The following is a 112,310-nucleotide window of genomic DNA, read 5'->3' as shown; positions in this document are numbered from 1 at the left end:
GCGAAGATCGTGACCACGGTCCACTTGGTCGCGATGATCTCGATGGCCAACCGGGCAGGGCAGTCGGTGAGGAAGACGGTTCCGGGGCGGAGGCTCACGAGCCGAAAGTTACCTCTCGGTACCCATCGGATCCCTAGCGTCGTGCTGAGCGTGCCACCGGCACGCCTCGCCCGCCGACGGCGAGCCCCAGATCCGGAAGGAACATCCATGGCCACCTACGTCCTCGTTCACGGCGCGTGGCACGACGGGCAGGTGTGGAACCGCGTCGCTCCGCTGCTCACGGCACGGGGGCACCGCGTCTTCGCGCCGTCACTGACCGGGCACGGGGACAGGGCGCACCTGCTCGGCCCCGAGGTCGGGCTGACCACCCACGTCGACGACGTCGTCGGTCTCATCCTCGATGAGGACCTGCGCGACGTCGTACTCGTCGGGCACAGCTACGCCGGGATGGTGATCTCGACCGTGGCGAACCGCGTACCGGAACGCCTCGCGGGCCTCGTGTACGTCGATGCGATGGTGCCGATGCACGGCGAGAACGCCATCGACGTCATGCCCGTCACCAAGATGATGATCGACGGGGCTGCTGCCGGCGACGAACCGTGGCGCATCCCGCCGCCGAAGCTGCCCGCGCCGCTCGGCCTGTTCGGCGTCACCGACCCCGACGACGTCGCATGGCTCGAGACCACCCTCGGCGACGAGTCGGTCCTCTGCTTCGAACAGCCCGCCGAGATGGACGACCCGGCGCAGGAGTCGATCCCGCGCACCTACATCCTCTGCGTCGGCAACGAACCCGAGGGGTTCACCCGCCGGCCGGTCCCCGCGTCGCGGCCCGACGGTGAGCCGGTTCGGATCCACGAGCTGAGCAGCGGGCACGACTGCATGATCACGCAGCCCGCCGAGCTCGCCCGGCTCCTGCTCGGGAGCGCATGACCCGGATGCCCAGCAACGTCAGCCCGCGCGGGCCGGGAGCCCGGGTGCGGGCGGCGCTGCGGTGCGCGTGGGATCGGTGGCGGGGGAACCGGCGGTGACGTCGTCGTACAGCATCGCCATCCGGTCCATGAACCACGTCTTGCCGGACATGTGCACGGCCAGGCCGAACAGGACGAGCCACGGGTCGAGCACCACCAGCCCCCGCGCGACGAACGGCACCCCGAGCGCGTTGACCCCGATCAGGACGTGCGGTGCCACGCGGTGCCGCTCGGGCACCGGCACCTCCTTCCGGTTCGCCCACACCCGCTCGCCGAGCACCGCCTTCGAGGCCCACGCGTCGAACGTGCGCGGGCGCGGGAACACCCTCGGGTTGATCACGGTCCAGACGCACACCCCGGCGACCGGCACCAGCGATCGCCACCCGATCCACCTGCGGGTCCAGATCGCGGCGGTCAGCAGCGCCGGGATCGGGATCCGGCTGTACACGCTCCACGGGTGCGCGTGGCGCTCCCAGGCGTCGCCCTCGAGCCCGAACGCCTTCGCCATGCGGTCCTCGATCGTCGCCATCCCCTACCTCCTCAGCGCCAGCAAACGAATACCGCCGATGCGGTCCGAGCACATCGGGGCCACACCCTGAGCGGGGATCGGCCGACCGGACCTCAGGGCGCGGGTCGCTCGCGCTCGTACCGCTCGACGGCACGGGCGACCTCGACCCGGGACCCGACGTCGAGCTTGCGGAAGACGTTGTGGACGTGGGTCTCCACGGTCTTGCCGCTGAGGAACAGCTCGGCGCCGATCTCGGCGTTGGTCCGCCGGTCCACGATCAGCCGGGCGACCTCCAGCTCACGGCCGGTCAAGGAGGTCATGCCGGCCGTTCCCGTCCCGGGCCGGGACCGGCGGTGGCGGCCGCGATCGCCGAGTGCGCGCAGCCGGCGTTCGACGGCGGCAGCACGGCGCGGCGCCCCGCACTGCTCGAACTCGCCTGCCGCGCGACGCAGCTCCGCGATCGCCTGCTCGGTGCCCGCGGCGGCCAGCGCGCGACCGGCGAGTTCCCGCGCCGACGCGGCCTGGACGACCGCTCCGACGGAACCGGCGGCGTCCGCAGCAGCGAGCGCGAGCTCCGCGGCCCGGCGCGGCTGCCCTAGGTGCAGGACGAGGGCCGCGTCGGCGGCGTCGGCGGCTGCCCGTGCCGACACCAGACCGGACTCCTCGGCGCAGCGGCGGGCCGCTTCGACGGCGTCGGCGGCGGGACGGTCGGTCGCGACACGGCATCGCGCGAGTAGCGCGAACGCGGCCGGCCGGAACGGTTGCGGAAGTGCACCCAGGTCCGGGCCGCAGGAGGAGACGAGCGCCCGCTCCGCCGCGGCCGGGTCGGTGGGCGCCGCAGCGTTGGCGAGGGTGAACGCCGACCAGGTGGCGGACAGGGTGCGGTTCGGGCCGCACAGCAGGGCGGCACTCTCGTGGGCGGTGGCGAGCGCGATGTCGGTCTCGCCGCCTGCGTCCGCTGCGGCCGACCGGGCCAACAGCATCCAGCCGAGCATCGCGGGGTTGCCCGACGACCGCGCCGCCTCGACCGCCTCGTCGAGCAGCGAGGTGGCCGCCGCGAGCCGACCGAGCGCGGTACGGACCGTCGCGGTCCAGAACAGCACCGGGAAGTGGTGGCGGGACCCGAGCGTGCGGGAGGCGACCAGTGCGCGCTCGGCGTGCCGGGCCGCGTCGGCGTGGCGGTCGACGAGGAGCTCGGCGCCTGCGAGGCGGGCGATCATCGGATCCGCCGTTCCCGCGATCTCCTCGTCGGGCATGCCGTCCACGACGGCCGCGGCCTCGGAGCACGCCGATCCGGCCTCGGTGGTGGCGCCGCCGAGCGCGGCTGCGAGCGCGAGGCCGGTCGCGGACTCGACCACCGGCAGCGGCTGCCGCGCGGCAGCGCGCGCCCGCTGCGACCAGTCGATGGCCGCGGTGTACTCCCTGCGGTAGAGCCGGTCCTGGCCGATCGCCGCCATCAGCGCGACGGCGTCGGCGCCGTCGAGGTCGGGTAGCGCGTCCAGCGCGGTGACCAGCCTGCGGTGTGCGTCGTCGTGATGACCGAGGGTCTGCTCGATCCCGGCGCACTCCGCGACGAGCCGCACGCGGGTCGAGTCCGACCTCTCGGGAACCAGGTCGATCGCCCGGAGCAGGGCGGCGCGGGCGTGGTCGAGCCGGCCGGTGGCACCGCAGGCGCCGGCCAGCGCCGTCCACAGGCCGAGTGCGTCGGCGGTCGCGGTCTCGGGCAACAGGTCGATCGCCGCGGAGAACCAGCGTGCCGCCTGGCCGGGCGCGCGCCCGACGACCGCTGTCCCGGCGTCGCGCAGCAGCCCGACCGCCGCCAGGTCGCCCGGGCGGGCCGCCTGGATGATGTGGTGGGCGCGTCCGGCGACCGGCACGCCGCGCTCGGCCAGCGCCTGCGCGCAGCGGTCGTGGGCGCCGAGCCGCCAGCCGGCCGGCGCGGATCCGTAGACCGCGCGGCGGACCAGCGGATGCCGGAACCGGAACCGTCGAGGGGTTTCGGTCGGGCGGATGAGATCGCGGCGCTGCAGCTCGTCGAGGGCGTCGGCCATCGCGGTGTCGGGCAGCGCGGCCGCGGCGGCGGCGACCTCCAGCAGGAAGGGATCGCCTGCGACCGCCGCTGCCTCCAACGCGCGCCGGGTGGCGCCGTGGAGGGTGGCCAGCTCCTCGCCGATGGCGGCAGCGACGGCGGCCGGAACCCCGACGTCGAGCGGCGTTCCCGCGGCGGTGACCCCGTCCTGCGGCCGGAACTGCGCGAGCTGTCGCAGGTAAAAGGGGTTGCCGCCGCTCTCGGCGTACAACGACCGGACGAGGCCCTCGTCGACGTCGGGGCCGAGCAGCCGCCGCGCGTCCTCGACCGTCAGCCCGGCCAGGTCGATCCGGGTGAGCAGGCCGGTGTCCGCGGCACGGTGCAGCGCCCCCGCGAGCCGGGCAGGCGCCTGCCGCGGGCGCAGCGCCGCGGCGAGCAGCACGGCACCGGCAGGTGGGCGGCGCAGCAGCGCGCACAGCAGCTCCACCGAAGCCGAGTCGGCCCAGTGCAGGTCGTCGAGGAGCAGGACCAGCGGCGGTCCGCCGCCGAGCACCTCCAGCAGCCTGCGCACCGACCGGTGGGTCCCGTACCGCCGGTCTGCGCCGGACGGCACCTCTTCGGCGGCCGGCCACGACGGCAGCACCTGCGCCAGCTCGGAACGCGCATCGTGGTCGAGCGTCGTGAGGCGGGCCGGTGGGAGGGTGCGCACGTACTCGTCGAGGGCATCGACGAACGGCCAGAACGGCAGGTCCTGTTCGAACTCGGAGGCACCTCCGGACAGCACGAGCATCCCTTGCGCGTCGGCCCGGTCGCCCAGCTCCGCCAGCAGCCGGCTCTTCCCGATCCCCGCCTCGCCGAGAACCGCGACGGCGGTCCCCCGGCCCCGCGCGACCGCGAGCAGCAGCGCGTCCAGCGCCGCGATCTCGGCTGGTCGTCCGACGAGCACGGGCCTCATGTCCGGATCCCTTCCGGACGCAGCATGGCCCCCCGACGTCCGCAGGACCAGGGTCCGGCTCGGGGTGCACCCCTGATGTCATCGCCGACGCATCCGGCCAGGCTCGTGGCGTGCCGCAGTTCCTGATCCACCACCGCCACACCGCGGACGACTGCGGCGCGGTGTTCGCCTCCTTCCACGGCTTCGACAGCCCACTGCGCCGGAAGTCGACGCTCTCGTCGTGCCCGTGCGGCGGGCACGACATCTGGTGGTCCGTGGAGGCGGACGACGCGGACGCAGCGCTAACCCTGCTGCCGGTCTACGTCGCCACCCGGTCGACCGCGACGCGGGTGGGCATGTGGCGCATCCCGTGACCGGCGGTGCCGCGCACCGCGCCGTGTCCCCAGCAGAAACCGGAGCCGACATGACCACCGAGCCGACCGCACTGCCCGCGCGCACGGACGTCGTGATCGTCGGCGCGGGCCCGACCGGCCTGGCGCTGGCGTGCGGCCTGGCCGCCCGTGGCGTCGAGCCGCTGGTGCTCGACCGGATCGCGCAGGGCGCGAACACGTCACGGGCGGCGGTCGTGCACGCCCGCACCCTGGAGGTGCTGGAGGACATCGAGGTCACCGAGCACCTGCTGCGGCTCGGCCTCGTGGTGCCCCGGTTCACGATCCGCGACCGCGACCGACCGCTGCTGGAGATCCCGTTCCAGGACCTGCCGACGAAGTACCCGTACACCCTCATGCTGCCCCAGGACGTCACCGAACGGATCCTCGGCGAACGCCTCGCCGCTCTCGGCGGCCGCGTGCACCGCCCGCTCACCGTCACCGGCGTGGCGATCGACGACGACGGGGCGGACGTGACCGTCGTCGGCCCGGACGGCTCGACCGTGCCGGTCCGTGCCCGCTACGTCGTCGGCTGCGACGGCATGCACAGCGTGGTCCGCGAGTCGGCCGGGATCGGCTTCACCGGCGACCGCTACGCCCAGTCGTTCGTGCTCGCCGACGTCGCCATGGACTGGCCGTTCACGCGCCACGAGGTGCACCTGTTCTTCTCGCCCAGCGGGCTCGTCGTGGTCGCTCCGCTGCCCCGGGACCTGTACCGCATCGTGGCCACCCTGGACGAGGCCCCTGAGACGCTCGGCATCGCCGACGTCCAGGCGCTGCTCGACGCCCGCGGCCCGGTCGCAGCACCCGCCGCGGTGCGGCACGTCGAGTGGAGCTCCCGCTTCCGGGTCCAGCACCGCATCGCCGACACCTACCGCAACGGCCCCGTGTTCCTCGTCGGCGACGCCGCACACGTGCACAGCCCGGCGGGCGGCCAGGGGATGAACACCGGGATCCAGGACGGGATCATGCTCGCCGGGCTGCTCGCCGACGTGCTGGGCGGACACACCCCCGCCGCGGAGCTCGACCGCTACGAGACGGTACGCAGACCGGTGGCACTCGGCGTCGTCACGATGACCCACCGGCTGTCCCGCGCCGCGACGGCGCGACACCCGCTCACCAGGTTCCTCCGCAACACCGCGCTGCACGCGGCCGGACGCATCCGTCGCGTACGCCACGCCGCCGCCATGAGTCTCGCGGAGCTGAACACCGACCCCGACGACCGGCGCCGGGCGAGCGCCTCGACGACCGCAGGGTCGGCTGCTCCGTGAGACCGCCCGACCGCCGAGGAGCGCGGAGTACGCGCCTGTGGGCGATCGCGGCAGCTGCCGTGATCACCACGGCCTGCGGCACCGCCGCGCTCGGGACACCCGGCACGCCGACCGGACCCCCGGCGATCTCGGTACTGGCGACCCCGGTGCTGGGTGTGCCGGGAAGCGACGGGATGCAGCACCTGGAGTACGACCTCGTCGTCGCCGGCACGGCTTCTGCCGAGGTGGCGCTGACATCGGTCGACATCGTCGACGAACACCGTCGCCCCCTCCTGCGCCTCGACGGCGGTGCGCTGGCCGCCGCGACCCAGCCGCTCGACGGCACGACGCCGACGACCACGATCCCGGTCGCCGGATCGGTCGCCGTCGTGGTCGACCTGCTCGTCGCGCCTGATCAGATCCCCGAACGCCTCGCACACCGCATCACCTCGGGCGGGCCGGGGGCACCCTCGGTCATCGACCTCGAGGTGGCGGTCGATCCGCGTCCTGCGCTCGTGATCACGCCACCCCTGTCCGGGTCGGGATGGCTGTCGGCCAACAGCTGCTGCGACGCCTTCACCACCCACCGCTCCGCCCGCGTGGACCCGGCGGGGTCGGGTCCGCCGGCAAAACCCGAGACCTTCGCCGTCGACTGGATCCTGCTCCACGGCGACCAGCCCTTCACCGGCGACGGCGCCGGCCCGCCGCAGTGGTTCGGGTACGGCTCGGACGTTCGCGCCGCCCTCCCCGGAACCGTGGTCGCCGTTCGCGACGGGCTACCGGACTCGACGCCCGGTGCACTGCCCACCGGGATCGCCGGTGCCGACACCGCAGGCAACCACGTCATCGTCCAGGTCGGCCCCGATACCTGGGCGTTCTACGCCCACCTGCAGCCCGGAAGCCCCACCATCGCGGCCGGCGACCAGGTGACGACCGGACAGGTCCTCGGCAAGGTGGGCAACAGCGGCAACTCCCTGGCGCCACACCTGCACTTCGGGCTCCAGGACGCTCCGGACCCGGCCGGGGCGAACAGCCTGCCGTTCGTACTGGACCGCTACACCGTCGCCGACATCGTCGACCGCGACTCCTACCTGGCCGCCTTCAGCGGAACCGGTCCGTTGAAGCTGCGCCCCCACGGCCGGCCATCGCCACAGACGAACACCCTCCCGCTGAACCTGGACGTCATCGACTTCCCCGGATGACGCGGGCGGACGTGTCGCACCTCCTCCATCACGCCGCCCGCGTCGTCCGCCGTTCGGACGCCCGGTGCTCACCGGGCCGTACGCCGTGGACCCTCTTGAACGCGACGCTCAGGGCGTAGGCATTGGCGTAGCCCACCCGACGTGCGATCGCGTCGACCGTGGCGTCCGTGCGGACGAGCAGGTCGGCGGCGAGGCACAGCCGCCAGCAGGTCAGGTACGACATCGGCGGCTCGCCGACCAGCTCGGTGAACCGCCGCGCGAACGCCGACCGGGACACCGCCGCACGGCCGGCCAGCTCGGCAACCGTCCAGGGATGTGCGGGATCGTCGTGCATCAGCTGCAGCGCACCGCCGACGACCGGGTCCTCTCGGACCTGGTACCAGGCGGGGGCGCCCGACCCCGGGCGGTCCAGCCATTCGCGCAACGCCGTGACGAGCAGCAGGTCCAGCAGCCGGTCCAGCACCGCCTGTCGCCCGGGGCGGGTGCGGGCCAGTTCGGCGGCGACGATCTCGACGACCGGGTACGGCATCGTTTCGGCTCTGACCACGACGACCGGCGGGAGGCCGCGCAGCATGCGGTCGCACACGCTGCCCTGCACCGCGTAGGCGCCGGTCAGGAGCACGGCGCTCCCGTCCCCGGCCACCGGCCCCGTCGTGCTCGCGCACCGTTCCGGATCATCCACCAGAACGAGCGGCGGTAGGTCCGGTGCGGCACTGATCGTGTACGGCGCGGGGCCGACGACGACCGCGACGTCGCCGACCCCGATCGGGATCGGCTCTCCGCCCTCCGGGGTGATCCAGCCCTCGCCGCGCAGCATCGCGGCCAGCGCCAGCGGAGGACGTTCGGCGAAGCACAGCGACCACGCCCCGTCCAGGAGCGAGCGGTCGAAGACGGCGCCGCGCGGCCGCACGTCGTCCAGGAGGGCCGACAGGGCGTCGCTCACGTCCGCCAGCGTAGACGCACAGACATTTCCGAGGGCGTCTCGGCCATTTTCGCGTCCACGATCCGGCGGTTTGCTGAAGGCATGTCAGACGTTGCGTCCTCTCCCCCGCCGGTCTCGGTGCTCGGCCTCGGCTCGCTCGGTTCCGCGCTCGCCCGCGCCCTGCTCACGGCCGGGCAACCCACCACCGTCTGGAACCGGACCGCCGGCCGCGCCGACGACCTCGTCACCATCGGCGCCTCGCAGGCCCCGACCGCGGCGGCCGCGATCGCCGCCACCGAGATCGTGGTGATCGCCGTGGCGGACGAGGCTGCCGTGCGCGGCGTGCTCGGCTCCGCGGCCGGTGAGCTCGCCGGTCGGGTGCTCGTCAACCTGACGTCGGGCACGCCCGAGCAGGCGCGCAGCCTCGCCGAGTGGGCGACCGCGCAGGGCGCGGCCTACCTCGACGGGGCCGCGATGAGCGGCGTCCGCCTCGTCGGCCGGGCCGATGCGCTGTTCCTGTACAGCGGCTCCGCCGAGGCGTTCACCGCGGTCGAGGGCACGGTGAGCGCGTTCGGCAGCGCCGCCCACCTCGGGGCCGATGCGGGGATCGCCTCCCTATACGACACCGCGCTGCTGGGCGTGAACATGAGCCTGCTGACCGGCTTCTACCACGCACTCGCGCTCGTCGGCTCCGCCGGCGTGGACGCGAGGGAGTTCGCCGTTGTCGCGACCGGCTACCTCCCGTTCGCGCTCGGGCTGCTCGCCGATCACGCCCGCCAGACCGTGCAGGGGCAGTACCCGCCGGACGAAGGCACGCTCGACGTGCTCGCCTCCGCCGTCGACCACCTCGTCACCACGAGCGCACGGGCGGGTGTCCGGACGGACGTCCCCGACGGCATCCGGGCCCTGGTCCAACGGGGGATCGACGAAGGTCACGGTGAGCACGGCCCCGCCAGCCTCGTCGAGGTGCTCGGATGAGCGCGACGAAGGTGGCCTCGTTCGCGCCCCTGCGAGCCGACGTCGCGGAGATCCTCGGTCGGATCAACTACGCCACGATGACCACGGTGGACCGGCGAGGCCGCCCCCGGTCGCGGGTGCTGATCGCGGTCTGGGAGCTGGACGGCGACCGGCCCCTCGGCTGGCTCGCGACGTTCCGGACGCCGGTGAAGGCGGCACACATCGCGCACAACCCGCATGTGGGCATGTCCTACTGGAGCCCGCGCCAGGACACCGTGTCGATCGACAACGTCGCCGAGTGGACGGACGATCCGGAGGTCAAGCACCGGGTGTGGGAGCTCTACCGCCACGGCAGCCCCAAGGGGGTCGGCTACGACCCGCGGCCGTTCTGGCCGGCCGGCCCCGACGGGCCGGACTTCCACGTGCTGCGCCTGACACCGTGGCGCGTGCAGGTGCTACGCGGACGGGAGCTCGCCGCAGGCATCCCGCCTCGGATCTGGCAGGACGACGGGAGCGACGAGTCATCCGCCGCGAGTACTCCTGTCCCCCTGGAAAGGGGGGATCAGGAAAACTCGCTACCGCACGACTAGTTGTCCACCGAGTCCACGGACGAATTTCAGCGGATAACAGAAGGGCGCCGCGGCAGCCATCGACATCTCCGGCTCGTTCCGCCGTCCCGTGGGACGCGGGCGGCTCCGGGCCGATTTGCGTGCTGATCCGTCCTCCATGCGTCGCAGCGGCTACGCTGCAGGAAACGACCGCCTGATATCGCGACGGCTGCCGAGCCTGCATCGTTGCGTGGCCGCAATCAGGACAACTCGAGCATGGAGGAAACAGTGGCGACGCAGACAACCGTGACACTGGTCGACGACCTGGACGGCAGCACCGCCGACGAGCAGGTGGAGTTCACGGTCGACGGCAAGTCGTATGCGATCGACCTGTCGGACGCCAACAGCAAGAAGCTGCGCGGGGTGCTCGCCCCGTACATCTCGGCGGCTCGGCGCGCAGGTGGCCGCCGCAGCGGCGGCGCAGCGGCCACTCCTGCAGCCCGGCCGAAGACGGATCGGGAGCAGAACCAGGCGATCCGTGAGTGGGCGCAGAAGAACGGACTGAAGGTCTCCGAGCGCGGCAGGATCTCGGCGTCGGTGCTGGACGCCTTCAAAGCAGCCCACTAGAACCACGTCCTGCCGGCGAGGGGCAGCGTCGTCCCCGATCACGCCTGGGTCGGGGCTTTTCGGCGGGCGGCCCGGAGCCATCACGTAACGGCTGAGCCGCTGCCACCGCTGTCCGGCATGGGCAGGTGGTGCTCGCTCCTCTCCGTAGGAGCGGGCACCGTCGTCCCGCGGTTCGGCAGCCGCTTCGGCCTGTGAACCGGCATGTGCGTTGGCTGCTCGGAGTACGCGCTGGACTGCGCGGGGAACGGGGCGTGTGTGGAGCCACGCGAGGACGCTGAGACCGCACTTCCACCAGCCGCGGCTTCACCGCGCCTGATCGGTCAGCGGTACGAGCTGGGTCCGGTCGTCGGCAGCGGGGCATCGGCCGACGTGTTCCGGGGACGCGATCTGCGCGAGCGGGTGCCGGTGGCGATCAAGTTGTTCCGCCATACCAGCGGCCCGGCCCAGGCGCGCCGTCATCGCACCGAGATCACGGTGCTGGCTCGGCTGCAACACTCGGGGTTGGTGCGATTCCGGGATGCGGGGACCGAGCAAGGCCGGCTGTTCGTGGTCACCGACCTGGTCGAGGGCCCTTCGCTGGCAGAGCGGATCTGCCGAGGCCCCGCGATGCGGCCGGCTGCTGTGCGCCGGTTGGGCCGGCGGCTGGCCATCGCTCTCTCCTACGTCCACGACCGGGGTGTGGTGCACCGCGACGTGAAACCGGCGAACATCCTGCTCGAACGCGGGTTGCGGCCGCGGTTGGCCGATTTCGGGATCGCTCGAGTGCTCGACCGAACCGCGACCACCGCGAACGGGGCCATCGTCGGTACCGCCGCCTATCTCGCCCCCGAGCAGGTGCGCGGACAACCCGTCGGCCCGGAAGCCGACGTCTACGCGCTCGGACTCGTGCTGCTGGAAGCGCTGACCGGGCGCCGCGAGTACACCGGCGGGCAGATCGAGACCGCGCTCGTCCGCCTGCACCGACCGCCACGTGTTCCCGAGAAGCTGCCAAGCGACCTAGCCGAACTGCTGCCCGCCATGACGCTCGACGATCCCCGTCAGCGCCCTGCTGCCGCCTCAGTCGCAACTGCGCTCACACCCTGGCGGGTTTCTCTCCGAGGCAAGCGCCGACGCTCCGAACGCGGGCGGCACCGCTCGACCGAATTGCGAGGGCACCACCGACTGCACGAACAAGGCCCCGCCACTCCTACCGTCTTCCCGGGGGCTGAAAGCTGACCGAACGCGATCGGGCGGCGGTGACTGCTCGCTGAAGCCCGGCGCGTCGGTGGCGTAGTCAACGGTTCCGGATCCGGCCCGTGAACCCATTCCCCGGGGCAATCCACCGCCCGTGCACGCGAACTTCATCGACGCCATGTGCTGGCCGGTCTCACCGCAGCGCCGGGAGCCGCCCCATGAGAGCGATGTCGCCGGCCGTGAGGAATCCGACCCAGCCGTGACCGCCGAAGCCGTCGACCGCGCGGCGCCTGCCCCAGAGGCCTTTCCTCGGTGAGGCGGACGACCACCAGGACAGGCGCAGACCCGATCGTGTCGACGATCGAACGATCCCGTGCGCCGACCCGACGGCGGGCCCTGCGGCGGGTCACCCACGTCGTTCGACGGCCTACTCCCCCGAGCCGAGCGCCAGCGCGACGGCGACGCTGCCCATCCGCGGCAGGTCGACGGTCACCACGCCGTCGGAGACCGGCAGCTCGGCGCCGCGATCGCCGAGGTACGTGGCGGCCCACGCCCCCGTGACCGGCACGCGCACGCGCACGCGCAATGCCACCGGCTCCTCGGCGTAGGACTGCAGCCGCAGCAGCACGCTCCCGTCCGCACCCGATGCCGAGACCAGCCGCACCCGGTCGTCGTCCAGGGCCAGTAGGGAGCGCTCCGCCCCGGCCTCGGCCTCGGCCGGACCGGTGGCGAGCACGCCGTGCACCGGCTGCGTCAGGTCAGCGGCCGTCCGGATGCCGAGCCCCGACGCCGACAGCGCCTCGCCGGCCCGCCGCACGCCCACCGCGTATCGCACGGAGGCGGTGAAGCCCTGCTGGGACGGGAAGTTGGTGTCCCAGACGTTGTTGTGCACCCAGGAGTAGACGGTGGCGGGCTCGCGCGGGGTGGTGGAGTCCGGGAACGGGGCGTAGGGCAGCGCGATCGTCTCCGGGTGCACGAGCGGCGCCTCGTCGGTGGCCCAGGCGACGGCGTGCTCCCCGTCGGCGACGCTCACCCAGTTCCGGATCGCGCGCATGTGTTGCGGGGCGCCGGGGACGTGCTCCAGCCCGTCGCCGGTGAGGGCACCGGTGATCTCGTACCGGACGACCGGGTCCTCGGCCGCGAACGGGAACGCGAAGAACGCGCTCTCCTTCGTCATCGTGGCGGGCTTGGACAGCCGGTTCTCGATGTCCAGGCGCGCCTGGTCGCGGCCCAGCCGCAGCGTGGTGCGCGCCCACCGGACGCCGTCGGCCGCGAACTCGTAGGTGAGGCGCTGCTCGACGCCGGTGTCGACACGCTCGATGAGGGCGGCGGGCCGGGCGAGGGTGCGGCTGCCGAGCAGCTCCAGGTCCGGCGACACCGCGGTCTTGTTCGATTGGTGGTTGTAGCCACCCGCCGTGGTGTAGGTGTCGTAGACGTAGGCGTTGAAGCCGACCACGGCGTCGTCGTTCACCAGCTCGCGGCCCGTGGCCAGCTCCACGATCGACCCGATGCAGGCCCGGGAGAGGTCGACGCGCACCCGCAGGTGCTCGTTCTGGATGACCAGCGGATCGGGGTGCTCGGCCGCCACCGGCGCGGACGCCTCCGCCTCACCGTCCGGCGAGACGACGTCGAGCCGCACATGGCCCAGGGGCGGCACGTCCGGCACGTGCACGCTGACGATCCGGCCCGCGTCGCGGTGGTTCGGGTTCTGCTGGCCGGTCACGGTGATCGGCAGCGGCTTGCCGGTGCGCCCGTCGCGCACCTCGAGCGTCCGGTCCAGCGGCACGCGGCTCTCCCGGACGAACAGCCGCACGGTCGCGGTGCGCGGCAGCGCCGCGGTGTTGGTGGCGTAGTAGGTGACGACGGCGTCGCCGCTCTCCGGCAGCACCTCGCCGAGCCGCGCCGCGGCGTGGTCGGTGAAGGTGGCGGCGTCGTCCTGGGCGTGCACGCCGTGGGCGTACTTCCAGTGCCACTGCTGCTCGCCGGAGTCGAAGCCCTCGTCGCCGTCGGTCCACGGGTTGCCCGCGCCCCAGGTGTGCTCGTTGAACAGCGAGATCGAGCGGTAGACCCGATCGGAGTGCTCAGCCTCGTCGGCCAGCGCCTCGCCGCCGAGCAGGGCCGACATGCCGCTCATGGTCTGCGCCCCGGTGACCGCGGCCTGCGCCTTGCGGGTCATCGCGAGCGGGCGGGCGCCGGACCCGACGCCCTCCACCCACCAGTCGCCCCAGTCGCCCTCGAACTCCTGGATCCGCCCGTCGAGGCGCTCCTCGGCGTCGCGGAAGAAGTCCTCGTTGCGCGACAGCCGCAGCCGCGGGTAGAGCCAGTTCTCGTTCCAGCGCGCGACGGTGTCGGCCATGATCAGCCGCGGCGGCGCGTTGTCGCCGAACATGCCCTGCACGCGCAGGTGCAGCAGGTCCCACGGGTAGGGCTCGCGGTCGTGCACGGCGTCGCCGTGCCAGCCGAACATCCCCGGCGGGAACGGGTACGGCTTCGTGGCCAGCGCCGTGAGGTAGGCCGGGAGCATGCCGTCCACCTCGTCGTAGGAGGTGTCGAAGCCCAGCACCGAACCCTCCATGTACGCGAGGCCGTGCGGGCTGTCGGTCATCCAGACCAGCACCGAGTTCCCGGCGGGCGAGCGCCAGCGGAACAGCCGCGGCAGCTTCTGCCCGCCGTTCAGGTGCGGCACCGAACGGCCCGCCCAGTTGTGGGCCACCGACAGGTAGCGCACCCCGATCTGGGCGAGCGCATCCGGCAGACCCGCGACGGTGCCGGGCACGTCGGTCTGCATGGCCGAGGTGAAGTCCACGCCGTAGCGGTCGCGCACGGTCCGCGCGAGTCGCAGCAGCTCGTGCAGCTCGTCGGTGGAGCAGGTGTCGGTGTGCAGGTTGTACGGCAGCGCGGTGAGCTCGATCTGCCCGGCGCGGACGTAGTCGACGAACTCCTGGACCCGCTCCGGCGAGCGAGCGGCCACCCACTGCTCGAACGACCACAGCGACTCGACGGCCCAGCGGAACTTCGCCTCGTCGGGCCGGTCGGCCGTCGCGCGCACGAGGTCGAGGCAGGAGTCGAGGAACGCCACGTGCTCGGCGAGCACGGTCCCCTGCGGATCGGTGTAGCCGATGTCGAGGTGGCTGTGGTGGACGAGGTGGATGGTCCACTCCCGCACCGGCGCCAGCGCCACGTCGACCGCGCTGTCGCCGAGCGACGGGATGGCAAGCCGCAGCGTCGTCGGCGCGTCGACCGCGGGCACGAGCAGGCGCAGCGACCCGGCCGGTCCGTCGACGCCCTCGGCCGCCACGGCCGAGCCACCCTCGGTGCGCAGCTGCACGTCGCCCGCCCGCAGGTCGGCGAGCCCGTCCGCCTCCACCCGGATCGCCTGGCGCCGGGGACCCCCGCGCAGCAGCTGCTCGGCGATCACGCGGACGGGGCGGCCACCGAGCGTGCCCCGGCCCGCGGTGGCGAAGTCGACCATCCCGGCCTTCGCCTTGGCGGCGGACCAGGGGGTGGCGGCGATGAGTGCCTTGGTCGTCATGGGTCCTTCCGGAGATCAGGAGGTGAGCTTCAGGCTGCGCGTGAAGAAGCGCTGGAACGCGAAGAACAGGACCACCGTCGGCAGCGAGGCCACGAGCGCCCCGGCGAGCACGACGGGCGGCCCGACGTTCGAGTAGTTGCTGGTCAGGTCGGCCAGCGCCGCCATGGCGGGGCGGACGTTCGGACTGGTGCCGAGCGTGATCCCGAACAGCATGTCGTTCCAGATCCAGGTGAACTGGAACAGGAACGCCGCCACCATCGCGCTGCGCACGAGCGGCAGGTGGATCGAGACGAACATGCGCAGCCAGCTCGCGCCGTCGAGCGACGCGGCCTCGTGCATCTCGCGCGGCACGGTCGTCATGTAGTTGCGCACCACGAAGAATGCGAACGGCACCGCGAGCGCCGCGTAGATCAGCAGCATGCCGTACTGGGTGTCGTACAGCGACGTGGTGGCGTACCCGTTGAACAGCGGCGCGAGGAACATCTGCAGCGGCAGGATCGTGCCGACGTAGATCGCCCAGAACCACAGCGCCGGCCGCTTGACCGGCATGACCACCACCGCGAACGACGCCAGCGCCGCGACCACCACCGCGACCAGGGCGCCGAGCACGGCGTAGACGAGACTGTTGAGCATCCCCGAGCCGACGTTGGCCGCGGTGAAGGCCTGGCCGACATTGTCGAGGAACGCCCAGGAGACCGGCCACCACGCCGGCGTGCCGGTGTAGTCCGCGGCCGCGGTGAAGGAGTTGACCACCAGCAGCCAGCTGGGCACCAGCCACAGCAGCGCGGTGGCCACGAGCACGACGTTCTTGACCGCACGTCCCATTGCCGGCTCCTCAGTCCGTCCGCAGCTGGCGGCGCAGGTAGATCCAGGACACGGCGACGACGACCACCGTGAGCACCACCGCGACGGCGGCACCCGCGCCGTAGCGGGCGAGCGTGAACGTTTCGCGGTACATGGTCAGCGCGAGCGTCTCCGACGCCGTGCCCGGCCCGCCCTGGGTGAGCAGCCAGACGATGTCGAACGTCTTCAGGCTGTTGACCACTGAGATTCCGACGACGACCACGGTGATCGGGCGCAGCTGCGGCAGCGTGATGTGCCAGAACAGTCGCGCGCCGGTGGCGCCGTCCAGCTTCGCGGCCTCGATCGTCGACGGCGGGATCGCCTGCAGCCCGATCAGGAACAGGATCACGGCCACGCCGGTGCCCTGCCAGGTGCTCGCGATGATCATCATGATCGTGTTGAGCGGCCACTCCAGCAGCCAGCCCTGCTCCAGGCCGCCGAGGCCGAGCCCGGCCAGCGCGGCGTTGAGCGCGCCGTCGTCGCGCAGCACGAAGGTCCAGACGACGGCGGTGGCGGCGCCGGACAGCGCGTAGGGCAGCACCAGGCTGAACCGGGCGACCGCGCCCCAGCGCAGCTCGTGCGTGCCGACGGCGATCAGCAGGCCGATCAGCACCGGCAGCGCGAGCGTTCCGGCCACCCACATCAGCGTGTTGAGCAGCGTCTGACCGAAGCCCGCACTGGTGAACAGCGTGACGTAGTTGTCGAGGCCCACGAAGGTACGGGTGAAACCGTTGTCGGCGAAGAAGCTGCGGTAGGCGGTGTCCAGGAAGGGCACGATCATCAGCACCGCCACGAGCGCGACCGCGGGCGCCAGGAACAGCGCGATCGCCAGCACGGAGCGCGGGCTGCGCCGGGCCGGAGCGGTTGTGGGCGGGCTCGCCGGGTGCGCGACCTCGGCGGCGGGGGTCAGCACGCTCATGCTCGCCAGGCCTCCCATTCGGCGTCGGCGCGGTCCTGCATGTTCCGCAGCACGCTGATCCCGTTGTCGACGGTGGGCGTGACCATGAACGCGCTCAGGTCGCGCACGTTGCCCTCCACCAGCACCGGCGGCGAGGCCTCCCAGTAGCGGGTGACCTCGCGCGGCCGGACCCGCGCGACGTCGGTGGCGAGGTCGGCTACGAGGCTGCCGGTCGGCAACGCGCCCGGGTTCGCCGAGGCGTCGCCGAGCTGGTCCACCCAGGCCTGCTGCACGTCGGTGGCGAGCCACTCGTCGGCGACCACCATCGCCTGCTCGTGCTTGTGGGCGTTGGCGGAGACGCACAGGGCCGCGCTCTCCACCACCACGGCCTGCTCCACCGCGGAGTCCACCGGTGGCACCAGGAACATCCCGACGTCCGCGGGGCCGAGCCCGGCCGCGGTGTAGCTGTTGACGTTGAACGTGCCGGCGAGCGTCATGCCGAGCGTGCCGTCGGCGAACTGGCCCGGGAAGCCCGAGGCGTCGACATCGGGCCCGGAGAACAGGTCGTCGGCGTACATCCGGGCCCACAGCTCGATCGCGGCCGTGGCGGTGTCGTCCAGGTAGCTCGCGCGGCCCGCCGTCACGTCCTCGTAGAAGTCGGGGCTGTGGCCGATCAGCAGCTGGGTGAACCAGATGATCGACTCCCACGTCGAGGCGCCGGGCGCCCCGATCGGTGTGACTCCCGCATCGCGCAGGGTGCCCGCCACCTCGAGCAGCTCGGCGAACGTGGTCGGCACCGACACCCCGGCCTCGGCGAACGCCCGGCGGCTGAAGAACATCGGGTAGTAGGTCTTGTAGAGCGGCAGGGCCCATGGCCGGCCGTCGAAGCTGAACGACGCCCGCAACACCGGGTCGACCCAGCCCTGCTCCTGCGCGTGGTCCCAGACCGCGGAGAGGTCGGTGACGATCCCCGCGCGGGCGATGTCCTGCAGCCGGTAGCCGTTCCACCACTTGAACAGGTCGGTGGTGGCGTCGGTCTGCGCCGACATCCGCACGATCTGCTGGTAGGTGCTCTGGTTCGGCACGGCGCGAACGGCCAGCCGGGAGCCGGTGCGCTGCTCGAGCACCGCGGACGCCGCGGCGTAGGCGTCCGACCAGGTGGCGACGTCGTTGTTGAGGGTGAGCACGTTGCCGGCCGCGGGCCGGGTGTAGGTCCCGCGGGCGCAGCCGGTGGCAAGCGCGAGCCCGCCGGCGCCGAGGAGACCGAGCAGCGTGCGTCGGGAGAGCCCGCGGGGGTGCGGGCGGGGCGGCCGATCGGACATCGGGCCTCCGGTCGTCGATGAGCGGTTGCGGCGAAGGTATCGGTAACATACTGGTTGAGCAAGGGGACTGCGGGAACCTAAGGTATCCGTATCTCAAGCCACCGTGAGGAGTACGGATGTCCGGTCCCGGCTACGACCCGAACCCGCGCTACCAGCCCGTCGGCGGGAGCGTGGGAACCGGCTGGGACGACCCCGTCGCCGAGCTCCCCCCGGCGCCGTTCGTCCTCGCCGTCGACGGGCCGGCCACGCAGGACTGGGGTCGGCTCACCGCCGACCTGGCCGAGCGCCTCCGGTCCCGCTACGGGCCGGTCCACGTCCTCGACACCTCAGCACTGTTCGCGCCGTGGGAGGTGGTGGTGGAGCGCACGACCTCGGCCGAGCTCCCCGACGACCCCGACTTCGCCCGGCTCGCCGACGGCTCGCTCGCCGACCTGCTGGACGTGCACGAGCACGCCGGGGCCCCCGAGAGCGGCGTCCTGCTCGTCACCGGGCCCGGCGCGGCGCTGCTCACCCACGACGTGCTCTGGTACGCCGACCGGCCCAAACGGTGGGCCGAGGCCGAGATCACCGCGGGCACCGGGCGCAACCTCGGCCAGCGCACCGGCCGCGGCACCACCCGCCGGCTGTTCTACGTGGACTGGCCGCTGCTCGACCGCCACCGCGACGCCCTGCTGCCGGGCGTCGACCGCTGGTTCGACGTGCAGGACCCGGACCGGCCCACCTCCGTCGACGGCGGGACGCTGCGCCGCACCGCCGCCGCACTGTCCGACCGCCCGTTCCGCACCCGCCCGTTCTTCAACTCGACCTCGTGGGGCGGGCACTGGGCGCAGACGGAGCTGGGCGTCAACCCGGACGCGCCGAGCACCGCCCTCGGCTACGAGCTGATCGCACCGGAGAGCGGCGTGCTGCTCGGCGACAGCGCCGAGGCGGAGCTGGAGCTCCCGTTCGCGGCCGTGGTGGCGCTGCACCCCGCCGAGGTGCTCGGCGCGGACGTCCACGCGCGGTTCGGCACGTCGTTCCCGGTGCGCTTCGACTACCTCGACACCGTCGGCGGCGGCAGCCTCTCGGTGCATTGCCACCCGCAACCGGAGTACATGTCACGCGTCTTCGGCTGGCCCTACACCCAGCACGAGACCTACTACGTGCTCGCGACGGCGGGCGGCCGGTCGATCTACCTCGGCCTGCACGAGGACGTCGACGTGGCCGCGTTCGACGCCGAGGCCCACGCGGCCGCGCACGACGGCGTCCCGTTCGACATCACCGACCACGTTCAGGAGCACCCGGCCACCGCCCACCAGCTCTACCTGGTGCCGGCCGGCACCCCGCACGGCAGCGGCGAGGGCAACGTCGTGCTGGAGATCAGTGCCACGCCCTACCTCTACTCGCTGCGGTTCTACGACTGGCTGCGCCGCGACGCCGCCGGGCGCCAGCGCCCCGTGCACGTCGACCACGCGTTCCGCAACCTCGACACCACCCGCCAGGGCAAGGTCGTGCAGGAGGAGCTGATCCAGGAGCCCCGCGCCCTGCGCAGCGGCGACGGCTGGTGCGCCGAGCTGATCGGGGCGCTGCCGGAGATGTTCTTCGAGGTCCGCAGGCTCGTCCTGCAGGCAGGCGGGCGCGCGCCGCTGGAGACGGGCGACAGCTTCCACGCGTGGACGGTCGTCGAGGGCGAGGCGGCGGTCTTCACCGCGGGGCCGCACACCCACCGCCTCGCCTACGCCGAGACGATGGTGGTGCCCGCCGCCGTCGGTGCGTACGCGGTCGAGGCCGCAGGGGACGTCCGCCTGGTGCAGGCTCTCGTGCCGTGACCGGAGTACCGGCGCTGGAGATCGGCGGCACGCACGTCGCCGCGGCCGTGCTCGGGCCGCCGTGGACGGTGGGCGAGGTGCACCGCTTCCCCGTCCGGTCCGGCGGCACGGTCGCCGAGATCGTCGCGGACCTGCTGCGCGCCGCCGCGACGCTCGGCCCGCACCCCGGCGCCCGCTGGGGCGTCGCCATCCCCGGCCCGTTCGACTACGCCGCGGGGATCGGGCGGTTCACCGGCGTCGGCAAGTTCGACGCGCTGCGCGGCTTCGCCCTCGGTGACGTCCTCGCGCGCGAGCTGGGCGCGACCGAGGTCGTGTTCACCAACGACGCCCACGCATTCGGGATCGGCGAGTGGCGGGCGGGCACGACGAGCGGGCACGAGCGCGTGCTCGTCCTGACCCTGGGCACCGGCGTCGGCAGCTGCTACCTCGACCGCGGCACCCCGGTCACGACCGGCCCCGACCTGCCGCCGGAGGGCCGGGCCGACCTGCTCACGATCGACGGCGCGCCGCTCGAGGACACCGTGTCCCGGCGGGCGCTGCTGGCCCGGGCCGGCGCCGGCCCCGCCGTCGATGTGCGCGACCTCGCCGACCGCGCCCTGGCGGGCGATCCGGCGACCCGCGCCCTGTTCACCGACGCGTTCACCGCGCTGGGTCGCGCGCTCGCCCCGTCGGCGCGTGGGTTCGGGGCATCCCTCGTCGTGGTCGGCGGGGCCATCGCGGCATCATGGGACCTGGTGGCCGCCCCGCTGCAGGCGGGCCTGTCCGACGGCGGGGTCGACCTCCCGGTGGTCCCGGCGGTCTCGGCGCACGCGGGCCTCGTCGGTGCAGCCTGGTGGGCGAGCGCCTCGGGCGCCGGGTGAGGAGGGACGTCGTGTCGTCGATGGCGCCCGGGCGGACGCCGACCATGCGGGACGTCGCCGCGCACGCGGCGGTGAGCCCCATGACCGTCTCGCGCACCCTGCGCGGCGACCCCCGTGTCTCCCCGGAGATGCGCGCCCGCGTCCTCGCGTCCGTCGAGGAACTGCGCTACCGCCGCAACGACCTGGCTCGCGGCCTGCGCACCGGCCGCTCCAGCGGGCTGCTCGGTCTCGTCGTGACCAACCTGTCCAACCCCTTCTACTCCGAGCTCGCGCTCGGCGTGGAGGGCCTCGCGTCGGCCAACGGGATGCGGGTCGTCATCGGCAACACCGGCGGCGACCTCGACCGCGAGCGCCAGCTGGTCGACGACATGGCCTCCCGCCGTGTCGACGGGATCATCGTCGTGCCTGCGGGCAACGATCACACCCACCTCGACCCCGCGGGCCTGCACGGCCTCCCCGTCGTGCTGGCCACCCGCCCGCCGACCGGACTGGAGGTCGACTCCGTCGTCGTCGACGACTTCGGCGGCAGCCGCCGCGCCACCGCCGCCCTCGTCGAGCGCGGCCACCGCCGCATCGGCTTCCTCGGACTCGGCCGGTCGCTCTGGACCGGGGCCGAGCGCCTGCGCGGCCACTGCGCCGCCCTCGAGGAGTCCGGCCTGCCCATCGAGGACGCCCTCCTGCGCAGCGTCCCGCCCGACGCGGGCGCCGCCGAGGCCGTCGCGCTGGAGCTGCTGGGTGCGGCCGACCCGCCCACCGCCCTCTTCGCGGCGAACAACCGCAACACCGTCGGCGCCTACCGCGCGATCGCGGAGACCGGCTCCCCCGCCGCCCTCGCCGGCTTCGACGACATCCCGCTGGCCGACCTGTTCGCCGCCCCCGTCAGCGTGGTCACCTACGACACCGGCGAGCTCGGCCGGCGCGCCGCCGAGCTCCTGCTGGAGCGCATCGCGGACGAGGACTCAGCCGCGCACCCCCGCCTGGTCACGATCGGCACGACGCTCAAGGACTACCGCCCCTTGCGCCCGGGCTGAGGCGCAGCAGATCGTCCCTGCTCGAGGCCGGCAGGGCTCGCGTGGTGTCGCGTCCGGCGTCTGCGCCGAGGCGATCCCATGCTGCGACGGCGCGGGCCAGCTCCGCGCGATCCGGATGCACACACGGGTCGGGGTGACGGCCGACCCCGTCGCCGACGGCGAGCACGTACCGCGCAGACCGTGGTCCTCGCCGACGTCGCCGCAACCCACCCTCGGATCCCGCAACGCGGTCGCGCAAGCCGCGGACGGGCGGGCCTTGCCGCGAAACCCTTGTTCGCGTTGCTGCGACGATCAGGACCCCGTGGTCAGGCCGGCCAGCTTCCTCGACGCCCAGCGGACCCGCCGCCCGGGCGTCCTCATCGCGGAGCCGGGAGCGGTGAGCCGCGGGAGACGAGCTGCAGATCCTCCTCGGCAGACCGCGGCTAGCGCATCGTGCAGGTACGACGGCGACCGTTCCTGATCCAGCTCTCACGCCTCCGGCCATGGCACGTCGACGAACACCTCGGTTCCGGCCACCGGGCCGGGGAGGAGCCTGAGGGTGCCGCCCACTGCCTCGACGCGCAGCGTGTGCGAGGTGAGCCCGATGTGGCCGAGCTGCGCGCTGCGCTGCACCGCGCCGTCCGGGATGCCGGCGCCGTCGTCTGTCACCGTGAGCCGCGCTCGGCTGCCGACGTGGGCGAGTGCGACCGTCACCGACCGGGCGGCCGCGTGCTTGGTGACGTTGGAGAGCAGCTCGCGAGCCGTGCGGTAGAGCAGGGCGTCCGCAGGGGTGCGGACGTCGTCGGGCCAGTTGCGGACGTCGAGATCGACGGCGAACCCGCCGCGCGCACCTGCGTTGCGGGCTAGCTCGCGCAGGGCGGCCGGCAGCCCGGCGCGGTCGAGCACGGCCGGGTGGAGTTCGGCCACCGTCGAGCGCAGGAGTTGAGAGGACTCGGCCAGCGCGTGCTCGACGCGGGTGAACGCGGCCTGATCGCCGGTCTCGCGGGCCTCGTCGAGGTCCTGGCGCGCGGCGAGCACGTACTGCAGCGCGCCGTCGTGCAGCTGTTCGGAGAGGAACCGGCGTTCGCGTTGCTCGAGGTCGGTCAGCTCGGCGAGCAGGTGGGTGCGATCGCGCACGAGCGAGCCGATCGTGCGCACCCGCGAGCGCTGGATCCGCGACAGGCCGACACAGCCCAGGCCGACCCCCGCCAGCACCAGGGTGCGCAGCAGCAGCGACGACCACGGTTCCTCGTTGGCGACCCGGGTCACGATCCCCGCCGCCAGGTACACCAGCACGGTCGGTACGACCACGGCGGTGCAGACCCGCAGCCGCAGCTGTGTCGCGGCCATCACGGGGATGAGCAGGAACCCGGCTTCGAGCACGTCGGAGGTCCAGCTCTGCGGCGTCGCGAGCCCGGTCAGCAGGGTGAGCACGGCCAGCACCGCGAGGTCGACGAACTGCGCCAGCCACGCCATGCGCACCGCGGACGGGGCGCCGGTCCGGATCCAGACCATGACGGCGAGCACCGAGAGCCCGTATCCCGCGACGACGAGGGCGCAGGTCGGGGCGTACCGCTCGGGTGGGACGGCGACGACGGTCAGGACCATGAACGCCAGCAGCACCAGCCGCAGCCACGACTGCAGCACCAGTCCGCGACGGGCGTGCTGGAGTACGACGGTGGCCACGTCGGGTGCGCTGGATGCGGGCACGGCGACCTCCGGGGGTGCGCACGGCCTGCCAATGGTGGCACCGGAGCCGGTCCGGCGTCCCTAGCGCCCCGTCCAGGAAGGTTCACCACGTAACTCGGCGGCCCAGGTGCCCGCTCGCGGCGTTGCCGGCCTGCCCGAGTACGCCCGGTACGAGGGCAGACCGGCGCCTTGCGAGCGAACGCCTGGATCCACCGATTTACGCACCAACCTTCCTGGACGGGGCGCTAGCCTGACCGCGATGGGTTCGACCGACGCCCTGGTGCGGGTGGTCGTCGCCGACGACCACCCGTTCTTCCGCGACGGCGTCACCCGCGGGCTCACCATGAGCGGCCGCATACGCGTGGTCGCCGAGGCCGAGGACGGCAGGGCGGCCCTCGAAGCGATCCGGACCGAGCGGCCCGACGTCGCCCTCGTCGACTACGAGATGCCCGGCGTCGACGGGTTGGGCGTGGTTCGCGCGACCGTCCGCGACCAGCTCCCGACGCGGATCCTGCTGCTGTCGGCCCACACGGACGGCCCGGTCGTGTTCCAGGCGCTCCAGGAAGGCGCGGCCGGGTACCTGTCGAAGGACGCCCGCCGATCGGAGATCGTCGAGGCGGTGCTGGACGTCGCGCGGGGCCGCACGGTGGTCCCGGCGGAGATGGCGGCGGGGCTCGCGGGGGAGATCCGGATGCGTGCGCAGGCGCGGGGACCGGTGCTCAGCGAGCGGGAACGGCAGGTCCTGCAGGGCTTCGCCCGGGGACTGACGATGCCGCAGGTCGCGGCGGAGCTCTTCATCGGGGTGAGCACCGTCAAGACCCACACGCAGCGCCTGTACGAGAAGCTCGGTGTCTCGGAGAGGGCAGCGGCCGTGGCCGAGGCGATGCGCCGCGGGCTGCTGGAGTAGCGCATGGCCGAGGCCCGCGCCGTCTCCGGTGCGGGCCAGTGGTCGGGATGGCCGGTCAGGACGCCATCTGGTTGTTGCCGTGCGCGAGGAACTGGACCAGCGCCTGCTCGGTCGCGGCGTTCATGGTGCCCGTCTGCGGCAGGCCGGCGTCGCGCTGCAGGTAGGTGATGGCCTGCGTGGTCTGGCTGTTCATGACCCCGCTGACCGGGCCCTCGTAGTAGTTGAGCTGGCCCAGCTCCCGCTGCAGTGTCGAGACCGCGGCGGAGGGAGCCGGTGGCTTCGGCGGCGCGGGCGGGTTCGGGACCACGTGGTGGTGAGAGGGAGCACCCGCGGGCGCGGACGGGACCTCGACGTGTCCGCCGCTCGGCGTGAAACCGGCGGAGTACCCGCCGCCCTGGCCGGCGGACGAGGGGCTCGACGGGGCTGCGCCGGCGGTCAGGCCGCCGAGGCCCAGCACGAGGCCCGCGGTGACGGCCGCGCCGACGACGGCGCACCCGACGGCGATCCCCACGGTGCGGGCGCCGGAGCTGCGCCGCTCGGGCTGCTGGCCGGGCTGCTGGACGTCGGTGGCGGTGGTGGTCGTGGTGTTCATGATGATCTCCTGGATGCTTCTCCCGGGGCGCTTCCCCGATGCCTCTACGGTGCCGCTCACGCGGCGCGCGCACCGTCCACCGGGCAGGCCGTGCCGAGGTTGAAGCCGGTGTCCACCGACGGGTGGACACGCGTGTCGGCTACAGCGGGCTCCGGCCTCGTTCGGGCGGTGGCGCCGGCCGCCCGCCGCGGGCCGCCGCACGCCGCACTCACGGAGTTCGAACGGGTCATGACGGAGTGGGACGAGCTCGGCGACGCGGACCTACATGCTGCTGGGCGACGAGGGCCGCCTACGAGCAGCATCGCGGCCCTTACCGCCCGGCTCGGTGAGCAGACCGCTGAGGCGACCCTGGCGGAGGGTGCCGCACTCGGCTTCGACGACGTCGTCTCCCTGGCCCGCCGAACGATCATGGCCGCCGCGCGGCACGGGGAACCGACCGGGCCTTCGCCGTAGCCGGCAGGGGCGCGGAGCCCTCGACCTCGGCCGGGCGTCAGGCGATGCAGTGCCGACGAATGGCATCGATGTGCCGGGCGTCGGTGCCGCAGCAACCGCCCAGCACGGTCAGCCGCGGCAGCTTCTCGCGAAGCGCGGCGTAGCGCGCTCCGAGATCTTCGATGTCGCCGGTGTCCAGCTCCTCGGCGACGTCCAGCTCGGCGTGGCTCATCGTCGAGGCGTTGGCTCGCAATCCGCGGACGCGCGCGTTCCAGGACTCCCCGGCGATGAGGGTCGTGTCCACGTGCGTCGGGTGCGCACAGTTGACCATGTAGTACGCCGGCGCGGATGCAGTCTCCTCGTCCACCGTCTTGATCGCCTCCTCCAGCGTCTCCCCGGAGGGCAGCCGACCGTCGGTCTCGACCGTGAACGAAATGACGCTGGGGAGGCCGTGCGCCTGCGCGGCCCGCGCGATGCCGATCGCCTCACCTGTGTGCGTCATCGTGATCGCGGTGACCAGGTCGGCGTCCGTCATCTGGAAGGTGGCCACCTGCTCGGTGTGGTACTCCTCCGCCTGCGAAGCAGTCATGAGCGATTCCGGCTGGTAACCGTCGTCTCGAGGGCCGATGCAACCGCTGAGCACTACCGGACCGTCCGCCGTCGCGTACTCGCCACGCAGCTTCCCCAGCAGCTCGACGGCGGCGCGATTCACGTCCGCGAGTGCGTTCCGCGAGTAGCCCAACCGCTCGCCCCAGTCGCGGTTGGCCCGCCACGTCGCGGACTCCAGAACAAGGCCCAGACCGGCGTCGCGTGCGATGGACAGATACGGCTGCAAATAGCGGCGGAGCGCGGCGCGCCCGGCCTCGTCGTCGAGCAGGACGAAGGCGGCGAAGTGGGGCAGTTCCATGCCCTGGTCGTAGATGAGCGACGTCTCGATGCCGCCGTCGGTCAGGAAGACCCGGTCGGACAGCTGAGGCAACGCGTGCCGGTATGTGCTCATTGCGGCTCCACTGCTGGTCGAGATCTGACGAACCCACTCTCGACGCGAGCGCTGTCGGCGCCCTGTCACGCCGCTGTCGTCGCGGCGGTTCGCGCAGCGGTCGGTCCGATGACAGCGCTCTGACCGTCGAACTCGTCCGTTCGAGGTCCCGGCGTACGTCGACCAGCAACACCCGTGGGACGGGCGCAGGGACGAGCCGCTGGCGCGGCACAGCCCGGTTCGTCGACGGCAAAGGCGGGCACACCCAACGCGCAAGCGCAGCTCCGGCCGGAGCGACCCGCCGACGCAGGGAACCGAGGAGACCTTCATGACGACCTCACGACCGCGCGGATCGGCGGGCAGCCCCGCCGGAGGGTCCGGTCGACCCAAGAGCCCCAGCACCGAGAGCCCCGGCACCGAGGTGATCCGCGGCTTCGTCGACGACGTGCGCGAGCTGCTCCAGCAGGAGCTGCGCACCGCGCAGGAGGAGTTGGCCGGCAAGGCGCGCGTGGCCTCTGAGGGGGTGCTGTTGCTCGGTGTCGCCGTGGTGCTCGGCGCGTTGGCCGCAGGCGCCTCCACTGTGATGATTCTGCGGATGCTGGAGAAGGTTCTCCCCCCGACGATGGCGGCCACGGTCGCGACGGTCGTTTTCGCCGCCGCCGCCGGAGTGCTCGCCGCGGCAGGCCTCGCGGAGATCCGGCGTGCGTTGCCGCTCATTCCGGAGCGGGCACTCGACGAGCTGCGCGAGGAGATCCGTGAGGTGATGCCGAGCTGAACCACCGAGGCGGCCGATCGAACCGCGGGGATGACCGGTCGAGCCGGCTGCCCAGGGCCTGGGTGGCCGGGGCCGGCCAGGTCGCCATCGACGAGGTCCTGCGCGACCGCCTCAGTGATGACGAGCTGTGTGGCGATGTCGTCGGCGCGGCCGGTGTGCCGCTCCCGTGCTGCGTCGAGCTTCGCGCGGACCTGTGCGCTGCCGCCACACGTAACGTCACGTGCCAGCTTCACGGTGATCCCCCGCGTCAACCGATCCGCCCCTAGAAGGACGGTGCGGATGGTGCTGTGCTGGACGGACCTGCGGTGGGAACCCCGCCGCCCCGGACCACCGGGAGCGCCGTGACCGGACGCAGAACCTGCCCTGACGATGGCCTGTTCGGGCCCGACTCCGTCACGTGGCGCGTGCACCTCGAACCCGTGCTCTGGGTCGGCGGGTTCCGCGCGCTGCTGCTGCAGTCACTGCACCCCCGCGTGATCCGGGCGACGTACCAGAACTCGGCTTTGTTCGACCCGCGCCGGGCGAGGTCGCGCTTCCAACGGACCGTCGAGTTCGTCGGCGTGCGCACGTTCGGCTCTACGGCCGACGTCGAGCGGGCCGCGGCGCGGGTACGCAGGCTGCACGCCGCGCTGCGCGGCTACGATCCGGACACCGGCGAGACGTTCCGCATCGACGAGCCGGCCTACCTGCTGTGGGTGCACTGCGCTGAGATCGACTCCTACACCGACATCGCTCTCCGGGCAGGTGTGATCGACGACGGCGAGGCCGAGCAGTACCTGGCCGAGAGCGTGCGCGCCGCGCGTGTCATGGGGCTGCCTGATGCGCCGGCCTCTCGCGCCGAGATGCGGGAATACATGCGGCGCACCAGGCCGGTGCTCACGCTCACCGACGAGGCGCGCACGGCCGTCGGCGGAATGTTCGCGCCGCGCAGCCAGGCGCCCACCACCACGAAGGTGGCGGTCCCGGCGCTCGCCACACTCGCGATGGCGACGCTCCCCCGGTGGGCCCGGCGGATGTACGGGCTGCCCGGGATCCCGACCACCGACCTCGGCGCCACGATCACCCTGCGCGCCCTCCGGCTCGCCACCGGCCTGCTGCCCGACGCGCCCGCCCCGCCGGAGATCGAGCGGGCCCGCCGGCTCGTGCATGATCGACCGCGAAAACGTCCGGCCATCGCCGCCGGCAGCAGGGCCTTAACCGAGACCAAGGACGTCTTCATCCGGACGGAGGGCTGACCTCCGCTGTCGGTCGGTCGGGGGACAGTCGGTCCTCCACCACATCGGCCGTGAAGCCGACTGCGCGGACGCCGCGGTGGCGGGATCGTCGAAGGCATCGGGGAGACACCCCGGTAGACCGGAGAAAGGTAGCACGCGCCATGTCCACCACGACCTACACCGCCGACCGCCCCACCGACCCGTTCGCGCCGGTCACCGCCCCCCGCCCCGTCCTGGACGCCGCCCGGCTGTGGACCGGCGGGCTGGCCACCGCCGTGGTCGCCGCACTGATCGGCCTGGTCGGCGTGCTGGTGCTGCGGGTGCTCGCCACCAACCTGCCGCAGATCCCGCTGGCCGCGGCCCTGCACACCTCCTCGGCCGCGGTGCTGCTGTGCACGATCGCGGCGATCGCAGCCCTGGTCGCCACCGGACTCGCCCACCTGCTGCTGGTCTCGACCCCACGCCCGATGGCCTACCTGGGCTGGATCGTCGGGCTGGCCACCGCCGCCGCGGCCGTGCTCCCGCTCACCACCGGACTTCCGGTGGCCGCCGCGCTGGCCGCCGGGGTGATCAACCTGGTGATCGGCATGGCGATCGGCAGCCTCGTCGCAGGCGCCGCCTACGCCGCCAGCCGAGGCGCCTACATCCGGTGAGCCCCCCGCCCGTTGGGCCCCGACCCACACGGGTCGGGGCCCACCACTGTCGACCGCGACTCGCGGGCGTGGCGGTGCGGGGAAGCGTCGATCTCGCCAGCTGCGCCTCAAGGGAGAGTCAGCGAGCCGGCCGTGGCCCCGCGCCGCCCAGGCAGTACTGGATGAACATGATGCCGCGGGAACCGCTCCGCGGTCACCGTGGTCTGACAGGGCCATCACGATGATGACGCGTTCTCATGTGCTCCCCCGCCTCATCGCGGCGCCGGCAACGGGGAACCACGCGAGACGACCTCCAAATCCTCCTCGGCGCGCCGCCCCACCAGGGCGATGTCGCCGGCCGTGTCGGTGCGCCGGACGGTGGCACCGGCCCGCTCCAGGCCGCCGATCAGGCCGGGATCGGGGTGGCGGTAGCGGTTGCCGGCGCCGACGCTGACCAGCACCGCGCGCGGGGACACCGCGTTGAGGAACTCCACCGACGTGTAGCGGCTGCCGTGATGCGGCATCTTCAGGACGTCGGCACGCAGGTCGGCGCCGGACGCGAGCAGGTCGGTCTGCGCGGCGAGCTCCACGTCGCCGGTGAGCAGCACCGTGCCGGCTGCGGTGCGGGCCCGCAGCACCAGCGAGCCGTCGTTGACCGCGGTGCCGTCGTCACCGTCGACGAACGCGGCGGGGTGCTGCGGCCCGATCACGTCGAGCGTGAGCGCAGGCCATTCCAACCGCCTGCCGGCAGTGAGCGCGACGAGCGGCACGCCGGTGCCGCCCGCCGTGCCGGCCACGTCCCGCAACGCCCACCCCGGCTCGCGCACGGGCCCGACCGCGACGCCTGCGACCGCGCGGTCGCGCAGCGCGCCGGCCAGACCGCCGACGTGGTCGGCGTGCAGATGGCTGAGCACGACCAGGGCGATCCCCTGCACGCCGAGCCGGTCGAGGCATGCGTCGACCGGGCCGTCGTCCGGGCCGGCGTCGACCAGCACGACCCAGCCGGGCCGGCCCGTGGCGAGGACGATGGCATCCCCTTGCCCGACGTCGCAGGCGACCATCGCCCATCCGGGCGGCGGCCATCCCGGCGGCGCGAAGCGCGTGGGCACCAGCACGAGCGCGAGCCCGAGCGCGACGGCGCAGAGCAGCGCCCGCCAACGCGGGGACCGGCCGAACAACAGCAACCCCAGCACCAGCAGGCCCAGCAGCACCGCGCCCGGTAGCCCGCCCGGCCAGTCGAGCACCGCGCCCGGCACGGCCGCGGCCCGGTCGGCCACCAGCACCAGCCACCAGAGGGCGGGCCCGGCCAGCCACGCGCACGCCTGTGCCGGCAACGGACCCAGCGGCGAGAGCACCGCGGCGAGCACACCCAGCACGGTGGCCGGGGCGACGGCGGGCACCGCGAGCAGGTTGGCGACGATCGCGACGGGGCTCACCTGCGCGTTCAGCCCCGCGACCAGCGGCGCGGTGGCGAGGAACGCGGCCGCGGGCACGGTGAGCGCCTCCGCCACCCACCGCGGCACGCCGCAGTGCTGCAGCGCGGTCGACCAGCCCGGCGCGAGCAGGACCAGCGCGGCGGTGGCGAGCACGGACAACGCGAACCCCGGGTCGACGGCGAGTGCAGGATCGACCAGCAGCAGCACCAGCACCGCTGCCGCCAGCGCGGGAACCGCGGATCGCCCACGCCCCATCGCCAGCGCGAGCAGCACGACGCCCGCCATCGCCGCCGCCCGCACGACGCTCGGCGACGGCCGGGCGAGCACCACGAACCCCAGCACCGCGGCCGCACTGACCGCGGCGGCCAGTCGGGGGTCGGCCCGCAGCAGGCGCAGCAGCGCGAGCACCGCACCGGCGACGATCGCGAGGTTCGCACCGGACACCGCCAGCAGGTGGCTGAGCCCCGCCGCCCGGAAGTCGGCCTCGACCTCGGCTGTGAGCCGGCTCGTGTCGCCGACCGCCAGCCCCGGGAGCAGCCCGCCCGGCGCGGCCGGCAGCACCTGCGCGGCCTCCCGCAATCCGGTCCTAAGCCCGCCGGCCGCGTGTTGCCACCACGGCGGCGCCGCGACCTCCCCCGGCGGGCCCCGGACCCGCAGAACTGCGACCGTGAGATCCCGGCGGCTCGCCGGCGCGAGCAGCCCTTGAGCGGTGGCGGCCTGGCCGGGGAGCAGCGTGGCCCACTCGCCGGCGGGCGCGATCAGCAGCAGCCGGCCGCCCACCACCCAGCCGCCGGCGCCGACCTCCGCCCGCTCCAGCACCGCCGGCACGAGCACCTGGCCCGCCTCGCCGGGCCGCGCCCCGTAGCCGGTGCCCCGGATCGGCCGCGGGTCGTCGGAGACGGTGACCCGCAACGTCGCGGCAGCGCCTCGTTCGGCCGGACCCCGGAGCGGGTGCCGCTCGACCATCAGGGCGTGTGCGGCGACCACGAGCGCGGCCGCTCCCGCGCAGCCGCCGGCGGCGAGCACCCACGCCGCTCCACGCCGCCGCGCCACCGTGGACCCGACGAGCAGCGCGCACGCGACCAGGACGACCACCGCCGCGACCGGGCCGAGCCCGATGCCCAGCAGCACGACCGCCCACACCGCGAGCGCTGCCGGCACCAACCGCAGGTCGGGCGGCCGCGGCGGATCGAGGTCGGCGGCAGGCGGGGGGACGAGGAGCGTCACGGGTTCGACGCCATGAGCAGCTGAAGACGTCGTGGTGGGGCGGAGCGAACCTGTGGATGACCGGACCCCGAGGTGGACAACTCGCCCCATTCGCACGCCATCCCCCTCGAACTGTCGGTCCCCCCGGACGCGGGTACTGCGGCCTCACACCGCCACCATCTCCCTCAGCTGCGCGAACCGGCGCTCTCCGATGCCCTCGATCTCCCGCAGCTGTTCCACGCGCGTGAACCGGCCGTGCCGGTTGCGCCACTCGAGGATCCGCTGGGCCATGACGGGGCCCACCCCGGGCAGGGCGTCCAGCTGTTCGACGGTGGCGGCGTTGAGGTCGACCTTGCCGGTGCGAGCGCCGGTGGGCGCCGACGGTGGGGCGCCGGGAGCCGGAACCGGAGCCGCGTCCGGCGCGGCCGGGACTCCCACCGCGACCTGCTCGCCGTCGGCGACGCGGCGCGCCAGGTTGAGCGCGGACAGGTCGGTGCCCGGGAGTGCGCCGCCTGCTGCGTCGAGCACGTCGGCGACGCGGGCGCCCTCCGGCACCTCCACCAGGCCGGGCCGGTGGACCTTGCCCGACACGTTCACCACGAGCGGGGCCGGTGGCGCGGTGGGGGCTTCGGCGGTGGTGGCGGCCGCCGGAAGCGGTGCCGCAGGCGCTGCGGTCTCGGCAGCGGACACGGTGACCGCAGGCAACTCGGGCACGGGCTCGGCCCGCGGCCGCTCGAACCAGACCCCCACGGCCGCCGCCACGGCGGCCACCGCCGCTACGAGCGCGAGCGCGGTGGCACCGGGCCGGCCGGGGTCGACGCGCGCCCCGCGCCACGACGCGGGCGCCAGCCGCCGCAGCGCGGTACCGACGCGACCGAACGGCTCGGGCGGGGCCGCGAACGGATCGTCCGCTCCGATGTCGTGGCGCTCCTCGTCGGGGGCGACACGCTCCCGCGACCGGCGCGGGCCCGCCCGCGGCTGCGCCTCGGGCATGCCGGCCAGCAGGTCCGGCACGGTGGGCGGGTCGAGGCGGTTCGGCCTTCCCGGTGGCGGCGGCCAGACCCCGCCGAGCCCGAGCACGCCCGCCGAAGGCACCCGCTCGGGTTCGGGCGACGCGGGCAGGACGGGGGATTCGGATCGCGTCATGGGGCCGACGCTAGGTCGGCGGAAGCGCGATGGGCGGATGTCGTGGCGAGCTGTGGATGGCCGGTGCGCGAGGTGGACAACTCGCCGGGCGACGGGAAGGACCGTCGGTGCCGCGTGCCCTCGGTGGGCTCAGCCCTTCGGCACCACGACCACACCGAGCAGGCCGGGCCCGACGTGCGCGCCGATCACGGCTCCGACCTCCGACACGAGCAGCCGGGCCACGTGGGGCAGCCGCTCCCGCAGCTTGGCGGCGACCTCCTCGGCGCGCGTGGCCGCCGCGAGGTGGTGCACCGCGAGGTCGACCGGGCCGTCCCCCGCCGCCTTCACGGCGAGCTCCACGAGCCGCTGGGCGGCGCGGGCCGTGGTGCGGACCTTCTCCAGGGGCACGATGCGTCCCTGCGCGACGTGCAGCAGGGGCTTCACCGCCAGAGCGGTGCCGACCAGTGCTGCCGCGGCCCCGATCCGCCCGCCGCGGCGGAGGCGGTCGAGCGTCTCGACGGAGAAGAACAGGCGGCACCGCGCCGCGACGGCCTCCGCGGCGGCCGCGACCTCGCTCCCCGGCGCCCCCTCCTGCGCGGCCTCCGCCGCGGCCAGCACCGCGAAGCCCAGCCCCATTCCGGTCGACCGGGAGTCGACAACGTGCACGCGGGGACCGAACTCCTCGGCCGCGAGCCGCGCCGAGTCCCACGTGCCGGATAGCTCCCGCGACAGGTGCACCGACACCACCTCGTCGGCTCCGGCGGCGAACGCGGCGTGGTAGGACGCGCTGAACTCCGCAGGTGTCGGCCGGGACGTCTGCACGTCGAGGTGCCGATCAGCGAGCGCGGTGGACAGCTCGGCGGCGTCGATGTCGATGCCCTCGCGGCCGACGCGGCCGCCGAGCCGGACCTCGAGCGCGACGACCCTGATCCCGCGGTCCTCCGCCACGCCCTCGGGGAGGTACGAGGTGGAGTCGGTGACGACGGCGACGGGCACGACGCGGGAGCCTAGCGCCTACGCAAGTCGCCGTTCGGTGATCGTTGCCCCGGTCGGTGCCGGGGAGCACGCGATCACCGACGAGGCCTCAGCGAGCGGCTCGGAGGGCGGTCATGCGCTCGAGGTACTCGGCGGGCATGCCGGGACCGGGCTGGGCGAGCACCTCGTCGGTGCCGACGACGGTCCCGCAGGAAGCGCAGGTGATGTCCATGGTCACGGGTGCCCCGCACGTCTCGTGGACGTAGCGGATCGGTGGGCCGTCGGGGGCGGCCCACCGATCGCCCCAGTGGGTGAGCGCGATGAGGACGGGGGCGAGGTCGCGCCCCTTGTCGGTCAGCACGTACTCCGGCCCAGCCGACGACCTCGACCGCCGCTGCATGATCCCCGCGTCGACGAACCCGTCGAGGCGGCTCTGCAGGATGTTCGTCGCGATCCGGAGTCGCCGCTGGAACTCGACGTAGCGCGTCGTGCCGGCGAACAACGCGTCGCGAACGATCAGCAGGCTCCACCGTTCCCCGACCAGCTCCAGGGCACGCGCGATGGAGCAGACCTGCGAGTCGTAGGTCTTTCCGAGCATGTCCCGATCCTACCGCGCCGCTGGTATGACGAAAGCGGTTCGGGCCCTACGGGCGCTGCGTGAACTGGATGATCTGGAGGTAGTTCCCGTCCGGGTCGGCGAAGGTCCCGAAGCGCCCGGACGGGCGGTCGTCCGCTGGGGTGACCCACTCCACGCCGGCCTCCAGCAGCTGCGCTTCGACGGCGTCGAAGTCGTCGACGTGGAAGTTCAGGATCATCCGGCCCGGCTCGCCGTTCTTCGCGTCGACGTCGTCACGCTGCTCGATGACCAGCAGGAAGCCGCCGAGGTCGATCGGGCCTTCTTCAGCGGCGCCGGGCGCGAGGGCCCGGCGGTACCAGTCGCGCAGTTCGGTGGGTCGCGTGGTGCCCAGGACGATGCTGCCCGGCTTCGGCGTGATCATCGAGGATCTCCTTGTCGTACGGAACGGATGTGTCGGTCGTTCACGGGACTGTTCCGGCGCGCTCGCCTGCCGCGATGGCCGCGTACTCGCGCTCCAGCGCCTTGGCCGGACTGCTCTGCCAACCGGCGGCCATGACCCGCGACAGGGAGTCGGGGAAGATGTCTTCCTCCTGGTTCTCCACGCCGTCGAAGACGGCTCGTGCGACCGACTCCGGCGACGCCTTCGGGGCGTCGAAGTCGCGGGACATGTCGGTTTCGGTCGGGCCGGTGAGGACGGCGTGGACCCGGATGCCTCGGTCGGCGAGGAGTGCCCGCTGCACCTGTGTCAGCGAGAACGCGGCCGCCTTCGAGATCGAGTAGGACGCGATGAACGGCAGCGGGGCGACTGCCCCCACGGCCAGGTTGTTGACCACGGCGCCACGGGAACGGGTCAGGTGGGGCAGGAACGCCTGTGTGACGCCGTGCACGCCGAGGAGGTTGACGGCGAGGTGGTGTTCGAGCACGGCGCGGTCCTCGAGACCGTCGTACAGCGCCACGCCGGCGTTGTTGACGAGGACGTCGAGCGAGGAGACCGTCCGGGCGGCCTGCTGCACCTGCGTCGCGTCGGTGACGTCGAGCCGCAGGGGCACGACTCGCTCGTCCGGATGGGCGAACGGTTCGCGCGTGGCCGCGTACGCCTGCCGGGCCCCCCTGCGCAGAACCTCCTCCAGCAGCGCTCGTCCGATGCCTCGGTTGGCGCCCGTGATCAGGATGATCTTGCCTTCGACCGCGGCCATCAGACGTGGCTCGCCTTGGCGGCGCGCACCACGGAGGCGGCGTCCTGGTGGGCGGGGGCGTCCCCGTTCTCGCGGGGGTTGGGTTGCCCCTCCCCCGTGTTGATCAGGTTGCGCAGGCTGCCGTCGAGGTAGCCGCTCCACGCGTTGGAGCACACGTCGTAGCACTCGTACTGCGGAACCAGGCCGACGTGGGTGAAACGGACCTCCGCCCCGCCGTCCGTCTCCGAGATGTCGAAGACGATCTCCGTGTCCTTCCATTCGGCCTGGTCGGTGATGAAGTTGAAGTAGTTGTCGAGAACGCGCCATGCGACCTTCCGGCCGGGCACGAGCTCCGTGACGCGGATCCGGCATCGGTGGACGTCCTTGAAGTGGTGGTCGAACTCGCCGCCGACCTGGTCGGTGACGCCCTCGACCTCTTCCGACCACCAACCGCGGACGTTGGTGATGGCCTCGAACGCCTCCTGCGGTGTGCGTTCCACCGAGAAGGTGCTGGTGTAGTTCTGCTTCCGGTCAACTTGTGTCATGCAAGTCAACCTAGGTGAAGCACTGGCATGACGCAAGTGGCCCGTCTACTCTGGCGTTCGTGCTGGGGAAGACCTACGACTCGCAGGTGTGTTCGGTCGCGCGCACCCTCGAGGTGGTCGGCGAACGCTGGAGCCTGTTGATCGTTCGCGACGCGCTGTTCACGGGGGCGACCCGCTACAGCGACTTCCAGCGCAGCCTGGGCATCGCGACCAACGTCCTCGCGACCCGGCTCGACGGTTTCGTGGCGGCCGGGATCATGCGGCGCCACACGTACTCGGAGCAGCCCGAACTGTACGAGTACCTGCTGACCGGCAAGGGGCGCGCGCTCGCGCACGCGGTGGTCGCGCTCGCCGAATGGGGCGACCGCTGGGTGACGGACGGAGCACCGCCGACCCGCTACGTCCACTCCGTGTGCGGCACCGGAGTCAGCCAGCAGACGACGTGCGCCCACTGCGGCAGCGTCGACGACCCGGCCGAGATCGAAGCTGTGATCGGGCCCGGAGCCCTGCGGTGACGACTCGGGGGCACGCGCTCGTCAACCGGCTCGGGCGGCCTCCAGCAACCGCGCGCACGCCGCACCGACCGCCGCGTGCGCGTCCCAGCCCCAGTGCATCCCGTCCGGGTTGCCGTGGCCGCCGAGCACGTGGTCGGTGACGAGCGCGGGCAGGTCCAGGAGGGTCACCCCGGACGCCTCCGCCCACCTCCGGGTGGCCAGCTCTGCCCGGAGCCGCCCGGGGTGCACCGACGCGTAGCACTCGGCGCGGTGCGGCGGCGGCAGGACGGCCACGACGGGCAGACCGGGACGGACCGCGAGCACGGCGCTGCGGCACCGCTCCAGGTACTGCACGGTGAGCCGCGGCGGCAGCGCCACCGGCCCGCCGCCCGGCAGGACGGTGGCGAAGGTGCTGGCGAGCACGGGCTGCGCGCGCAGGTACGCCGCCCGGGCGCGACGACGCAGGCCGTCCGGCCGCAGCACCGGGATCAGCTCCCGCACCGCGGTGGGCAGCGGCGACGGCAGCGTGTCCATCCCGCCCACACCGAGCACGAGCGCGTCGACCGCCGGCAGGACCGCCCAGACCCGCGGGTCGGAGACCAGCGCGTGCCAGGCGTGGCGCGCGGTCCAGCCGGTGCCGGCGACGATCTCCGCCCTGGCCCCGAGCGCGGCCGCGGCGACGTTGGGCCACAGCCGTGGCTCGTCGGCAGGCTCCGGCCGCTCCGGACCGTGGAAGGCGAGCGAGTCGCCGAGCACCAGCAGCACCGCCGTCGAACGCGTTGGGCGGTCCACCCTGGACCCGGTCAGGTACCGAGTCCGACGTTGTACCCGGCGAGGCGCCAGCGCGGATGGTCGGACCGGCGCGCGAGCGCCGCCCACCGGCAGTTGCCGACGCCGCCGATCGCGGGCCACGCGCTGGCGGGCAGCGCCAGCAGCCCGCAGACCAGACCGGCTATCAGGCCGCCGTGCGCAACCAGCACGACGGTGATGTCGGGGTCGGTGGAGCCGTACTCGTCGTCCAGCTCCTCGACGACCGGCAGCGAGCGGCGCACCACCTCGATGCGGGACTCCCCACCGGGCGGTGCCCACGAGGGATCCGAGCGCCAGGTGGCGATCGCCCCCGGCCAGTCGTCCTCGATCTCGGCGACGGTGCGGCCCTGCCAGTCCCCGAGGTGGGTCTCCCGCAGCCGGGCGTCGTACTTGACGGGCAGCCCGCACGCGGCCGCGACCTGGTCGGCGGTGTCCACGGCGCGCCGCAGGTCCGAGCTGATCACCCGGTCCGGCATCAGCCGGGCGATCTCGGGGGCGACGGCAGTCGCCTGCTCGACCCCCGTCTCCGTGAGCATCGAGTCGAGATGTCCCTGCATGCGGCCGCCGACGTTGAAGTCGGTCTGACCGTGACGCAGCAGGACCAGCCTGCGCAGGCTCACCCCGTCGGTCCCGTCGTGTCGACGGGCGGCTCGACGTCGACGACCGCCTCCGGGAACGCGATCCGCGGGCAGTCCTTCCACAGCCGGTCCAGCCCGTAGAAGCCGCGCTCCTCGGTGTGCTGGACGTGCACCACGACGTCGACGAAGTCCAGGAGCACCCAGCGTCCCTCCCGGGTGCCCTCCCGGCGCGTCGGCTTCGCGCCGTGGAGCCGCAGCTTCTCCTCGACCTCGTCGACGATGGCCTGCACCTGCCGCTCGTTCGGCGCCGAGGCGATCACGAAGCAGTCGGTGATCACGAGTTGGTCGGACACGTCGAGCACGACGATGTCCTGCGCTTTCTTGTCGGCCGCGGCAGCAACGGCCACGCGGGCCATGTCGAGGGCGTCGTCGGTCGCCGTCACCCGTTCCCCTTCCCCGGCGGGTCGCGCCCACCTGCTTCCGTCTATTGTCCCAGTCCCGTTCGGCGGCGCCCGGGCGCGGTCCGGCGAGAGCTGGTTTGCCGCGCGAGCAGAGCGGGAATGGGCTGGGTGTGCGGACGTCCCAAGGCTGCGAGGGCTGATGACTGCAACCAACGAGGCGACCGACGAGGCCATTGGTGGCACCCCGATCGATGGGCGTGCGCAGCCGGTTGTGGGCAGGGACGGCACGAGCGCGGAGCACCCGGAAGGCGTCGCCGCGGCTGCGGCCCGCGACGTCGCGCGGATGCTCGACCGGCGCGGTATCCGCGACGTCGTCGCGCTCGCCCACCGCGTCCTGCGCGAGTCCACCCGCCTGGCTACGACCGCGGGCCCTCGATCGGAGGACGGCGACACCGACCGCTGTACGCTGCGCCAGCATGAACGGCCCACTCGGCGGGATCCCGCCGGCCGAGCAGTTGATGACGATCGAGCGTGACGACCGGGACGGTTGCCTGGTGCTGGTCGTGCACGGTGAGGTGGACCTGAGCACGGGAGGACGGCTGATGGAGGCCGGGAGCGCTGCGCTGCAGGAATCGGCGCGCCAGCCGGTGATCCTCGACCTCACGGGCGTCGACTTCCTCTCCTCCTCCGGCCTCGGCCTGCTCGTCGCGCTGCACGACGACGGCCAGGACCTGGGCGCCCCGTTGCGGGTCGTCGTCGACCCGGACCGGCCGGTGATCCGTCCGATCCGCACGATGGGCCTGGACGAGGTGCTGTCACTGTTCCGCACCGTCGACGAGGCCATTGCGGCCTGAGCCGCTCGTGGGAAGCCAGCCGCATCCACCCGACGACGTGATCTCCATGGTGCTCATGGCCGATCCGGTGTCGCTCTCAGTCGTGCGTGAACGGTTCCGCCGCTGGCTGGGTGCGCTCTGCTGGCCTCCGCGGGAGGTCGACGACATCGTGATGGCCGTGAACGAGGCCGTGACCAGCGCGGTGGAGCACATCCACCCGTCGATCATCGGCGCGGAGGTGCGGGTGGCGGCCCGCCAGTACGCCGAACCCGATGGCGGGCGGCGCATCCTCGTGGCGGTGGCGGGCGGCGAGCACTGGACGCCGGAGCCCGACGGTTTCGAAGGACCCGGGCTCCTGATGATCCATGCCTGCATGGACGCCATCGAGGTGGCCCGGGAGGACGAGGGCATCACGATGTTGCTGACGAGCGCGAAGGTGCCCCCGTTCGATCAGGGCTTCCCGTCCCGGTAGAGGCGGCGCTTGGAGATGTACTGCACCACCCCGTCCGGCACCAGGTACCAGACCGGACGCCCTTCCTCGACCCGCCGGCGGCAGTCGGTGGACGAGATCGCCATCGCCGGCACCTCGACGAGGGAGACCGCGCCGGCCGGGAGGTGGTCGTCGCCGAGGGTGTAGCCCGGGCGCGTCACGCCGACGAAGTGGGCGAGCCGGAAGAGCTCGTCGAGCCGCTGCCAGGTGAGGATCTGGGCGAGCGCGTCGGCACCGGTGATGAAGTACAGCTCGGCATCGGGGTGCTCGGTGCGCAGGTCGGTGAGCGTGTCGGCCGTGTAGGTGGGGCCCGGCCGCTCGATGTCGACCCGGCTCACCGAGAACATCGGGTTGGACGCGGTGGCCACCACGGTCATGAGGTAGCGGTCCTCGGAGCGGCTCACCGTGCGGTCGGACTTCTGCCACGGCTGCCCCGTCGGCACGAAGATCACTTCGTCCAGCCCGAAACGGTGAGCCACTTCGCTGGCGGCCACGAGGTGCCCGTTGTGGATCGGGTCGAACGTCCCGCCCATCACCCCGATCTTGCGGTGCACGGCCAAAGACTAAGCGACGCCGCCGCTCACGCCCGCTCCGGCGGCCAGTGCGTCGGCGAGGAAGCGCAGCTCCCGGTGCATGGCGTCCTGCCCGTCCTCGGCGTGCCGGGCCACCGAGTGCCGGTAGCTGATCGCCGAGGCGAGCAGCTGAGCAGCGCAGTCGACGTCGGCCCGCGGGCAGCCCGCTGGGCGGGCGGCCGCGACGACCTGGCGGATCTGCCCGACCATGCGGTCGAAGCGCGCCTTCAGCGCGTCGAGCACCGCCGGGTGGGTGTCGGCCTCGCGCCACAGCAGGTGCGACAGCATCGCCGACGAGTCGAGCGCCCGGTCCAACGCCTCGACGAGGCGGTGCAGGCTGGCCGCCACGTCGCCGGGCACGACGACCGCGCCCAGGTCGACGCGATCCTCCGGCAGCCGTTCGACCAGCGCGGACAGCAGGTCCGGCTTGCGCTTGAAGTAGTAGTGGACGAGGCCCTTCGGCACGCCCGCCCGCTCGGCGATGCGCGATGTGGGTGTGGCGTCGAAACCGGTCTCCGCGAAGAGCTCCTCGGCGGCCGCGAGGATCCGCTCGCGGGCGCCGGGCTCGGCGGGCGGCGGGACGTCGCTCATGTGCTCCTCACCGGCCCATCCTGGACGCGCGGGACGGCCGCGGCCAAGTCCGGGCCGCGGCCGTCTCGGTGTTCCCGTGTTTCGTGTTCGTCGATCAGTGCTCGGTCAGTGCTGGCCGGCGAGCCCCCGGTGGTCGGCCTGCGCCGCGGGTACCGCGGCGAGCCCCACCGCGACCGTCAGCACACCGGCGATCCAGGACGTCCAGGCCGCGCCGCTCAGGTCGGAGTAGCCGAACACCCACGGCGAGATGAACAGCAGGACGCCCAGCACCGCGTGCACGTACTCGCTCGCCACCGAGCCCGGCTGCGCCAGCGACCACAGCGCGGTGCCGGCGATCAGCACACCGAACACGATCAGCGACCACAGAGCTGCGGTGTCGGTGGACACCACGATCGGCGACAGCAACGTCAGCACACCGATCGCGAGTGCCGCCCAGTCCTGCCACCGGTGCCATGTCCTGGTCATGGAGATCACCCTTCCCTCGTGAGGAGATGACCTCATGATGCGCTTGACTGGCCGCCCGGTCAAGACGTCCCGAGCCGATCTTCTGAGACCTGCGGAACACCCGTTCAGCGCACGTACGCGTGGCGGAACTGGATGCTGATCCGCGGCGACGACGCCCGCGTCTTCGGCACGGCGTGCTGCCACGTGCGCTGGCAGGACCCACCCATCACGAGCAGGTCGCCGGGGCCCGGGAGGTAGCCGATCGACGGACCCCCTCCGGCGGGTCGCAGCCGGAACGGGCGCACGCCGCCGAGCGAGACCAGCGCGACGACGGCCTCCGGCAGCTCGCGGGCCACGCGGTCGCCGTGCCAGGCGACGCTGTCGGCGCCGTCGCGGTAGAGGTTGACGCCGACCTGCGTGAAGGCCACGCCGTAACGCACGCTCAGCACCTCGGCCATCTCGCACAGCTCGGCGGGCGGCGCGGGCCCGTCGTCGAGCCGCCATCGGTGGGTGAGCCGAGGCTCGGGGACGACGCGGTCGTACATGCGCACCTCGCGCCCCGACCACGAGGTCTCGGCCAGCAGCCGGGCGAAGAGCGCGTCGGCACCACGGCACCAGCCGGGCTCGTGATCGACCCACGCCCCCTCGGCGAGCTCCCGGCGGTGCACTGCGGCGAACGAGCGGTCCAGCTCGAGCACGGGCGCGTCGAGCAGGGAGGGCTGCCAGGCGAGGTCCGGTGCGGCCATGCCGCCCACGCTACCTCGAATCGAACATCAGTTCGATGACGATCTCTATTGCAGCGGGATCTCCAGGTCGCGCTCCCCCTCCGGGCGCGGCCCGAAGATCCGCCGCTCCGACTCGTCGATGACGAGGTCGTTGATGCTGGCCTCCCGCCGCACCATGAGGCCGTGCTCGTCGAACTCCCAGTTCTCGTTGCCGTAGCTGCGGTACCAGACCCCGGCCGCGTCGCGGCACTCGTACTGGAACCGGACGGCGATGCGGTTGCCGGCGAACGTCCAGAGCGACTTGCGCAGCGCGTAGTCGAGCTCGCGCTCCCACTTGTCGGTCAGGAACTCGACGATCTCCCGCCGTCCGCGGACGAAGCGGTCCCGGTTGCGCCACACCGAGTCCTCGCTGTACGCGAGCGACACCCGCTCCGGATCACGGGTGTTCCAGGCGTCCTCGGCGGCCTGCACCTTCTGCTTGGCGGTCTCGAGGCTGAACGGGGGCAGCGGCGGACGGTCGGCCATCGGATCTCCTCGGGGCGAGAACGAGCGTTCTCACGCGAGCCTAGAGAACGTTCGTTCTCCGATCAACACCCTCGCGCAGCAGCGCTTCCGCCGCGGTGCGCGCCTGGGCCGCGGGAGCGTCCGTACCGAGGATGCCGGCCGTGACCATGGCGCCCTCGGCGAGCAGCACCAGCTGCGGACCGAGGTCCACCGGCAGTCCCGCGTCGGCGACGAGACCGGCGACGTAGTCGGCGAAGGCCTGCTTGTGGGACCTGACCTGCCGCACCACGACCTCCGACACGGCACCCAGCTCACCGAACCCGTTGATCCACGCGCAGCCGCGGAACCCGGGCTCCCGGAACCACGCGCCGAGCCAGTCGAACACCGCGAGGACGCGTTCGCGCGGGTCCGCCACCTCCTCGACGGCGGCCGCGAGCCGCCCGCGCCACCGGACGTCCCGGCGCTGCAGGTAGGCCTCGACGAGGCTCTCCTTCGCCGGGTACAGCGCGTAGACGCGCTTGAGGGGCAGGCCGGCGCCACTGCGGATCTCGTCCATGCCGACCGACTGGATGCCCCGGGCGTAGAACAGCTCCTCCGCGGCGTCGAGCAGGCGGGTGCGGGCGGTCTCGGCGTCGAGCGGCGTCATTGCGGTTCCTCACCGACAGGGAACGTCGTTCTCCACGCTACCGCCGTCGCACCGCGGGAGCCGCGCGCCCGGCCCGGGCGTGAGGCCGGGCCGGGCGCGCGGCAGGATTGCCCCATGGCACAGGTGACGGCGCGGACCGAGCGCACGATCGACGCACCCGCCGAGCGGGTGCGCGCTGCGCTCGCCGACTACGAGAACGTGCGGCCGGCGATCCTCACCGACCACTACCGGGACTACCGCGTGGAAGCCGGCGGCCAGGGCGAGGGGACTCGCGCGCACTGGCTCCTGCAGGCCACCAGCAAGCGGGTGCGCGACCAGCTCGTGGAGGTCAGCACGCCCGGCGAGGACCGGATCGTCGAGCGCGACGCGAACTCGAGCATGGTCACCACCTGGACCGTCACCCCCGCCGGGGCCGACCGGAGCGTCGTCGCGGTGGAGAGCAGCTGGAACGGCGCGGGCGGCATCGGCGGGTTCTTCGAGCGCACCTTCGCACCCAAGGGCCTGCAACGGATCCACGGCGGCGTCCTGGAGAACCTCGCGTCCTCGCTGCGCGGCTGAGCAGAAGGGGAATCGCCATCACCACGATCGAGAGCGGCATCATCGCGGTCGCGGGCGAGGCGCTCGTCGACATGGTCCCCGCGCCCGTCGGCGAGTACTTCGAGGCCGCGCCGGGCGGGAGCCCGGCCAACGTCGCGGTGGCGCTGGCACGGCTGGGGGTGCCGGCGCGGCTGCTCGCCCGGATCGCCGACGACATGCTCGGGCGCCGCGTCCGCCAGCACCTCACCGTCAACGGCGTACAGCTCGACCACGCCGTCGCCGCGCCCGAGCAGACGTCGCTCGCGATGGTGTCGATCGCCCCCGACGGCGGCGCCAGCTACGACTTCCGCATCACCGGCACCGCCGACTGGCAGTGGACCGCCGACGAGCTCGACGGAGCACTCGACGGGCCCGTGGTCGCGCTGCACTCCGGCTCGCTCGCGCTCACCATGCCGCCCGGGGCAGCCGCGCTGCGCGCGCTGATCGCGCGGGCCGCGGCGACGGCGACGATCAGCTACGACCCCAACTGCCGCCCGCTGCTGATGGGCGACCCGGCCGAGGTGCTGACCGGCGTGTACGAGCTGCTGGCCGTCGCGGACGTCGTGAAGGTCAGCGCGGAGGACCTCGAGTGGCTCCTGCCCGGCACGCGCCCGGAGGAGGTGCTGGAGGACTGGCTCGGACGGGGCCCGGCCGTCGTCGCGGTCACGCTCGGCGGGGACGGTGTGCTCGCCGGCACGGCGTCCGGCGTCCGGAGCCGCCGGCCGACCGTGCCGATCACGGTGATCGACACCGTCGGCGCCGGCGACACGTTCTCCGCCGCGCTGCTCGCCGGCATGCACCGGCGCGGGCTGCTCGGGGCCGCGGCACGGCCTGCGCTGCGCGCCGTCGACGCCGAGACCCTCGACGCGCTGCTCGACGAGGCCGCACTGGCCGCCGCGATCACCTGCAGCCGCCGGGGCGCCGACCCGCCCACGGCGGACGACCTGCTCGCACACGGGGCTCCTCGCTGACCCAGCAGGCCGTGGTGAGGCCGCAGACACGGTCCCGGTAGGCGCGCCGCGACGCCGACGCGCGTGTTGATCATCCGAGGCGGCGCGGAGCGCGTTCGGGGTAGTCGTCCGGCTGGCCGGTGGCCGGGTCACCGGGGGCGAGGGACAGCTCGGCGGGCTCGCTCTCCGGAAGGGCCCACTGCATGGCCCAGTCCATGTGCATGGCGGCCGGACCGCCCGCCGGCGGGAAGTAGTCCAGCTGCATGGTCATGTTCATCGGCCGCGGCGGGAACTTCTCGGCGTCGGTGGTCGCGTACCACTCCTCGCCGTCCACGTAGGCGGTGATCTTCTCCGGCGTCCATTCGAGCGCGTAGGCCGACCACCGCGTCGAGTCGTGGCGCACGGACCCGTGGTCCTGGTCGTTGTCCGGCCCGTAGTGCAGGAAGAAGCTCGTCTCCTGCCGGTCGTCGGACATGATCTCCATCCAGTCGATCTCCCCGCCCACCGGGAAGTCCTCGGCCACCGGCCAGAGCAGCAGCAGCGCGTTCAGCCCGCCGGACGCGGCCTCGGAGCGCACGCACGCCTCCCAGCGCCCGTACCGCTGCCCCGGGTGCCAGCTCATCGCGCCGGTCGTGCCGTCCTGCGTGGCGGAGATCGTGACGACGCCGTCCGCCACCGTGATCGCCTCCGGGGTGCGGATGCCCTTCTCGTCGTGGCCCGGCTCCGGGCCGTACGGGTGCCAGTCGCCGGGCAGGCCGTCGGAGAAGTCGGAGCGCCGGGTCGGCTCACCCCAGCCGTGGCGTTCGGCTGCCGTGGTGGCGCACTCCGACGGGTCGGGTGGCGCCGGCGCGACCTGGCCGGCGGCCAGCACCACACACGCGCCGACCATCGCCTGCAGTAGAACGGACATCTGCACCAGCGGCACCTCCAGCCCCATTGGAACTGGGCGGAGGGCGTGGCGCTCGATCAGCCACGCGTACGGGTGAGGAGCCGCTCAACGGGCCAGGTGTTCATGATCCGCTCGGTGGGGACCTCGCACTCGGCCGCGCGCTCGCACCCGTTGCGCAGCCAGTCGAGCTGGCCAGGTGCGTGGGCGTCGGTGTCGATCGTGAACCGGCACCCGGCCTCGACCGCGAGGCGCAGCAGCCGCCTGGGCGGGTCGAGCCGCTCCGGCCGGGAGTTCACCTCGACCGCCACCCCCCGCTCGGCGCACGCCGCGAACACGGCAGCGGCGTCGAACTGCGACTCCGGCCGCTTCCGGTTACCGGTGACCATCCGCCCGGTGCAGTGCCCGAGCACGTCGACGTGCGGGTTGTCGATCGCCGTCAGCATCCGCTCGGTCATCTCGGCGCGCGGCATCCGCAGCTTCGAGTGCACCGACGCCACGACCACGTCCAGCCGGGCGAGCAGGTCCTCGTCCTGGTCGAGGGAACCGTCCTCGTTGATGTCCACCTCGATGCCGGTGAGCACCCGGAAGCCCCCGGAGTCGGCGCCCAGCTCCGCGTTGAGCTCCGCGATGTCGTCCAGCTGCGCCCGCAGCCGGTCCGCGGACAGGCCGTTCGCAACGGTCAGGCGCGGCGAGTGGTCGGTGATCACGAGGTAGTCGTGGCCGAGTGCCTGCGCCGTCTCCACCATCTCCCGCAGCGGCGACCCGCCGTCGGAGGCGTCGGTGTGGCTGTGGCAGTCCCCGCGGATCGCCTCCAGCAACGCCTCGGCGGCCGTGTCGAGCGGCGACGGCTCGATCGCCTCCAGCTTCTGCAGGTACGCGGGCGGTTCACCGCGCACCGACTCAGCCACGCACTTCGCCGTGACCTCCCCGACCCCCTTGAGCCGCACCAGCTCACCGGTGCGCACGAGCCGCGCGATCTCGTCCGGGTCGCGCCGGCGCAACACGGCGGCCGCGGTGCGGAACGCCCGGACCCGGTAGGTCGACTCGTGCGCGCGCTCCAGCAGGAAGGCGATGCGGCGCAGGTCCGCCACGGCGTCCCGGGTGTCGGTCACGCCCGCGATCGTCGCACGGCCCGACGCGTGCACTCACAGCGCAACTCGCCCGCACTCAGGGCGCGACTCGCGCGCACTCACAGCGCGACTCGCGGAAGGCAGGGAGCCCGACCCCCGCGAGTCGCGGTCTGCGTGTACGCGAGTCGCGGTCTGGGTGTGCGCGAGTCGCGGTCTGGGGTGTGCGCGAGTCGCGGGCGGGTCAGCTCAGCCAGCGGCGGTTGCGGCGGCGCCAGGCACTGGCCCACAGGCCCGGGAGCTCCTCCTCGATCCGGGTGGCACGGGCGGTGTCGCGGCCGTGCAGGATGCCGAACGCGAAGCCGTTCTCCCCCTCGCCGTGCGCCTGGGCGGCGAGCTCGCGGAGGGCCTCCCTGGCCACGACGGTGTCCTGGTGCTCGCCGAGGGCGGTCTGGAACCCCTTGAGCTCCTTCGCGAACCGCTTCGCGTCCTTCCCCACCGCTGGGCGGGCGACCTCCGTGGCGTAGCGCAGCCGCTTGCCGGCCTTACGGGCCTCGTGCACGGCGATGTCCCGCCGGTCGGCGGGGGCGTTCGCGTCGACCGCCACGTCGACCGCCCTGGACAGGCGCCGCGCCGCCCGGGCGACGTGCGCCGGCAGCTCCTTGTGGGCGGGCCGGGCGGCGCGCTCGGTCAGCGGGGGGTCCTGCAGCAGATCGTCGAGATCGCGCCGCAGGCGGGCGTAGTCGTCGCCGTCCAGCGTGCTGAGCACCGCCGCCGCGGCCTCGCCCTCCACACGCGCGTAGTGCCGCGTGACCTGCGCCTGCACCGGCCCGAGCAGCAGCTCCGGCTCCAGCCCGCGCAGGCCGTCGCGAATCCGCTCGTGCAGCACCTCCGCGTCACGGGCCGGGGCGAGCGCGCGGGCCAGCTCCCGCAGGCCGTCGACGATCGGGTCGGCGCGCTCGCGGTCCAGCAGCCGCCGGTACGACTGCAGCGCGCTGCGCAGCCGCCGTGCGGCCACCCGCAGCTGGTGCACGGCGTCGGGCTCGCCGCGCCGGGCGCGCAGGTCCTCGGCGGCGAGCCGGTCGACGTGCGCGGCCAGGTAGTCGACGAGCGCGGCGCCCGCCGTGCCGGCCTTCATCCGCTTCCCGCCCGCCCGGCGCCGCTTCGGGGCGGCGGGCCGGAGCAGCTGGTCCAGCTCCGCCTCCGCCGACGTCGTGGCGGGCCGCAGTCCGGCCTCGGCGAGGCGCCGTTCGAGCTCGGCGGCGAGCCCGTCGTCGGTCGTGTCGTGCGTCTGGACCTCGGTCCACGCAGCGCCCTCGGTCGACGAGCCGAGCGTGGCGACCGTGACGTGGTCGTGGGTCACGGTGGCGAGCACGCGGTCGTCGCCACCCAGCAGGCGGGTGCCGGTGCGCACGCGGCGGAGCTGCCCCGCGGGGCGCAGCTCGCCGTCGCGCACGACGCCGCGCACCAACTCGGCCAGCTCGCCGGGCACCTCCGGCACCGGCGGCGCGTCGGGAGCGAGCGGCACGCGCAGCTCCTCGCCGTTGGCGGCGTCCGGGAGATCGAGCCGCCAGTGCGGCTGCTCGCCCTCGACGCGGTGCACCGCGAGGGTGATCCCGGCTGCGGCGAGCCGGTGGTCCTGGGTGTCGAAGCGCTCGATCTCGAGCACGTGCTGTGGAACGGCGTCCTCCCGGTGGACTCCGGGAAGCGCGTGGAGTCGGGGGCTGCCGGCCTCGGCGGCGCCGCGGAAGATACGGCTCTCTGTGCGGGTCGTCGCGTCCGTCATCCGATCAGGGTGCCCCATAACGCGGGCCCAATCACTCCCGCGGAAGGCGGGACTTCTGCACCTTCCCCATGTCGTTGCGCGGCAGCGCCTCGGTGAACCGGATCTCGCGCGGCCGCTTGTGGGGCGCGAGCAGCGCGGCGACGTGGTCGATCAGCTCCCGTTCCGGCGGGGCGGCGCCCGCCGGCACGACGTGCGCGACGATCCGCTCCCCGAGGTCGGCGTCCGGCACCCCGAGGACCGCCGCCTCCGCCACTCCCGGGTGTTCCAGCAGCGCGTTCTCGATCTCCCCTGCTCCGATCTTGTAGCCGCCGGACTTGATCAGGTCGGTGGCGCTGCGCCCGACGATCGCGAGCGCGCCGCTCTCGGTCCAGCGGCCGATGTCGCCGGTGGCGAACCAGCCGTCCGCGGTGTGCGCGGCGGCGGTGGCGTCCGGACGGTTGAGGTAGCCGTTGAACAGGCTCGGTCCGCGCACCTCGACCGCGCCCAGCCCGTCGTCCTCGCCGCCCGGCACCGGCGCGAGCCGGATCTCGGTTCCGCGCAGCGGGCCGCCGACCGTGCCGACCTCGGGCTCGTCGGCGGCCCGCGCAGCCGTCAGGATCAGCGTCTCGGTGAGCCCGTACCGCTCACGCACGGCCAGACCGGTGGCGCGGTGCAGGCGGGCGTGGTCGACGGCGGTGAGCGCGGCCGACCCGGACACGAGCAGCCGGGCCCGCCCGATCTCCTTCGCCGACTCCGCGTCGGACTCGAGCTGGTCGGCGAGCCGGTGGTACTGCGTCGGCACGCCGAACACCATCGACGCCCCCGCCGCGGCGAGCACCGGCGCGTCCAGCCTGCCGATGTGGTGCAGGCCGCCGCCGCGGCGCAGCGGGCCGAGCACGCCGAGCACCAGCCCGTGCACGTGGAACAGCGGCAGTGCATGGGCGAGCAGGTCGTCGGCCGTCCAGTCCCACGCCTCGGCGAGCGCGTCGAGGTCGTACGCCACGGCACTGCGCGGCAGCACCGCACCCTTCGGCGGGCCGGTGGTGCCGGACGTGTAGATCACGAGCGCCGGGACGTCCGGCGGCGGCTGCTGTGCCGGCGCGGATCCGGTGGCGGTGAGGTCGACGTCGATCCGCGGGAGCGCCCCGAGCGGACCGGGCAGCGTCGCTCCGGGCGCGGCCAACGCCACGTCGGGCGCGCAGTCGCCGACCACGTGGCCCAGCTCCCGCTCCCCCAGCTTCGGGTTGACCGGGACCGCGGCGACGCCCGCGAGCAGCGCCGCCGTGACGCCGACCGCCGTGTGGATCGTCGGCGTGGCGTGCACGGCGACGCGCTTGCACCCAGCGAGCGAACCCGCGAGCGCCCCGGCGGCCCCCGCGAGCTGCCGGTAGGTGAGCGCGTCGTCGCCGAACCGCAGCGCGGGCCGGTCGTCCGGGTCGAGGAGAGCGGGGAACAGCGGGTTCACGCGACCACCTTGCCGGGGTTGAGGATCCCGTGGGGATCCAGAGCCTGCTTCACCGCGCGTTGCAGCGCGAGGACCTCTGGGCCGAGCTCGGCTCGCATACCGGGCAGCTTGAGCAGCCCGACGCCGTGCTCGCCGGTGACGGTGCCCCCGAGCTCGAGCGCGGAGTCGACGATGTCGGCGAACGCCGCCTGCGCCCTGCGCCTCGCGGCTTCGTCGCCGTGCGGGGTGATGAGCAGCGGGTGCAGGTTGCCGTCGCCCGCGTGCGCGATGTTGGCGATCAGCACGTCGTGCCGCGCGGCGATGTCCTCGACGCGGGCGAGCATCTCGGCGAGCCGCCCGCGTGGGAGGCAGACGTCCTCGGTGAGCATCGCGTCGCCGCGCTGCTCCAGCGCCGGGTAGGCCACGCGCCGGGCGTCGAAGAGCGCGTCGGCCTCGGTGGGGTCGGTCGAGAAGACGGCTTCCCGCGCGCCTGCGGCCTCGAACTCCGCGTGGATCGCCGCGGCCTCCTGCTCGGCGGCGGGCTCGGGGAGGTCGGTCTGGGCGAGCAGCAGCACGGCCGCGTCCTCGGGCAGGCCTGCGTGCTTCCAGTCGTTGACGGCGCGCAGGCACACGCGGTCGATCAGCTCGAACGCCGAGGGCTGCAGCCCGCGCGCGGTGACCCGGGAGACCGCGTCCCCGGCCGCGGTGAGCGTGTCGAAGAAGCCGACGACGGTGCGCGGTGAGCCGGTGCGCAGCGGCCGCAGCCGCACGGTGATCTCGGTGATCACCCCGAGGGTGCCCTCGGAGCCGACCATGAGCCCGGCGAGGTCGTAGCCCGCGACGCCCTTCGCGGTGCGTCGCCCGACCCGCACCACGTCGCCCGCCGCGGTGACGACCTCGAGCGCGAGCACGTAGTCGCGGGTGACGCCGTACTTCACGCAGCACAGGCCGCCCGCGTTGGTGGCGACGTTGCCGCCGATCGTCGACCACGGCGAGCTCGCCGGGTCCGGCGGGTACCACAGGCCGCGTTGCGCCACCGCCGCGCGCAGGTCGTCGTTGACCACGCCCGGCTGGACGACGGCGAGCCGCTCGGCCTCGTCGATCTCGACGATCTCGCGCATCCGCTCGGTGGACAGCACCACGCACCCGTCCACCGCGTTCGCCCCGCCGGACAGGCCGGTGCCCGCGCCGCGCGGCACCAGGGGGCGCACGTGCCGGGCGCAGGCCGCGACGACCGCGGCGACCTCGGCCGTGCTGCGCGGCCGCACCACCGCGGCGGCCCGCCCGTACGGCGCCCACTCGGCCTCGTCGTGCAGGAACGGCGCCACGACGTCCGGGTCGACGACGACGCGGTCGGCCGGGAGCGCGGCGAGCAGGTCCGCGACGAGTGGATCAGCGGGAGGCGGCACAGCTCAGCACGCTAACCCGCAGGACGCGCCTACCGCACCCGCTCGACCAAAGCCCGGCCGAGCAGGTGGCCAGAGCGCCACGCGGTCTCCACCCGCGGGCTCCCCCAGCCGTCGCCTGCCAGCCCGATCCCGTCGGCCGTGAGGTGGTACGGCTCCTCACGGACGCCGTCCGGGGACGCGTAGGGCCAGTGGTGCGCCAGCGTCCACACGGGCGAACTGCTGACGCCGAGCAGCGCACGCAGCGCGTCGAGAACGGGCTCGATCGCGCCGTCCGGCTCGGCCTCGTGGGCACGCGCGACCTCGGCGGTCGTGTGCGCGACCAGGACGGGAGCACCGTCGCCGCGCCGCGCACCGTCGTCGGCGATCAGCGTGAGCACCGGGTGGTCGTTGACGAACGCGGCGGGCAGCTCCGCCCACTCCCGGTCGGGCCATGCGGCCGCGACCGCGACCGCGGGCCGCCACTCCCGCCCGGCGAGCCGACTCGTCACGGGGTGATCGAGCAACCGCAACGCCTCCGGGTCGGGCATCGCGAGCACGACGGCGTCGGCGGGCTCCCCGTCCACGACCGGGCCCGGCCCCACCCGGCGGACCTCGTGGCCGAGCTCGACCGGGAGCGCGGCCGCCAGGTCCGCGACGAGCGCGCCCAACCCTCCGGGGGCGGCCCACCGCTGCGGCCCCGGGGCCCGGTCGCGAGTGCCGCCGCTCAGCACGGCGAGCTCGGAGGTCCACGGTCGCGCGAGCCCCGCTGCCTGCCACCGCAGCACCACCTGCTCGAAGCCGGGGTCCCGCACGGTGAAGTAGGCGGCGCCGAGATCCACCGGGCGTCCCGCGACGACCCGGCCACCCATCCGCCCGCCGACCTCGCCCGCCCGCTCCAGCAGCCGCACGGGCACGCCCGCCGCCGCGAGCTCGGCAGCACAGGCCGTCCCGGCGATGCCCGCGCCCACCACCACGACCGACATCAGAGGGCGGCCGCAACTCGGGTGAGCCGCTCCTGCCACCAGCGCACGCGGTCCGGACCGGCGGCGACGGCCGAGCGCCGAACCGGCTCGGGCGCGCGCCGCGGCACCGGGAGCCAGCCGTCCCGGGGTCGGATCGGGTCGTCGACCACGTCCGCGGTGAGCAACGCGCCCGTACCGAGGCCGCACGCCATGTCCAGCCGCGGCAGCGCCCCGGCCAGCGCCAGCTCGGCCGCCATGCCGACGCTCGTCTCCAGCGCAGACGACACCACGCACGGCAGCCCGCACGCCTCCGCGACGGCCAATGCCCTCCGGACGCCGCCGAGCGGCGCGACCTTCAGCACCGCGACGTCCGCCGCCCCGGCCACGGCCACCCGCAACGGGTCCTCGGCCCGGCGGATCGACTCGTCCGCCGCGATCGGGACGTCGACCTTGCGGCGGACCGCCGCCAGCTCGTCGACGGTCCGGCAGGGCTGCTCGACGTACTGCAGCCCGCCCGCCTCGCGGTCCAGCGCGGCGATCGCGTCGACCGCCTCGTCGACGCTCCACGCGGCGTTGGCGTCCACCCGGATCGCCCCCGCCGGGCCCAGCGCATCGCGGACGGCGGCCACCCGCTCCAGGTCGGCGGGCAGCGAGCCGGCCCCGTCGGCGACCTTGACCTTCGCCGTGGCACAACCCGATGCCCGCACGATCTCCTGCGCCCGCTCCGGACCGACGGCCGGCACGATGCAGTTCACCGCGACCCGGTCCCGCACCGGCTCGGGCCAGCCCTCCTCGGCCGCCTCCCGCGCGGCGGCGAGCCAGGGCGCCGACTCCCGGTCGTCGTAGTCGGCGAACGGGCAGAACTCCCCCCACCCGGCCGGACCCTCGATCAGCACTCCCTCGCGGACCGTGATCCCCCGGAAACGAGTGGTCAGCGGGATGGCGTAGACGTCGAGCACCGGCCGACCCTACGTGCGCCCGCCCCGACTCGCGCACACCCACAGCGCAACTCGCGCGCATCCAGACCGCGACTCGCGTACACCCAGAGCGCGACTCGCGGACGGAGCGGGCGCGCCACGCCCGCGAGTCGCGGTGTGAGTGCGCGCGAGTCGCGGTGTGAGTGTGCGCGAGTCGCGGGGGGCCTACGCGAGCAGCTCGTGGTCCGCGGGGCGGACCTTGCGGGTGCGGCGGCGGAAGTCGAAGGTGTAGCCCGGCCAGAGGGTGCGGTTGCGGCCGTCGTCGTCGAGGTACCAGCTCGCACAGCCGCCCGCGGTCCACACCGAGCCGTCGAGCCGGCCCTGCAGCCGGGCGTTGTAGGCCTCCTGGCGGTCCCGGCGGGTGTCCAGGGCCACGGCGCCGTGCTCGTCGAGCACGCGCAACGCGTCCAGCACGTAGTTCAGCTGCGACTCGATCATGAAGACCATCGAGCTGTGCCCGAGCCCGGTGTTCGGGCCGGTGAGGACGAACAGGTTCGGGAACCCGGCGATCGTCGTGCCCAGGAAGCCCTCGACGGCGCCCTGGTCGGCGAGCCGCACGCCGTCGCGGCCGGTGATCGGCACCGACTTGCCCAGCCCGGCCCCGACCGTGAACCCGGTGCCGAAGATGATCGTGTCGACCTCGTGCTCGACGCCGTCGGCCGTGATCACCCCGTTCGGCGTGACCCGCACGATCTTCTCGGTGACGACGTCGACGTTGGGGCGCTTGAGCGCCGGGTAGTAGTCGTTGGACATCAGGATGCGCTTGCAGCCGATGGTGAAGTCCGGGGTGACCTTGGCCTCGAGGTCGGGCCGGTCGGCGAACACCCGGTGCAGGTAGGAGCGGGCGAACCGCTCGATCAACGCCATCCGCCGCGGCTTCAGGAACCCGCTGACGAGCATCTCGTTGCGGGCGTAGATCAACGCGCGCTGCAGCCGCTGGACCGCCGGAACGGCCCGGTAGAGCCGGCGCATCGCGGCGGGCACCGGACGGTCGGGCTTCGGCAGCACCCACGGCGCGGTGCGCTGGAACAGCGTCAGCGAGGCGACCCGCGGCTGGATCGCCGGCACGAACTGGATCGCGCTCGCCCCCGTCCCGATGACGGCGACGCGCCGGCCGGTCAGGTCGTGGTCGTGGCGCCACTGCGCGGAGTGGAACACGGTGCCGGTGAACTCGTCGAGGCCCGGGAGGTCGGGCACGGACGGCTCGTGCAGCGCCCCGGTACCCCATACGACGACGCGCGCGTGCACCTGCGAGCCGTCCGCGAGCTGCAGCTCCCAGCCCTTACCCACCCAGCGCGCCGCGGTGACCTCGGCGCCGAAGCGGACCCGGTCGCGCAGCCCGAACCGGTCGGCGACGCGCTCCAGGTAGGCGCGGATCTCCGGTTGCCGGGCGAACGTGCGCGTCCACTCCGGGTTCGGCGCGAAGGAGAACGAGTACAGGTGCGACTGCACGTCGCAGGCGCAGCCCGGGTATGTGTTGTCGCGCCACGTGCCGCCGAGGCTGTCGCCCTTCTCCAGGATCAGGAAGTCCTCGCGACCCGCCCCGCGCAGCCGTACCGCGGCGCCGAGGCCGGCGAACCCGCTCCCGACGATCGCAACGTCCACGTGCGTCTCGTGCATCGGTTCCTCCTCGCGGCGTTACCGCCGGTAACTTACCACGAGTAACTTACCTCCGGTAGGGTTCGATCGGTGGACACCCGCCCCGTTCGGCGCCGCGTCGGCCGCGCCGAGCGCGAGCGCCAGATCCTCGACGCCGCAATCGCCGTGTTCGGCGAGCGCGGCTACCAGAGTGCCTCCATGGACCAGGTGGCCGAGCGCGTGGGGGTCACGAAGCCGGTCCTCTACACGCACTTCGGCTCCAAGCACGGGCTGCTGCTGGCCTGCATCGCGCGGGCGCGGGCGGAGCTGCTGGAGGTCACGTCGGCCGCGGCGGCGTCGGCGGCCACTCCGGAGGAGATGCTGCGGCGGGGCACGCTCGCGTTCTTCGACTACCTGGAGCGCCAGGCCCCGGAGTGGACGATCCTGTACGGCGAGTCCGCGGTGGCGGGCGAGGCGATCGAGGAGATCCGCGCCCAGCAGACCGACTTCATCGCCACCCTGCTCGCCGCCCAGGCCCCCGGCACCGACCCGCAGCGGCTCACCGGCTGGGCCCAGGTCATCGTGGGAGCGTGCGAGCGGCTGGCGCTGTGGCGCGCCCGCGCCGGCATCACGAGCGAGGAGGCCACCGGCTACCTCATGGACCTCGTCTGGACCGGCCTCTCCGGCGGCGCGGCCGGTCCCGCGAACCCGCCGGAGCAGGGCCGGGACAATCCATCGCAGTGAGGCACACGGCGAAGTGAGCGAGACCGCGTCTCCAAGGGCCCGCGAACCCGCCGGAGCGAAGCGGAGGCAATGAACACAGTGAGTACGACCGCACCCCGGCTGCTGCAGGTCCGGCGCAGCGAGCGGATCACCCCGCGCATGATCCGCGTGACGCTCGGCGGTGACGAGCTCGCCGGCTTCGGCGGCGAGGGCCCGGACCGCCGGATCAAGATGTTCTTCCCGGTGGCGGGCCAGGAGCGGCCCGCCGTGCCGCGGGCGACCTCGGGCGGACCGGTGTGGCCGGCGGGCGAGCCGCGTCCCGCGATCCGCACGTACACGGTCCGCCGCTTCGACTCCGGCGCGGGCGAGCTCGACGTCGACTTCGTGCTGCACGAGGGCCACGGCCCCGCGGCCGCCTGGGCCCGCGACGCGCGGCCCGGTGCGTGGGTGGGGGTGTCCGAGCCGGGCGGTCGCTACGAGCCGGACCCGGCCGCCGACTTCCACGTCGTGATCGGTGACGAGACCGCGCTCCCCGCCGTCGCCACGGTGCTCGCCGCCCTGCCGGGCGAGGTGCCGGCGCTGGCGTTCCTCGAGGTCGCCGACGCCGAGGAGGAGCAGGAGCTGCCCGGCTCGGCGCGGGTGCAGTGGGTGCACCGGGGTGCCGCCGAGCCGGGCGAGCCGCTGGCCGCGGCCGTGCGGGCCGCGGCCTTCCCGGCGGGGAGCGGACAGGCCTGGCTGTCGGGCGAGTCGGCCTGCGTGCGCGACCTGCGCAAGCACCTGCTCGACGAGCGCGGGCTCGACCGCAGGCGGGTCTACGCCACGGGCTACTGGCGGGCCCGCTAGCCGGCGGGCGGTGCCCCGTCGCGCCGCGTGGGCATCACGTCCCGGCAGGCCTCCAGGGCCGCGGCCCATTTGTCGGCGTCGACGCCCTCCGGTGCGGGCGGGCTGCCATCGCCCTCGGCCGGGCCGCGCAGCCGCACCCCTCCGCCAGGAGGCGGGTCACCCTCGGGACCGCCGGACCGCTTCGGCAGCGTCACGCCGTTCTCGGCCATGCAGGTGGCGAACGCGTCCATCCGCGGGTCGGACGACGTGACGGTGCCCCCGTTCGTGCTCGCGCTTCCGGTGCTGCTCGTCGATGCGGTGGTGTCGCACCCGGCGAGCACGATCAGCCCGGCCGCGGCGAGCCCGGCGGCCGGCCACCTGTGTCGGCGGCGGGTCTGTGCACGTGGCATCGGCGGTGATCCTCGATTCCGCCGCGGACCCTCGCCGCGGCCAGGACGAACCTGGCGGGCGGAGATGAGGAGCCGCTGTGCGGCGCCGCGGAACGCGCTGTGAACGATCATGGCCGCCGGCTGTCCGGTCGAATGTCCGGACCGATCGCCGCACGCGCACCCGCTGGTCCCACGAGCTGAGCAGATGTCCGCATCCCGTTGCACATCGGGACGGCGCGGAGCGAGGATCGCGGCATGCCCGGTGCTCTGGTCCTCGTGGGACGCCTCCACGTCGACCTCTGCCGCCTGCAGTCCGGCGCGCTCTGTCGCTGACCGCCGCCCTCCTCCCCCATGCTGCGCGCGGGCCCCCCGCGATCACCTCGTGGTCGTCGTGGCGGCCGCAGCGGCCGATTCCGCCTGCCCGAGGAACACCCATGACCGCAACGCTCGACACCGCCCCGTCCCCCACCCCCGAGGTCCTCGACGTGGATCCGCTCGGTCCCGGCTTCGGTGCCGTGGTCCGCGGTGTGGACCTCGCCGCCGCGTCGGACGCGACCGTCGCCGCCGTCCGCCGCGCGCTGACCGACCACAAGGTGCTGTTCTTCCGCGACCAGGAGCTCGACCCGGACAGCCAGATCGCGCTCGGCAACCGGCTGGGCCGCCTCACCGCGTCGCACCCGGTGGTGCCGGGGCTGGACGAGGCCCACGCCGAGATCTACGCCCTGGACAGCGCCGACAACGGCTTCGCCGACGTCTGGCACACCGACGTCACGTTCGTCCGTCGCCCGCCGCTCGGGTCGATCCTGCGCGCCGTCACCCTGCCCCCGAGCGGCGGAGACACCAACTGGGCCGACCTCGAGCTCGCGTACGCCTCGCTCTCCCCGGCTGTGCGGGAGCTCGCCGACCAGCTCACCGCCGTGCACGACGGCACCCGCGAGTTCGGCTACTACCTCGCTCAGCGCCGCCAGGGCGAGGGCAACCTGTGGGAGGGCGAGCGGTACCGGCTGCTCGAGCCGGTCGAGCACCCGGTCGTGCGGGTGCACCCGGAGACCGGTCGCCGCTCGCTCTTCGTTAACCCCGGTTTCACCAGCCATCTCCTCGGCGTCTCCGACGCGGAGAGCCGCCACCTGCTGGACCTGTTCTACGCCCACATCACCAAGCCCGAGCACATCGTCCGGCACCGCTGGCGGCTCGGGGACGTCGCGATGTGGGACAACCGCTCGACCGTTCACTACGCGAACCGCGACTACGGCGACCAGCGGCGGGTGATGCACCGCGTGACGCTGCGGGGCGACGAGCCGATCGGCCCCGGCCGTCTCGAAACGGCAACGACGCGCTGACGCGCGTTCACCATCCGCCGCCGGCGGGTAGGACCCCGACCGGCTCGGGGCCGCCCGCCGCTCCGGCGCGACCGCGGAAGGACCTTCGCACATGCTCAGCTCTCCAGGCCGCCGGGCGCGGGCCGCGATCGGCGCGGTGCTCGCCGTCGCCGCCCTCCTCACCGCATGCAGCGGCCGGACCGCCTCGACCAGCTCGGGCACGGGCATCACCGTGCAGGCGGCCGAGTTCCCGTGGAGTGCCGCCAAGCTGACCAACGCGATCCTCGCCGAGGTGGCCGCCCGGCACCCGGACCTCGGCGTCGCCGGGATCGACACCACCGCGCTCGGTCCCGCCCCCGCATGGGCCGGGGCGCAGCGCGGTGACATCGACCTCCTCGCCGAGGTGGCGCTGCCCAACCAGCAGGAGCTCGCCGACAAGGCGAAGGACCGCGTGACGCTGGTCCACCAGACCTACGGTGGGGCGAAGCAGGGCTGGTTCGTCCCGACCTACGCCACGCAGCCGGGCCAGCCGCTCGCCGGGCTGACGAGCGTCACCCAGCTCAACGACTACGCCGCCGCACTTGACGGGAAGCTCGTCGACGCCGACCCGAGCTTCATCACCACGCAGCAGAACGCGAAGCGGCTCGCCGGGTACGGGATCACGCTCCAGCAGGTGACGTCGAGCGAGGCGGCGCAGCTCGCGGAGCTGCGCAGGGCGTACGAGCGGCAGGCGCCGATCCTCGTGTACCTCTACCACCCGCACTGGGTGTTCAACGAGTTCGAGATGACCCAGCTGCAGGAGCCGAACCCCTTCCAGCCCGACTGCTTCACCAGCGGGAGCGGCGCGTGCGCCATGCCCGACTACGCGGCGTGGACCGCGGCCAGCACGCGGCTGCAGCAGGAGGCGCCCAGGTTCTACGCGCTGCTGCAGCGGTTCGAGCTGCCGCTGCCCGACATCGAGGCGATGCTGAAGAGCATCGACGTCGACAAGCAGCCGGCCGACCAGGTCGCGAAGCAGTGGGTCGAGGCGAACCAGTCGCGGGTGCAGCAATGGCTGGCGAGCTGAACGAGGGCGCGCCCGCGATCCGCTGCCGCAACCTCACGAAGGTCTTCGGCAGCGGGTCGGCGGTCCGCGGCGCGCTCGCGTTGGCCGCTGACGGCGTCGAGCGGGCCGAGATCCAGCAGCGGACCGGCGCAACGGTGGCCGTGCGCGACGTGTCGTTCTCGGTGGCGCCCGGCGAGCTCTTCGTCGTGATGGGGCTCTCCGGTTCCGGCAAGTCGACACTGGTGCGCCTGATCAACCGGCTGATCGAGCCCAGCGGCGGCTCGATCCAGGTCGACGGCCGCGAGCTCGGCGGACTGCGCGACGCCGAGCTCCGCGAGCTGCGCAACCGCCGGATGAGCATGGTGTTCCAGCACTTCGCGCTGCTCCCGCACCGCACGGTGCTGCAGAACGCCGGCTACGGGCTGCAGATCCGCCGCGACGGCGACTGGCGGGAACGGGCGCAGTGGGCGCTGGACCAGGTGGGGTTGGGCGACCGCGGCGACGCATTTCCCGGGCAGCTCTCCGGTGGCATGAAGCAGCGCGTGGGGCTGGCGAGGGCGCTCGCAGCCGACACCGACGTGCTGCTGATGGACGAGCCGTTCTCCGCGCTCGACCCGCTCATCCGCCGCGACATGCAGGCCCTCCTCCTGCGCCTGCAGCAGGAGCTGCGCAAGACGATCGTCTTCATCACCCACGACCTCAACGAGGCGATGCGGCTCGGCGACCGGATCCTGCTGCTCAAGGACGGGCGGCTGGTGCAGCTCGGGACCGGCCCGGAGATCCTCGCCGCGCCCGCCGACGACTACGTCGCCGACTTCGTCTCCGATGTCGACCGCAGCCGGGTGCTCACCGCGGAGGACGTGCTGCGCGCGCCGCGCGTGGTGGCCCGCCTGCAGGACCGGCCCAGCGAAGTTCTCGCCAGGCTCGGCGCCGCGGAGGCGACCGGCGCGTACGTCCTCGGCGACGAGCAGCAGATCCTCGGCGTGGTGGGCGACGACTGGCTCGCCCACGCCGCCGCGGTCGGCCGCGATGTGATCGACGGGGACGGCCTCAGCAGCGAGTACGCCACGACGCGACCCGACACCCCGCTCATCGACATCCTCGGCCGCCTCGGCCGGCACACCGTGCCCCTTGCGGTGGTGGACGAGGGGCACCGGCTGCTCGGCGTGGTGCCCCGCGCCGCAGTGCTCGCATCCCTCGCCGCCGTCCCCACCCGGAGCTGACGCATGCCCCGCATCGAGCTCGGCGCCGCCGTCGACGCCTTCATCAGCTGGTTGCTGCGCACGGTGCCGGGTGTGTTCGACGCGATCAGCGCGGTCATGACCGTGCTCGTCGACGCGCTCACCGCGGTGCTCTCCGACCCCCCGTTCCTCGTCTGGGTCGCCGTGTTCGCGCTCGCCGCGCTACTCGCCCGCGGCGTCGGGTTCGCCGTGTTCACCGCGCTCGCGTTCCTGCTCGTCGCCTCGCTCGACCTGTGGCAGGAGACGATGGAGACGCTCGCAGTCGTCCTGGTCGCCGCTGTGATCGCCACGATCATCGGGGTCCCGCTGGGCATCTGGGCCGCCCGACGACGGGGCGCGAGCGTGGTGCTGCGCCCCGTGCTCGACTTCATGCAGACCACCCCGGTGTTCGTGTACCTCATCCCGGCGGTGTTCTTCTTCGGCATCGGGGTGGTGCCCGGCGTCGTCGCCACGACGATCTTCGCGATCCCCCCGGCCGTCCGGCTCACCGAGCTGGGGATCCGCGGGGTCGACCCGGAGGTCGTGGAGGCTGCGCACGCCTTCGGCGCCCACCCGCGCCAGATCCTGCGCGAGGTCCAGCTCCCGATGGCGCTCCCCTCGATCATGGCCGGGATCAACCAGGTGATCATGCTGGCGCTCTCGATGGTGGTCGTCGCCGGGCTCGCCGGCGCCGGTGGCCTGGGCACGGTCGTCACCAGCGCGGTCACGCAGCTCGACGTGGCCGGCGGCTTCGAGGGCGGCCTGGCCGTCGTGATCCTCGCGATCTTCCTCGACCGCCTGACCGCCGCGCTCGCGCAGCAGCCCAGCCACGGGTTGTGGGCAAGGGCCCGCCGCAGCAGGAGCGCCGAGGCTGCTCCGGCCCGGTGACCACCCCCACCTCGGGCCGGGGCGGCACACAGCCCGCTCACACGATCGGCACAAGGAACCGATAGCGCCCGGCCCAACGCTGGGCCCATGAGCGTCGACACCGCACTCCGGCCTCCCCGGCACGGACGGTCCGAGCGCACCGTGCTCGACATCGTCGTGCCCGTCTTCAACGAGGAGGTGGACCTCGAGCCGTCGGTGCGCCGGCTGCACGAGCACCTGTCCGGGCAGTTCCCCTACCCGTTCCGCATCACGATCGCGGACAACGCGAGCACCGACGCCACGCCGCGGATCGCGATGCGGCTGGCCGCGGAGCTCCCGTACGTCACCGCGCTCCGGCTGCCGGAGAAGGGCCGCGGCCGGGCGTTGCGGGCCGCCTGGTCGGCGTCGGACGCGCAGGTGCTCGCCTACTGCGACGTGGACCTGTCCACCGACCTGGCCGCCCTGCTCCCCCTCGTCGCACCGCTGATCTCCGGGCACTCCGACCTCGCGATCGGCACGCGGCTCGCGCGGAGCTCCCGGGTGGTGCGCGGCGCCAAGCGGGAGTTCATCTCCCGCTCCTACAACCTGCTCCTGCGCGGCACGCTGGGCGCGGGTTTCTCGGACGCGCAGTGCGGGTTCAAGGCGATCCGCGCCGACGTCGCCCATCGGCTGCTCCCGCTGGTGGAGGACACCGGCTGGTTCTTCGACACCGAGCTGCTCGTGCTCGCCGAGCGGAGCGGTCTGCGCATCCACGAGGTGCCCGTCGACTGGGTCGACGACCCGGACAGCCGCGTCGACATCGTCGCCACCGCCGTCGCCGACCTCAAGGGCATCGCCCGGCTCGGGCGCGCACTGACGACCGGGCGGCTGCCGCTCGCCGAGCTGCGCGGACAGCTCGGTCGCAACCCCGATCCCGTACCCGGGGTGCCCACCGGTCTCCCCGGCCAGCTCGTGCGGTTCGCCGCCATCGGGGTGGCGAGCACCCTCGCGTACGCCCTGCTTTTCCTGCTCCTGCGGGATCCGGTCGGGGCATACGCGGCCAACCTGCTCGCACTCGTCATCACGGCGGTCGGCAACACCGCGGCCAACCGCCGCCTCACGTTCGGCGTGCGCGGCTCGGCAGGCGCCGCCACCCACCAGCTGCAAGGGCTGATCGTCTTCGCGCTGGGTCTCGCGCTCACCAGCGGCGCCCTCGCCGCGCTGCACACGTGGCTGCCCGCCGCGAGCCAGGCCGTCGAGCTGCTGGTGCTGATCGTCGCGAACGCGGTGGCGACGCTGCTGCGGTTCGTCGCGTACCGCTCCTGGATCTTCCGCACGCACGCCGCTCGCCCGGCCGCACCGGCCCGTCAGGAGACCTCGGCATGACCGCCACCCTCGCTCCCGCCCGCCCGGAACCCGGCGCCGTGGACGAACGCCCGCGGCGCGGCCGCGCGGAGTGGATCGCACTGGCGGTGCTCCTCGCCGCCACCGCCGGGCTCTACCTGTGGAACCTCGGCGCCGAGGGCTGGGCCAACACCTACTACGCGGGTGCGGTCCGAGCGATGACGCAGAACTGGACCGCGTTCTTCTTCGGCTCCACCGACGCAGGCAACACGGTCACGGTCGACAAACCGCCCGCGTCCCTATGGGTGATGGCGCTCTCGGCCAGGGTCTTCGGGCTCTCGTCCTGGAGCATGCTCGTGCCGCAGGCGCTGATGGGCGTCGGTTCCGTCGCCCTGCTGTACGCGGCCGTGCGCCGGGTGGCGGGCCCGGCCGCCGCGCTGCTCGGGGGCGCGGTGTTCGCGCTGACGCCGATCGCCGTGCTGATGTTCCGCTACAACAACCCGGACGCGCTGCTCGTCCTGCTCCTCGTGGCCGCCGCGTACGCCACGGTCCGCGCCGTCGAGAAGGCCTCCACCCGGTGGATCATGATCGCGGGTGCGCTCATCGGCTTCGCGTTCCTGGCCAAGATGATGCAGGCCTTCGTCGTGATCCCGGCTCTCGCGCTCACCTACCTCGTGGCCGCTCCCACCGGGTACCTGCGGCGGATCCGCCAGCTGCTCGCCGCGGGACTGGCCGTCGTGGTGTCCGCGGGGTGGTGGGTGGCGATCGCCGAGCTCTGGCCGGCGAGCTCACGGCCCTACATCGGCGGCTCGGAGAACAACAGCGTCCTCGACCTCACGTTCGGCTACAACGGGTTCGGGCGGATCTTCGGTCAGGGCCGCGGCCGGCTGATGGAGGCACCCGCAGGCGCGCAGCCCCCGCCGGGAATGGAAGGTGCCGTCATCGAGGGAGGCGGTGGTTTCGGCGGGTTCGGCGGAGCCGCGGGCTGGACGCGCCTCTTCGGCGAGCAGGTCGGCGGCCAGATCTCGTGGCTGCTGCCGGCGGCGCTGGTGCTGCTCGTCGTCGGCCTGGTGCTGACCCGGCGCACCCCGCGCACCGACCGCATGCGCGCCTCGCTCCTGCTCTGGGGTGGCTGGACGGTCGTCACCGCGGCCGTCTTCAGCTTCGCCCAGGGGATCTTCCACCCCTACTACACGGTGGCGCTCGCCCCGGGCATCGCCGCGCTCGTCGGGATCGGCGGGGTGGAGCTGTGGCGGCGCCGGGCCGGCTGGCCCGCCCGGATCACCCTCGCCGTGGTCACGGCGGGGACCGCGGCATGGGCCGTGGTGCTCCTGTCGCGCACGCCCGAGTTCGTGCCGTGGCTGCGCTGGGTCGTGGTCGCCCTGGCCGCTGCGGCGGTGCTCCTGCTGCTCGTCGGGGCGCACCGGCGCCGCCTCGCCGTCGCCGCCGCGCTGGCCGTCCTGCTCACCGGGGGCGCCGCGCAGGTCGCGTACGCCGCCGACACGATCACGAGCACGCACAACGGCGGCAACCCGCTGGCGGGCCCCGCCACCGGGTCCGGCCCCGGCGGCGGCATGCGCTTCGGGCCCGGTGCAGGCCCCGACGGAGGCCGCCGCGACGGCGGCGGAAGTGCGGGTCCCGTGATCATCCAGGGTGGTCCGGGCGGCGGCTTCGGCCCCCGGGCCAACGCCTCCGATCCCGCGCTCGTCGCACTGCTGCAGAACGCCGGCACGAAGTGGGCTGCGGCCACGACGAGCGCGTCGGGCAGCGCGGACCTCGCGCTCGCGAGCGGCACCGACGTCATGGGCATCGGCGGCTTCAACGGTGGGGACCCCGCGCCGACCCTGCAGCGGTTCCAGGAGCTCGTCGCGGCCGGTGAGGTGCACTACTTCGTCGGCGGTGGCGGCGGCCCGGGCGGCAACTCCGAGATCGCCACGTGGGTGCAGGAGACCTTCACCTCGACGACGGTGGGCGGCGCGACCGTCTACGACCTGATCCGCCCGGTGGGCTGATCCCTCCGGGGGCACGGCCACTCACGCGTGCGCCCCGTCGTAGCGACGGCGGGACTCCTCGACGTCACCCCGGTGCTCGATCGCCCACGTGGCGAGCGCGAGCACCGGGTCGAGCAGGGTGCGCCCCAGGTCGGTGAGCGCGTACTCGACGCGGGGCGGGATGCTCGGGTGGACGGTGCGGCTGACCAGCCCGTCCCGCTCGAGGGCGCGGACGGTCAGCGTGAGCATGCGCTGCGAGATCCCGGTCACGGCGCGCTGCAGCTCCCCGTAGCGCAGCGGACCGTCGCCCAGCCGGGCGATGACGAGCACCGTCCACTTGTCGCCGATCCGGCCGAGCACCCGCAGGACGTGCCGGCAGGCGTCCTGATCCGGCACGGCACCGTCGAGCTCCAAGGCCTCGGCGATCATGGCCTCGTCACCTCTCCATCCGCCACGCACATCAATGTGCCTACTTGTGCAGGTCAGCGCCACGCACAAACGATGCGGTAGCTATCGGATCGTACGAGAGAGGTGCGCATGGGCGGAACACTCGCGGTGGTGGGCGCCGGCCCGGGACTCGGAACGGCGATCGCCCGCCGGTTCGCCGAGCACGGGTTCCGGACGGGCCTCGTGGCCCGCGACGGCGAGCGCCTCGCACGTGCGGTGGCCGCGCTGCCTGCGGCCGGCGCGTATCCGGCCGACATCACCGACGGCGCCGGGCTGCGGGCCGCGCTCGACCGCATGCAGGTCGAGCTCGGACCGATCGACGTGCTCGCGTTCACGCCGGGTCCCGGTGGCGCCCCGATCACGCAGGCCGCGGACGTCACGCCCGACGCGGTGGCCGCGCAGTTCGCGCTGCACGTTCTCGGCGCCGTGACGGCCGTCCAGCACGTGCTGCCCGGCATGCTCACCCGCGGCACCGGCACCGTGCTGCTGACCACCGGGGCGTCCTCGGTGGTCCCGATGCCGGTGCTCGGCGATGTCGGCATCGCGATGGCGGGTCTGCGCAACTGGGCACTCGGGTTGCACGCGGCGCTCCGCCCGCGAGGGGTGCACGTCGCCACCGTCACGATCGCCACCGCGATCCAGGCAGGCGGTGCCGGCGATCCGGACGCCATCGCGGCCCGCTACCTCGCCCTGCACGAACGCCGCGACCGTGCCGAGGACGTGATCGGCGACCTCGACGCGGTGCGCCTGCTCGTGAGCTAGCGCCCCGCCCTAGGTCGACGGTGCCGGCCGCGGCCGGGGCGGCACCGGGTCGGCCGGGCCGACGTGCTCGTCCAGCCACGCCACCAGCGGCGCCGCCGCCCGCCACGCCGCCCGGACCCGTTCGAGCGGCTCGGGCGTGGAGAGCCACCCGCCCGCCGGTCTCGTCGTGACCACCTGCAGCCCGAGCAGCTTCAGGAGGTCGATCCGCGCGTGGTCGCCCTTGAACCCGCGGGGCAGGCCGCGCAGGGAGCGCCGCCGGTCGACCTGGTGCCCGGCGAGCAGCTCCACCAGCTCCTCGCCGGGCTCGTCGAGCACCGCGACGCGATAGCGGCGCAGCTGACCGGGGTCGAACGTCCAGTGCCCCACCGCGGTGGTCAGGGCGGTGGCCGACAGCACGACCGTGCGGGCCGCACCGCCCGGACTGGCGGCCACCCCGCCGGTATCGGTGCGGTAGGGCGGGGTGTCGGGGCGGAAGCGTCGGTTGCGGTGGGCGCGCAGCACCCTGATCGGCCCGAACTCGGGTTCCAGCTCCGCGGCGAGCGCACGCATCGGCCCGTGCACGGCGGTGGCGTGGCGGTGGCCGTTCGCCGCCCAGAACTCGCGCGTGTTGTCGGCATCGATCTCGGCGAGGAACGCCGTGGCATCGCTCGGCCATCCGGTGAACATGTCGTCCTCCTGTCGGTCGGCTCGTGATGACCGGCATGGACGACGCCGAGGGCGCGCAGGTTCCATCGAAGGCGCACAGGTTTCACACAGGTTCCGCCCATCGGGTCCACAGCCGCGCGCGCGAGCCTGGCTAGCATGGCGACGATGCGGGACACCGGGCCTGAGCTGCGGCGTGCCGACGGTGGTCCGATCCGGGTCCTGGTGGTCGACGACGAGGCGTCGCTGTCGGAGCTGCTCTCGATGGCGCTGCGCTACGAGGGATGGGACGTGCGGACGGCCCCCGACGGAGCCACGGCCGTGCGCATCGCGCGGGAGCACCGTCCCGACGCCGTCGTGCTCGACGTGATGCTCCCCGACTTCGACGGCCTCGAGGTGCTGCGCCGGCTGCGGGGCGAGAGCCCGGAGGTGCCGGTGCTGTTCCTCACCGCGCGCGACGCCGTCGAGGACCGCGTCGCCGGGCTGACCGCAGGCGGAGACGACTACGTCACGAAGCCTTTCAGCCTCGAGGAGCTGGTCGCGCGGCTGCGGGGGCTGCTGCGCCGCTCCCGGATGACGGCGGCCCGGCAGGGCTCCGAGCTGGTGGTCGGCGATCTCGTGCTCGACGAGGACAGCCACGAGGTGCGCCGCGGCGACGACCTGATCGAGCTCACCGCCACCGAGTTCGAGCTGCTGCGCTACCTCATGCGCAACCCGAAGCGCGTGCTCTCGAAGGCCCAGATCCTCGACCGCGTGTGGAACTACGACTTCGGCGGCCAGTCCAACGTCGTCGAGCTCTACGTGTCCTACCTGCGCAAGAAGATCGACGCCGGCCGCGCCCCGATGATCCACACCGTCCGCGGGGCGGGGTACGTGCTCAAGCCGGCGGCGGGCGGGTGAGGCACCGCTCCCTGCGGACCCGGCTGGTGGCCACCACGGTGCTGCTGCTGGCCATCGCATCGGCGCTCATCGGCGTCGCGACGACGATCGCGCTGCGCCACTTCCTCATCGAACGCCTCGACGGCGACGTGCGCGCCTCCAGTCGCGTCCTCATCCGCGCCGAGATCGGCTCCCCGCCCACCCTGATGCTGCCCGAACGCGGCCCCCGGCCCCCCGACACCCTCACCGCGATCGTCCGGAACGGCAGCGTGGTGACCGCGACGGTGTTCCCGTTCGGCGCCGACCCCCGGCCGGTGCCCGCTTCGGAGTACCGCGACCTCGCGTCCCTGCCGGAAGGGCGGCCTCCGCGCAGCGTCGACCTCGGCGAGCTCGGCGACTACCGCCTGGTGGCCAGCAGCACGCCGCTGGGCGACACCGTCGTCAGCGGACTGCCGCTGGCCCCGGTGGAGGCGATCGTCACCGGTCTCGTGATCATCGAGCTGGTCGTCACCGGCATCACGATCGCCGGGGCGGGCGTCGCGGCCGCGATGGTCGTCCGGCGGGAGCTGCGGCCGCTGGAGCGGGTCGCGGCGACAGCAGCGCGGGTGAGCGTGATGCCGCTCGACCGCGGCGAGGTCTCGCTGGTCGAGCGCGTGCCGGACGCCGACCCGGGCACCGAGGTGGGGCAGGTCGGCGGCGCGCTCAACCGGATGCTCGACAACGTCGGATCGGCCCTCGAGGCGCGCCACGAGAGCGAGGTGCAGCTGCGCCAGTTCATCGCCGACGCGAGCCACGAGCTGCGCACCCCGCTCGCCGCGATCAGCGGCTACACCGAGCTCACCCGCCGGGAGGAGCTCTCCCCGGACGTCGAGTACTCGCTCACCCGCATCGCCTCGCAGACCGAGCGGATGACCGGGCTCGTCGAGGACCTGCTGCTGCTGGCCCGCCTCGACGCGGGCCGGCCCCTCGAACGCGGCGAGGTCGACCTCGCCCGGCTCGTCGTCGACGCGGTGGCCGACGCGCACGCGGCCGGTCCGGACCACCGCTGGCAGCTCTCCGTGCCCGACGAGCCGGTGGTGGTGCCCGGCGACGGCTCGCGGCTGGCGCAGGTGCTCGCCAACCTGCTGGCGAACGCCCGCACGCACACTCCGGCGGGCACGAACGTGACGGTCACGCTCACGGCGGAGCCATCGGGTGCCCTGCTCTCGGTCACCGACGACGGCCCGGGCATCGCCCCCGGGCTGCTGCCCCACATCTTCGAGCGGTTCGCCCGCGGCTCGACCTCCCGCTCCCGGGACAACGGCAGCACCGGCCTCGGCCTGGCGATCGTCCGCGCCGTGGTTGCGGCGCACGGGGGCTCGGTGGACGCCGCGAGCAGGCCGGGGCGCACGGAGTTCACGGTCCGGCTCCCCCGCTCCGGCGCCTGACCGAGGACTTCACAGACCGCGTACGCGCTTCGCACAGGGCCGGCCCTGTGTGAAGCCGGTGCTGGGTCTGTGAAGTGGCGCCTTGCCCCACAGCGGGCGCACAGCTCGGCCACCGCGGGTCCACAGAACCGGGCTGCAGGGTCGAGCGGGTGGCCACCTCGATCTCCGTTCGCACCGAGCCGGTCCCTGCCACTCCCGTCCCGCGGCGGCGCCAGTGGCCGTGGACGGCCGGGCTGCTCGCCGGCACGGCGGTGCTCTACCTGTGGGGCCTGTCCGCGTCCGGCTGGGCCAACGCGTTCTACTCGGCCGCCGCGCAGGCCGGGGCCCAGAGCTGGACGGCGTGGTTCTTCGGCTCCTCCGACGCGGCGAACGCGATCACCGTGGACAAGGCGCCCGCCGCGCTGTGGGTCACCGGCCTGTCGGTGCGGCTGTTCGGGCTGAGCAGCTGGAGCGTCCTCGTGCCGCAGGCGCTGATGGGCGTCGCCACGGTCGCGCTGCTGTACGCGGCGGTGCGCCGCACCGCGGGCGCGGCCGCCGGCTTGTTGGCCGGCGCCGTCCTGGCGCTCACGCCGGTTGCCGTGCTGATGTTCCGGTTCAACAACCCGGACGCGCTGCTCACGCTGCTGCTGGTCGGCGCGACGTACGCGGTGCTGCGCGCGGTCGAGGCGGGACGTACGCGCTGGCTGGTGCTGGCGGGTGTGCTCATCGGGTTCGGGTTCCTGGCCAAGATGCTGCAGGCCTTCCTCGTGCTGCCCGCGCTCACCGCGGTCTGGCTGCTGGCCGCACCCGTCGGCATCGGGCGCCGGGTGCGCGACCTGCTGCTCGCGGGCGTCGCGATGCTCGTCAGCGCGGGCTGGTGGGTGCTCGCGGTCGAGCTGTGGCCGGTCGACGCCCGGCCCTACATCGGCGGGTCGCAGACGAACAGCGTGCTCGAGCTGGTGCTCGGCTACAACGGCCTCGGTCGCCTCACCGGGGACGAGGTCGGCAGCGTCGTGCCCGGCGGGATGGGGGCGGGCGGCGGCAGCTGGGGACCGACCGGGCTCACCCGCCTGTTCACCGGCAGCTACGCGGGCGACGCCTCCTGGCTGCTGCCCGCCGCGCTGGTGCTCCTCGTCGCGCTGCTGTGGTGGACGCGCCGCGAGCCGCGCACCGGCCGGACCCGCGCCGCGGCGCTCGCCTGGGGCGGCTGGCTCGTCGTCACCACGCTCGTCTTCAGCCTGATGGCCGGGATCTTCCACAGCTACTACCAGGTGGTGCTGGCGCCTGCGATCGGCGCGCTGGTCGGCATCGGCGCGGTGGAGCTCTGGCGGCGGCGCGTCGAGGTCGCCGCGCGGGTGGTGCTCGCACTGGTGCTCGCCGGCACGGTCGGGTGGGCGTTCGTGCTCCTGAACCGGGCCGGCTGGCAGCCGTGGCTCGCCTGGACCGTGCTCGTCGCCGGGCTGCTCGGCGCCGCCGGGCTGCTCGGTGTGCACCGCCTCGGCCGCCGGGCCGGTGCGGGCCTGGTCGCCGTCGCGGTGGTGGCGGCGCTCGCGGCGCCCGCCGGCTGGTCGATCGCGACGGCCGCCACACCGCACACCGGCGCCATCCCGTCCTCCGGGCCGCGGGAGGCACGGATGGGCGGCATGGGCGTGCGAGGCGGGCCGGACGGCCGCGTGCTCGTCGGCGCACCCGGACCCGGTGGGCCGGGCATGCGCGGCGAGGGATTCATGATCGGCGGCAACCTGCTGGGCGCCCCGACCCCGCCCGCCGAGCTCACCGCGCTCCTGCAACGCGACGCGGGCGTCCACACCTGGGCCGCCGCCACGATCGGCTCCAACAGCGCAGCTGGCTACCAGCTCGCGAGCGGCGAACCGGTGATGGCACTCGGCGGGTTCAACGGCACCGACCCCTTCCCCACGCTCGCGGGGTTCCAGCAGCTCGTCGCCGAGGGCAGGATCCACTACTTCATCGGGGAGGCGGGCCGCAGCAACACCGGCAGCGGCGGCAGCGACGACGCGCACCGCATCGGCCTGTGGGTGCAGGAGAACTTCACGCCGATGACGGTCGGCGGCACCACGGTGTACGACCTGACGCAACAGCGCTGATAGGTCAGGAAAGCCACTTTCCGGGCCTGCAAAGCCCTGAATGTGGCTTTCCTGAACCTTCCCCGAACCCTCGGCGATCGCCCGGTCCACGACCTGACCCACCCGGTCCGCTGAGAGACACTGGCTCGGTGGTCGACATCGGACGAGTGATCGAGGCGGCGAGGTCAGCGACGGAACAGGCGGTCGGATCGGCGCGGGCGGTGGTGGCGCTGACCCGATCCGGCGTGGTCCGGCCGATCCGCCCGGACCGGCTGTTCGGCATGACCGCGGCCCTCGCCCGCTACGGCCTGACGATCACGGCCGGCTACGCGGCGGGCGCGGCGCGGCACCCGGACCGCACGGCCGTCGTCGACGACGCGGGCGCGCTCACCTTCGCCGAGCTGGCGACCTGGACGGACGCGGTCGCGCGCGGACTGGCGGCGTGCGGCGTCGGACCGGGCACGCGCGTCGGCCTGTTGTGCCGCAACCACCGCGGCGCGATCGGCGGCCAGGTCGCCGCGGGCAAGCTGGGGGCCGATGCCGTACTGCTGAACGTCGGGCTGTCGGCCGGCCAGCTCCGTGAGGTCGCCGAGGAGCTGCGCCTGCACACCGTGGTGGCCGACGAGGAGTTCGGCGCGGCGCTCGCCGGTCTCCCGGAGCACGTCCGCGTCGTCAGGGACACCGAGCTCGGCGATCTCGACGGCCCCGGCCCGCTGCCGCGGCGCCCGCCCACCGGGCACACGATCGTGCTGACGTCCGGCACCACCGGCACGCCGAAGGGCGCCCGGCGCCCGCCGGTGCACAACCTCTCCCCGGCCGCCGCGATCCTCTCGGCGATCCCGCTGCGGGCAGGCGAAGCCGCGCTCATCGCCGCTCCCCTGCTGCACACCTGGGGGTTCGCGGCGCTGCAGCTGGCCGTGCTGCACGGGGCCCCGGTCGTGCTCGCCCGCAGGTACTCCCCCGGCGAGTTCATGCGGATCGCAGAGGAGAACCGGGTCGACGCCGTCTTCGCGGTGCCGGTGATGCTGCAGCGGGTGCTCGAACTGCCCGCGGCCGAGCTCGAGAAGGCCTGGTCGGCGCACCGCCCGCGGATCGTCGCGGTGAGCGGGTCCGCGCTGCCCGCCGAGCTGGCCACCACGTTCATGGACCGCTTCGGCGAGATCCTCTACAACCTGTACGGCTCAACCGAGGTCTCGTGGGTGAGCATCGCGAGGCCGGGCGACCTGCGCGCCGCGCCCGGCACGGCCGGTCGCGCACCTGCCGGCACCCGGCTGGTGATCCTCGGCGACGACGACCGCCCGGTAGCGCTCGGCACCGAGGGCCGCGTGTTCGTCCACAACGACATGCCGTTCGCCGGCTACACCCGCGACGGGGTCGACGTCGAGCGGCTCGGGCGGTTGATCGGCACCGGCGACGTCGGCCGCCTCGACGAGCGCGGGCTGCTGCACCTCACCGGGCGGGCCGACGACATGATCGTCTCCGGCGGCGAGAACGTGCACCCCGGTCCCGTCGAGGAGCTCATCGCGGCCAGGCCGGAGGTGCGCGAGGCAGCCGTCACGGGCGTTCCCGACGAGCAGTACGGCCAGCGGCTCGCCGCGTACGTGGTGCTGGAGCCGGGCGCACAGGTGGACGCCGACGACGTCCGGGGCTGGGTGCGCGCCGAGCTGAGCCGGTTCGCCGTGCCGCGGGACGTGGAGTTCGTCGACGAGCTCCCCCGCAACGCCACCGGCAAGGTGGTGCACCGCGAGCTGCGGGGTTCGGCGTGAGAGGTGTCACCCATCAGAGTTAGGTAAGGCTTAGGTACTGTTCGGGGGTGGACCCCGACGCGAGGTGGCAGCGCTGCAGCCTTCTCGCGCTCGCCCGCGACGAGCCGCTCGCCGGCACCGCGCCGGTCGCCCGCCGCTGGGTGTGCGTCGAGCAGCGCGGCTCGTGGCCGAGCGACCTGACCACCCACCCGGAGCCTGCGCTCGCGGCCCTCGCCACCACCCCGGGCTGGCGCCTGCTGCTGATCCGCAGGCCCGGCCGTCGCGGGGAGCGGGGCGCGGCCCTGCGCGTGTTCCTCGCCGACACCTCGCCCGACGCCTCCCGCGTCACCACGTTCACCGTCGACGGCCCGGAGGACCTCGTGGGTCTCGAGCTGCCCGGGCCCGACGAACCGCTGCCCGGCACGCCGGTGCGCGACCCGCTGCTGCTGGTGTGCACCCACGGCAGGCGCGACCGCTGCTGCGCGGTGGACGGGCGCGCGCTCGCCCTCTCCGCGGTCGACGCCGGCGAGCAGCACGTGTGGGAGTGCAGCCACCTCGGCGGCCACCGGTTCGCGCCCACCGCGCTGGTGCTCCCCACCGGCTACGCCTACGGCCGGCTCGACCCCGCCACCGCGATCGCCGCCCGCAAGGCCGCCTTCCCCGGCGAGGTCGACACCACGCTGTGCCGGGGCCGCAGCACCTGGTCACCCGCCGGGCAGGTCGCCGAACTGGCCGTCCGCGCCGCCACGGGCCTGCGCGACGCCGACGCCCTCCAGGTCACCGACACGCCCGACGGCGCGCTCGTCTCGGCCCGCGACGGACGGAGCTGGGCCGTGGACGTGGCACCGATCGTCGGCGGCCCGCGCCCGCTGTCCTGCGGCACGGACCCGTCACCGTGGCAGTCGCTCGAGGCCACCGCCGTCCATCCGGTCGACCGGTAGGCGCCGCGCGCGCCGAATCCGCACCGCTCGCGCCAGCAGGCAGACTCCTGGCATGGCGATCGCGTTGCCGCTACGTCCACCTGCCCACCAGGTGAGCCCGCGCGCCGTGCGGTGGTGGCGGCTGCGCGCCCTGCTCACGGTGCTCGCGCTCACCGTCCCGCAGGCGGTCGTGCTCCTGGTGCTCGCCGAGGACGCGCCGGGCTGGCTCGTGGCGACGACCGTCCTGACGGTGCTGGTCGGGCTCGCGTACGGGATCACCGTGCCGCTGCTGCTCTACCGCATCCACCGCTGGGAGGTCACCCCGGAGGCGGTGTACACGCTCTCCGGCTGGCTGGTGCGCGAGTGGCGGATCGCGCCGATCTCGCGGGTGCAGACCGTTGACACCGAGCACGGGCCGCTGCAGCAGCTGCTGAAGCTCGCGAGCGTCACGGTCACCACTGCGTCCGCCCGGGGCCCGGTCAAGATCCGTGGTCTCGACGAGCACGCGGCCGTGGAGCTGGCCCGCCTGCTCACCGAGACCACGCAGGCGACTCCGGGGGACGCGACATGACCGCTGAGCCGGGGGAGCCGCCGTGGCGGCGGCTGGACAAGCGGATGCTCGCCGTGACGCCGCTCTCCGGGGCGATCCGGCTGCTGCCGGTGGCCGCCGTGCTGCTGCTGACCGGGCAGGGCGACGCGGTCGGGCGGCTGTGGGTGCCACTCGGCATCGCGCTCGCGCTCGTGCTCGGCGGTGTGGTGCGCTGGCGCACCACCCGGTACCGGATCACCGAGGACCGGGTGGAGCTGCACACCGGATGGCTGAGCCGCCAGCGCCGGTCGGTGCCGCGGGACCGGATCCGCACCGTCGACCTCACCTCCAGGCTGGTGCACCGCGCGTTCGGGCTCAGCGTCGTGCAGGTCGGCGCCGCGTCCGGCTCACCGCTGGAGCGCACGGGGCTCGCCCTCGACGCCGTCAGCAAGGCCGAGGCCGAGCGGCTGCGCCGCGAGCTGCTGGACCGGTCCGCCGCTCTCACCACGGACCGCCCCGCCGCCCCACCCGCCGAGGAGCTGGCGCGGCTCCGGTGGTCGTGGCTGCGCTTCGCCCCGCTGACGTTCTCCTCGATCGCCGGCGTCGGTGCGGTCTTCGCCGCCCTCTACAACACGTTCGACGATCTCGGGGTGGACCCGCGGGACGTCCCGGCCGTGGACGACGCCGCTGATCGGATCGCCTCGGCGCCGATCTGGCTGGGCCTGGCCGTCGTGAGCGGGCTCCTGCTCGTCGTCGCGGTCGTCGGCGCGCTCCTGCTGTTCGCCGAGCGCTGGTACGACTACCGCCTCACCCGGGAGGCGACGGCCGAGGGCGGCGCGCTCCGGGTGCGCCGCGGCCTGCTGACCCGGCGCTCGCTCTCGGTGTCGGAGCGGCGGCTGCGCGGGGCCGAGGTCGTCGAGCCGTTGCTGCTGCGGGCCGGCCGGGGCGCCCAGACCAGGGCCCTGTCCACCGGCCTGTCCCGCGACGCGCAGGGCGGCGCCCTCCAACCACCCGCCCCGCGGGCGGAGGCGCACCGGGTGGCCTCGGTCGCGCTGCGCGAGCCGCCCGAGCTGGCCACGCTCGCCCCGCTGCTCCGCCACCCCCGCGCCGCGCTGCAGCGCCGGCTGGCCAGGGCCCTGGTACCCGCCGCAGCGGTGGTCGTGATCGCGTTCGCGGTCGGGGCGGCCGTTGCGGTCCCGTGGCTCGGGCCCACGAGCCTCGCGCTGCTCCCGATCGCCCTGCTGCTCGCGCTCGACCGCTACCGCAACCTGGGGCACCAGCTCACCGCCCGCTACCTGGTCACCCGCAAGGGATCGGTGCAGCGGGAGACGGTTGCGCTGCAACGGGCGGGCATCATCGGCTGGACGTTCCGCCAGAGCGTGTTCCAGCGCCGTGCCGGGCTGGTGGTGGTGGAGGCGGTGACCGCGGCCGGCGCGGGCGGCTACACGGTCCTCGACGTGTCCGCTCCGGACGGGGTGGCGCTCGCCGACGCGACGACCCCGGGCCTGCTGACCCGGTTCAAGGCGTAGCGCGCGCCTGCCCCGGTCGTCAGCGGCTCGTCTTCAGCTCCTGCTCCGCTGTGGCCTGGATGAGCTCGAGCAGCGCGGCGTCGAGCCCCGGGGCGAACTCCTCCGGCCGCTCCGGCGCCGTCTCCAGCGGCACGCCTTCGGGCCGGCCCATCTCCGTGCTCAGGGTCGTCCCGTCCTTGAACGCCGATGCGCCCTGGAGAATCTTGCCGGCCTCGTTGAGGTTGTCGGCGCTGAACAGGAACTGCTTCTCGCCCAGCCCCTGGTCGAGCAACGTCTTGACCTCCGGGTAGCGCTCCGCCTTCGTCTTCGGGATCGGGAGCACCTTGCCCCAGTCCACCCCGAGGCTTTCGAGCGCCTTGGCGTAGACGTTCTCGTGCGCCTGATCGCGGACGATGAGGTAGGAGACCGTCGAACGAGCGGTCTTGTTCGCGGTCATCTCGTAGATCCGGCACTTCTGCAGCCGGCCGGTCGACTCGAGCATCAGATTGTAGAGCAGATCGAGAACGAGGTTCCCGCTGTTGTAGACGTACGAACCCGACCAGGGGTTGCCGACGGCGTCGACCGGCATCGCCCCCTGGGCTCCGACCAGGAAGTGGTGGATGTTGCCGTTCGACAGCGCCATCGACAGCGGCGTCGCGCCGCCCGCAGCGGGCTCGTCGAGCGGGGCGGTGGTCGAACCGTCGTAGCGGGGAGATCCGTCGACGAGCCGGGCGATCGTCGTGGCGATCAGCTCGACGTGGCTGATCTCCTCGGTGCCGACGCCGTAGAGGAGGTCGCGGTAGGGCTTGGCGTGGCCGTTGCCGCGGAAGTTGAAGCTCTGGAAGAGGTATTGCATCATCGTGCGCATCTCGCCGAACTGACCACCCAGGCCTTCTTGCAGCGCATTGGCCGCCGCGGGATCGGGCTCGTCCGGAACGATCTCGTTGATCAACCGCTGGACGTGCATGAACATGACGCCTACCTCGCTTCCCGATGGCTTGTGCTGTCGTCCTCGTGCAATGAGGCGATACGACCTTCGGCAGGGAATTGATCGAAACGCCCTCGTGCGAGCCCATTTCCGAAAATGGCCCGTGGACCACGAGTCGCCGGCGCACCACAGCACCGCGACAATCACGTGATCTGCATTACACCCTAGGCTTCGCCATCGGCGGGCGTCAGCCCGCCATCCAGGTCACCGTGCAGATGCGCCGATCGGGCACCTCCACGGCAGACCGGTGAAGGGAACGGTGGTGCTCAGCGCCGTCGGCGCGTGCCGAACAGGCCCCTCGTGATCTCCCGGCCCAGCGCGCTGGCCGCCGAGCGCAGGAACGACTTCACCACCGGCGAGCCGAGCACCTCGGCCACCACGCTGCGCTCCTCCTGGCGCCGCTCGGGCTCGGGGGGCGGCGGCGGGGCGTCCGCCGGGACCCGGACCGGAACGGGCTGGGCGATCTTCGCGGTGAGCTTCTCGTACGCCGACTCGCGGTCGACCGTCTCCCCGTACTTCCCGTAGAGCGGCGAGGCCTTCGCCGCCTCCGTGACGGCGGCCGGGCCGATCGCGGCCATCAGCGATCGCGGCGCCCGCATCCGGGCCCACGCGACCGGGGTGGGCGCGCCCCGCTCGGACAGCACGGTCACGATCGCCTCGCCGATGCCCAGCGACGTCAGCGCCGTCTCCATGTCGTAGACCGCGGTCTTCGGGTAGGTCCGAACGGTCTTGGACAGGGCCGTCTGGTCCTCGGGGGTGAAGGCGCGCAGCGCGTGCTGGATGCGCGCCCCCAGCTGCGAGAGCACCTCGTTCGGGACGTCGGTGGGCAGCTGGGTGCAGAAGAACACACCGACGCCCTTGGACCGGATCAGCTTCACGGTCTGCTCGATGCGCTCCAGGAACGCCTTCGAGGCGCCGTCGAAGAGCAGGTGAGCCTCGTCGAGGAAGAACACGAGCTTCGGCTTGTCGAGGTCACCGGCCTCCGGCAGCTCCTCGAACAGCTCCGCGAGCAGCCACATCAGGAACGTGGACCACAACCGCGGGTTGGCCTGCTGGTCCGCCAGCTCCAGCAGCGTGACGACGCCCTTCCCGTCGACCTGACGCATCAGGTCGGAGGGTTCGAACTCCGGCTCGCCGAAGAAGTCGTCGCCGCCCTGGGCCTCCAGGTTCACCAGCGCCCGGAGGATCACGCCCGCCGTGGCCGGGGAGACCCCGCCGATGCCCTTGAGATCGGCCTTGCCCTCGTCGGAGGTCAGGTGTTGGACGACGGCGCGCAGGTCCTTCGTGTCCAGCAGCGGCAGCCCCCGCTGGTCGGCCCAGTGGAAGATCAGCCCGAGCGTGGACTCCTGGGTGTCGTTCAGGTCCAGCACCTTGCTCAGCAGGATCGGGCCGAACTGCGTGAGCGTCGCCCGGATCGGCACCGCCGAGCTGCCACCGCCGAGCGACATGAACTCGACCGGGTACGCGGTGGGCGCCCAGTCGTCGCCGGTGTCCTTCGCCCGCGCCTCGATCTTCGGGCCGCCCTCGCCCGGCCGCGCCATCCCGGACAGGTCGCCCTTGACGTCCGAGAGCAGGACGGGCACGCCCGCAGTGGACAGCTGCTCGGCGATCCCCTGCAACGTCTTCGTCTTGCCGGTACCGGTGGCGCCTGCGACGAGGCCGTGGCGGTTGAGCGTCGCGAACGGGATCCGCACCCGGGCGCCCGGATCGACCGTGCCGTCGACGACGACGCAGCCCAGCTCGAGGGCCGACCCGTCCGTCGCGTACCCGGCGGCGATGTCCTGCGCGGCGGTGCTGTCCACGGCGCCGCAGCCTACTGCCAGGAACACCCGCAGAAGCGATCTCCGATCGGCGACACGCGCCGGAGCGGACCCGCCGCGCCCCCGTGGGCATAGTGTGACTCCGTGACCGACCGGCTTGTGTGGATCGACTGCGAGATGACCGGGCTCGACCTGGGACGGGACGCACTCATCGAGATCGCCGTACTCGTCACCGACGGTGACCTCAATGTGCTCGGCGACGGCGTCGACCTCGTCATCCACGCCGACGAGACCGCCCTCGCCGGCATGCCCGAGGTCGTACGCGAGATGCACGAACGGTCCGGGCTCACCGACGCCGTGCGCGCCTCCACCGTCACGATCGCCGAGGCCGAGGAGCTCGCACTCGACTACGTGCGCAAGCACGTCCCGGACCCCCGCAGCGCCCCGCTCGCCGGCAACTCGATCGCCACCGACCGCGCGTTCCTCGCCCGCGACATGCCCGCCCTCGACGGCTACCTGCACTACCGCATGGTCGACGTCAGCTCCGTGAAGGAGCTCGCCCGGCGCTGGTATCCCCGCGTGTTCTACGCCAAGCCGGAAAAAGGCATGGCCCATCGCGCCCTCGCCGACATCATGGAGTCGATCCGCGAGCTCGAGTACTACCGCCGCACCCTGTTCGTGCCCCCGCCCGGACCCAGCAGCGAAGCCGCTCAGGCCGTCGCCGCGAGCCTCCCGGCAACCCGCTTCGAGGTCCCGCATCCGCCACGCTAAACTTGATGTGCGCCGGCCGAAGGCCGGACCGCATGGTGGGTGTAGCTCAGCTGGTAGAGCACCTGGTTGTGGTCCAGGAAGTCGCGGGTTCAAGTCCCGTCACTCACCCCATGCCGCGGCACCCCGCCGCAAGGCACCCCGGAGGCACGTGTTAGCGTTTCCGGGCGCCGAGCGGGAGGGCGCAACGGCAGGCGCCGCTAGCTCAATTGGCAGAGCAGCTGGCTCTTAACCAGCGGGTTCGGGGTTCGAGTCCCTGGCGGCGCACGCTACAGGCGAGCGCGCTCACAGAGCGCGCTCGCCTTTTTCGTTCGGCCCGTCGCCCGAGGCAGTGCCACGAAAGTGGGATGCGGCCGGGCGGCGGGCCCGGCATGATCGTCGGCGTGGTGCTCGAACTCCTGTACGCCTGATCGAGGCGCATCCTGCCGCCGCCGCAGAGGCGCGCGGGTCTCCGTGCTGCCCGTTCCGAACCAGGAGTTCCGATGAGCCACGTCCTCATGTCCACCTCGGCCGCGCACGGCCACGTCCACCCCAACCTGCCCGTGATGGCCGAGCTGGTCGCCCGCGGCCACCGCGTGACCTACCCCGTCCCGGACCGTTTCGTCGAAGCCGTCGCCGCCACCGGCGCGACCCCGCTGCTGATCCGCACCGACCTTCCCGACCCGGCGAAGGGCGAGCAGTGGCCCGAAGGCGGGATCGAGGCGATGCGGCTCTTCTCCGACGAGGCCCGCTCCGCGTACGCGCAGATCAGCTCCGCGCTGGCCGGCGACCTGCCGGACATCGTCTGCTACGACGGCAGCGGCTGGGCCGGCCACGCGCTGTCCCGGGTGCACGGGCTGCCGCGGGTCGAGCTGGCCCCGCACATGGTCGCCTGGGACACCTTCGAGGAGGACTTCGCCGAGGCCTACGCGTTCTACGAGACTCCGGAGGGTCTGGCCTGGCAGTCCGAGATGGACGCCTGGCTGGACGAGGTCGGTGTCGGGCTCGGGAACCGGGAGTTCCTCGGCCCACCGGACCGGTCGGTGGTGCTGATCCCCGAGGCGATGCAGCCCAACCTCGACCGCGTCGACCGGACCCGCTACACGTTCGTCGGGCCGGTGATCGGCGACCGCTCCCACCAGGGGTCGCTCGCCGATCTCGGGACGGGGTCGGATCGCCCGCTGTTGCTGGTCTCGCTCGGATCGGCCTACAACGACCGGCCGGGGTTCTGGCGGGACTGCATCACCGCCATGCACGGCACCGGCTGGACGACCGTGCTGGCCGTCGGCCCGTACGTCGACGTGACCGCGCTCGGCGAGATCCCCGACGACGTCATCGTCCGGGAGTGGGTGCCACAGCTCGCCCTGCTCGCGCACGCGTCGGCGTTCGTCACGCACGCCGGGATGGGCGGCTGCTCGGAGGGCCTGTGGCACGGCGTCCCGATGGTCGCCGTGCCGCAGGCGGCCGACCAGTTCGTCAACGGCCCACGGCTCGCCGAGCTCGGGGTCGGCGAGCACCTGCCGGCCGATGAGGTCACCCCGGAGCGACTGCGTTCGGCAGTGCTGCGGGTCGCCTCGTCGAAGGACGTCGCGGCCCGGTGCGCCGAGCAGAAGAAGATCGCCAGGGCCGCCGGCGGGGCTCCGGCCGCCGCCGACGTGATCGAGTCCCTGATCGGATGACGAGGACGGGCGGGAGCAGGGGCGAGAGCAGGGGCGAGAAGGTCATCCCTTCACGTACGACAGCTTCTCGGCGACCCGCGCATCCCGCACCGTGAACACGTCCACCCCGCGGACGTGCCCGTCGCCCCACTCGTAGCGCCACCGCTGCACGACCCGGTCCCCGGCCCCGATCAGCTCCTCCACCGTGAAGATCGCGTCCGGGGCCCCGGTGAACAGCGCCGTCCACGCCGCGCGCACCGCGGCCGCACCGACGTGGCGGGTGCCGTCCGGAGCGGTCGTGTCCTCGAAGACGCAGTCGGGCGTCATCGCCGCCATGATCGCGTCGACGTCCTTCGAGCCGAACGCGGCGTTGAACCGCTGCACCGCCGCGAGCGCGGGGCTCCGCCCGAACATCGCGAGCAGCTCGTCCTGCGGTCCGGCGGCGTCGGCCACGGCGGCGCGGGGCCCGATGACGCCCGCCCGGCGGTAGACCGGCTCGACCGACCGGAACCACTCGCGGACGGTCGCGACGGCCTCGGCGTCGAGCGCGGAGTCCTCCCCCAGCGCCTGCCCGAGGTCCCAGGCGTGCACGAGGTGGTCGGCGGCGAGCTGCAGGACGTACTCCTGCCCGGGTACGTCGCCGAACGAGAGGTGCACGGTGCGGGTGAGGGCGTCCTCCGACTCGACCGCCGCGACGGCCAGCCGCGCCGCGCCGTCCACGGCCGCGACCGGGTCCTCACCGAGCTGGTCCCCGGCGAGCCGGTCACCGACGTCCGCGATCGTCGCCCCACCGAGGAGCGGAGGGGCCCACATCTCCTCGTCGACGAGATGCCGCACCAGCTCGCGGACGTCCCAGCCCGCGCACGGGGTCGGCGCGGTCCACCGGTCGCCGACCCGGTGGACGCGCGCGCCGAACTCCGCGGACGCACGCCGGTACAGCTCGCGGGCGTCGAGGGTGGTCATGGCGGGGAACTCGGATCCCGCCGGGCGGACGTTAGGCCCGGTCAGCAGGCCGTCTTGTAGAAGTACTGCGACTTCGAGTCCATGTCGTCCCGGGTGATCGCGATCAGGTCGGTCTGGATCTCCCGCTGCACCGGCTTGCCCTCGATGGCCGCGACGACCTGCTGCACGCCGTCCCGCCCGATCGTGGCCGGGTCCTGCGCGATCAAGGCCGTCACCTCGCCCGACCGCATGCCCTCGACCTGCTTCGGGCTCGCGTCGAACCCGACGAGGCGGACCTGGTCGGTCTTGCCGGCGTTGCGCAGCCCGGTGGCCGCGCCCTCGCCCGTGTTGAGGTTGGTGGCGAACACCGCGGCGAGGTCGGGGTCGCTCGCCAGCTTGGCCGTGACCTTCTGCGCCGCCACGGCCGGCTGGTTGTCGGTGTACTCCTGCCCCAGGTAGGTGATGCCCGGGTGCTTGGCGATCTCGTCCTCGAAGCCCTTGGCCCTTGCGTCGGTGGTCGACGTGCCGGCCTTCGTGTTGAGCACCAGCACCTTGCCCTTGTCCCCGATCAGCTGGGCCACCGTCTGCGCGGCGAGCTGCCCGCCCTGCTCGTTGTTCGACGACACGGTCGCCAGCGCCACCGACTCGTCCTGCAGGCGGGTGTCCACCTCGACGACCTTGATGCCCGCGTCCTTGAGCTGGGTCATCGGGTTGGCGAGCGCCACGTCGTCCGTGGGCGCGATCAGCACACCGGCCGGGCGCGTGGCGAGCACGCCGGTGACGATCGGGGTCTGCAGCCCCGCCTCGAACTGGTCGGGGGCCTGGGTCTGGAGCTGGTAGCCGAGCTTGGCCGCCTCCGCCTCGGCCCCGCACTGCATCGAGATGTAGAACGGCTCGGCCTTGACGCCCGGCAGGAGCACCAGGTTCTTGTTGGCCGGGGGCGCCGACCCGCCTCCCGGGCTCTGGCCGATCGTCCCGCTGCCGGGGCCTGTCAAGAAGTCTGTGTAAGTCGATCTAGGAATCGGTCAGGTCAGGTAGGGGTTGATGCGCTCGGGGTAGGCCAGGGCGAGCGAGCCGAGGGCCTGTTTCCAGCCCTGGACGACGGCGCCTTCGACCAGCCGGCCCGGGGCCTTGCGTTCGTTGGCTGGTAGGCCCTTCTCCTTCGCCCGGGCGCGGGCGCGTTTGTCCTCAATGTCGCGGATCGCCAGCCACAGCAACTTGATCGCGGCGTCGTCGTTCGGGAAGTGCCCCCGGTTCTTGATGATCTTCCGAAGTTGGTAGTTCAGCGACTCGATCGCGTTCGTCGTGTAGATGATCTTCCGGAGCTCGGGTGGGAACGCCAGGAACGGGATGAACCGCTCCCAGGCGTTCACCCAGGTCGCCACGGCGGCCGGGTACTTCTTGCCGAGGCTGGAGCTGGCGAAGCTGTCCAACTCGGTGCGGGCGATCTCGTCGGTGGGGGCGGTGTAGATCGGCCGCAGCGCCGCGGCGACCTTCTTGCGGTCGGCGTAGGAGACGAACCGCATCGCCGCGCGCAGCAGGTGCACCGTGCAGGTCTGCACGATGCTCTGCGGCCAGGTCGCTTCGATGGCCTCGGGGAATCCGCTCAGCCCGTCGCAACACACGATCAGCACGTCCCGCACGCCGCGGTTGCGCAGCTCGGCGCACACCCCGGCCCAGAACTTCGCCCCCTCGGCTGCCTGCACCCAGATCCCGAGCACGTGCTTGACGCCGTCGAGGTCGACCCCGACGGCCAGGTGCGCGGACCGGTTGCGGACCTGGTGCCCGTCCCGCACTTTGATCACCAGCGCGTCCAGGTAGACGATCGGGTAGATCTCCTCCAGCGGGCGGGACTGCCAGGCCTTCACCTCCTCCAACACCGAGTCGGTGATCTTGGAGATGGTGTCGTGGGACAGCTCGGTGCCGATCGTGCGCTGCAGGTGGTGGGCGATGTCGCGCACGGTCATCCCACCCGCATACAGCGAGATGATCATCTCATCCAGGCCGCCGGTGCGCCGCGAACCCTTCGGCACCAGGCGCGGTTCGAACGTGCCAGACCGGTCCCGCGGAACGTCCAGGGCCACGTCGCCGACCTCGGTGGCCACCGTCTTCGGGCTGGTGCCGTTGCGCGAGTTCGGCGTCCCACGCCCGGCCGGGTCGCCTTTCTCGTAGCCCAGGTGCGCGGTCTGCTCGACCGCCAAGCCGCGTTCGAGCACCGCTTTGATCATCTCCGGGAGGAAACCACCATCGCCGGTCAAGGCGAGCTCGCCCGCATCGACCTGGGACATGAGCTGATCCAGCAGGCCGGCCTCGATCATGCTGTTCACCGCGTCCCGCGCGGTCACCGGCCCGGCATCATCGTCGGCGCCGAGAGGATGGCCAGCCCGTGGCTCACCGGTCATGGTCATCTGTGTACTCCTCAACTCAAGAGGATCTTGTTACACAGACCATCTGACACGCTCCGCTGCCGCCGCAACCGGCCGCCAGCAGCGCAGCCGCCGCCACCACTGCCGCCACGCCCACCCGTGTGCGCCTCATCGCACGGCCTCGCTGCGCTCGGCCGACGCTTCGCGCCGCCGCTGTGTCACCGATTCGCTCGCACGCTCGCTCATGGCGCTCCTCCTCACCCGCGGTCCCGCGACCGCCGCCGCATCTGGTCGAACCACACGGCCGCCACCAGCACCGCGCTGATCGCCACCGGCTGCCAGAACTGCTGCACCCCGACGATGACGAAACCCTTGCTGAGCACCGCCGGGATGAACACACCGATCACCGTGCCGAACACCGAGCCGACGCCGCCGAACAGGCTCGTGCCGCCCAGCACGACCGCGGCGATCGCGTTCAGGTTGTCCGTCGAGTGCCCGCTGATCGTCGTGGTGCCGAAGTAGGCCAGGGACATGAAGCCGGCCAGGCCGGACAGCAGGCCGACCCCGGTGTAGACGCGCACGAGGTGACCCCGCACCGGGATGCCGGCCCGCCGCGCCGCCTCGGCGTTCGACCCGACCGCGAAGGTCCGGCGGCCGAACCGGGTGGTGTGCAGCAACCACGCGCCCGCCAGCGTCACGACGGCGGCCAGCGCCACCATGTGCGGCACCTGCGCGGTCTGGCCGAACCCCAGCCCGTCGCGGAGGATCCGCGGCACCGTCCGCACGTCAACGCCGTCGGTGATCAGCTGGGCGGCGCCGAGCGCGGCGCCGAACGACCCGAGCGTGACGATCAGCGGCGGGATCCGCGCCATGGCGACGAGCAGCCCGTTGAGCAGGCCCCACCCGCCCCCGCCGACGAGCGCGGCGACCAGCCCGGCGATCACGACGCCGGGCCCGGCAGCGGTCGCGTCGCCACCGCTCAGCGCCTCCATCAGCTGGGCCGCGACGACCCCGGAGAACACCAGCACCGAGCCGACCGACAGGTCGATGCCGGCGGTGATGATCACGAACGTCATCCCGACGGCGAGCACCAGCAGCACCGACGCCTCGATCAGCAGCGTCTGGAACGTGAACAGGGTGGGGAACGCGTCGGGGCGCAGTGCGCTGAACAGCACGCACAGCGCCACCAGCACCAGCGCGATCCAGAACGTGGACACGCCGACCAGCCGCTGCACGAGCGGGCGCTGGGCGGGGGCGCGGACCTCGATGTCGGTCACCGCTCCTCCTCGGGCACGAGCGCGCCGGTCATGGCGCCGACCAGCTGTTCGAGCGTGGCGTCCGCCGCGCTGAAGCGGGCCACCCGCGTGCCGAGGCGCAGCACCTCGATCCGGTCGGCCACGGCGAGGACCTCTGGCATGTTGTGGCTGATCAGCACGACCGCGACGCCGGTGTCGCGCACCTTGCGCACGACGTCGAGCACCCGTTCGCGCTGCACCACTCCGAGCGCGGCCGTCGGCTCGTCGAGGAACACGACGCGGCTGGCCCACACCACCGAGCGGGCCACCGCGACGCTCTGCCGCTGGCCCCCGGACAGCGACCCGATCGGGACGTCGATGTCCTGCAGTGTCACGCCGAGCCGCGCGAACTGCTCGGCCGCCTGCCTGCGCATCGCCGCCTTGTCCAGCATGCCCAGCGCGCCCAGCAGGCCGGGGCGGCGCAGCTCGCGGCCGAGGAACAGGTTGGCGGCCGGGTCGAGGTCGGGGGCCACCGCGAGATCCTGGTAGGCCGTCTCGATGCCGCGGGAGCGCGCGGCCGTCGGCGAGTCCAGCACCACGGGCTCCCCCGCGATGAGGATCTCCCCCGAGTCCGGCTGCTCGACCCCGGACAGGCACTTGACCAGCGTGGACTTGCCGGCCCCGTTGTCGCCGATGAGGGCGACCACCTCACCGGCGGCGAGGTCGAACCAGGCCCCGCGCAGCGCCTGCACCGAGCCGTAGCTCTTGTGCAGGTCCCGTGCCTGCAGCAACGGGGTCGCCCCGTCGCCCGATCCCGTCACCCGCGCCCCCGATCCTCGACGATCCGGCGCCCTAGCTTGGACCTCCGGAGGCGTTCTGTCGATCACTCGACGGGTCCGAGGTACGTCGCGTCCTCGAGGACCAGGCCGTCGGCCAGCACGCAGGCGACGTCGCCCTCGGCGTCGCGACCGATCCACACCGGGTAGACCTCGTCGCCCCAGCCGATCGGGAAGGCGAGCACGTTCGTCCCGGTCGCGGGATCCACCATCTCGGCGCTCCCGTCGCGCTCGACGGTCCTGCACAGCTCGCCCCACACCCCCCGCGGCTCGTCCCGGTCCGCGGTGAGCTCGGCGAGCCCGGGGAGTGCCTCGGCGTCGAAGAAGCAGAGCATCCCGGCCTCGGCGCGCACACCGAAGTACGAGCCTTCGCAGAGCGTGCCCGGGTCCTGGCCGGGGCACAGCGCCTGCTCCCAGGACACGACCGGGGCGTCCTTCACATCGATGCGGCACCCGGCCCCCATGACGATGTCGGGGGCGTCGACGAACCACGAGACCACGAGCGTCACCGGGTGGTGCCCACGCGGGACGGCGACGCCGAACGCCTCGACGTCGTCCAGTGTGCCGGGACCCGCCGCGACGAGGTGACCGGTCGGCATCCGGAGCAGGCCCACCGGACGGGTCTCGACGACGACCTCGGGCGCGTGGCCCCTCCAGAACGGCTCCTGGCTGTAGCACCCGGGCGGAACGAACGCCGTGGGCGTCGCCGGGCCCGGCGCGGGCTCCGGTCGGGAACGCGGTTCCGGTGCCGAGCGGGGCGTCGGGTACTCGCGGTCGGCCGGGCCGACGACCCGGTGCCGCTCCCGCTGGGGCGGCAGGCCGAGCATGAAGACGGCGAGGGGTGCCCAAGCCGCGAACGCAGGCGGCTCGGCCCACCGCTCGAACGACTCGAGCGTGCGGAACTGCGCCTCCGGCGCCCCGATCGGTTGCGTGACCGGTCCACCGCCCCCGTCGAAGGTCGTGAGGCAGCACGGCGACGTCGCGTCGAACTCGGGCCGGTCCGCATCGGCGTAGTGCCACTCGGCCATCCTGAGCAGGGCCATCCGGTCCGGACCGAGCACCCGGAACTCGAACAGCCACGCGCGGCGCACCTCGCCGTCGAAGCACCAGCCCGCGATCTCGTCCTTCCGCCCCTCCACCTCGAGCAGCACGCGGGGTCGCCCGGCGGTCCCGAGCAGCACGGCGTACGGCTCGCCTGCCGCATGACGACGACGTGCCTCCTCGACCACCAGCGGCCCGGCGAGCGCCCGGCGCTCCGCGTCCCACGACTCGCCGTACTCGGCCTCGAACCGCGCATCCGTCATCGCGTTCTCCTCCTCGGCACACGACCTATGACCCCGCGGACCGCCGGGCGGTTGGGATCGCGGATCCGGGAGGATCCTCGCGACGAGAGGAGACGCGATGACCGCGGCCGAGAGCGTGCCCCGCACCGGCGCGCCCGCATGGCCCCGGATCGCGCACGCGCTCGCGCCTGCCGGCGTCTACCTCGGAGTCCGTGCGGTCGGTGTCGCCGTGCTCGCCCTGATGGCCGGCGGCTCGCAGCTGGTGCCCGAGCTCACGAGCTGGGACGCGTCGTGGCTGCTCGCGATCGCCGAGCACGGCTACGACGGCGTCCCCACCGACATGCTCGACGCGTTCGGCAACCACACCCCGGACACCCCGCTCGGCTTCTTCCCGGGATATCCGCTGCTCGTCGCCGCGGTCGGCGTGCTGACCGGCGGCAACCTCGTCGGCGCCGGCCTGCTCGTCGCGGCCGCGGCCGGGGTGGCGGCCGCGTACGGGACGACGCGGATCGGGGAGCTCGTGCCCGGCGGGTCCCGGCGGACCGGCCTGCTGCTCACCGCCCTGTTCGCGGCCACGCCGATGAGCGTCGTGCTGTCGATGGCCTACACGGAGGCGCTGTTCTGCGCGCTGGTGGCGTGGGCGCTGGTCGGGGTGCTCCGGGAGCAGTGGTTGCTCGCCGGGCTCTGCGCGGCCGCGGCCGGGCTCGTGCGGCCGACCGGTTCCGCCGTGGTGGCCGCGGTCGGCCTGGCCGCGCTCGCGGCCGTGCTCACCCGCCGCGGCGGGTGGCGCCCGTGGATGGGCGGCCTGCTCGCGGGCACCGGCCTCGTCGGCTACCTCGGGTGGGTCGCCGCACGCACCGGTGCGGTCGACGGCTGGTTCCGCATCCAGCGCAGCGGCTGGGGCTGGTACCTCGACGGAGGCGCCGCCACCGCCCGCTACATCGGGGGCGTGCTCGCCGGCGGCGAGCGCGTGTTCGACGCCGTCACCGTGCTCGCGCTCGTCGGCAGCCTCGTCCTGCTCGGCCTCGCGGTGACGCAGCGGACACCGTGGCCGCTGGTCGTCCACGCCGCGCTCGTGGTGCTGCCCGTGTGGGGCACCCACGGCCTGATGAACGCCAAGCTGCGGCTGCTCATCCCGGCGTTCGTGCTGCTGCTCCCGGTGGCGTCCGGCCTGGCCCGGCGCCGGCCCGGCACCGCCGTGGCGGTGGTGGCCGCCGCCACGCTCGCCTCGGCCTGGTTCGGCGGCTACGCCCTGACCATCTGGCGCTACGGGATCTAGTGCCCCGCTAGGCCCGAGCCCGCCGGGCGGCGAGCATTGCGACGACCCCCGCAACGGCGGCGACCGCCAGCCCGAGCGACATCACCACGTTGCCGGCGACCGTTCCCGCATCCCCCGAGAGGAGGTTGGCGGTCAGCATGCCGGCCGCCAACCCGCCGAGGAGGATCCACAGCGAGATCAGCACCGAGAAGACGGGCGCCCACCAGCGGCCGGACGCTGCCACCACCAGGGCGGCGCACACGGCGATGAAGACGATCCCCGGCGGGAACCCGGGGAACTCGGCCGGGTCGGCGATCCACTGGACGACCAGGCCCAGCACGCCGACCGCCAGCCCGGACAACGACAGTTTCGTGCTCCTCGGCGTCGCCGAGAATCGCGCCGCGATCGTGCTCATCACCGTTCTCCCCTCGCTGCTGTTGGCCCGTACCGAGCTGCCGTCACCGTGGGCGGGGAGCCGAGCCGGCCCGCGGGAAGCGCACGGCGGCCGTCCCGCAGACCATCGCCGCCACGAAGCCGAGCATCTGGAGCCACGCCGCGACGGACGCGCCCCCGGGCGGGGAGGTGAGCCGGCTCGCGAAGTCCGCGTCGGCCAACCCGCCGAAGACGAAGAAGGCGGACATCGCAACCGCCAGCAGGGGCGCGAACCGCCACCGCACCGTCGCGACGACCACGGCGAAGGCGAGGTAGATCAGCGGCCCCGGCCCGTCGTAACCGGCCACCAGGCTGCCGGACCCGATGATCTCCGGGCCGGCATCACCGACCGCCGCCAGCACCAGGGCGACGCAGGTCGCGACGACCCACCGCCGGCGCCGGCCCGCTTCGTCCGCGCGCTCGTTCGACATGACGCGATCATCCGTGGCACGGCCGGGATCGGCGTCCGCTCAGGAACGGCTCGGGACGTACGCGAACCCGCGCAGCGGACGTGCCGCACGTACGCGGATCCGCGTAGCGGTCAGCGCTCCACGCGTCAGGGGGTCCCGGCCGGACGCCTGATGCCGGATCTGGCGAACGACCTCAATCCCGCTCCTCCGCGGGAGCGGGCTTGTGCGCCCGGAGGGAGCCGGCGTGCGCCGTGAGCGTCGGGTCGTTGCGGGTCTTGATCAGGCTCGCCACCGTGACGATCACCAACACGCCGATGATCACACCGAGGCTGATCGGCGTGGTGATCTCGGGGATGGCGGTCGAGATGTCCTCGTGCGCCCAGTGCAGGATCAGCTTGATCCCGATGAAGCCGAGGATGATCGCCAGGCCGGTGGAGAGGTAGACGAGCCGGTCGAGCAGGCCCTTCACCAGGAAGTACAGGGCACGCAGGCCGAGCAGGGCGAACGCGTTGGCCACGAAGACGATGTAGGCCTCCTCGGTGACACCGAAGACCGCGGGGATCGAGTCGAGCGCGAACAGCAGGTCGATGCTGCCGATGGCGAGGAGCACGATGAACAGCGGCGTGAACATCCGGCGGCCGTCGACCTTCGTGAGCAGCTTGCCGCCGACGTAGTCGTCGGTGATCGGCAGCACCCGGTTCGCGGTGCGCACGACGGCGTTGTCCTCGACGTCGGGGTCCTCGTCGCGGTGGCGGAACAGCTGCACCGCCGTGTAGATCAGCAGCAGGCCGAACAGCAGGAACATGAACGAGAACAGCGACAGCAGCGTGGCGCCGAGCGCGATGAAGATCGCGCGCATGATCAGCGCCAGGATGATGCCGAACGTCAGCACCTTGTGCTGGTGCTCCTCGGGCACCGCGAACGTCGTCATGATGATCACGAAAACGAACAGGTTGTCGACCGAGAGGCTCTTCTCGACGATGTAACCGGCGAAGTACTGGGTGCCGGCGTCGCCGCCGTAGGCCATCGCGAACCAGACACCGAACGCGACCGCCACCAGGATGTAGAAGACCGACCAGGCGGTGGCCTCGCGGAAGCCGACGCGATGCGGCCGTACGGCGGCCAGCACCAGGTCGATCGCGAGCAGCGCGACGACCAAGCCGATCGTCACCGCCCAGGTGAGCCCGCTGATCTCGAGCACGCCTCGCTCCCATCCCGTTCGATCTTCATTACCAAGTCTTTACCACCGCCTCAACGAGCCTAGCCGAGCCGGAGTTCCGCGGCCTCCGCCGAGCGCTCGACCGGGTAACCGGCACTCGGGTGGGTAGCCTTCGTCGATGGACGAGGCCGTGACGGGCGGTTGGCCCCGCTGCTCGTTCGCCGCCGGTGCAGCGGGCGACGCGCTCGAAGGCACCGCACCGCAGGCGGACCGGTGGCTGCTGGTCGAGCACCCCGGCCCGTGGCCCCGTCAGGCCCTGACCGCCCTGCCGGCCGATGTGGCCGACGCCCTCTCCGACTGGGAGGGGCGGGTCGTGCTGGTGCGCCGGCCCGGGCGCACCCGTCCGGCCGGGCCGCGCCGCTGGTTGCGGGTCGATGCCAGGCCGGGCCACGAGTCGGTCCGCACCGGCACCTACCGCCTCGAACCGGAGCTGGTCGCAGCCGTCGACCGGCAGGGAGAGCCGTACGACGGGCCGTTGGTCCTCGTCTGCACCCATGGGCGGCACGACACCTGCTGCGCGGTCCGCGGCCGTCGGGTCGCCGCCGCGCTCGCCGCCGCGGATCCCGAGCCGGTCTGGGAATGCAGTCACATCGGCGGGTGCCGGTTCGCCCCGGCCGTGGTGCTCCTCCCCCACGGCTACACGCTCGGCGGGCTCGACCCCGCCGGCGCGCCCGCCGTGCTCGCCGCCTACCGGGCGGGCCACCTCGAGGTGGGGTCCGTGCGTGGACGGTCGTCGATGTCGCCCGCGGTGCAGGCCGCGCAGCACCACGCCCGACTGGCAATGGGCGCCACCGGCGTTGACGACCTGCGGCTCGTGCACGTCACCTCAGACGACCACCCCGACGGCAGCACGGACTGGCACGTCGAGCTCGCCGAGCCGGACTGCTCGGTGCTGCTGCGGGAGCGCTACGTCACCGTCGGCCGCCCGCTGACGTGCGCTGCCACCGCCCCGGGTCGGATGCGCGTCTTCGACGTGCAGAAGCTCCGCACCAGCCGCCCGGCCCGCCACGCGGAGACGCAGAACTCGCGCTTCTGAGACGCACAACTCGCCCGTGCTCGACGCAGGACTCGCGGGTGTTCCGTCCCGCCGCGGCGAGTCCGACGTTCCAACACGGCGAGTCCGACGTCCCGGCACGGCGAGTCCGACGTCCCGGCACGGCGAGTCCGACGTCCCGGCGTCCGAGTCAGCCGGACTGCACGTCGTCGAGCGAAGCGGCGTCGAGCAGGCCGAGCGTGGCCGCGTGCGCGGCGATCTGCACGCTGTCGTCGACGGCGAGCATCGGCACCCCGGCCGCCGTGACCTCGGCGGCCAGCGCGTCGACCTCCGCGATCCTGCCGGGGAGGGCGTGGCGGGTACGGCGGATGTATACGGCGCGGATGCGGTCCGGGAACTCGCGGGCGAGTGCCGCGTAGATCTCCGGGTCGAGCTGGCCGCTGTCGCCCACCAGCACCAGTCCGAGCCCGGGATGCTCCTCGAGCATCCCCCGGACGAGCCCACCCTTGTGCTCCTGCGCCCCGATCCGGAACATGCCGCTGCGCGACGGCCCCCAGTCGGTCAGGAGCAGCGGGCCGAGCGGGAACCGCCGCAGCACGATGTACTCCAGCAGCATCTCGTGCAGGTTCCACGGGCTCGTGGAGACGTAGAAGACGGGCCGCCTCGGCGCGCCGGCCGGTTCCACGAGCGCGCGGTAGAGCGGCGCGGCGCCGGGAAGGGGCGTGCGCTCGCTGACCGGGGTGAGCAGGGCGGACCGCACGAACTCGATGCCCCGGGTCAGGCCGGTCTCCACGATCGTGTCGTCCACGTCGCTGACCAGCCCGATGCTCGCCTCCGGGTCGACCACCAGCACCTGGGCCGACACCGCGGCCCCGTCCCGGAGCCGCAGCTCGAACGCGTGCCACCCCGGGCTCAGCGGTTCGGCGACCTCGAGCACGGCGTCGAGGTAGCCGTCGCGGTCGGAGCGGATCTGCGCCGCGACGCCCGGCCCGCGCACCGTGACGACCGCGCCCGGGACCTCCACGGTGAGGAAGCGCGCGATGGTCGCGCGCAGCACCGCCCGCCGCGACCGGGGAGTCGGGGCAGGCGCCTCAGGCACCCCCACCGCGGGCGCCGCGGCCTCCGGCCTGCCGAGCACGACCCGCCCACCCACCCGCACCCGCCGGCTGGTGCCGTGCCCGATGAACGGCACGATCATCGGCAGATGCCGGCCGCGCACGCGCAGCACGAGCAGCACCGCCATCTGCACGACGCCCTCGACGGCCATGGCGACCCGGACCACGAACTTGCGCACCAACTCCCGCACCCCGCAGACCTACCGCACGGCGCCCACCGGGGCCACCGCAGGGCCCCCACGTACCATGCGATCAGTGCGCACCGTCCTCCTCGACGTCGACGGCACCCTCGTCGACTCGGCAGCCACGATCGTCGAACACCTGGCCGCGGCCATCGCCGAAGTCGGCTTCCCGGTGCCGGACGCCGCGCGGTTGCTCAAGCTCGTGGGCCCGCCGTTCGAGACCGCCCTCCCCGAGCTCGGCCTGACGCAGGAGCAGACGGCAGCGGCGATCGTCGCGTACCGCGCCTCGTACGACGCGGTCGCGGCCACGATCACGCCGGTCTACCCCGGCATCCCGGCGCTGCTGGAGCGGCTGCGGGAGGACGGGATGCGCCTCGCCACCGCGACCTCGAAGCCGGAGGAGCTGGCCCGCAAGATCGTCGCCGGCACCGGGCTCGGGAGCTACCTCGACCTGGTGGGCGGGGCCGATCACGTCTCCGGACGGGTGGGCAAGGCCGCCGTCGTCGGGTCGGTGCTCGAGCGGCTGGGTCTCGACCCCGCGATCGACCCGGTGGTGCTGGTCGGCGACCGGATCCACGACGTCGAGGGCGCCGCGGCGCACGGCGTGCCGACCATCGGCGTGACCTGGGGCTACGCCGAGCCCGGCGAGCTGGCCGGCGCCCGGCTGATCGTGTCCGACCTCGACGAGCTGGCCGATGCGCTGCGCGGGGACGCGGTGTGGTCGACGACGATGCCGCGCGACGCCGCCTGACGCCCGGAGGCCCGGCACATCCCGATCCGCGAGTCGCGGTCTCCGTGTACGCGAGTCGCGTCACTCCTCCGACGGAGCCTGCACCCAGCCGTAGCTGCGGTTGACCGCGCGGCCCCAGTTCTCGTGCTCGCGGCGGCGCAGGTCGTCGTCCATGGCGGGCTCCCACGCGGCGGCGCGGTGCCAGTTGGCGCGCAGGACCTCCAGACCCGACCAGTACCCGACGGCGAGCCCCGCCGCGTAGGCCGCCCCGAGCGACACGGCCTCGGAACCGAGCGGCCGCTCCACCGGCACGTCCAGGACGTCCGCGACGAACTGCATCAGCAGGTGGTTGGCCGTCATCCCGCCGTCGACCTTCAGCCGTGCGACGGGCACCCCCGAGTCGGCGTTCATCGCGTCGACCACCTCGCGGGTCTGCCAGCCCGTCGCCTCCAGCACGGCACGGGCGAGGTGCCCGCGGTTGATGAACGACGTGAGCCCGACCATCACGCCACGCGCCTCGGGGTGCCAGCGCGGCGAGTACAGGCCGGAGAACGCCGGGACGATGTAGCAGCCGCCGTTGTCCGGGACCGTGCTGGCCAACGTCTCGATCTGGGCGGCGGTGCCGATCATGCCCAGCGAGTCGCGGAACCACTGCACCAGCGAGCCGGTGACCGCGATCGCGCCCTCTAGGGCGTACACGGGCGAGTCCCCGAGCAGGTACCCGACGGTCGGGATCAGCCCGTGCGTCGACTCGGCGAGCCGGTGCCCCGTGTTCATCAGCAGGAAGGCACCGGTGCCGTAGGTGCACTTGATCTCGCCGGGCGCGAAGCAGGCCTGGCCCACGAGCGCGGCCTGCTGGTCGCCGAGCGCCCCCGCCACCGGCACACCCGGCAGCAGCGTTGTGCAGGTGCCGTACACCTCGGCGTTGGGACGGATCTCCGGCAGCATTCGACGCGGCACCCGCAGCACGTCGAGCAGCTTGTCCGACCACTGCAGCGTCCGGACGTCCATGAGCATCGTGCGGCTCGCGTTCGTGACGTCGGTGACGTGCCTGCCGGTGAGCCGCCAGATGAGCCAGCTCTCCATCGTGCCGAACAGCACGTCCCCCGCCTCGGCTCTCTCCCGCGCGCCCGGCACGTGGTCGAGCAGCCAGCGCAGCCGGGGGCCCGCGAAGTAGGTGGCGGGCGGCAACCCGCAGATGGACGTGATCAGCGGCGCGTGCCCGTCCTCGACGAGCCGCGCCACGATGCCGTCGGTGCGGGTGTCCTGCCAGGTGATCGCCCGCGCCAGCGGCAGGCCGGTGTGCCGGTCCCAGATCACGGTGGTCTCGCGCTGGTTGGCGATGCCGAGCCCCACGATGTCGTCCGGGGTGAGCCCGGCGCTCTTGAGGGCGGCCGGCACGACGCGGGTGACGTTGCGCCAGATCTCCGCGGCGTCGTGCTCCACGAGCCCAGGCCGCGGGTAGTGCTGCCGGTGCTCCCGCTGGGCCACGGCGAGCATCCGCCCGGCCCGGTTGAACAGGAGGCACCGGGTGGAGGTGGTGCCCTGGTCGATGGCAGCGACGACGCGTTCACTCACGGCGCCACCCCTGCCGGGATGTCAGCATGGCCACCTTCATGACGCCAGACGACATGAAGGTGGCCATGCTGACACGGGCACATCTTCACGGGCTCACCATCAGCGCCGCCGAGATCTCCCGCGCCGCCGCCACCAGCTGCTCCGCCAGCCACGGGCGCAGCTCGCCGCCCAGGCCGTAGAGGTCCTCCACCGGGCCGACCACCCCGATCGCGCCGACCACGATCCCGCCGCTCGCCCGCAGGGGCGCCGCCGCGCCGCCGGTGCCGGACTCGTACTCCCCCGTGTCGCTCGCCCACCCCCGCCTTCTGGCGAGGGCGAGCTGGGCCTCCAGCGCGGTGACGGACACGCAGGTGCGCCCGGTCCACGGCTGCAGGTCCAGGTCGCGGGCGGGCGGGGTGGCGACCGGCGCGAACGCGAGTAGGCACTTGCCGAGCGCGGTGGCGTGCAGCGGCTGCTCCTCGCCGGTGCGGATCCGTTGCGGGGTGCCGTCGGGGCGGAAGACGTGGTGCACGAGGCGGACCGCGCCCCTCGACGCGACGCCGAGGTGCACGGCGAGCCCGGTGCTGCCGGCCAGCGAGTCGGCCCAGTTCATCGCGCGGGCCCGCAGGTCGTGGCGGTCCCAGCCGCCGCGGCCGAGCTCCTGCAGCGCGGAGCCGAGCCGGTAGCGGGCCGAGAAGGCGTCCTGGTCGACGAAGCCCACGTCACGCAGGGTGCGGACGATCCCGTGGGCGGTGGGGCGGGGCAGGTCGAGGGCGGCCGCGAGCTCGTTCAGCCCCAGCGGCCGGTCCGTGCTGCCCAGCAGCCGGAGCACGGCCGCGGCCCGCTCGATGGACTGGATGGCACCCGGCACGCCGCGACTCTACGGCAGCCCGTGTGATGTTCGTCCGATCGGCGGTTCGACAATGCCGAACACTGGGCGTTGACCGCCCCCTCCGGCCTCCCTAGCGTCCGCGGCACCCCGCATCCGAGCGGGTGCATCGAGGGGAGGGCTTCAGCGGTGAAGAACTCATACATCGGGGAACTGATTGCAGAGTTCCTCGGAACCATGATCCTCATTCTCTTCGGCGTGGGGGTGGTCGCTCAGGTCGTGACCAACCCCGACGGCGGCATGGGCGACCACGACTCGATCGCGTGGGCCTGGGGAATCGGGGTGATCCTCGGGGTCTACGTGGCGGGGCGCGTGTCCGGCGCCCACCTCAACCCCGCGGTCACGATCGCGCTCGCCGCGTTCAAGGGCTTCCCGTGGCGCAAGGTGCTGCCGTTCTCGCTCGCGCAGACGCTGGGGGCGTTCGTCGCCGCGATCATCGTGCGCTTCGTCTACGCCGACCTGATCGCCAGGATCGACGCCGAGCACACCATCGCGTCGCAGGGCATCTTCTCGACGTTGCCCGGCAACGGCGTCGAGGGCGCCAACGTCACGATCGCCACTGCGTTCTTCGACCAGATCGTGGGCACGGCGATCCTCGTGTTCGTGATCTTCGCCCTGATCACCGCGACGAACAACCCGCCGCTGGCGAACCTCACGCCGGTGGTCATCGGCCTGCTCGTCGTCGGGATCGGCATGGCGTGGGGCGCGAACGCCGGTTACGCGATCAACCCGGCCCGTGACTTCGGGCCCCGGTTCGCGTCCTGGATCACCGGCTACGAGACGGCGATGTTCGACCAGAACGGCACCCTCTACTTCTGGTTGCCGATCGTCGCACCGATCATCGGTGGGCTGATCGGTGGCGCGGCGTTCAAGTACCTGGTGGAGCGCTACCTGCCGGCCGAGGTTCCCGAGGTGACGCTGGAGCCCGGGCCGTCCGCGCCCGATCCCTCCGCGCCCGATCCCTCCGCGGAGACCAAGCACCAGCGACAGGCCTAGCCCAGCAGCGGAACTGCCCCAACGCAGAGGAGAGACGCATGGCCGAGTTCGTCGGCGCCATCGACCAGGGCACGACCAGCACCCGATTCATGATCTTCGACCACTCCGGCAACGTGAAAGGCATCCACCAGCTGGAGCACGAGCAGATCCTCCCGCAGGCCGGCTGGGTGGAGCACAACCCCGTCGAGATCTGGGAGCGCACCACCGCGGTCGTGCAGACCGCGCTCAACAAGACGAACCTGAGCGCGTCCGACCTGGCCGCGGTCGGGATCACCAACCAGCGCGAGACGGCGGTGGTGTGGGACCGCAACACCGGGCGGCCGTACTACAACGCGATCGTCTGGCAGGACACCCGCACCGACCGCATCGCCTCCGCCCTCGACCGGGACGGTCGCGGTGACGTCATCCGGCAGAAGGCCGGCCTGCCACCGGCCACCTACTTCTCCGGCGGCAAGATCCAGTGGATCCTGGAGAACGTCGACGGGGCACGGGAGGCGGCCGAGCGCGGCGACGCGATCTTCGGCAACACCGACACGTGGCTGCTGTGGAACCTCACCGGTGGACGGGACGGCGGCTCGCACGTCACCGACCCGACCAACGCCAGCCGGACGATGCTGATGAACCTCGAGACGCTCGACTGGGACGACGAGCTGCTCGGCTTCTTCGGCATCCCGCGCTCGATGCTGCCTGAGATCCAGCCCAGCTCGAACCCCGCCGGCTACGGCACCACCCGGGGTAACGGCCCGCTGGGCGGCGAGATCCTCCTGACCGGGGACCTCGGCGACCAGCAGGCCGCCACCGTCGGACAGGTGTGCTTCGCGCCGGGCGAGGCGAAGAACACCTACGGAACCGGCAACTTCATGCTGCTCAACACCGGCACGGAGCTGGTGCGCTCGAACGCGGGCCTGCTGTCCACGGTCTGCTACAAGTTCGGCGACGAGCCCGTGGTGTACGCGCTGGAGGGCTCGATCGCGGTGACCGGGTCGGCCGTCCAGTGGCTGCGCGACCAGCTGGGGATCATCTCCGGCGCCGCGCAGAGCGAGTCGCTCGCCCGGCAGGTCGAGGACAACGGCGGGGTGTACTTCGTCCCGGCGTTCTCCGGGCTGTTCGCCCCGTACTGGAGGTCCGACGCGCGCGGCGCGATCGTCGGGCTCTCCCGGTACAACACGAACGCCCACCTGGCCAGGGCCACGCTCGAGGCGATCTGCTACCAGAGCCGCGACGTCGCCGAGGCGATGGAGAAGGACTCCGGCGTGCACCTGGAGGTGCTCAAGGTCGACGGCGGCGTCACCGCCAACGAGCTGTGCATGCAGATCCAGGCCGACGTGCTCGGCGTGCCGGTGAGCCGGCCCGTCGTCGCGGAGACCACGGCGCTCGGCGCTGCGTACGCGGCTGGGCTCGCCGTCGGGTTCTGGAAGACCACCGACGAGCTGCGCACCAACTGGAACGAGTCGAAGCGCTGGGAGCCGCAGTGGAGTGACGAGCAGCGCACGACCGGGTACGAGCGCTGGAAGAAGGCCGTGACCAGGACGTTGGACTGGGTAGACGTCGACTGATTCTTCGAGCGACGCAACGAGGAAGGGAACCACCACCATGAGATCGGTCGCGCTCTCCCCGCAGGCCCGCGAGGAAGCCCTGGAGGCCATGAGCTCGACCGAACTCGACGTGCTGGTCGTCGGGGGCGGCGTCGTGGGCAGCGGTGCCGCCCTCGACGCCGCCACCCGCGGCCTGTCCGTCGGGCTCGTCGAGGCGCGTGACTTCGCCTCGGGCACCTCGAGCCGGTCCAGCAAGCTGATCCACGGCGGCCTGCGCTACCTGGAGATGCTGGACTTCCGGCTCGTCTCCGAGGCGCTGCAGGAGCGCGGGCTGCTCATCCAGACGCTCGCGCCACACCTCGTGAAGCCCGTGCCGTTCCTCTACCCGCTCACCCACCGCGGGTGGGAGCGGCTCTACGCGGGAACCGGCGTCGCGCTGTACGACACCCTCAGTCTGCTGTCCGGCCGCTCCCGCGGCGTGCCGGCACACCGCCACCTCACCCGCCGCGGCGCGCGCAAGATCGTGCCGTCGCTGCGCAAGGACGCCCTCGTCGGGGCACTGCTCTACTTCGACGCGCAGGTCGACGACGCACGGCACACCATGTTCGTCGCCCGCACGGCCGCGGCGTACGGCGCGCACGTCGCCTCCCGGGCCAGGGTGGTCGGGCTGCTGCGCGAGGGCGAGCGGGTCACCGGCGCCGAGGTGCACGACCTGGAGTCCGGGCGCACGCTGCGGGTGCGGGCCCGGCAGGTGATCAACGCGACCGGGGTGTGGACCGACGAGACGCAGGGCCTGGTCGGCGAGCGCGGCCAGTTCCACGTCCGGGCGAGCAAGGGCATCCACCTCGTCGTCCCGCGCGATCGGATCCGCGGCGACTCGGGGCTGATCCTGCGCACCGAGAAGTCCGTGCTCTTCGTCATCCCGTGGGGCCGGCACTGGATCATCGGCACCACCGACACCGACTGGAAGCTGGGCCTCGCCCACCCCGCGGCGAGCGCGGCCGACATCGAGTACCTGCTCGACCACGTCAACGCCGTGCTGGAGCAGCCGCTCACCCACGAGGACGTCGAGGGCGTCTACGCGGGGCTACGGCCGCTGCTCTCGGGCGAGTCGGAGTCGACGTCCAAGCTGTCCCGGGAGCACGCCGTGGCGCACACGGTGCCGGGGCTGGTGGTCGTCGCGGGCGGGAAGTACACGACCTACCGCGTGATGGCCAAGGACGCCGTCGACGCCGCGGTGCACGGGCTGCACATCAAGGTGCCACGGTCCGTCACCGAGAAGGTCCCGCTGCTCGGCGCAGAAGGCTTCGAGGCGCTGAAGAACGCGGCCCCGCTGCTCGGCCAGCAGTACGGGGTGCACGAGGCGCGCATCCTGCACCTGTTGGGGCGCTACGGATCACTGATCCACGAGGTGCTGGAGCTCGTGGCGGGCGACCCGAGCCTCGGCGAGCCCCTCGCCGGCGCGCCCGACTACCTGCGCGCCGAGATCGTCTACGCCGCCTCGCACGAGGGCGCCCGGCACCTCGACGACTTCCTCGCCCGCCGCACCCGCATCTCGATCGAGACCTTCGACCGGGGCATGGGGGTGGTCGAGGAGGTGGCGCGGCTCGTCGCGCCCGTACTCGGCTGGAGCGACGAGCAGGTCGAGCGCGAGGTCGAGCACTACCGCAAGCGGGTCGAGGCCGAGCGGGAGAGCCAGAAGATGCCCGACGACGAGACCGCCGACGCCGCCCGCATGGGCGCACCCGAGGTCGTGCCAGTCGTGTAACGCCTCACCCTCGAGCGAGCGGGCCGGCGCCGTCCTGCGGGGGAGGCGCGCAGGGAGCGAGGAACGAGCGACCGAGCACCGGAGGAGCAGGACGGCGCCTCAAGGGCCCGCGAGCACGCCGGAGCGGAGCGGAGGCAAATGTCTCAGTCCTCGTCCCACACGGCCAGGAGACTGACCAGGACGAAGACCTGCACCTCCAGCGGCAGGCCCGGCAGCTCCGCCTCGGCCTCGCCGAACCAGGCGCTCGTACGCCGGACCGCGCCCGCGGGCTCGCCGTCGCGCACGAGCACCTGGTCACGCCGCCACGGCGAGGGCCGCTCGAACGCGTGCACCTCGCCGCCGGTCTCCAACGTCCAGGTCAGCCGGCCGACGCCATCGGCGAGCGCGACGAGCCGCCCGGACTCGTCGCGCAGCCGGTAGCGCCGTCCGGTCCAGCCGCCGCGCGCCACGTCGTAGCGGTGCCCGCCGAGCTCGAAGCTCCCGCCGCCGATGAACGCCGACGGCTTCCACGTGCAGATCGCCTTGTCGTCCCGGGTGATTTCGTAGCGGGTGCTCATCAGCCCGGCCCGGGACGCGCGCAGCACGCCGCCAACCCCACCATCCCCCGCCGTGATCCGCCAGCCCTCCGAGGGCTGAGGGACTTCTCGGCGACCCGGCCGCGTTGGGGTGGGCGTGCGGAGTGATGTCGTTGTCATCGGGGCCGGTCAGGCCGGGCTCTCGGCCGCGTACGGGCTGCGCAGGGCCGGGCTCGCTCCCGGCTCGGGCTTCGTCGTGCTCGACGGCGAGGACGGACCCGGCGGGGCGTGGCGCCACCGCTGGCCCACGCTGCGCGTCGACCGCGCGCACCGCATCGCGAGCCTGCCCGGGCTTCCGTTCGAACCGGCCGACCGGACGCGGCCCGCCGCCGAGATCGTGCCCGCCTACTTCGACGCGTACGAGCGCGTGTTCGACCTGCAGGTCCGCCGCCCGGTGCGGGTGAGCACGGTCCGTTCGACCGGGCCGGACCTCCATGTCGAGACGGACGCGGGCACCTGGACCACCCGCGCCCTGATCAACGCCACCGGCACGTGGACGCGCCCGTTCCGCCCGCGCTACCCCGGCGCCGAGACGTTCCGCGGCCGGCAGCTGCACACCGTCGACTACAACGGGCCGGAGGAGTTCGCGGGCAGGCGGGTGGTCGTCGTGGGCGGGGGATCGTCCGCCGTTCAGCTGCTGATGGAGATCGCCACGGTGGCGGCGGGCACGACGTGGGTCACCCGCCGCCCCCCGGAGTTCCACGACGAGCCGTTCGGCGAGGAGTACGGCCGCGCCGTCGTGGCCCGCGTCGAGGAGCGGGTGCGGGCCGGCCTGCCGCCGCAGAGCGTCGTGAGCGTCACCGGCCTCGCACTCACACCGGAGGTGCGGGCGGCGCAGGCCGCGGGTGTGCTGGACCGGCTGCCGATGTTCGAACGGATCACCCCCGACGGCGTGGTCTGGGCCGACGGCACGTCGGTGGCCGCCGACGTGATCCTCTGGGCCACCGGCTGGCGCGCCGCACTCGGCCACCTCGCCCCGCTGCGGCTGCGCGGACCCGGCGGCGGCATCGCCGTCGACGGCACCCGAGTGGCCGCCGACCCGCGGATCCACCTCGTCGGGTACGGACCCAGCGCCAGCACGATCGGGGCGAACCGGGCCGGGCAGGCGGCGGCGCGCGATGTGGTCGCGCTCCTGAGGGAGCCGGCCGCGGCGTAGCCGCGTTCCGGCCCGAACCGTCGGTGCCGCTTGCCACACTGATCGGCATGCCGGCACTCCCCTTCCAGCGGCCGCAGCTGCTGACGGCTGCCGAGTTCGCCGCGCTGCCCGAGGCGACCGACGGGCGGTACGAGCTCCAGGAGGGGAAGGTCGTGATATCGCCCAGCCCGGCGCCCAGGCACCAGTTCTGCCAGCACCGGCTCCAGGTTCTGCTCGACCCGCAGGTGCCGGACGAGTTCCGCCTCCTGCCGACCGTCGACGTCGATCTCGAGCTCGTTCCCGCCACGCGGCCCGGCTTCGTCCGCATCCCCGACCTCGTGGTCGTCACGCGCTCCGGCTTCGAGCGGAGCCACCGCGGCGGCGGGCTCCTCCGGGCGGAGGAGGTCGTACTGGCAGTCGAGATCGTGTCGGACGGATCGCAACGGACCGACCGAATGATCAAGCATGACGAGTACGCCGACGCTGGCATTCCGCATTACTGGATCATCGACATCGACGACCGTCCGGCCATAACGGCGTGCCACCTCGCCGGCGAGTTCGGCTACGTCGACGACCCCTTCCCCGTGCGGCTGGATCTCGACCGGCTCCGCTGAGATCCGAGTTCGACCTTCCACCCACTCCGAGCCCGACCAAGCCACTACAGTCTGTCGCCGTGGGGGTGCGGCGAGCGTTGCTCGGGGTCCTGATCGTGTTGCTCGCCGGCTGCTCGACAGGCGGCCAAGCCTCCCCCGCCGACCCGCCGACCACGCCGCAGGCCTCCCCCACCACCGTCTCCCTGCCACCGCGTCCTCGGGACATCCCGATCGACGGCGTCGACCCGTGCAGCCTTCTGACCCCGGAGCAGCGGGTGGGGCTGCGGCTTGACCGCCCGCCGCAGCCCCGGAGGGAGCCCTCGCTGCTCTACCCCGGCGAAGTGTCATGGTGCTCGATCAGGGGCAACGAACCCGCGATCTCGATCAGCATCAGCACGGTGACGACGGCGGGTATCGAGTTCTGGACATCGGGCCAGGCCGCCGGCGAGCTTCGCCCCGCCGAGATAGCCGAGTTCCCAGCGCTGGTGGCGAGATCCCAGGTCCTCGATGACGGATGCAAGGTGCTGCTGGACGTCGCGCCTGGGCAACTGCTCGACGTTCAGGCGAGATCTGCCGGGGCGGATCCGCCGATCCCCGAGGACCAACTCTGTCGCGACGCGGAGCGGGCCGCGGACCTCGTGATGGACACCCTGCTCAGCCAACACTGACCAAAGCGTTCACGATCGCAAACCATCTTCTGCCAATCACCCTCTTTCGCGAGCACGCCGCTGTAGCTTCGTGCTCGCCAACTCAGGAGGGAAAGGCAAAGTGCCCGACATGCTGCGGGTGGACCCGCACCGACTGACGGCTGCCCGCGAAGCATACGACAAGGCCCTCGATGAGCTGGAGCCGCAGCTCGACCACCTGCTCAACGCAGGATTCATCCGAACTCCGTGGCTCGGAGACAACGTGAGTAACGAGGTCGTCGCCCGCTACAACAGCATGGTCATGAAGTCAGATCTCGGCACCTACCAAGCAATGCGCAGGTACGGGATTGAACTTAAAGCGATTCGCGACCAGTTCGCGCAGATGGAGCAGGCCTATCTCGCAGCCGAAGCCGCGAACGCGAGACTTCCGAGACGGGTGGAGTGACCTGCTCAGGCCGGCGGATCGAAGTGGCTCGGTAGCAGCGGACGCCGCAACACAAGAGGGGGAATGCCGATGCCCGGCATCATCGGTCCGGGTCCGGGAGGCGTCGACAGGGCGGCGGACGCGGGCCGGGTGATCGCCGGAGATGGCGGTACGCGGTGGGCAGGCGTGTCCCACGATGAGATCTGGGCGATGGTCCAGCAGGGCGACCCGGTGGCGGCGTCGGAGGCCGCGTCGTTCGCGTGGATGAAGACCCAGTTGCTGATCCAGAGCATCGAGGAGCGGTTGTCTGCCGTGGTGTCGGGCACGGCCGCGGACTGGGAGGGGGCGGCGGCGAACGCCACGCGCGGTGCGGTATCGGCGCTGGGTCAGTGGGCCATCGACGGCGCCGCCGGTGCGCGCAGCATCGGGCAGACGCTGCTCGACCAGTCGCACGAGGCCCTCCACGTGCGGCAGCAGATGCCCGAGCCGAGGACACAGGCGCTCAGTGCCGAACGGGACAGGTTCTGGACGGATCCCGGCTACGTCTTCGGGAACGTCCTCGACGGGTTCTCCGATCTGCGCGCGCTCGAGGAACAGGCCGAGAACGACGCCCAGCGGGCGCGGGAGCTGATGGCGCAGTACGAGGCGCGGTCCCGCGGCGAGAACATTCCCCGGCTGCAGGAGATGACACCCCCACCGCAGATCACCGTGGACATCGAGCCTTCGGCTCCGCCGCCTGGCGGGCCAGGCCTCACCACGCCCCTGCCCGGCGCTCCCGTGCCGGTGGGGCCGGCCGGAGTCGCGCCGGCGGGCCCGGCGGGGGTCCCGGGCGCCCCACCGCCCCCGGTCGGGGAGGTGCCGGTCCCACCCGCCGCGATACCACCGGGCGCACCCACCGCATTGCCGCCGGGCGGGCCCAACGCGGCTCCCGGCGCGGTACCGGCCGGCCCAGCTCCCAGCGCCGTACCGCCGGTGCCGCCCGCGCAGGCGCCGCCGCTTCCCGCGCCCGGAACGAACGGCGCCAGCACCCCGCCCGCAACGCCCCCCGCGACGCAATCCGCACCCTTTCCCGCGCCCGGCACCAATCGCCCCGGCATCCCTGCCGCACCGCCACTTCCGGCCGTCCCGGGAACGGGCCTGCCGCCGTCGCCGCTGCCGGCGTTTCCTCCGACACCCGGTACGCCCGCCGCGCCCGTGGCGCCCCGACCCGGCGGGGTCGCCGGCGGTCTCAACCCGCTCCCCAGGCCGACGCCCGGCTGGCGGGACGTCGTCCAGAGCAACGCGGGCGGGCCCGGTGCGCGGCCCGTTCCGGAAGCACCGGTCAGATCGACCCCGTTCGGCGAACGGCCCCCGGCGGGCGCCGCCGAACCGGCCACTAGGGCGGGCGCTCCACGCCCCGGTGCCACCCAGGCACCCGGCCTGTACCCACCGCTCACAGCCGGGATGGGCGCGGGCGGCCAGGACCGGGAGCACCGCAGGGCGCCGTTCCTGATCGACGACACCGGCGCCTTCACCGACGATCGTTGGTTCCCTCCCGCAGTGATCACCCCGGACGTGTAGCAGGTCGCCGGCTCGGATGCCGGGCGTCACAGCAGGTTGCCCCACGACAGCTCCGCTCGTAATATTCGGCGCGGAGTAATCGGCGCGGAGCAGTGTGGAGGAGTCGGTGGCGGCGAGCTTGACCCCCCTCGGCATCTCCGTGCTGGCCTTGCTCGTCGAACGCCCCATGCATCCGTACGAGATGTACCGGCTACTGCTCGAGCGGCACGAGGACCGGCGGGTGAAGATCCGGCCCGGCTCGCTGTACCACACGGTCGACCGGATGGCCGAGATCGGCCTGGTGGCGGCGACCGGCACCGAACGCGACGGCGGCCGGCCGGAGCGGACCACGTACCGGATCACCGACGACGGCCGGGAGGCTCTCGCGGAGCGGGTCCGCACGCTGCTGGCGATCCCCGTGAACGAGTACCCGCAGTTCCCGGTCGCGCTCGGCGAGGCGCACACGCTCCCCCGGCGCGAGGTGATCGAGCTGCTGAGCGCGCGCAGCCGCCGGATCGAGGGCCTGCTCGCCGAGAGCGCCGCGCTGCTGCAAGCCGCCGTCGACCGGCAGGTCGAGGAGGCCTACCTGCTCGCCCCCCGGTACCTCCAGGAACAGCTCACCACGGAGCTGAACTGGCTCACCGACCTCATCGGTCGGCTCGAACGCAAGGAGCTGCGATGGCCCAGCGAGGACATGCTGTGACCGGCACGAGTCCGTGGCCCGCGCTGTGGGCGCTCGTCGTCGGGTTCTTCATGATCCTCGTCGACGCCACCATCGTGTCGGTGGCGACGCCCGCGATCATGGCGGACCTCGGCGCGGACGTCGCCTCGGTCGTCTGGGTCACCAGCGCCTACCTGCTCGCCTACGCCGTGCCGCTGCTGATCACCGGCAGGCTCGGTGACCGGTTCGGTCCGAAGCAGGTCTACAGCACGGGTCTCGTGATCTTCACGCTCGCCTCGCTGTGGTGCGGCCTCACCGCGACCGTCGCGCAGCTGATCGTCGCGCGGATCGTCCAGGGACTGGGCGCGTCGCTGATGACGCCGCAGACGATGGCGGTCATCACCCGCACGTTCCCGGCTGACCAGCGCGGTCGCGCGATGAGCCTGTGGGGCGCGGTCGCCGGCATCGCCACGCTCGTGGGCCCGATCCTCGGCGGCGTGCTGGTCGACGGACTCGGCTGGGAGTGGATCTTCTTCGTCAACGTGCCGGTCGGCGTGGTCGCACTGGCCCTCGCGCTGCGGCTCGTGCCGGACCTGCCCACGCACGTCCACCGGTTCGACCTGCTCGGCGTGGCCTTGAGCGGCGTGGGGATGTTCCTGCTGGTGTTCGGCATCCAGGAGGGGCAGACCTTCGACTGGGGCACGATCGCGGGGCCGATCTCGGTGTGGTCGCTCATCATCGCCGGGCTCGTCGTGCTCGCCGCGTTCGTGTTCTGGCAGGTGCGCAACCGGGGCGAGCCGCTGCTGTCGCTGGCGCTGTTCCGCGACCGCAACTTCAGCCTGGCCAACGCCGCGATCACCACGGTCGGGTTCACGGTCACGTCCATGTCGTTCCCGCTCATGCTGTACGCGCAGGGCGTGCGCGGACTCACCCCCACCCAGGCGGCCCTGCTCCTCGCCCCGATGGCCGTGATCTCCGGGTTGCTGGCCCCCGTCGTCGGGCGGCTGACCGACCGCCACCACCCGCGCCACATCGCCGGTATCGGGATGGTCTGCTTCCCGGTGGCGCTGTTCTGGCTCGCGACGGTCCTCGTGCCCGAAGCCGCGATCTGGCAGCTGCTGCTCCCCCTCACCCTGATCGGCGTCGCGAGCGCGTTCGTCTGGGCGCCGATCGCGAGCACCGCCACCCGCAACCTCCCCATGCGGCACGCGGGTGCCGGAGCTGGGGTGTACAACACCACCCGGCAGGTCGGCGCGGTACTCGGCAGCGCGTGCATCGCGGCGATGATGGAGGCACGCCTGGCCGCGCTCCTGCCGGGGACGTCCGGTCACGCGGAGGCAGCCGTCACGCAGCTCCCCCCTGCCCAGTACGGGGCGTTCGCGGCCGCGATGGGCCAGTCGCTGCTCCTGCCCGCAGGCGTGCTGCTGGCCGGGCTGGTCGCGGTGCTGTGCTTCGCGCAGCCGCTGCACCTGCGCCGGGAGCCGGCCGGTGCGGCGGTCGCGGGCGACTAACGCCGCCGACGCCGCCGCAGCCAGACCCCGCCGACCGTGGCGGCCAGCGACAGCACGAAGACCGCCGGCAGCATCACGAGCAGCGACATCAGCATTCCGAGCCCGCCGACGACGAGCAGGAGGATGGGCAGCAGCCGGGAGGTCCCGCGGGGCGAGGACGGCGGCCACCGCGTGAAGTGACGGGCGAACTCGGGGTCCTCCTCGAGCAGCCGGCGCTCGATCTCCTCGAGGCGGCGCCGGTCGTTCTGGTTGAGCATCGCATCGTCTCCCCCGAATGGGCCCCGCGCACCCGATCTCCGGCCGGGGGTCGTTCGCGGATTCCCGCCGGCAGCCCGATCAAACGGCGCGGCGAGCGCACTTCCGCGGGACGACGGGCTCTGCGACGATGCTCGCCTCCACGACACGGGAGGTACCGATGCCTTCTCGTCTCAACCCCTACTTGAGCTTCGACGGCGACGCCAGGTCGGCCATGGAGTTCTACGCCGACGTCTTCGGCGGCACGCTCACGATGAACACCTACGGTGAGTACGGCGACCCGGACGCCCCCGAGGCCGACCGGATCATGCACGCGCTGCTGGAGACGCGCAGCGGGTACACGATCATGGGCGCCGACTCCCAGGCAGGTATGCCGCTGAGCCGCGGCGACGACGTCGCGCTGAGTCTCAGCGGTGATGACGGCGACGAGCTGCGCGGCTACTGGGAGCGGCTCTCCGACGGCGGCACCGTGAGCGTCCCGCTCGAGAAGCAGATGTGGGGCGACGAGTTCGGCATGTGCGCCGACCGGTTCGGCGTGCATTGGATGGTGAACATCGGTCAGCCGGCCACCTGACGAGGTACCGGTCACGGCCACCGCCGTCGCGGGTGGTGAACTCTTCGCCGCGGGGCCGCGTGTCCCCACTGGCGGACCGCCCGGGTCCGCGCGACCCGGAGGTACGCGAGCAGATGATCCTGCGACGCCCGGCCGGCGCCGAGACGGAGCCGCCGCGATGGCGGCCCTTCGTGGCGCGGCTGGTCACGGTGCTGGCCGCCCTGCTCGTCCTCATCGCCCTCGTGGCTCCGGACACGATCGCCGACCTCACCCCGGCCGCGTTCCTGCGACTGCCCGCCGAAGCCCTGGTCGGCGTCGCCGCCCTGCTCGTGCTCCCCGCTCGGGCCCGCAGGCCGGTGGCGGTCGTCGGCGGGGCCGTGCTGGGCGTGCTCACCGTCCTGAAGATCCTCGACATCGGTTTCTCCGCGGTGCTCGCCCGCCCGTTCGACCCGGTGCTCGACTGGGCGCTGCTCGACGACGGCCTCGGTTTCCTCGGTTCGTCGACCGGCACGGCCGGGCAGGTGGCCGCGGTCGCCGCCGCCGTCGGCGTGACGATCGGGGTGCTCGTCCTCGTGACGCTGGCGGTCGTGCGGCTGGCTGGCGTCGCGGTGCGGCACCCGCGCCCCGCGACCCGCGCCGTCGCGGTGCTCACGCCCGTGTGGGTGGCGTGCGCCGTGCTCGGTGCGCAGCTCGTGCCGGGCGTGCCGATCGCGTCGGCCTCCGCCGCTGTCGCCGCCGAGCAGCGGGCGCTGCAGGTGCCGGCGAGCCTGCTCGACCAGGGCAGCTTCACCGCGGCGCTCGCCGCCGACCCGTTCCGCGACGTGCCCGCCGACCAGCTGCTCACCGCGCTGCGCGGCAAGGACGTCGTGATCGCGTTCGTCGAGAGCTACGGGCGCAGCGCGATCGAGCAGCCCGAGCTCTCCGGGCCCGTCACCGCCGCGCTCGACGCGGGGAACGCGCAGCTGGCCTCCGCCGGCTTCGCGACCCGCAGCGGCTTCCTCACCTCGCCGGTGGCGGGCGGCAGCAGCTGGCTCGCGCACGCCACGATGCTGTCCGGGCTGCGCGTCTCCAACCAGGCCCGCCACGACGCCCTCATGGCGAGCGACCGCCTCACGCTCGTCAACGCGTTCGCCAAGGCCGACTGGCGGACGGCCGCCGTCATGCCGGGCACCACCGGTGAGTGGCCCGAGGCCCGGTTCTACGGCCACCAGCGCGTCTACGACTTCCCGTCGCTCGGCTACCGCGGGCCCGACCTCGGCTGGGCGAGCGTGCCGGACCAGTACACGATGTCGGCCTTCGAGCGCATGGAGCACGCGCAGCCCGACCGGCCGCCGCTGTTCGCCGAGATCGCGCTCGCCTCGAGCCACATGCCGTGGCCGCTCATCCCGCCGGTGATCGGCTGGGACCAGGTCGGCGACGGCTCGGTCTACCAGACGTTCACGACCGGCGAACCGCGCGACGCGGTGTGGGCCAAGGGCACCGAGGCCGTCCGTTCCGCGTACAGCCGCTCGATCGCCTACTCCCTGCAGACCCTCGTGTCGTGGGCGCAGAACTCCGGCGACGACGACCTGGTGCTCATCGTGCTCGGCGACCACCAGGCGGCGCCGGTGATCGTCGGGCCGGACGCCGGGTACGACGTCCCGACCTCGATCATCACTCGCGACCGCGGTGTGCTCGACCGCATCGCCGGGTGGGGCTGGGAGGACGGGCTGCGGCCGAGCCCGCAGGCCCCGGTCTGGCCGATGGAGGACTTCCGGGACCGCTTCCTCACGACGTTCGGGATGGGCCCGGTGCCCGAGTCGCACTGATCAGAGCCTCGACCAGGACGTCCGCGAGCAGCCGGGCGCCGTCGCCCGGCTCGTCCAGGTCGGGGTCGTAGATCGCGAGGTCGAGGCCGGCGACCCGCGGGTCGTTCAGGAGCGGCACCAGCGTCTCGACGAGCTCGGCGGGCTGCAGTCCGCCGGGATCCGGGCTGTCGACCGCGGGCATGACCGACGGGTCGAGGACGTCGGCGTCGAGGTGGACCCAGATCCGGTCGACGCCGGGCGCCATCGCCCCGAGGGCCCGCTGGGCCGCCGCGGCGCAGCCGGTGGCCCGCATCTCCTCGACCGTCGCCAGCACGGCGACCGCCTCCCTCGCCTCAGGCAGCAGCGGGTCGCCGGGCTCGTGCATGCCCAATGCCGCCGCGTCGGCGTCCCGGACGTAGGGCCGCAGCCCCTCGATGTCGGTCAGGTCCGGCTGCCCGCGCCCGGTGACCAGCGCCAGCCCTTCACCGGCCGCGGCGCCGACGGACGGCGAGTTGCCCGGGTGCCGGAAGTCGGAGTGCCCGTCGATGTAGACCAGGCCAGTGCGGCCGCCGCGGCGCAGCCCCAGCAGCGTGCCGAGCAGGATGCTGCAGTCGCCGCCCAGCACGAGCACGAACGCGCCCGGCGTCGCGCACCGCTCGACGCGATCCGCCAGCCGGGAGGAGTAGCGGGCGATGGCGGCCGCGTTGAACACCCCGTCCCCCTCCGCCCAGTCGCCGCGGTCGTAACGAGGTGGGGTCACCACCCCGCCGTCCCGGGCGCCGAGCCGCGCGAGCAGGCCCTGGTCGCGCAGCGCGCCTGCGAGCTTGTAGCAACCGGGCACGGTGCCGGGCCGCGGTGGGCGCAGCCCGAGGTTCGACGGCGCGTCGACCACAACGATGCTCATGGCCCCTAGGGTGGCACCCGTGAACCGGGCGCTCGCGGTGCTGACAGGCGGCGCGTTCCTCACGCTGGTGATCGCGGTCGTCGGGTCGGGCGGCCCCCTGACCGCGCTACCGGTCGGCGCGGCGTACACGCTGCTCGCCACGGCCGGCTTCCGGTGGGTGCGCAGGCGTGGGCGGCTGCCGTGGTCGGCCGCGTACGTAGTGGTCCAGTTCGCGCTGGCCTTCTCGACGTTCGCGCTGCAGCCGGGCGTGGCCACCACGCTCTTCTTCGTGGTGCTGGTGAGCCAGTGCGTGCTGGTGCTCCCGCGCCCCGCCGTCGTCGTGCTGGTCCTGCTCATCCCGTTCGCGCACGCGCCGATGGAGTCGTGGCAGGCGGCGCTGCGGGAGGGCGTCGGGCTGTTCGCCGCGGTGGTGTTCGCCGCGGTCATCACCGAGCTGCTGCAGCGGGAGCAGCAGCTGCGCCGGGACCTCGCCGAGGCGCACGAGCAGCTGCGCGACTACGCGGCGCAGGCCGAGCGGCTGGCCACCGCCCAGGAACGCAACCGGGTGGCCCGCGACATCCACGACGGGCTCGGGCACTCGCTCACCGTCGTGCAGATGCAGGTCAAGGCCGCCCGCGCGGTGCTGGCCGCCGACCCGGCGAAGGCCGACCCGGCGGCGGTCGATGCGGTGCTCGCGAAGGCGCAGCAGCAGTCGGAGGAGGCGCTGGGCGAGGTGCGCCGTTCGGTGCGTGCCCTCCGCGACCCGCGCGCCACGGAGCCGCTCCCCGAAGCGCTCCGCAGGCTCGCCGAGGAGGCCTCCGCCGTGGGCGTGCCCACCCGGCTCGACGTGTCGGGCACGCAGCGCCCGCTCCCCGACGACGCGCGGGAGGCGCTGTACCGAGCCGCTCAGGAGGGCCTCACGAACGTCCGCAAGCACGCGCGCGCCGGCCGCGCCGACCTGCTGCTGCACTACGGCGAGACCACCGTCCGCGTCGCGGTGCGCGACGACGGCGTGGGCACCGGCGACGGGCACTCACCGGGGTTCGGCCTGGTGGGGCTGCGGGAGCGGGCCGCGCAGATCGGCGGGCAGCTGCGCGTCGAGTCCACGCCGGGTGCCGGCTGCACGCTGACGATGGAGGTACCGGGGTGACGGTGCGGGTCCTGCTCGTGGACGACCAGGCCCTCTTCCGCGAGGCCCTCGCGACGCTGCTCGCCGTGCACGAGGGTGTCGAGGTTGTGGGCGAGGCGGGCGACGGCGACGAGGCACTGCGCAGGGCCGCCGAGCTCGCCCCCGACGTGGTGCTCATGGACCTCCGCATGCCCGTGCTGGACGGCATCGGGGCCACCCGCAGGCTGCGCGTCGAGCAACCGGGGGTCCGGGTCATCGCGCTCACCACGTTCGACGACGACGAGGACGTGTTCGCGGCCCTGCGCGCGGGCGCGGTCGGCTACCTGCTCAAGGACGTGTCGTCGGCGCGCCTCGTCGAGGCCGTGCACGCGGCA

111 protein-coding genes and 2 tRNA genes (2 of these 113 running past the window's edge) are annotated in these 112,310 nt (G+C 73.3%); 58 read left to right on the top strand and 55 right to left on the bottom strand.

All coding sequences use genetic code 11. From position 1 onward, the window contains the following. On the bottom strand, positions 1–98 hold the start of the coding sequence (locus FB388_RS03250; protein ID WP_246121544.1) for a winged helix-turn-helix transcriptional regulator. Its footprint begins 304 nt before the window's first position; only the first 98 of its 402 coding nucleotides appear in the window; the start codon lies at positions 96–98; its stop codon lies off the left edge, out of view. Positions 99–207: 109 nt separating this feature from the next. On the opposite strand from FB388_RS03250, the gene FB388_RS03245 reads away from it, so the two are divergent. After that, entirely contained in the window at positions 208–930 is a 723-nt protein-coding gene (locus FB388_RS03245; protein ID WP_142096686.1) for an alpha/beta hydrolase, read from the top strand. A gap of 18 nt (positions 931–948) precedes the next feature. Here the strand turns inward: FB388_RS03245 and FB388_RS03240 are convergent, their stop codons facing one another. Together FB388_RS03240 and FB388_RS03235 are read right to left on the bottom strand one after the other, a co-directional pair. Continuing rightward, on the bottom strand, positions 949–1,497 hold the full coding sequence (locus FB388_RS03240; protein WP_211361740.1) for a DUF6653 family protein: 549 nt from the start codon (positions 1,495–1,497) through the stop codon (positions 949–951). 92 nt (positions 1,498–1,589) lie between these two features. Next, a complete protein-coding gene (locus FB388_RS03235) occupies positions 1,590–4,460 on the bottom strand; it encodes a helix-turn-helix transcriptional regulator (protein ID WP_142096683.1) in 2,871 nt (956 codons plus the stop codon). Between the two features lie 110 nt (positions 4,461–4,570). On the opposite strand from FB388_RS03235, the gene FB388_RS03230 reads away from it, so the two are divergent. The 3 genes from FB388_RS03230 to FB388_RS03220 are packed head-to-tail and all read left to right on the top strand — an operon-like array spanning position 4,571 to position 7,280. Further along, on the top strand, positions 4,571–4,813 hold the full coding sequence (locus tag FB388_RS03230; protein ID WP_142096681.1) for a hypothetical protein: 243 nt from the start codon (positions 4,571–4,573) through the stop codon (positions 4,811–4,813). A 50-nt stretch (positions 4,814–4,863) separates the two neighbouring features. Next, the gene (locus tag FB388_RS03225) at positions 4,864–6,099 is read left to right on the top strand and encodes an FAD-dependent monooxygenase (protein ID WP_142096678.1); all 1,236 of its coding nucleotides are present in this window, start codon (positions 4,864–4,866) and stop codon (positions 6,097–6,099) included. Positions 6,100–6,158: 59 nt separating this feature from the next. Next, positions 6,159–7,280, top strand: coding sequence for a M23 family metallopeptidase (locus FB388_RS03220; RefSeq protein WP_142096676.1), 1,122 nt, complete (start codon positions 6,159–6,161; stop codon positions 7,278–7,280). Between the two features lie 28 nt (positions 7,281–7,308). On the opposite strand, the gene FB388_RS03215 is transcribed toward FB388_RS03220, so the two are convergent. Continuing rightward, positions 7,309–8,223: an AraC family transcriptional regulator gene (locus tag FB388_RS03215; RefSeq protein ID WP_142096674.1), complete on the bottom strand. Its 915-nt coding sequence runs from the start codon at positions 8,221–8,223 to the stop codon at positions 7,309–7,311. 81 nt (positions 8,224–8,304) lie between these two features. Between FB388_RS03215 and FB388_RS03210 the strand changes: the two genes are divergently transcribed. The 4 genes from FB388_RS03210 (at position 8,305) to FB388_RS03195 (ending at position 11,549) form a co-directional block, all read left to right on the top strand. Beyond that, entirely contained in the window at positions 8,305–9,180 is an 876-nt protein-coding gene (locus FB388_RS03210) for an NAD(P)-dependent oxidoreductase (RefSeq protein WP_142096671.1), read from the top strand. Next, positions 9,177–9,749: a pyridoxamine 5'-phosphate oxidase family protein gene (locus FB388_RS03205; RefSeq protein ID WP_142096669.1), complete on the top strand. Its 573-nt coding sequence runs from the start codon at positions 9,177–9,179 to the stop codon at positions 9,747–9,749. Before FB388_RS03210 ends, FB388_RS03205 begins: the two co-directional genes overlap by 4 nt. Positions 9,750–9,995: 246 nt before the next feature. After that, positions 9,996–10,334, top strand: coding sequence for a histone-like nucleoid-structuring protein Lsr2 (locus FB388_RS03200; protein ID WP_142096666.1), 339 nt, complete (start codon positions 9,996–9,998; stop codon positions 10,332–10,334). Positions 10,335–10,589: 255 nt separating this feature from the next. Next, complete coding sequence (locus tag FB388_RS03195; RefSeq protein ID WP_170225454.1) at positions 10,590–11,549, top strand: serine/threonine-protein kinase; 960 nt, start codon at positions 10,590–10,592, stop codon at positions 11,547–11,549. A 385-nt stretch (positions 11,550–11,934) separates the two neighbouring features. Here FB388_RS03195 and FB388_RS03190 read toward each other — a convergent pair whose 3' ends face one another. The 4 genes from FB388_RS03190 to FB388_RS03175 are packed head-to-tail and all read right to left on the bottom strand — an operon-like array spanning position 11,935 to position 18,102. Beyond that, positions 11,935–15,039, bottom strand: a complete 3,105-nt coding sequence (locus FB388_RS03190) for a glycoside hydrolase family 38 N-terminal domain-containing protein (RefSeq protein ID WP_142096660.1) — start codon at positions 15,037–15,039, stop codon at positions 11,935–11,937. Between the two features lie 15 nt (positions 15,040–15,054). Then, the gene (locus FB388_RS03185; RefSeq protein ID WP_142096657.1) at positions 15,055–15,864 is read right to left on the bottom strand and encodes a carbohydrate ABC transporter permease; all 810 of its coding nucleotides are present in this window, start codon (positions 15,862–15,864) and stop codon (positions 15,055–15,057) included. 10 nt (positions 15,865–15,874) lie between these two features. Continuing rightward, positions 15,875–16,801 carry a carbohydrate ABC transporter permease gene (locus FB388_RS03180; RefSeq protein ID WP_142096654.1) on the bottom strand — a complete coding sequence of 309 codons (927 nt, stop codon included), beginning with the start codon at positions 16,799–16,801 and terminating at the stop codon, positions 15,875–15,877. Continuing rightward, positions 16,798–18,102, bottom strand: a complete 1,305-nt coding sequence (locus FB388_RS03175; RefSeq protein WP_142096652.1) for an ABC transporter substrate-binding protein — start codon at positions 18,100–18,102, stop codon at positions 16,798–16,800. Before FB388_RS03175 ends, FB388_RS03180 begins: the two co-directional genes overlap by 4 nt. Positions 18,103–18,218: 116 nt before the next feature. Here FB388_RS03175 and FB388_RS03170 point away from each other — a divergent pair, with 116 nt between their 5' ends. From FB388_RS03170 to FB388_RS03160, 3 genes are read left to right on the top strand one after another with little or no spacing between them, the layout of a single operon-like run. Then, a complete protein-coding gene (locus FB388_RS03170; RefSeq protein WP_142096649.1) occupies positions 18,219–19,910 on the top strand; it encodes a class I mannose-6-phosphate isomerase in 1,692 nt (563 codons plus the stop codon). Next, a complete protein-coding gene (locus tag FB388_RS03165) occupies positions 19,907–20,770 on the top strand; it encodes an ROK family protein (RefSeq protein WP_142096646.1) in 864 nt (287 codons plus the stop codon). Before FB388_RS03170 ends, FB388_RS03165 begins: the two co-directional genes overlap by 4 nt. A gap of 20 nt (positions 20,771–20,790) precedes the next feature. Then, a complete protein-coding gene (locus tag FB388_RS03160; RefSeq protein WP_142102498.1) occupies positions 20,791–21,801 on the top strand; it encodes a LacI family DNA-binding transcriptional regulator in 1,011 nt (336 codons plus the stop codon). Positions 21,802–22,269: 468 nt separating this feature from the next. Here the strand turns inward: FB388_RS03160 and FB388_RS03155 are convergent, their stop codons facing one another. Then, the gene (locus tag FB388_RS03155; RefSeq protein ID WP_170225453.1) at positions 22,270–23,490 is read right to left on the bottom strand and encodes a sensor histidine kinase; all 1,221 of its coding nucleotides are present in this window, start codon (positions 23,488–23,490) and stop codon (positions 22,270–22,272) included. 238 nt (positions 23,491–23,728) lie between these two features. On the opposite strand from FB388_RS03155, the gene FB388_RS03150 reads away from it, so the two are divergent. Continuing rightward, complete coding sequence (locus FB388_RS03150) at positions 23,729–24,376, top strand: response regulator transcription factor (protein ID WP_142096643.1); 648 nt, start codon at positions 23,729–23,731, stop codon at positions 24,374–24,376. 55 nt (positions 24,377–24,431) lie between these two features. On the opposite strand, the gene FB388_RS03145 is transcribed toward FB388_RS03150, so the two are convergent. After that, on the bottom strand, positions 24,432–24,968 hold the full coding sequence (locus FB388_RS03145) for a peptidoglycan-binding domain-containing protein (RefSeq protein WP_142096640.1): 537 nt from the start codon (positions 24,966–24,968) through the stop codon (positions 24,432–24,434). 108 nt (positions 24,969–25,076) lie between these two features. Here FB388_RS03145 and FB388_RS03140 point away from each other — a divergent pair, with 108 nt between their 5' ends. After that, positions 25,077–25,421: a hypothetical protein gene (locus FB388_RS03140; protein WP_142096637.1), complete on the top strand. Its 345-nt coding sequence runs from the start codon at positions 25,077–25,079 to the stop codon at positions 25,419–25,421. Between the two features lie 37 nt (positions 25,422–25,458). Here FB388_RS03140 and FB388_RS03135 read toward each other — a convergent pair whose 3' ends face one another. Then, the gene (locus FB388_RS03135; protein ID WP_211361738.1) at positions 25,459–26,469 is read right to left on the bottom strand and encodes a homocysteine S-methyltransferase family protein; all 1,011 of its coding nucleotides are present in this window, start codon (positions 26,467–26,469) and stop codon (positions 25,459–25,461) included. Between the two features lie 238 nt (positions 26,470–26,707). Between FB388_RS03135 and FB388_RS03130 the strand changes: the two genes are divergently transcribed. The 3 genes from FB388_RS03130 to FB388_RS03120 all read left to right on the top strand — a co-directional run bounded on the left by FB388_RS03130 (position 26,708) and on the right by FB388_RS03120 (position 29,021). After that, positions 26,708–27,154, top strand: coding sequence for a phage holin family protein (locus FB388_RS03130; protein WP_142096634.1), 447 nt, complete (start codon positions 26,708–26,710; stop codon positions 27,152–27,154). Positions 27,155–27,495: 341 nt separating this feature from the next. Further along, positions 27,496–28,389: an oxygenase MpaB family protein gene (locus FB388_RS03125; protein WP_142096631.1), complete on the top strand. Its 894-nt coding sequence runs from the start codon at positions 27,496–27,498 to the stop codon at positions 28,387–28,389. 140 nt (positions 28,390–28,529) lie between these two features. Next, entirely contained in the window at positions 28,530–29,021 is a 492-nt protein-coding gene (locus FB388_RS03120) for a hypothetical protein (RefSeq protein WP_211361737.1), read from the top strand. 251 nt (positions 29,022–29,272) lie between these two features. Here the strand turns inward: FB388_RS03120 and FB388_RS03115 are convergent, their stop codons facing one another. The 7 genes from FB388_RS03115 to FB388_RS03085 form a co-directional block, all read right to left on the bottom strand. Beyond that, on the bottom strand, positions 29,273–31,663 hold the full coding sequence (locus tag FB388_RS03115; protein WP_246121542.1) for a ComEC/Rec2 family competence protein: 2,391 nt from the start codon (positions 31,661–31,663) through the stop codon (positions 29,273–29,275). Positions 31,664–31,807: 144 nt separating this feature from the next. Continuing rightward, positions 31,808–32,788: a ComEA family DNA-binding protein gene (locus FB388_RS03110; RefSeq protein WP_246121540.1), complete on the bottom strand. Its 981-nt coding sequence runs from the start codon at positions 32,786–32,788 to the stop codon at positions 31,808–31,810. A gap of 129 nt (positions 32,789–32,917) precedes the next feature. Then, positions 32,918–33,763, bottom strand: a complete 846-nt coding sequence (locus FB388_RS03105; RefSeq protein WP_142096626.1) for a DegV family protein — start codon at positions 33,761–33,763, stop codon at positions 32,918–32,920. An 88-nt stretch (positions 33,764–33,851) separates the two neighbouring features. After that, positions 33,852–34,340, bottom strand: a complete 489-nt coding sequence (locus FB388_RS03100; protein WP_142096623.1) for a winged helix-turn-helix transcriptional regulator — start codon at positions 34,338–34,340, stop codon at positions 33,852–33,854. Between the two features lie 46 nt (positions 34,341–34,386). Then, positions 34,387–34,740 carry a VOC family protein gene (locus tag FB388_RS03095; protein WP_142096621.1) on the bottom strand — a complete coding sequence of 118 codons (354 nt, stop codon included), beginning with the start codon at positions 34,738–34,740 and terminating at the stop codon, positions 34,387–34,389. Between the two features lie 40 nt (positions 34,741–34,780). Next, positions 34,781–35,515, bottom strand: a complete 735-nt coding sequence (locus tag FB388_RS03090; protein WP_142096618.1) for an SDR family NAD(P)-dependent oxidoreductase — start codon at positions 35,513–35,515, stop codon at positions 34,781–34,783. Further along, positions 35,515–36,039: an SRPBCC family protein gene (locus FB388_RS03085; RefSeq protein WP_142096615.1), complete on the bottom strand. Its 525-nt coding sequence runs from the start codon at positions 36,037–36,039 to the stop codon at positions 35,515–35,517. The genes FB388_RS03090 and FB388_RS03085 overlap by 1 nt, the downstream gene beginning before the upstream one ends. A 59-nt stretch (positions 36,040–36,098) precedes the next feature. On the opposite strand from FB388_RS03085, the gene FB388_RS03080 reads away from it, so the two are divergent. After that, positions 36,099–36,554, top strand: a complete 456-nt coding sequence (locus FB388_RS03080) for a winged helix-turn-helix transcriptional regulator (RefSeq protein WP_211361736.1) — start codon at positions 36,099–36,101, stop codon at positions 36,552–36,554. Between the two features lie 21 nt (positions 36,555–36,575). Here FB388_RS03080 and octT read toward each other — a convergent pair whose 3' ends face one another. From octT to rsfS, 3 genes are read right to left on the bottom strand one after another with little or no spacing between them, the layout of a single operon-like run. Beyond that, on the bottom strand, positions 36,576–37,325 hold the full coding sequence (octT, locus tag FB388_RS03075; protein WP_142096612.1) for a diglucosylglycerate octanoyltransferase: 750 nt from the start codon (positions 37,323–37,325) through the stop codon (positions 36,576–36,578). Positions 37,326–37,336: 11 nt separating this feature from the next. Then, positions 37,337–37,963 carry a histidine phosphatase family protein gene (locus tag FB388_RS03070; RefSeq protein WP_142096609.1) on the bottom strand — a complete coding sequence of 209 codons (627 nt, stop codon included), beginning with the start codon at positions 37,961–37,963 and terminating at the stop codon, positions 37,337–37,339. After that, on the bottom strand, positions 37,960–38,364 hold the full coding sequence (rsfS, locus tag FB388_RS03065; RefSeq protein WP_142096606.1) for a ribosome silencing factor: 405 nt from the start codon (positions 38,362–38,364) through the stop codon (positions 37,960–37,962). The genes FB388_RS03070 and rsfS overlap by 4 nt, the downstream gene beginning before the upstream one ends. 434 nt (positions 38,365–38,798) lie before the next feature. On the opposite strand from rsfS, the gene FB388_RS39190 reads away from it, so the two are divergent. Then, on the top strand, positions 38,799–39,176 hold the full coding sequence (locus tag FB388_RS39190) for an STAS domain-containing protein (RefSeq protein WP_170225451.1): 378 nt from the start codon (positions 38,799–38,801) through the stop codon (positions 39,174–39,176). Positions 39,177–39,183: 7 nt separating this feature from the next. Continuing rightward, entirely contained in the window at positions 39,184–39,627 is a 444-nt protein-coding gene (locus FB388_RS03055; protein WP_142096600.1) for an ATP-binding protein, read from the top strand. Here FB388_RS03055 and nadD read toward each other — a convergent pair. The 6 genes from nadD to FB388_RS03025 all read right to left on the bottom strand — a co-directional run bounded on the left by nadD (position 39,606) and on the right by FB388_RS03025 (position 43,127). Then, the gene (gene nadD / locus FB388_RS03050; protein WP_425468549.1) at positions 39,606–40,178 is read right to left on the bottom strand and encodes a nicotinate-nucleotide adenylyltransferase; all 573 of its coding nucleotides are present in this window, start codon (positions 40,176–40,178) and stop codon (positions 39,606–39,608) included. The genes FB388_RS03055 and nadD overlap by 22 nt on opposite strands. 30 nt (positions 40,179–40,208) lie before the next feature. Further along, complete coding sequence (locus FB388_RS03045; RefSeq protein ID WP_142096596.1) at positions 40,209–40,808, bottom strand: TetR/AcrR family transcriptional regulator; 600 nt, start codon at positions 40,806–40,808, stop codon at positions 40,209–40,211. A 105-nt stretch (positions 40,809–40,913) separates the two neighbouring features. Beyond that, positions 40,914–41,273 (bottom strand): SPW repeat protein, encoded by a 360-nt coding sequence (locus FB388_RS03040; RefSeq protein WP_142096594.1) that lies wholly within the window; start codon positions 41,271–41,273, stop codon positions 40,914–40,916. Between the two features lie 104 nt (positions 41,274–41,377). After that, on the bottom strand, positions 41,378–41,998 hold the full coding sequence (locus tag FB388_RS03035) for an alpha-ketoglutarate-dependent dioxygenase AlkB (protein WP_142096591.1): 621 nt from the start codon (positions 41,996–41,998) through the stop codon (positions 41,378–41,380). A 45-nt stretch (positions 41,999–42,043) separates the two neighbouring features. Next, entirely contained in the window at positions 42,044–42,502 is a 459-nt protein-coding gene (locus tag FB388_RS03030; protein ID WP_142096588.1) for a nuclear transport factor 2 family protein, read from the bottom strand. 40 nt (positions 42,503–42,542) lie between these two features. Next, positions 42,543–43,127, bottom strand: coding sequence for a TetR/AcrR family transcriptional regulator (locus tag FB388_RS03025; protein ID WP_142096585.1), 585 nt, complete (start codon positions 43,125–43,127; stop codon positions 42,543–42,545). 114 nt (positions 43,128–43,241) lie between these two features. Between FB388_RS03025 and FB388_RS03020 the strand changes: the two genes are divergently transcribed. Further along, positions 43,242–43,685 (top strand): SRPBCC family protein, encoded by a 444-nt coding sequence (locus FB388_RS03020; RefSeq protein WP_142102492.1) that lies wholly within the window; start codon positions 43,242–43,244, stop codon positions 43,683–43,685. Continuing rightward, on the top strand, positions 43,682–44,674 hold the full coding sequence (locus FB388_RS03015) for a carbohydrate kinase family protein (RefSeq protein WP_342787914.1): 993 nt from the start codon (positions 43,682–43,684) through the stop codon (positions 44,672–44,674). Before FB388_RS03020 ends, FB388_RS03015 begins: the two co-directional genes overlap by 4 nt. Before the next feature lie 70 nt (positions 44,675–44,744). Here the strand turns inward: FB388_RS03015 and FB388_RS03010 are convergent, their stop codons facing one another. From FB388_RS03010 to FB388_RS02975, 8 genes are all read right to left on the bottom strand, one after another. Continuing rightward, the gene (locus FB388_RS03010) at positions 44,745–45,563 is read right to left on the bottom strand and encodes a glycoside hydrolase family 16 protein (RefSeq protein ID WP_246122048.1); all 819 of its coding nucleotides are present in this window, start codon (positions 45,561–45,563) and stop codon (positions 44,745–44,747) included. A 56-nt stretch (positions 45,564–45,619) separates the two neighbouring features. Beyond that, positions 45,620–46,654 carry a PHP domain-containing protein gene (locus tag FB388_RS03005; protein WP_142096579.1) on the bottom strand — a complete coding sequence of 345 codons (1,035 nt, stop codon included), beginning with the start codon at positions 46,652–46,654 and terminating at the stop codon, positions 45,620–45,622. A gap of 199 nt (positions 46,655–46,853) precedes the next feature. Further along, entirely contained in the window at positions 46,854–48,395 is a 1,542-nt protein-coding gene (locus tag FB388_RS03000; RefSeq protein ID WP_142096569.1) for a CYTH and CHAD domain-containing protein, read from the bottom strand. A gap of 31 nt (positions 48,396–48,426) precedes the next feature. Continuing rightward, positions 48,427–49,839 carry an AMP-binding protein gene (locus tag FB388_RS02995; protein ID WP_142096566.1) on the bottom strand — a complete coding sequence of 471 codons (1,413 nt, stop codon included), beginning with the start codon at positions 49,837–49,839 and terminating at the stop codon, positions 48,427–48,429. Then, positions 49,836–51,227, bottom strand: a complete 1,392-nt coding sequence (locus FB388_RS02990) for an FAD-binding oxidoreductase (RefSeq protein ID WP_211361735.1) — start codon at positions 51,225–51,227, stop codon at positions 49,836–49,838. Before FB388_RS02990 ends, FB388_RS02995 begins: the two co-directional genes overlap by 4 nt. A gap of 29 nt (positions 51,228–51,256) precedes the next feature. Continuing rightward, positions 51,257–52,189: an NAD(P)/FAD-dependent oxidoreductase gene (locus FB388_RS02985; RefSeq protein WP_142096563.1), complete on the bottom strand. Its 933-nt coding sequence runs from the start codon at positions 52,187–52,189 to the stop codon at positions 51,257–51,259. Further along, positions 52,189–53,127, bottom strand: a complete 939-nt coding sequence (locus FB388_RS02980; protein ID WP_142096560.1) for an o-succinylbenzoate synthase — start codon at positions 53,125–53,127, stop codon at positions 52,189–52,191. Before FB388_RS02980 ends, FB388_RS02985 begins: the two co-directional genes overlap by 1 nt. A 183-nt stretch (positions 53,128–53,310) precedes the next feature. Beyond that, positions 53,311–54,765: a flavin-containing monooxygenase gene (locus FB388_RS02975; RefSeq protein ID WP_142096557.1), complete on the bottom strand. Its 1,455-nt coding sequence runs from the start codon at positions 54,763–54,765 to the stop codon at positions 53,311–53,313. A gap of 69 nt (positions 54,766–54,834) precedes the next feature. Here FB388_RS02975 and FB388_RS02970 point away from each other — a divergent pair, with 69 nt between their 5' ends. Continuing rightward, positions 54,835–55,467: a TetR/AcrR family transcriptional regulator gene (locus FB388_RS02970; RefSeq protein WP_142096554.1), complete on the top strand. Its 633-nt coding sequence runs from the start codon at positions 54,835–54,837 to the stop codon at positions 55,465–55,467. Between the two features lie 78 nt (positions 55,468–55,545). Further along, the gene (locus tag FB388_RS02965) at positions 55,546–56,289 is read left to right on the top strand and encodes a siderophore-interacting protein (RefSeq protein WP_142096551.1); all 744 of its coding nucleotides are present in this window, start codon (positions 55,546–55,548) and stop codon (positions 56,287–56,289) included. Here FB388_RS02965 and FB388_RS02960 read toward each other — a convergent pair. Next, positions 56,286–56,678: a hypothetical protein gene (locus FB388_RS02960; protein WP_142096549.1), complete on the bottom strand. Its 393-nt coding sequence runs from the start codon at positions 56,676–56,678 to the stop codon at positions 56,286–56,288. The genes FB388_RS02965 and FB388_RS02960 overlap by 4 nt on opposite strands. A 413-nt stretch (positions 56,679–57,091) precedes the next feature. Between FB388_RS02960 and FB388_RS02955 the strand changes: the two genes are divergently transcribed. The 6 genes from FB388_RS02955 (at position 57,092) to FB388_RS02930 (ending at position 64,443) form a co-directional block, all read left to right on the top strand. Continuing rightward, complete coding sequence (locus tag FB388_RS02955) at positions 57,092–57,997, top strand: TauD/TfdA dioxygenase family protein (RefSeq protein WP_142096546.1); 906 nt, start codon at positions 57,092–57,094, stop codon at positions 57,995–57,997. Between the two features lie 91 nt (positions 57,998–58,088). Beyond that, a complete protein-coding gene (locus FB388_RS02950) occupies positions 58,089–59,042 on the top strand; it encodes a glycine betaine ABC transporter substrate-binding protein (protein WP_142096543.1) in 954 nt (317 codons plus the stop codon). Continuing rightward, positions 59,027–60,244: a quaternary amine ABC transporter ATP-binding protein gene (locus FB388_RS02945; protein ID WP_142096540.1), complete on the top strand. Its 1,218-nt coding sequence runs from the start codon at positions 59,027–59,029 to the stop codon at positions 60,242–60,244. The genes FB388_RS02950 and FB388_RS02945 overlap by 16 nt, the downstream gene beginning before the upstream one ends. A 3-nt stretch (positions 60,245–60,247) precedes the next feature. Further along, positions 60,248–61,129: an ABC transporter permease gene (locus FB388_RS02940; protein ID WP_142096537.1), complete on the top strand. Its 882-nt coding sequence runs from the start codon at positions 60,248–60,250 to the stop codon at positions 61,127–61,129. A gap of 87 nt (positions 61,130–61,216) precedes the next feature. Beyond that, the gene (locus FB388_RS02935) at positions 61,217–62,473 is read left to right on the top strand and encodes a bifunctional glycosyltransferase family 2/GtrA family protein (protein ID WP_142096534.1); all 1,257 of its coding nucleotides are present in this window, start codon (positions 61,217–61,219) and stop codon (positions 62,471–62,473) included. Next, complete coding sequence (locus FB388_RS02930; RefSeq protein WP_142096531.1) at positions 62,470–64,443, top strand: ArnT family glycosyltransferase; 1,974 nt, start codon at positions 62,470–62,472, stop codon at positions 64,441–64,443. Before FB388_RS02935 ends, FB388_RS02930 begins: the two co-directional genes overlap by 4 nt. A 21-nt stretch (positions 64,444–64,464) precedes the next feature. Here the strand turns inward: FB388_RS02930 and FB388_RS02925 are convergent, their stop codons facing one another. Beyond that, positions 64,465–64,851 carry a winged helix-turn-helix transcriptional regulator gene (locus FB388_RS02925; RefSeq protein ID WP_142096527.1) on the bottom strand — a complete coding sequence of 129 codons (387 nt, stop codon included), beginning with the start codon at positions 64,849–64,851 and terminating at the stop codon, positions 64,465–64,467. Between the two features lie 108 nt (positions 64,852–64,959). On the opposite strand from FB388_RS02925, the gene FB388_RS02920 reads away from it, so the two are divergent. Next, on the top strand, positions 64,960–65,631 hold the full coding sequence (locus FB388_RS02920) for an SDR family NAD(P)-dependent oxidoreductase (RefSeq protein WP_142096524.1): 672 nt from the start codon (positions 64,960–64,962) through the stop codon (positions 65,629–65,631). Between the two features lie 9 nt (positions 65,632–65,640). Here the strand turns inward: FB388_RS02920 and FB388_RS02915 are convergent, their stop codons facing one another. Next, positions 65,641–66,297 carry a DUF2461 family protein gene (locus FB388_RS02915; RefSeq protein ID WP_170225448.1) on the bottom strand — a complete coding sequence of 219 codons (657 nt, stop codon included), beginning with the start codon at positions 66,295–66,297 and terminating at the stop codon, positions 65,641–65,643. A 135-nt stretch (positions 66,298–66,432) separates the two neighbouring features. On the opposite strand from FB388_RS02915, the gene FB388_RS02910 reads away from it, so the two are divergent. The 7 genes from FB388_RS02910 to FB388_RS02880 all read left to right on the top strand — a co-directional run bounded on the left by FB388_RS02910 (position 66,433) and on the right by FB388_RS02880 (position 75,365). After that, positions 66,433–67,173, top strand: a complete 741-nt coding sequence (locus tag FB388_RS02910; protein ID WP_142096518.1) for a response regulator transcription factor — start codon at positions 66,433–66,435, stop codon at positions 67,171–67,173. Next, complete coding sequence (locus FB388_RS02905) at positions 67,170–68,579, top strand: sensor histidine kinase (protein WP_142096516.1); 1,410 nt, start codon at positions 67,170–67,172, stop codon at positions 68,577–68,579. The genes FB388_RS02910 and FB388_RS02905 overlap by 4 nt, the downstream gene beginning before the upstream one ends. Before the next feature lie 149 nt (positions 68,580–68,728). Next, positions 68,729–70,663, top strand: a complete 1,935-nt coding sequence (locus FB388_RS02900; RefSeq protein ID WP_142096513.1) for a glycosyltransferase family 39 protein — start codon at positions 68,729–68,731, stop codon at positions 70,661–70,663. 128 nt (positions 70,664–70,791) lie between these two features. Then, complete coding sequence (locus tag FB388_RS02895) at positions 70,792–72,408, top strand: AMP-binding protein (protein WP_342787877.1); 1,617 nt, start codon at positions 70,792–70,794, stop codon at positions 72,406–72,408. Positions 72,409–72,455: 47 nt separating this feature from the next. Continuing rightward, complete coding sequence (locus FB388_RS02890; protein WP_142096510.1) at positions 72,456–73,328, top strand: ferredoxin family protein; 873 nt, start codon at positions 72,456–72,458, stop codon at positions 73,326–73,328. A 52-nt stretch (positions 73,329–73,380) separates the two neighbouring features. Beyond that, positions 73,381–73,878, top strand: a complete 498-nt coding sequence (locus FB388_RS02885; protein WP_142096507.1) for a PH domain-containing protein — start codon at positions 73,381–73,383, stop codon at positions 73,876–73,878. Next, complete coding sequence (locus FB388_RS02880) at positions 73,875–75,365, top strand: PH domain-containing protein (protein ID WP_142096504.1); 1,491 nt, start codon at positions 73,875–73,877, stop codon at positions 75,363–75,365. Before FB388_RS02885 ends, FB388_RS02880 begins: the two co-directional genes overlap by 4 nt. Before the next feature lie 19 nt (positions 75,366–75,384). Here FB388_RS02880 and FB388_RS02875 read toward each other — a convergent pair whose 3' ends face one another. Next, the gene (locus FB388_RS02875) at positions 75,385–76,317 is read right to left on the bottom strand and encodes a manganese catalase family protein (protein ID WP_142096501.1); all 933 of its coding nucleotides are present in this window, start codon (positions 76,315–76,317) and stop codon (positions 75,385–75,387) included. 281 nt (positions 76,318–76,598) lie between these two features. Beyond that, a complete protein-coding gene (locus FB388_RS02870; RefSeq protein ID WP_142096498.1) occupies positions 76,599–78,134 on the bottom strand; it encodes a helicase HerA-like domain-containing protein in 1,536 nt (511 codons plus the stop codon). A gap of 102 nt (positions 78,135–78,236) precedes the next feature. On the opposite strand from FB388_RS02870, the gene orn reads away from it, so the two are divergent. The 4 genes from orn to FB388_RS02850 all read left to right on the top strand — a co-directional run bounded on the left by orn (position 78,237) and on the right by FB388_RS02850 (position 80,518). After that, positions 78,237–78,863: an oligoribonuclease gene (gene orn, locus FB388_RS02865; RefSeq protein WP_142096494.1), complete on the top strand. Its 627-nt coding sequence runs from the start codon at positions 78,237–78,239 to the stop codon at positions 78,861–78,863. Positions 78,864–78,898: 35 nt separating this feature from the next. Further along, positions 78,899–78,974: transfer RNA gene (locus FB388_RS02860), tRNA-His, on the top strand. 80 nt (positions 78,975–79,054) lie between these two features. Then, positions 79,055–79,127: transfer RNA gene (locus FB388_RS02855), tRNA-Lys, on the top strand. Positions 79,128–79,342: 215 nt separating this feature from the next. Beyond that, complete coding sequence (locus FB388_RS02850; RefSeq protein WP_142096491.1) at positions 79,343–80,518, top strand: macrolide family glycosyltransferase; 1,176 nt, start codon at positions 79,343–79,345, stop codon at positions 80,516–80,518. Positions 80,519–80,560: 42 nt separating this feature from the next. Here FB388_RS02850 and FB388_RS02845 read toward each other — a convergent pair whose 3' ends face one another. From FB388_RS02845 to FB388_RS02820, 6 genes are all read right to left on the bottom strand, one after another. Further along, positions 80,561–81,460, bottom strand: coding sequence for a TIGR03086 family metal-binding protein (locus tag FB388_RS02845; protein WP_142096488.1), 900 nt, complete (start codon positions 81,458–81,460; stop codon positions 80,561–80,563). Positions 81,461–81,501: 41 nt separating this feature from the next. After that, positions 81,502–82,434: an ABC transporter substrate-binding protein gene (locus tag FB388_RS02840; RefSeq protein ID WP_246121535.1), complete on the bottom strand. Its 933-nt coding sequence runs from the start codon at positions 82,432–82,434 to the stop codon at positions 81,502–81,504. Between the two features lie 30 nt (positions 82,435–82,464). Further along, entirely contained in the window at positions 82,465–83,841 is a 1,377-nt protein-coding gene (locus FB388_RS02835) for an IS256 family transposase (protein ID WP_142102488.1), read from the bottom strand. A gap of 221 nt (positions 83,842–84,062) precedes the next feature. Continuing rightward, entirely contained in the window at positions 84,063–85,082 is a 1,020-nt protein-coding gene (locus tag FB388_RS02830; RefSeq protein ID WP_142096482.1) for an ABC transporter permease, read from the bottom strand. Beyond that, positions 85,079–85,861 carry an ATP-binding cassette domain-containing protein gene (locus FB388_RS02825; protein ID WP_170225447.1) on the bottom strand — a complete coding sequence of 261 codons (783 nt, stop codon included), beginning with the start codon at positions 85,859–85,861 and terminating at the stop codon, positions 85,079–85,081. Before FB388_RS02825 ends, FB388_RS02830 begins: the two co-directional genes overlap by 4 nt. Positions 85,862–85,923: 62 nt before the next feature. Beyond that, on the bottom strand, positions 85,924–87,180 hold the full coding sequence (locus FB388_RS02820) for a DUF4241 domain-containing protein (RefSeq protein WP_142096478.1): 1,257 nt from the start codon (positions 87,178–87,180) through the stop codon (positions 85,924–85,926). 97 nt (positions 87,181–87,277) lie between these two features. On the opposite strand from FB388_RS02820, the gene FB388_RS02815 reads away from it, so the two are divergent. Beyond that, complete coding sequence (locus FB388_RS02815) at positions 87,278–88,438, top strand: hypothetical protein (protein WP_170225446.1); 1,161 nt, start codon at positions 87,278–87,280, stop codon at positions 88,436–88,438. A 7-nt stretch (positions 88,439–88,445) separates the two neighbouring features. Here the strand turns inward: FB388_RS02815 and FB388_RS02810 are convergent, their stop codons facing one another. From FB388_RS02810 to FB388_RS02800, 3 genes are all read right to left on the bottom strand, one after another. After that, complete coding sequence (locus tag FB388_RS02810; protein WP_142096475.1) at positions 88,446–88,832, bottom strand: hypothetical protein; 387 nt, start codon at positions 88,830–88,832, stop codon at positions 88,446–88,448. 43 nt (positions 88,833–88,875) lie between these two features. Next, positions 88,876–89,280, bottom strand: coding sequence for a hypothetical protein (locus FB388_RS02805; RefSeq protein ID WP_142096472.1), 405 nt, complete (start codon positions 89,278–89,280; stop codon positions 88,876–88,878). A gap of 172 nt (positions 89,281–89,452) precedes the next feature. After that, a complete protein-coding gene (locus tag FB388_RS02800; protein WP_142096469.1) occupies positions 89,453–90,460 on the bottom strand; it encodes a TerC family protein in 1,008 nt (335 codons plus the stop codon). Positions 90,461–90,596: 136 nt separating this feature from the next. On the opposite strand from FB388_RS02800, the gene FB388_RS02795 reads away from it, so the two are divergent. After that, on the top strand, positions 90,597–91,514 hold the full coding sequence (locus tag FB388_RS02795) for a ferredoxin family protein (protein ID WP_142096466.1): 918 nt from the start codon (positions 90,597–90,599) through the stop codon (positions 91,512–91,514). A 148-nt stretch (positions 91,515–91,662) separates the two neighbouring features. Here FB388_RS02795 and FB388_RS02790 read toward each other — a convergent pair whose 3' ends face one another. Next, the gene (locus FB388_RS02790) at positions 91,663–92,778 is read right to left on the bottom strand and encodes an App1 family protein phosphatidate phosphatase (RefSeq protein WP_142096463.1); all 1,116 of its coding nucleotides are present in this window, start codon (positions 92,776–92,778) and stop codon (positions 91,663–91,665) included. Between the two features lie 64 nt (positions 92,779–92,842). Between FB388_RS02790 and FB388_RS02785 the strand changes: the two genes are divergently transcribed. Beyond that, complete coding sequence (locus tag FB388_RS02785; protein ID WP_246121533.1) at positions 92,843–93,520, top strand: HAD hydrolase-like protein; 678 nt, start codon at positions 92,843–92,845, stop codon at positions 93,518–93,520. A gap of 60 nt (positions 93,521–93,580) precedes the next feature. Here the strand turns inward: FB388_RS02785 and glpK (FB388_RS02780) are convergent, their stop codons facing one another. Together glpK (FB388_RS02780) and FB388_RS02775 are read right to left on the bottom strand one after the other, a co-directional pair. Further along, positions 93,581–95,077 (bottom strand): glycerol kinase GlpK, encoded by a 1,497-nt coding sequence (glpK, locus tag FB388_RS02780; protein WP_142096444.1) that lies wholly within the window; start codon positions 95,075–95,077, stop codon positions 93,581–93,583. An 85-nt stretch (positions 95,078–95,162) separates the two neighbouring features. Next, on the bottom strand, positions 95,163–95,927 hold the full coding sequence (locus FB388_RS02775) for an IclR family transcriptional regulator (RefSeq protein ID WP_142096440.1): 765 nt from the start codon (positions 95,925–95,927) through the stop codon (positions 95,163–95,165). A gap of 126 nt (positions 95,928–96,053) precedes the next feature. Between FB388_RS02775 and FB388_RS02770 the strand changes: the two genes are divergently transcribed. From FB388_RS02770 to FB388_RS02760, 3 genes are read left to right on the top strand one after another with little or no spacing between them, the layout of a single operon-like run. Beyond that, positions 96,054–96,941 carry an MIP/aquaporin family protein gene (locus tag FB388_RS02770; RefSeq protein ID WP_425468548.1) on the top strand — a complete coding sequence of 296 codons (888 nt, stop codon included), beginning with the start codon at positions 96,054–96,056 and terminating at the stop codon, positions 96,939–96,941. A 38-nt stretch (positions 96,942–96,979) separates the two neighbouring features. Beyond that, positions 96,980–98,497: a glycerol kinase GlpK gene (gene glpK, locus FB388_RS02765; protein ID WP_142096434.1), complete on the top strand. Its 1,518-nt coding sequence runs from the start codon at positions 96,980–96,982 to the stop codon at positions 98,495–98,497. Positions 98,498–98,534: 37 nt separating this feature from the next. Next, entirely contained in the window at positions 98,535–100,244 is a 1,710-nt protein-coding gene (locus FB388_RS02760) for a glycerol-3-phosphate dehydrogenase/oxidase (RefSeq protein ID WP_142096431.1), read from the top strand. A 143-nt stretch (positions 100,245–100,387) separates the two neighbouring features. Here FB388_RS02760 and FB388_RS02755 read toward each other — a convergent pair whose 3' ends face one another. Next, positions 100,388–100,828 (bottom strand): hypothetical protein, encoded by a 441-nt coding sequence (locus tag FB388_RS02755; protein ID WP_142096429.1) that lies wholly within the window; start codon positions 100,826–100,828, stop codon positions 100,388–100,390. An 88-nt stretch (positions 100,829–100,916) separates the two neighbouring features. Between FB388_RS02755 and FB388_RS02750 the strand changes: the two genes are divergently transcribed. The 7 genes from FB388_RS02750 to FB388_RS02720 all read left to right on the top strand — a co-directional run bounded on the left by FB388_RS02750 (position 100,917) and on the right by FB388_RS02720 (position 107,329). Further along, a complete protein-coding gene (locus FB388_RS02750) occupies positions 100,917–101,975 on the top strand; it encodes an NAD(P)-binding domain-containing protein (protein ID WP_142096427.1) in 1,059 nt (352 codons plus the stop codon). 47 nt (positions 101,976–102,022) lie between these two features. Beyond that, a complete protein-coding gene (locus FB388_RS02745) occupies positions 102,023–102,568 on the top strand; it encodes a Uma2 family endonuclease (RefSeq protein ID WP_142096424.1) in 546 nt (181 codons plus the stop codon). A gap of 77 nt (positions 102,569–102,645) precedes the next feature. Next, complete coding sequence (locus FB388_RS02740) at positions 102,646–103,215, top strand: DUF3558 domain-containing protein (RefSeq protein WP_170225444.1); 570 nt, start codon at positions 102,646–102,648, stop codon at positions 103,213–103,215. Between the two features lie 100 nt (positions 103,216–103,315). Then, entirely contained in the window at positions 103,316–103,639 is a 324-nt protein-coding gene (locus FB388_RS02735) for a hypothetical protein (protein WP_142096418.1), read from the top strand. A gap of 165 nt (positions 103,640–103,804) precedes the next feature. Next, entirely contained in the window at positions 103,805–105,178 is a 1,374-nt protein-coding gene (locus FB388_RS02730; RefSeq protein WP_142096415.1) for a hypothetical protein, read from the top strand. Between the two features lie 106 nt (positions 105,179–105,284). Further along, positions 105,285–105,860, top strand: coding sequence for a PadR family transcriptional regulator (locus FB388_RS02725; RefSeq protein ID WP_246121531.1), 576 nt, complete (start codon positions 105,285–105,287; stop codon positions 105,858–105,860). Beyond that, entirely contained in the window at positions 105,857–107,329 is a 1,473-nt protein-coding gene (locus FB388_RS02720; protein ID WP_246121529.1) for a DHA2 family efflux MFS transporter permease subunit, read from the top strand. The genes FB388_RS02725 and FB388_RS02720 overlap by 4 nt, the downstream gene beginning before the upstream one ends. Here FB388_RS02720 and FB388_RS02715 read toward each other — a convergent pair. Beyond that, the gene (locus tag FB388_RS02715; RefSeq protein WP_142096409.1) at positions 107,326–107,586 is read right to left on the bottom strand and encodes a DUF3040 domain-containing protein; all 261 of its coding nucleotides are present in this window, start codon (positions 107,584–107,586) and stop codon (positions 107,326–107,328) included. The genes FB388_RS02720 and FB388_RS02715 overlap by 4 nt on opposite strands. Before the next feature lie 158 nt (positions 107,587–107,744). Here FB388_RS02715 and FB388_RS02710 point away from each other — a divergent pair, with 158 nt between their 5' ends. Beyond that, complete coding sequence (locus FB388_RS02710; RefSeq protein ID WP_142096406.1) at positions 107,745–108,158, top strand: VOC family protein; 414 nt, start codon at positions 107,745–107,747, stop codon at positions 108,156–108,158. Between the two features lie 113 nt (positions 108,159–108,271). Then, positions 108,272–109,945: an alkaline phosphatase family protein gene (locus FB388_RS02705; RefSeq protein WP_246121527.1), complete on the top strand. Its 1,674-nt coding sequence runs from the start codon at positions 108,272–108,274 to the stop codon at positions 109,943–109,945. Here the strand turns inward: FB388_RS02705 and FB388_RS02700 are convergent. Next, positions 109,905–110,828: an arginase family protein gene (locus FB388_RS02700; protein WP_142096404.1), complete on the bottom strand. Its 924-nt coding sequence runs from the start codon at positions 110,826–110,828 to the stop codon at positions 109,905–109,907. The two genes, FB388_RS02705 and FB388_RS02700, sit on opposite strands and share 41 nt — an antisense overlap. Positions 110,829–110,847: 19 nt before the next feature. Here FB388_RS02700 and FB388_RS02695 point away from each other — a divergent pair, with 19 nt between their 5' ends. After that, positions 110,848–111,957 (top strand): sensor histidine kinase, encoded by a 1,110-nt coding sequence (locus FB388_RS02695; protein ID WP_211361733.1) that lies wholly within the window; start codon positions 110,848–110,850, stop codon positions 111,955–111,957. Beyond that, positions 111,954–112,310, top strand: the 5' portion of a protein-coding gene (locus FB388_RS02690; protein ID WP_142096398.1) for a response regulator. The gene runs 297 nt beyond the window's last position; 357 of the gene's 654 nt are visible here — the first part of the coding sequence; its start codon is at positions 111,954–111,956; its stop codon lies off the right edge, out of view. Before FB388_RS02695 ends, FB388_RS02690 begins: the two co-directional genes overlap by 4 nt.

Source organism: Pseudonocardia cypriaca (genome assembly GCF_006717045.1).
Taxonomy (GTDB): domain Bacteria; phylum Actinomycetota; class Actinomycetes; order Mycobacteriales; family Pseudonocardiaceae; genus Pseudonocardia; species Pseudonocardia cypriaca.
The sequence above is the reverse complement of the archived record's forward strand: the minus strand, read 5'-3'. Positions and strand labels throughout refer to the sequence as shown.

What these genes read in the sequence shown, in the direction of transcription:
- FB388_RS03245 (WP_142096686.1), top strand. Translation starts at nt 208, where the DNA reads ATGGCCACCTACGTCCTCGTTCACGGCGCGTGGCACGACGGGCAGGTG.
- FB388_RS03240 (WP_211361740.1), bottom strand. Translation starts at nt 1,497, where the DNA reads ATGGCGACGATCGAGGACCGCATGGCGAAGGCGTTCGGGCTCGAGGGC.
- FB388_RS03235 (WP_142096683.1), bottom strand. Translation starts at nt 4,460, where the DNA reads ATGAGGCCCGTGCTCGTCGGACGACCAGCCGAGATCGCGGCGCTGGAC.
- FB388_RS03225 (WP_142096678.1), top strand. Translation starts at nt 4,864, where the DNA reads ATGACCACCGAGCCGACCGCACTGCCCGCGCGCACGGACGTCGTGATC.
- FB388_RS03210 (WP_142096671.1), top strand. Translation starts at nt 8,305, where the DNA reads ATGTCAGACGTTGCGTCCTCTCCCCCGCCGGTCTCGGTGCTCGGCCTC.
- FB388_RS03205 (WP_142096669.1), top strand. Translation starts at nt 9,177, where the DNA reads ATGAGCGCGACGAAGGTGGCCTCGTTCGCGCCCCTGCGAGCCGACGTC.
- FB388_RS03190 (WP_142096660.1), bottom strand. Translation starts at nt 15,039, where the DNA reads ATGACGACCAAGGCACTCATCGCCGCCACCCCCTGGTCCGCCGCCAAG.
- FB388_RS03185 (WP_142096657.1), bottom strand. Translation starts at nt 15,864, where the DNA reads ATGGGACGTGCGGTCAAGAACGTCGTGCTCGTGGCCACCGCGCTGCTG.
- FB388_RS03180 (WP_142096654.1), bottom strand. Translation starts at nt 16,801, where the DNA reads ATGAGCGTGCTGACCCCCGCCGCCGAGGTCGCGCACCCGGCGAGCCCG.
- FB388_RS03175 (WP_142096652.1), bottom strand. Translation starts at nt 18,102, where the DNA reads ATGTCCGATCGGCCGCCCCGCCCGCACCCCCGCGGGCTCTCCCGACGC.
- FB388_RS03170 (WP_142096649.1), top strand. Translation starts at nt 18,219, where the DNA reads ATGTCCGGTCCCGGCTACGACCCGAACCCGCGCTACCAGCCCGTCGGC.
- FB388_RS03160 (WP_142102498.1), top strand. Translation starts at nt 20,791, where the DNA reads ATGGCGCCCGGGCGGACGCCGACCATGCGGGACGTCGCCGCGCACGCG.
- FB388_RS03150 (WP_142096643.1), top strand. Translation starts at nt 23,729, where the DNA reads ATGGGTTCGACCGACGCCCTGGTGCGGGTGGTCGTCGCCGACGACCAC.
- FB388_RS03145 (WP_142096640.1), bottom strand. Translation starts at nt 24,968, where the DNA reads ATGAACACCACGACCACCACCGCCACCGACGTCCAGCAGCCCGGCCAG.
- FB388_RS03130 (WP_142096634.1), top strand. Translation starts at nt 26,708, where the DNA reads ATGACGACCTCACGACCGCGCGGATCGGCGGGCAGCCCCGCCGGAGGG.
- FB388_RS03120 (WP_211361737.1), top strand. Translation starts at nt 28,530, where the DNA reads ATGTCCACCACGACCTACACCGCCGACCGCCCCACCGACCCGTTCGCG.
- FB388_RS03110 (WP_246121540.1), bottom strand. Translation starts at nt 32,788, where the DNA reads ATGACGCGATCCGAATCCCCCGTCCTGCCCGCGTCGCCCGAACCCGAG.
- FB388_RS03100 (WP_142096623.1), bottom strand. Translation starts at nt 34,340, where the DNA reads ATGCTCGGAAAGACCTACGACTCGCAGGTCTGCTCCATCGCGCGTGCC.
- FB388_RS03095 (WP_142096621.1), bottom strand. Translation starts at nt 34,740, where the DNA reads ATGATCACGCCGAAGCCGGGCAGCATCGTCCTGGGCACCACGCGACCC.
- FB388_RS03090 (WP_142096618.1), bottom strand. Translation starts at nt 35,515, where the DNA reads ATGGCCGCGGTCGAAGGCAAGATCATCCTGATCACGGGCGCCAACCGA.
- FB388_RS03085 (WP_142096615.1), bottom strand. Translation starts at nt 36,039, where the DNA reads ATGACACAAGTTGACCGGAAGCAGAACTACACCAGCACCTTCTCGGTG.
- FB388_RS39190 (WP_170225451.1), top strand. Translation starts at nt 38,799, where the DNA reads ATGAACGGCCCACTCGGCGGGATCCCGCCGGCCGAGCAGTTGATGACG.
- nadD (WP_425468549.1), bottom strand. Translation starts at nt 40,178, where the DNA reads ATGGGCGGGACGTTCGACCCGATCCACAACGGGCACCTCGTGGCCGCC.
- FB388_RS03045 (WP_142096596.1), bottom strand. Translation starts at nt 40,808, where the DNA reads ATGAGCGACGTCCCGCCGCCCGCCGAGCCCGGCGCCCGCGAGCGGATC.
- FB388_RS03040 (WP_142096594.1), bottom strand. Translation starts at nt 41,273, where the DNA reads ATGACCAGGACATGGCACCGGTGGCAGGACTGGGCGGCACTCGCGATC.
- FB388_RS03035 (WP_142096591.1), bottom strand. Translation starts at nt 41,998, where the DNA reads ATGGCCGCACCGGACCTCGCCTGGCAGCCCTCCCTGCTCGACGCGCCC.
- FB388_RS03030 (WP_142096588.1), bottom strand. Translation starts at nt 42,502, where the DNA reads ATGGCCGACCGTCCGCCGCTGCCCCCGTTCAGCCTCGAGACCGCCAAG.
- FB388_RS03025 (WP_142096585.1), bottom strand. Translation starts at nt 43,127, where the DNA reads ATGACGCCGCTCGACGCCGAGACCGCCCGCACCCGCCTGCTCGACGCC.
- FB388_RS03020 (WP_142102492.1), top strand. Translation starts at nt 43,242, where the DNA reads ATGGCACAGGTGACGGCGCGGACCGAGCGCACGATCGACGCACCCGCC.
- FB388_RS03010 (WP_246122048.1), bottom strand. Translation starts at nt 45,563, where the DNA reads ATGTCCGTTCTACTGCAGGCGATGGTCGGCGCGTGTGTGGTGCTGGCC.
- FB388_RS03000 (WP_142096569.1), bottom strand. Translation starts at nt 48,395, where the DNA reads ATGACGGACGCGACGACCCGCACAGAGAGCCGTATCTTCCGCGGCGCC.
- FB388_RS02985 (WP_142096563.1), bottom strand. Translation starts at nt 52,189, where the DNA reads ATGTCGGTCGTGGTGGTGGGCGCGGGCATCGCCGGGACGGCCTGTGCT.
- FB388_RS02975 (WP_142096557.1), bottom strand. Translation starts at nt 54,765, where the DNA reads ATGCACGAGACGCACGTGGACGTTGCGATCGTCGGGAGCGGGTTCGCC.
- FB388_RS02960 (WP_142096549.1), bottom strand. Translation starts at nt 56,678, where the DNA reads ATGCCACGTGCACAGACCCGCCGCCGACACAGGTGGCCGGCCGCCGGG.
- FB388_RS02955 (WP_142096546.1), top strand. Translation starts at nt 57,092, where the DNA reads ATGACCGCAACGCTCGACACCGCCCCGTCCCCCACCCCCGAGGTCCTC.
- FB388_RS02950 (WP_142096543.1), top strand. Translation starts at nt 58,089, where the DNA reads ATGCTCAGCTCTCCAGGCCGCCGGGCGCGGGCCGCGATCGGCGCGGTG.
- FB388_RS02945 (WP_142096540.1), top strand. Translation starts at nt 59,027, where the DNA reads ATGGCTGGCGAGCTGAACGAGGGCGCGCCCGCGATCCGCTGCCGCAAC.
- FB388_RS02940 (WP_142096537.1), top strand. Translation starts at nt 60,248, where the DNA reads ATGCCCCGCATCGAGCTCGGCGCCGCCGTCGACGCCTTCATCAGCTGG.
- FB388_RS02935 (WP_142096534.1), top strand. Translation starts at nt 61,217, where the DNA reads ATGAGCGTCGACACCGCACTCCGGCCTCCCCGGCACGGACGGTCCGAG.
- FB388_RS02930 (WP_142096531.1), top strand. Translation starts at nt 62,470, where the DNA reads ATGACCGCCACCCTCGCTCCCGCCCGCCCGGAACCCGGCGCCGTGGAC.
- FB388_RS02925 (WP_142096527.1), bottom strand. Translation starts at nt 64,851, where the DNA reads ATGATCGCCGAGGCCTTGGAGCTCGACGGTGCCGTGCCGGATCAGGAC.
- FB388_RS02920 (WP_142096524.1), top strand. Translation starts at nt 64,960, where the DNA reads ATGGGCGGAACACTCGCGGTGGTGGGCGCCGGCCCGGGACTCGGAACG.
- FB388_RS02915 (WP_170225448.1), bottom strand. Translation starts at nt 66,297, where the DNA reads ATGTTCACCGGATGGCCGAGCGATGCCACGGCGTTCCTCGCCGAGATC.
- FB388_RS02910 (WP_142096518.1), top strand. Translation starts at nt 66,433, where the DNA reads ATGGCGACGATGCGGGACACCGGGCCTGAGCTGCGGCGTGCCGACGGT.
- FB388_RS02885 (WP_142096507.1), top strand. Translation starts at nt 73,381, where the DNA reads ATGGCGATCGCGTTGCCGCTACGTCCACCTGCCCACCAGGTGAGCCCG.
- FB388_RS02880 (WP_142096504.1), top strand. Translation starts at nt 73,875, where the DNA reads ATGACCGCTGAGCCGGGGGAGCCGCCGTGGCGGCGGCTGGACAAGCGG.
- FB388_RS02875 (WP_142096501.1), bottom strand. Translation starts at nt 76,317, where the DNA reads ATGTTCATGCACGTCCAGCGGTTGATCAACGAGATCGTTCCGGACGAG.
- FB388_RS02850 (WP_142096491.1), top strand. Translation starts at nt 79,343, where the DNA reads ATGAGCCACGTCCTCATGTCCACCTCGGCCGCGCACGGCCACGTCCAC.
- FB388_RS02845 (WP_142096488.1), bottom strand. Translation starts at nt 81,460, where the DNA reads ATGACCACCCTCGACGCCCGCGAGCTGTACCGGCGTGCGTCCGCGGAG.
- FB388_RS02835 (WP_142102488.1), bottom strand. Translation starts at nt 83,841, where the DNA reads ATGACCGGTGAGCCACGGGCTGGCCATCCTCTCGGCGCCGACGATGAT.
- FB388_RS02820 (WP_142096478.1), bottom strand. Translation starts at nt 87,180, where the DNA reads ATGACGGATGCGCGGTTCGAGGCCGAGTACGGCGAGTCGTGGGACGCG.
- FB388_RS02815 (WP_170225446.1), top strand. Translation starts at nt 87,278, where the DNA reads ATGACCGCGGCCGAGAGCGTGCCCCGCACCGGCGCGCCCGCATGGCCC.
- FB388_RS02810 (WP_142096475.1), bottom strand. Translation starts at nt 88,832, where the DNA reads ATGAGCACGATCGCGGCGCGATTCTCGGCGACGCCGAGGAGCACGAAA.
- FB388_RS02805 (WP_142096472.1), bottom strand. Translation starts at nt 89,280, where the DNA reads ATGTCGAACGAGCGCGCGGACGAAGCGGGCCGGCGCCGGCGGTGGGTC.
- FB388_RS02795 (WP_142096466.1), top strand. Translation starts at nt 90,597, where the DNA reads ATGGACGAGGCCGTGACGGGCGGTTGGCCCCGCTGCTCGTTCGCCGCC.
- glpK (WP_142096434.1), top strand. Translation starts at nt 96,980, where the DNA reads ATGGCCGAGTTCGTCGGCGCCATCGACCAGGGCACGACCAGCACCCGA.
- FB388_RS02760 (WP_142096431.1), top strand. Translation starts at nt 98,535, where the DNA reads ATGAGATCGGTCGCGCTCTCCCCGCAGGCCCGCGAGGAAGCCCTGGAG.
- FB388_RS02745 (WP_142096424.1), top strand. Translation starts at nt 102,023, where the DNA reads ATGCCGGCACTCCCCTTCCAGCGGCCGCAGCTGCTGACGGCTGCCGAG.
- FB388_RS02715 (WP_142096409.1), bottom strand. Translation starts at nt 107,586, where the DNA reads ATGCTCAACCAGAACGACCGGCGCCGCCTCGAGGAGATCGAGCGCCGG.
- FB388_RS02710 (WP_142096406.1), top strand. Translation starts at nt 107,745, where the DNA reads ATGCCTTCTCGTCTCAACCCCTACTTGAGCTTCGACGGCGACGCCAGG.
- FB388_RS02705 (WP_246121527.1), top strand. Translation starts at nt 108,272, where the DNA reads ATGATCCTGCGACGCCCGGCCGGCGCCGAGACGGAGCCGCCGCGATGG.
- FB388_RS02700 (WP_142096404.1), bottom strand. Translation starts at nt 110,828, where the DNA reads ATGAGCATCGTTGTGGTCGACGCGCCGTCGAACCTCGGGCTGCGCCCA.